This window comes from Actinomyces sp. HMSC065F12, from assembly GCF_001814535.1.
In the GTDB taxonomy this organism is placed as follows: Bacteria; Actinomycetota; Actinomycetes; order Actinomycetales; family Actinomycetaceae; genus Pauljensenia; species Pauljensenia radingae_A.
In genome coordinates, this window is the sequence record NZ_KV816954.1 from 1 (window position 1) to 86553 (window position 86553).

Below are 86553 nucleotides of genomic sequence, written 5' to 3' on the forward strand. Positions count from 1 at the left end.
AAACAAACACACTATCGAGTTCACAAACAACACCTACATACGGTCAAGAACTTTTAAGAAAGCCCTCTAGCGTAGTAAAACCACTAACACCAGAACCTCTCGGCTCCACCATCAGCGGCGAGAATTAAATATACTCACCTTGCCACTCGAGGTCAAACTTTGGCAGGGTGAGCATCGACACATTGAATCAAAAGCGCTTATTTCCAACGAAAACGACTCCTCCGGGTCGCGACCGTTCCACGGTCTCCACTCATAGTGAAGTGCGTGGAACATGCGGCGGCCGCCCTCGTCAATCCTGATGCACGATCAACGAAAGCGGCCACGCGCGCTTGCACTGTACTCAGCGAGTACCCAGGTGCTCCTGGTTCGGAATGTCCACGGTGGGAAGATCACGAACAGCCTGGCGAACCGCCTTGGACACGGCCACCGGCACGCGGTCATCAAAGACACCGGGAATGATGTAGCTGGGCGAAAGCTCGTCATCCGAAATGACGGATGCGATCGCCACGGCGGCAACCCTCAGGACTTCCGTCGTAATCTGGGAGACCTTCGCATCAAGCAACCCGCGGAACAGCCCTGGGAAAGCCAGCACGTTGTTGATCTGGTTAGCGTAATCGGAACGCCCCGTCGCAACGATGCGTGCGTATCGAGCGGCATCGAGCGGGTCAACCTCGGGTGTCGGGTTGGCAAGCGCGAAGACAATCGCGTCATCAGCCATCGTCGCCACATCTTCGCCGGTAATCAGGCCGCCGTGTGAGACACCGATAAACACATCAGCATCGCGCAGACCATCCTTAAGGTTGCCGGTTACCCGACGCGGGTTCGTATGCTCAGCAAGCCAGCGACGCGAAGCATGCATGCCTGCAACGTTATCCGCACACAGCGCTCCAGTGCGGCCATACCCCACGATATCCTTTGCTCCCTGAGCCATCAGGAGACGGATAATCGCTGACCCGGCGGCCCCCACACCCGACACAACGATGCGGACCTCGTCAATCTTCTTGTCCACCAGCTTGAGCGCATTGAGCAAAGCTGCCAGGACAACAATCGCGGTGCCGTGCTGATCGTCGTGGAAAACCGGAACATCAAGTTCCTCGCGCAGGCGTTCCTCAATCTCGAAGCAGCGAGGTGCTGAAATGTCCTCCAGGTTGATGCCCGCATAGGCCGGTGCGATCGCCTTGATAATCGAGATGATTTCCTCGGTGTCCTTTGTGTCGAGGACGACTGGCCACGCGTCCACACCACCGAACTGTTTGAACAGGACCGCCTTGCCCTCCATCACTGGAAGCGCAGCAGCAGGACCAATGTCTCCCAGCCCCAGCACAGCCGTCCCGTCTGAAACGACGGCCACCGTATTGGACTTCATGGTCAACAGGTGGGCTTTTTCCGGCATGTCGTGAATGGCAGTGCATACACGAGCCACACCCGGGGTATAGATGCGCGACAAGTCGTCGCGGTTACGCAGCGGGACGCGCGGAGCGATGGCGATTTTTCCGCCGATATGAGCGAGGAAGGTCTGGTCTGACACGGCTGCAGTATGAATGCCAGGCAGGGCGTCGAGGGTAGCTTCCACTTCGCGTCGATGGTTTGAATCACGCATATCGCAAGTCAGATCAATGGTCATATGGCCGCGATCTGAATCCGCGACATCGAATCCCTTCACCTGGGCACCTGTGGCGGTCACCGTATCGATGATGGTGGCGATGGACGCTTGTGATTCATCAAATTCAAGCCTGTAGGAGGCGGTATATGACGGAGAAGTACGCATACAAACAATCATTCCTCAAAAGCGTAATGTTCACGCGGTATGTCAGTTCGTTCGTTTTGTATCGTACAAGCCTTTCGGAACGACGGTGTTAACGATCGCACTATGTGGACATCTTCGCGCTCAACAGGCGAAGACTGATCGGCGCATCCACACACCCCAGCTCAGCGGCGCTGTCCGCAAACCCGATGAGTCAGCGCCTCACCTGCGCGGCAAACAGGCGGGACGACAATGACACGTCAAAACGTCTACGCGAGTACATGTCAAATGCCACCGCCATGAGCAGGACGAGGCCCTTAATCACCTGACTTCGGTCAGAAGGGACCCCCAATAGGAGAAGACCATTGTTGAGTACCGCCATCACCAGTCCTCCAAGTACAGCTCCCGTCACCGTTCCTACGCCCCCGGAAACTGCTGCGCCGCCAATAAAGACTGCAGCGATCGCATCGAGTTCCCACAGGGTGCCGTCCTGGGGACCGGCAGCTGTCGCTCGACCAGCAAACATCATTCCGGCCAACGCTGCAAGAACGCCCATGTTGACCATGACAGCGAATTGGACTGCGCGGGTATTAACGCCGGACAAGGCCGCGGCATGAGCATTTCCACCTACTGCATATACGTGCCGGCCGAACGCAGTGTGCTCAGTGAGCAGCACATATGCAAACACGAGGATGAGCAGGAGCAGCCCGGGAACGGGGAAAGCACTCGTCGAGGTGTCGCCTCCGAAAAGCCATGTCAGTGCTCCCACAGCGACCATGATGAGCGCACAGCGCACTGCAGGGATCCAGAGTTCAGCTTCAATGGCTCCGCGAACGACACGACGCCGATACCGACGAATCACATTGACGACCAAAACCGAGGCCGTTACCACACCGACCAGCAGCGTTGAATTATTCATCCCCGTCCATGACGGTCCCCATTGAGGCAGCGTTCCAGCGCCCAGAACCTGGAACTCACGAGGCAGCGGGAACGACAGTGAACGCGACTCCCACACAATCGCTCCCCGAAAGAGCATCATTCCTGCCAGTGTCACGATGAACCCCGGGATCCCTACACGCGAGATCCATATCCCGTTCCACACTCCGATCAGTCCACCTATCAGAAGTCCGCAGACAAGTCCGAGCCACCATGGCACGCCCATCCCTTCAAAAAGCAAGGCCACCGTCATCGAGACGAAGCCCGCAACAGATCCCACCGACAAGTCGATTTGGCCGATGACAATCACCATGAGCATCCCGATGGCAAGCACTAAAATATAGGCGTTACCGGCCAGTAGGTTGTATGCATTCTGCGCCGTCAGCATCCGTCCTGACGTAGCGATATTGAAGAACAACGTCAGAGCGATGAGCAAAGCGACCATGAGGTGTAGCTGCGTGTGCTCACCAAACAAGCGACGGTACAAGCTCATCGCGTCTCCTACCTGGGCGATACGCACCTTTGAGTTCTTCCGAAATGGATACTGCCATTTTCATCCTAAACGCTCGGCGCACTCTGTGACATGCGCGCCACGTTTCACAGCGATCCCGAGGTTTAGGCATCGTGGTTTGGTACCGTGATTACGTGAGTGTGACAAGTGGACCCGTGGGTTCCCAAGTATCCTTACGTGAAGCGAATTCAGCGCGCGTGATCGATACTGTGCAGCGCTATGGGCAGATCACACAAGTCGAACTTGCCAGCGCAACGGGACTGTCACCTGCAACGATTTCCAACATCGTCAAAGTACTTCAGTCGCAGGGAATAGTTGAAACACGCAACACCATCAGATCAGGTCGGCGTGCTCAGCTGGTGACGCTAGCCCGCGAAACCGGACTGGCAGCTGGCGTCTATATCGGCCGACGTGCGCTGCATATCACGATCTCGGATGCTACAGGACGTGCACGAACCGATCAGTCTCTACCTTTGCCAATAGATCATCGCGTTGACACGACCCTTGACCGGACCGCTTTGCTGATCCTGGAATTGACAGACAAAATTGGAGCCACTCTTGACGAACTGGTCGGCATCGGAGTTGCATTGCCGGCCCCTATTGACCCCTCGAACACCAAGATCACGATTCCCGGCATCATGCGCGATTGGGAAAACGTGGACGTGCGCGACGTGCTCTCGCGTCGCTTAGGAAGCGAAGTCGTTGTTGACAACGACGCGAATGTAGGTGCCCTCGCTGAAAGTCGCTACGGCGCACTCCGTGGGGCCGCCAACAGCATCTATGCACGGGTCTCTTACCAAACCGGCGCAGGCGTACTGATCAACCACCAGCTTTACCGCGGCGCCCACGGCACCGTCGGCGAAATAGGACATATTCAGGTCGCCCCTCATGGCCCCATTTGTCGCTGCGGCGCACGAGGGTGTCTGAACACAGTTGTCGGCGCCGACGCTTTGATCGATTCCCTTCGCTTCTCACGAGGCGACCTCACCTTGCGAGATGTCATTGCACTGGCCAACGACGGAGATGCCGGGTGCCGCCAGGCGATTTCAGATGCGGGAGCGACCCTCGGATCTGTATTGGCAGATCTGGCGACGTGGTCTGATCCGCAAGTAATCGCCATCGGAGGAGAACTGGCGCAAACTGGCGACATCCTCATCGACCCTATCCGCGATGCAGTCAACAACCGCCCCCTGCTTACTCAGGCAGGTATCCACGTCGTTCCCGCGCAGCTTGGACCGCGCTCAGAGGTGATCGGTGCTTTCGCCCTCGCCATGGACACGTTCGGCCATCGCTCCAGCCACGAGGAGATGTCATGAGAACATCCGCTCCGCTTCTGGAAATCAGCAACGTCAGCCGCTTCTTCGGCGGCGTCGAAGCGCTCGTCGACGTCTCCATGACAGTTCACCGACATGAGGTCGTGGCGCTCGTTGGCGATAATGCGGCAGGCAAATCAACGTTGGCACGGATGATTGCCGGAGTTTATCCTCCCTCACGTGGACGCATCGTGATCGACGGCGAACCTGTCACGATTTCGTCAACGTCGCATGCTCACCAGCTCGGCATCGCCACAGTGTTCCAGGAACTGGCACTGTGCGACAACCTCGATGTGACGGCCAATATTTTTCTCGGAAACGAAATGCGCACCTCGCACTTACTAGACGACGACGCGATGGACGCATTAGCCCGCGAGTATCTGGAATCGTTGAATTCGAGAATCCCCGATGTCCATACGCCGCTCTATCAATTGTCAGCAGGACAGCGTCAGTGTGTGGCGATCGCGCGCACACTGGTCGCACACCCGAAAATAGTCATCCTTGATGAGCCAACCGCTTCACTTTCTGTGACTCAAACGGCTGAGGTACTGACTTACATTGAGCATCTGAGGGATCTCGGGTTGGGCGTCATTTTCATTTCGCATAATCTCACGGACGTGCGTGCAACAGCTGATCGCGTCGAAGTCCTCCGTCACGGGCGCAACAACGGCTCGTTCAACGCCCGCTCCACCTCCTACGAAGACATCATTGCTGCCATGACCGGAGCAACACGTGTTCAGTCCCCCAGATAAGGGACGAGGGCGACCCACAGGCCGCCCTCGTCGATGACAGAACGTCTACTTGGCTGCGTTGACGAGCTCCATGCGGTGGGCGTCGTCCTTGTAGATCTCCTCCGCATTGTCCTGAGTAACAATCTGCGGAGTCAGCAGGAAGGACGTGACAGCATGACCTTCCATGGATTCATACTGTTCTTTGTCCACAGTCGCGCCGTCAACGGTTGGGTCAGCATTTCCCTGTGCTGCCTCCATAGCCAGCTGAATGGCGCCCTTGACCAGGAGACGAGTGTCCTTGAAGATCGTGGAATATTGCTTGCCCTGGACAACCCAGCCTACAGATTCGTCTTCAGAGTCCTGACCCGTCACTACTGGAACAGGTTTTCCAGCCTGCTCAACGGCGGTGATGATTGCGCGCGCCAGTGTGTCGTTGGGCGAGAGTACACCGTCGGGAACTTCATCCCCCTGATAGGTGGACGTCAGCAACGAAGACATGCGATCCTGCGCGTTATTGGGCTTCCACCCCTGAGTTGCGACCTTGGTGAAATCGTTTTGGCCAGATTTCACAACCAGGGTACCGTCATCGATCTTGGGCTGAAGCACTTCCATCGCACCGTTGAAGAATTTCAAGGAATTCGAATCGTCGGGCGAGCCGCCAAATAGTTCAATATCCCAGGGCGTGGGCGTACCCTTCGCCTCAAGTCCTTCCAGCAGTGCCTGGCCCTGCAGCTTACCAACACCGTAGTTGTCGTAGGCGATGTAGTAGTCCTCGTCCGTGGTATTCGTCAAGAGTCGGTCGTAGGCGATGACGGGGATGCCCGCCGACTTCGCCTGTTGAAGCTGTGTGCCCAGTTGGGACCCGTCGATAGCGCCAATCAACAGAACATCAACGCCGTTCTCAATCATTGCGGCAATCTGGTTCTGTTGTTCGGCGACACCGCCATTTGCGAATTGCAAGGTACACGTGATGCCTGCTTCGGCACAGTCATCTTTAAACATTTGCTCGGCTTCAACCCAGTTTTGGGACGTCTTTTGCGGCATAGCGATGCCCAACGAAATATCCCCACCGGCGCTTCCCGCCGATTCTCCTGACGCACCTGAGTCCGCAGCAACACCGGATTGATCCGAGGTGCCCCCGCCTCGTCCACCGCACGCACTCATAGCAAAGGCGAGGGTGGAAACTGCGCAGACCGTCGCAATTTTCTTGAGAGGTTTCATGTCTTCCTTCTTTCGATAAGTGAGTCTGTCAGTGAATGCTCGTCTGTGAGAATCCACGCGCGCTCGGAACGTTTGATCCACTCCAACCGCGTGAGTTTGCCGACAAGCATCTGTTTGGTTTCATGGATCAGGCAGGTGAACTGCCCGTAGGCGATTCTCCTTTCGTGACAGGATCGACCGATGTTTTTCCAGCGTCGTTACTGATTTGCATGAGGGCTGACTCGTCCGCTTCGTCAATGGTTGGCGAGCCGGCAGTTAATTTTGCCGGGCTGCTGCCAGGAGAATTCTCCGCCGATTCGATGGCTCGCCTGTTTCGTATCGCGTTTTGGAACGTACCGATCAGCGAGCGCTTGCCCTGACGCTTGGAGTAGACGTCAACTGCGACGGCCAGGAGCAGAACGAGTCCCTTAATGATCTGTGTCCAGTCAGAGCCCACGCCCAGCAGCTGAAGACCGTTGTTCAGAAATGCCATTACCAGAGCGCCTACCATCGTTCCACCGATAGTTCCAATTCCGCCCCACACGGATGCGCCGCCGATGAAGCAGGCTGCGATCGCATCGAGCTCCCACATATTTCCGTCCTGAGGCCCCGATGAGGTGGATCGGCCGATAAACACCATCGCTGCGATAGCGGCTAGAACGGAGGAGGTACACATGACAGCGAAATTCGTGCGTTTGACGCGGATGCCTGTCAAAGCTGCTGCAGCACGGTTGCCACCAATCGCATAGACGGACCGTCCGATGATTGTGCGTGTCGAAATAAAGTGGAAAATGATGACAAGGACAACCACGATGAGTCCTGGTATCGGGAACGACGTGCCTGGCCTGCCTGTAGCGAAGAGCCACATCACGCCCAGGATGGCACCGCCTACGACGACAAGACGCACAATCGGTACCCACAGTGGCGGCACATCTGACTGGGCCCGGAGGCTCTTGCGCCGACGGTTAAATTCGCCCCATGCCAGCGCGGCGACGATCAGAACAGCAAGGACCATCGTCGGCAAGTTAAAGGCTAAGACATCTGGAGCAATATCGGGCATATAGCCCGCGCCAAGGGTCTGGAAAAGCTCAGGGACAGGTACTGTCATGGATTTCCCAATGAACTGGTTGGCGCCTCTGAACAGCATCATGCCCGCCAGGGTTGTGATGAACGCCGGGATTCCCCATTGGGCTACCCAGAAACCCTGCCAGCATCCCACGAGGATGCCAACGCCCAGTCCTACCAGCAAGCCGACAACAGGCGGCAACCCGGATTCAGTCGTCAATTTGGCAACGATGATGCCAACGAAGGCTGCTACCGATCCCACCGACAAATCAATATGCCCGGCAATGATGACCAGTACCATCCCCATCGCCAGGATCAGCACGTATGCGTTGCCCATGATCAGGTTCATGAGGTTCTGTGATTGCAGGACTTTGCCGCCCGTAAAGACCTGGAAAAACACGACGATCACCAGTAGCGCTGCGATCATCGCAAATTGTCGAAAATCGCCCCCGAAAAGAGCGCGAAAATTCTTTTTCATAGTGTGTCCTTTTCTCCTGCTACGCGGACTGGGGTGTTGTTGATGAGGTCATGAGGTGCATGAGTGTTTCCTGGTCTGCCTGATCCGACGGCATCTCGCCGGTGATCTGACCTTCGAAAATCGTGTAGATTCGGTCGGTGATTCCCAAAAGTTCGGGCAATTCAGAAGAGATGACGATCACAGCTTTTCCTGCAGCGGCGAGTTGCTGAATGAAGGTGTAAATCTCATACTTGGCGCCCACATCAATCCCACGGGTTGGCTCGTCGAGGATCATGACGTCGGCGTCAGTGAACATCCACTTCGCTAAAACCACTTTTTGCTGGTTCCCGCCGGACAGCGTGCCGACCCCTGTCATGACAGATGGGGTCTTGATTTGCAATTCTTTACGATATTGCTCGGCTGCCATGACCCCTTCGTCAATATTCATGATCCCGTTATGGGTGATTTTTTCCGGGCGTGCCGAGATAACGGACTCGTATATAACGTCCAGCAGGTTCAATCCGAGGGTCTTGCGGTCTTCAGGCAAGTAAGCCAGTCCCGCTTCGATGGCGCGAGGTACGGTATCAGCCTTAACTGGCTGGTGGTCGATCTTCATACTGCCCGATTCCCACACTCCGTAAGATCGGCCGAAAATGGAGCGCGCCAGCTCAGTCCTCCCGGCACCCATCAGGCCCGCAAAGCCGACCACTTCCCCTGCCCTGACATAGAAACTCGATCCCTTGCATACCCATCGATCTGCGGCGACAGGGTGGCGAACCCACCAGTCATCCACTTCAAATCGAATGTCACCGGGGTGCGATTCACGTTCGGGGAAGCGGCGGTCAAGCGGACGCCCAACCATGAGACGAATGATGTGATCCTCGTCGATCGGTGAATTCTGTGCGTCAATGTATCCCACGGTTTTCCCATCACGAATGACCGTGACTGAATCAGCGATTTGGGCGATTTCGTCGAGCTTATGCGAGATCATGATCATGGTGATTCCACGACCGCGCTGCTTGCGCATGAGCTCCAGTAGATGTGCTGATTCTTCCTCATTCAGCGCAGAGGTCGGCTCATCCAGAATCAGCAGTCGGACGTCCTTGGCAAGAGCTTTCGCGATTTCAACGAGCTGCTGCTTGCCGACCCCGATGTTCGAAATCAGCTCATCCGGCGACTCGTCCAGTCCAACCTCCGCCAGGTATCGGGCTGCCCGCAGTCGTGTCTGGTGCCAGTCAATTCCGAAACTGCTGCGAACCTCATTTCCCAGGAACATGTTCTCCGCTATCGACAATGTCGGGATGAGAGCAAGTTCCTGGTGAATGATGACGATTCCGGTTCTTTCAGAGTCGCGAATTGTCGCGAACCTCATTTCCTCACCGTTGTATACAACCTGGCCGTCGTAGGTGCCGTGGGGATGCACACCGGACAGAACTTTCATCAATGTGGATTTACCTGCGCCGTTTTCCCCGCAAATTGCGTGAATCTCGCCGCGACGCACTCTTAGATTGACATCGTCGAGTGCGATGACTCCGGGGAACGCCTTGGTGATGTGCTTCATCTCCAGGAGCGTGTCTTGTGCTTCATCGATCATTCGTTCTCCAGTGAACTGATGGACTGTGATGCCGCGAGCTGCAATGCCCTCAGGCACCACCACAATACACGCCAGTTTCACTTCATGAAGTCAATTTACGCATTTGTGTTTAACTTTTAAATCCAAATATTGTCGCCGCGCACATATGGTGGAATGTCAGCAGAGACCACCGCGTCTCTTCCCTTCATTACAGTAGCCGCTAACGCAAGAAGGTGGCGGCAGAGCCTGCCAGCTCCGCCGCCACCTCACATTCCCACTCCAGGGGCTGAAATCGGTCGGGTTTTACTCCTCGACACCCACCATTTCCATGATGAGTTCACGCACGCGCGCAGCGTCGGCCTGGCCTCGAGTCGCCTTCATCACTGCTCCGACCAGGGCGCCAGCGGCCTTCACTTTGCCACCCTTGATCTTCTCAACGACGTCGGGATTGGCGTCAAGTGCTTCCTGAACGGCAGACGTCAGTGCGCCCTCGTCACTGACCACCTCAAGGCCACGCGCCTGCACGACCTGCTCGGGATCGCCCTCGCCGGCCAGGACACCTTCGAGGACCTGGCGGGCAAGCTTATCGGTCAGGCGTCCATCGTCAACGAGCTTCTGAAGCTGCGCAATCTGCTCGGGTGCGACCGTCAGATCCTCCAACGCAACCTCATTTTGCTTCGCCGTGCGTGCCAGCTCACCCATCCACCACTTGCGTGCAGCGGCAGGTGAGGCACCGGCCTCAACAGTGCTTTCGATCAGCTCAAGCGCTCCGGCATTGACGACGTCGCGCATTTCCTTATCCGAATAAGACCACTCGGTGCGCAGGCGCCGACGCTTCGCTACCGGCAATTCAGGCAGCTCGGCGCGCAACTGCTCGACCCATTCGCGCGACGGAGCAAGCGGAACCAGGTCTGGTTCAGGGAAGTAGCGGTAGTCTTCCGCATCAGACTTCTCGCGGCCTGACGAGGTCGACCCGTCCTCCTCGTGGAAGTGGCGCGTTTCCTGGATGACTGTGCCTCCCGCCGACAGGATCGCAGCGTGGCGCTGAATTTCGAATCGGACAGCGCGCTCGATACCGCGGAAAGAGTTCACGTTCTTCGTCTCTGAGCGCGTGCCAAGCGGCGCATCGGGGCTGGGACGCAGCGACACGTTAATGTCGGCGCGCACGTTTCCGCGTTCCATTCGAGCTTCCGAGACTTCCAGCGTGCGGAAAATGTCACGCAGTGAGCGCACGTATGCTGCGGCAACCTCCGGAGCGCGTTCGCCGGCGCCTTCGATTGGACGCGTGACGATCTCAACCAGGGGCACGCCGGCGCGGTTGTAGTCCACCAGCGAGTGGTCGGCACCGTGGATACGGCCGTCCGCGCCGCCGACGTGGGTGTTCTTGCCAGCGTCTTCTTCCATGTGAGCACGTTCGATGGTGACGCGGAACATTTCGCCGTCTTCGAGTTCGACGTCGACATAACCGTCGTGCGCGATCGGCTCATCGTACTGCGAAGTCTGGAATGCCTTCGTCAGATCCGGGTAGAAGTAGTTCTTTCGGGCAAAACGGCAGTACTCCGCGATTTCACAGTTCAGTGCCAGGCCAATCTTGATGGCGTATTCAACAGCCTTGTGGTTGACGACCGGCAAGGAACCTGGCAATCCGAGGGACACTGGCGTAACAAAGGTGTTCGGGTCGCCACCGAACGCGTTGGGCGCAGCGTCAAACATCTTGGTCTTCGTGCCCAGCTCGACGTGAACCTCGATACCGAGAACAGGGTCGAACTGTTTGACCGCGTCTTCATAATCCATGAGGTCTTCCATCATTCGCTCACCTTCCAGTCGGCAGCCGGGCATCTGCCCGCAACATCATCGCTGAGCAGTTCAACAAGCGCTGCCACCTCGTACATCTTCTGATCATGACGTGCCGGTGCAATCACCTGGAATCCGACGGGCAGATTCTGTTCGGTCACGGCATTCGGAATCGTCATTGCGGGGACGCCTGCAAGGTTGGCCGGAATGGTGGCAATGTCGTTGAGGTACATCGCCATCGGGTCGTTGATCTTTCCACCCATCTCGAAGGCGACGGTCGGCGCGGTCGGCGAGACGAGGACGTCGACCTGTTCGAAGACGCGCGCAAAATCGCGCTGCACGAGGGTGCGGACTTTCTGCGCGGATCCATAATACGCGTCGTAGTAACCGGCCGACAGGACGTGAGTGCCCAGAATGATGCGGCGTTTGACCTCATCACCGAAACCAGCCTCGCGGGTAGCAGCCATGACGCGTTCGGCTGTGACATTACCTTCGGCGGGTTCAACACGGATGCCGTAGCGCATGCCGTCAAAACGTGCCAGGTTCGAGGATGCCTCGGCCGGCATGATCAGGTAGTAGGCCGCGAGCGCGTATGCAAAGCTCGGGCAGGACACTTCGATGACTTCAGCGCCTGCGTTCTTGAGGGCCTCCACACTGGCGTTGAACGCGTCGAGCACCGCGGGTTCATACCCCTCGCCGGACAGTTCCGTCACGACGCCGATCTTCAGTCCGGCAATGCTGCCACGGTCTGCCACGGCGCGCACACTGTCAGCAAGGGGCGGCACCGGGTCAGTCAAGGATGTGGAATCGTGTGGGTCGTGACCACCGATGAGTTCCTGCAAGGCGGCAGCGTCCGCAACTGTGCGGGTGACAGGCCCGATCTGATCGAGCGACGAGGCCATCGCAACCAGACCGTAACGTGAAACCGCACCGTAGGTGGGCTTTGCCCCCACAGTTCCCGTCACTGCACCTGGCTGACGGATCGACCCGCCAGTATCGGAGCCGAGGGCGAGCGGCACCATGAACGCTGAGACAGCGGCAGCTGACCCGCCGCCGGATCCGCCGGGGATACGGCCAAGATCCCACGGGTTTCCTGTTGCGCCATATGCGGAGTGCTCAGTTGAGGATCCCATGGCAAATTCGTCCATGTTGGTCTTGCCGACGATCGGCAGGCCGGCCTCGTGAATCTTTTCGACGACAGTTGCGTCGTACGGTGGCAGCCATCCCTCGAGGATCCTGGAGGCACAGGTGGTGGGCATGCCACGTACGACCATGTTGTCTTTCACTGCGATGGGGACGCCTGCAAGGCGATGGAGCTTCTCCCCCGCTGCGCGGCGCTCGTCAACGCGACGAGCTGTTTCGAGGGCACCCTCGCGGTCAATATGCAGGAAGGCGTTGACGTGTTCATTCAGAGCGTCGATCCGGTCCAGGCATGCTGTCGTCAGTTCAACGGATGTGATCTGACCTGCCTCGAGCATGTCGGCGAGTTCGAGTGCGGATTTCTTGAGCAGGTCGTTCATCAGTCCTCCTCGAGAATCTGCGGGACGAGGAACATTCCGCGGTCCTGAGCCGGTGCCTGCGCCAGAACCTCATCACGGTCGAGGGTGGGGCCGACTTCGTCTTCGCGCCACACATTCGCCAACGGAATGGGGTGCGACGTTGCGGGAACGTCAGGGGTGGCAACTTCGGACACTTGTGCAACGGATGTAGCGATGACGTCAAGTTCACCGGCGAAGCGCTCGATTTCTTCTTGCGTCAGCGCAATCCTGGCCAGCCCGGCGACGCGGGCGACTTCTTCAGTACTGATGCGTGACATGGTGCCAATTCTATGTGGCACGAAGCAGATATTCGACCCAGCGGGCCCGAAGGCACGTGTCTGACATGTATAAGTTCTCAAATTGTCGGGAAGGAATTAGGCTAACGGCATGGCAGTTGCACGGAAGTGGCGTTTAAACCACCAGACGGGGTGGAAGATTCTCAAAGGTGTCGGTATCGGGCTGCTCGTTGCGCAAGCTGCTGCCGTCGTCACGGTTCATGCCGTTGACCGAGTCCGAATCGCACGTATTCCCGGTGGCCGTCACGGCTTCCCCACTTTGCCCCCCAGCGATGTCCAAATCGATTCGAACGTTGTGCGAACCTACACCGAGGGCGAGTCGCTTTATACCGACATGCTGGACGCGATCAACGAGGCTCGTGAGTCGATTTGCTTTGAGACCTACATCTGGGCGGCCGACGAGATTGGACGCGCCTTCAAGGATGCACTCTATGCCGCTGCTGATCGAGGCGTTCAGGTCTACATCGTTTACGACGGTTTCGGAGTGCTGAATCAGAATCCACTGTTCAAGATTTTCCCCAGGCACCCGAACCTGTTCCACCGGCGTATCCCTGAGATTCGTTCGGGCCTGTTCACGCTTAATTTGCGCAAGACAGGGCGTGATCACCGCAAGATTCTCGTCACCGACGGGAAGTACGGCTTCGTTGGTGGTTACAACATTGGTGAGCGTTTCGGCATCGAATGGCGAGATACTCACGTCCGTATCACCGGTCCGGCGGTGATGGAGTTGGCGGACGGGTTCGCTGAATTCTGGAATCATTTCAAGCGGCCGTGGCAGCCGGCTCTACCTGACGGCGGGGTTAAGGACTGGTTCCCACCCATCAGTGCCGAATTCAATCTGCCCTCACGATTACTGTTCCCCGTGCGGGGCCTGTACCTGGATGCCATTGACCGCGCGCGTGACCAGATCCTGATCACCACTGCTTACTTCATTCCCGATAAGGAAATTTTGCACAACCTGGTTGCGGCTGCGCAGCGAGGCGTGCGCGTGAAGGTGCTGATCCCTGAATATTCCAACCACATCATGGCGGACTGGGTTGCGCGCCCCTACTACGGAGAGCTGCTGCGCAACGGTATTGAAATCTGGCTGTATCAGCACGCCATGATCCACTCCAAGACCATGACGATTGATTCGCACTGGTCAACGATTGGTACTGCCAACATCGATCGCCTGTCGATGCAGGGCAATTTTGAAGTCAATCTGCAGTTCCGTTCCACCGCTTTGGCAGAGCGCATGGAAGAGATCTTCGCCAAAGACCTCACGACGTCCAGGCAGCTGACGCTAGAAGAGTGGGAGAGACGAGGCCTGCCCACCCGCATCATTGAGCGGCTCCTCCACCCCTTCGAGTGGGTCGTCTGAGTCGACTGAAGCAGCGTGTGCCTCGTCAGCCTGCGCGTCAGTTTCTTCGAGGACACTCATACCGCGTGCCAGCAGTTCGTCGAAGCGGGACTGGTCAAGAATCGGGACGCCGAGTTCTTCGGCTTTCGCCACTTTTGACCCGGCCCCAGGGCCTGCCACAACCAGTGACGTTTTCTTGCTGACCGAGCTGGTTGCCTGCCCGCCCCGATCCGTGATGGCTTCCTTCGCGCTGTCACGCGTGTACCCTTCCACCGATCCGGAGACGACGATCGTCAGTCCTTCCAGCGTGGCTGCGTGAGTGGATGCGGATCCACCCTCGTCACTGTCGTGCATGCGCACCCCTGAGGCTGCCCACCGGCGCACAATCTCCTGATTGTCAGGCTGTGCGAACCAGTCACCAATCGCGCGCGCAATGATCGGGCCTACCCCGTCGATTGCGCTGAGTTGTTCTTCACTGGCCGAGGAAATCGCCTCCATCGAGGGCATTGCCGCTGTCAGTTTCCTGGCGACCGTGGGGCCGACGTGGCGAATCGACAGTGCAACCAGCACGCGCCACAGTGGCTGAGTGCGTGCCTGCCTGTCCATGAGTTCGAGCATCTGCGTCAGCGTGTCACGAGGGCGAGACTCAGCCGGTTCGCGGAACTTGATCTTCACCTTGTTTTCTGACCGCGTCCTGGTGACCCACGGCTGTGTCCAGAAGAAGTGGACGTACGCCCAGTCCTCGCTGGAAGGTACCTGGCGCCAGATCATCACATCTTTCACATCATCGGCGGTGAGCGTAAAGATTTCGCTTTCAGAGGTGACAACCGGGTCCTGAGCGGATGGCAGCATCGCATTTGCCGCTTCCATCTGCTCACCGTGACTTAAGTGGTCAACGTCGGTGAGCACAATGTGCGTGCCGTCTTCGAGCACGACTCGATGCCCCGCAATCAGCGCCGCCGCGACCTCGTCACGATGGTTCTCAGGCTGCGTCAGCGCGAGGGCGGCCTCAGCCCCCAGATGCTCGATGTCCAATGCGGACCGTGACGCAATATGTTCAATGCGTTCAGTCAGCTGCGCCGGGCACAGCGCGCGATTCAGACAGCGCAGGTCCGCATCGCCTTCAGACTCGGCCCTGAGCGTACTGCCGCACGACGGGCACTCGGTCGGCATGACGAATTCCCGCTCAGTTCCATCCCGTTCGTCCACCACCGGTCCAACAATTTCAGGGATGACATCTCCCGCTTTGCGCACAATCACCAGGTCACCGATCAACACTCCCTTGCGCGCCACCTCGCCCGCGTTGTGCAGTGTCGCTCTCTGCACATGCGAGCCGGACACGAACACCTTATCCATCACCGCGTAGGGCGTGACGCGACCCGTGCGTCCAACCTGGACGTGGATGTCGAGCAGGCGCGTCGTGACTTCCTGAGGTGGGAACTTGTAGGCAATTGCCCATCGCGGCACGCGCGAGGTGGCCCCCATCTGACGCTGAAGCCCCTGATCGTCAACTTTGATCACGACGCCGTCGATCTCATGATCCAGTCCGGCACGCTGATCACCCAGCTCGTCAATGCGTTGAGCAATCTCGTCATAGGAATGCACCAGCCGCGTGTGAGGCGACACCGGGATTCCCCACTGTTGGAACAGCTCGTACCAGCCGAACAGGTGTGTAGGGGCGGTGAAAGACTCACCAGCCTCGATAGCGCCAATGCCGTGCGCCAACAGAGCGAGCGAGCGCTGCGCAGTGATCGCCGGATCTTTTTGCCGTAGTGATCCGGCTGCAGCGTTGCGTGGGTTGGCAAAAGGTGCCGGAGGCTTGTGGGGCTGACGACTCAGTTCTCCAGCACGATACTGCTCAAGTTTTTCCGCGTACTCGTTGTGCGCGCGAGCGCGCTGCTCGTTAATCTGCGCAAAGTCTTCCAACGGCATGTAGATCTCGCCGCGAATTTCCACCATTTCAGGGTGCGGACCGCCGGACAGGACATGCGGAATGGATGAAATAGTGCGCACATTCGCGGTCACATCTTCACCCACGCGCCCATCACCCCTGGTTGCCGCCTGGATGAGGAACCCGTTTCGATACAGCAGCGACACTGCCAGGCCGTCGATTTTAACTTCCGTCGTCATCGCGGTACTCGCAGAGCCAACCTCGTCAATCGTGCGCTGCCACCACGAGCGCAGTTCGTCCAGCGAGAAGACGTCCTCGAGCGACATCATGGGTTCTGCATGCTCGACCGGCGCGAATGCTTCGCTGCGTGTGCCACCGACCGTGGCCGTAGGCGAGTCAGGTCCTGATAGCTGCGGGTAGGTGCGCTCTATGTCCTCCAGCTGGCGGAAGAGGGTGTCGTAGTCCGCGTCGCTCAGTTGAGGCGCATCCTTGTCGTAGTAGTCGTGGCGTGCCTGCTCGATCCGTTCAACCAGGTCGACCCACTGCTCGCGTGCCGACGGTGGGACGCTCTGATCGGACTGGGAGCTCTGCGAGATGCTGGGCGGCTGAGCTGCGGGGGTGCCCGCGGTGGCGGCATGCTGATCTTCCATACGACTATTGTTCCACTGTTCGCGTTCCGGCTGGTCGACGAGGGCGACCTGTGGATGTCTGGGCGCGAATTGCGCGAATCGACGTAGGTGCTGTGGAGGGCGACTGTTATCCACAGGGCGTACGCGTGTTACTGCCTGTCCACAGTCCAGGTCATCTGAGTGGAGGCGCGGCGGTGAGGACATCACCATGTTGACATGACGACGTTGACACTTCCTATGCTTCGCGAACGAGAGGACGCACCCGCACGCGCGGCGAAATTCACCCGCGCTGAAATAGCGCCGGCCGGAGAGGACGACACTGCGGCTGCCGCTCACCCGTTAAAGACAGCTTTTCATCTGGCGTGCGTGAGTGGTCCGGATGTGGGACTGGTGGTGCCGATCGAAGCCTGTACGCTGATTGGCAGAGCAGATGGGCACGGTCTGACCTCGCAACATTTGTCCCGCACGCACGCTTTTCTTGAGGAACACGGTGCCGTGGCCCGCTCACTTACACGACGAGTGCGATCAGATCACGTACCCCGATGGCCCTGGCTGCGCCGCGAGCGCGCACAACTGTCCATCACCGATTGCGACTCCACCAACGGAACACGTGTGGCGCGGCGCCTCCCCCTCGTCGGCATGCTTCCGCGGCGCTTTTCTCGACAAGTCGGCACACGTGCGCTGCCCCTATCAGTGGGGCATCGTATTTTCGCTGGTGGAAACGAATTCGAGGTGCGTGCCAGGCCTCTCAACTCCTCCTGGCCACAGCCTGACCCCGTTCGCAATCGGTTCGTGCGATGGGGCATCATCCCCATGATGCTGTTCATCCCCATGATGGTGTGGCGCCTGTCCATGTGGGGAGGTGCTGCGCGTGGGTGGCTGGTCGGCGCATTGGGTGTGGCGGTGGCGCTGGTGGCAGGAATATTCGCGCTTCGCTTACTCAGGAGTCGGAGATTCTGGAGGCACTACGACGCAGCCTCCCTCGCCGTCGCGCTCAGCGCACTGCCTCGCGGCGATTCGCACTCATCTTCGGCGCCGTTGTCGTCTCCAGACAAACACAGCGGCAGCGGGGATCGTACGTTGCCAGATGCACTCCCTGTGTGGCCCGGCATGCCTGGAAAATCCCCTGCACTGGAGCTGAATCTGAGCGAGATATACGGCTCGTCACCTGCACCTGTCTTCCTCGTTTCAGGGCCCCGACGCGCGCCGATGCGTCGGGGCCATTCGCGCCGAACTGGAGAGCGAGCGCAGGTGCGTGTCGTCGGTTTCATTGGGGAGCACGCTGTGTCGGGTGCCTACTGGTGGGCAGCTCAAATCGCTGCCCGACTGGGCGGCGCCCGCATCATCAATCCAGATAGTCACGCGCGCCGCATCGGTTCGCCCGCAATCGACATTCACATTGTCCGCGGGTCCGCCTGCGTGGCATGTGCAGATAGAGGCGTATCCGAACTGAGACGTGCTGGAGATGGTCGGCGCGTGGTACATATTGGTGTTGGAGCAGGATATGCAGATTTACCCGAATGGTGTGACCACATCATTCGCCCGAACCACGTCCTCGTAACTGACCGATGGTGGGATACGTGCACCGAGTCCGCTGATGAAGGCACCCACAACAGTGTTCCGGACTCGGTAACATGGGAGGACCTTGCTCAGTGGGAGCCGGACGAATCGCACTCTCAGTGCCTGCGCGTACCCATCGGACACGACGGACACCGACTCGTCAGCATTGACCTTGTCTCAGACGGTCCTCACGCGTTGCTTGCCGGCACAACGGGATCTGGAAAATCGGAAGCGCTGACGACGTGGCTGGCGCAGATGTGTGAACGCTTCAGCCCGCGTCAGGTGCAACTCGTCCTCATTGACTACAAGGGAGGAGCCACATTCACGCCATTGACGCGATTGCCCCACACCCGCCAGGTCCTGACAGACCTAGAGCCTGATGCCACGAGTCGGGCGATTCGAGGACTGTCATCGCTCCTGCGAGAACGCGAACGCGACCTTGCGCGCCTCGGCTTTCCCGACATTCGCCGCTGGCATGAGGCTCATTGCCGAGGCGCGGCGCCCGAACCTCCCGCGCGCATCATTATCGCGATCGATGAGTTCCGGGTCCTCGCTGATTCGCATCCCGACACTTTGGATGCGCTGGTCAGGCTGGCTGCCCAGGGACGCTCCCTGGGATTGCATCTCATTGCTGCGACCCAGCGCCCGTCAGGGGCGATCACGCCGGCCATGCGCTCCAACATTGACATTCGCATCGCATTGCGCTGTGCCACCGAGGCAGATTCGCTCGATGCGATCGGCACCCCGGCAGCTGCTTCACTTCCTCGTCACTCTGGTCGTGCGCTTATCAATGGTGGGACGCACATACAGTTTGCGTACTGTGGTGACATAGAGCGGGTGGTTCGGCGCGTGCGCGACAGGTGGGGGCGTGAAAATGACTGCCCGCCTCTATGGGCGCCCGAGCTTCCCTCGCCCCTTTCATGGCACGAGGTTGACGCCACCTACCTTAGCCAGGTGGCAGTACGTGGATGCAGCGGGGAGGCTGATCGGCGCATTGCGATTGGGGTGGCTGATGGGATCGATATCGGACGCCATTACAACGTGCTCTTTGAGGATGGGCATATCCGCTTGGAAGGGCCTCACTATCGCAGCGCTGATCTGGCGCAGTGTGCACAGGCGCTGGGCGTGAGGATCGGGCAAGCTCGCGGGATACCAATCCACCTGTGTGACAGCACATCGCTGGCCGGCCACGCGATGAGCACGCAGCTGTTTGCTTCCCGTCTCTCACTCGATGATGCAGGCGCCGTTACGCACCTGCTCACCGGCATTGCGGCACACGGCCCATCCGTCCTGATCGTCACCGATGTTCCCGACATGATGCGATCGTTGGACCGCGTGCTGTCAGCGGGCACGGCACACACTGTGTGGAGTGAGTGCTTGTCGCAGGCTCGCGCCAGCGGTATCACCATCGTTGCCGCAACTCCGGGTGAGTTTGGCACCGGGGGAAGCTGCAGTTCAGCTTTTTCTACCCGTTTTGTCGCAGCCCATTCGTCAGATGAAGCGCTGCGCGCAGGACTTGGTGTGCGCACACCGCTCACTCGCCACGATGGCCATTTCATTCTTGCCTCTCTTCCGTCACGTATCCGCTCCTCATGCGACGGACGAATCGGTGAACCTGTTGACCTGACAGGGGTGTTATGTGCACTCCCCCACGCGATCCCCACCAATGCCGAGCGCGACACACATGCAGCCTCTGTCACTGAGAGTGCGGAGCCGTGGACGGTGCTGTCTTTGAATGCCCCTCTTTCAATGCTGCGGACTCGCCCTGACACAGCATTGTCGACAGAAGGGGCCGAGCTGACAGAAGGAGATAAGGCGGAGGGCAAGGCGCAGCGAGCAGATAGGACAGCTCCAGCAGGGAACGGGGAGCCCGCTGCGCCATGTCTGGGCTGGGTAGGAGCCTCACTTGAGTCACTCTCTTATCCGCACGGGTCGTGCGTGCTGATCGGTGATGATCTGGAGGATGCGCGCCGCATTCTCGAGACGCACTGGCATATGGTGTCAGGCCCACGCGATTGTCGGCCAGGCTTTGATCCAGCCCAGATCACGCTGCTTGGATCTCATCAGTGGACACAACTACGCTCACACGCGCATGACACAGTGATCGCGCTGGATCCGTCACCTGATTTGATTCGAGCATTGGCACAGGTCGCGCGCAGCGTTCCTGTCGCTGTTCGTGCGGAGCGGTGGGGAGCTCACAATGGGATCATTATGCATGCAGGACGAGTTGAGCGCTTCCGTCTCAACACAGCCCTTCTTCAGGAAAGATCCAGACCTTTCGATTCCTAAGGCACACCGGCTTCGGTCATCCGCAGGCGTTCGAGACACGCGCGTCACACTGGTCTTCTCCACATTTTCGTCCCCTCACACCGCCGCGCGTAAATCCTCGTGACTATTGACACATGCGTGAAACGGGAGTTGGGCCCTTTTTCCCCTTGCCCTTCGGTGATGATTCGTCGACAATTGATCAAGTTATCGACAAGTTATACGTTAAGCGTCGAGTTGTTTAACAAAACGTTAACGGAAATGGAGTTTGAGGGAAGATGGACTGGCGGAGTAAAGCAGCCTGCTTAAGTGTTGACCCGGAGCTGTTTTTCCCAATCGGCAATACTGGTCCAGCCCTGACACAAGCTGCGGAAGCCAAAGCTGTATGCCATAACTGCCCCGTTGAGACCGTGTGTCTGCAGTGGGCAATGGACAACAACCAGGATTCCGGAGTGTGGGGCGGTCTGAGCGAAGAAGAGCGCCGCTCAATGAAACGCCGCGCCGCACGTGCACGCCGCGCTTCCTGAAACTCCTCACTGACTTCAACGCGTAGCCGGGTTCACCACGAACTCGGCTACGCGTTTATTCAGTGCACGAACACTGCCCTCACAGCGCGCATTCCACCGAGCACACCTCTGTATCACTCCACGCGTAGACGCAGCGTGACAACTGTGCCCGATTCTTCTCCCGGTTCCCACTCGATCGTGCCTCCCAGTTCCCCTCGAACCATTTGCCGCACAATTTGCGTGCCCAAGCCGCTGAGTGGAGTACCTGGCTCAAATCCTACGCCGTTATCAATCACGCGAACCGTCATACGTTTGTCGTTGTCGTGGTCGCGCTGCGCATCGATGCGTATCACGCCGTCTCGCCCTGCCAGACCATGCTCGACAGAATTGGCAACAAGCTCGTTGAGCACTGTGGCCAGGGCTTGAGCCTGATCCGCGCTGATCACGCCAAATTTACCCGTCGTAATAACCTCAACAGAATGGTCCGTTGAGGCAACCGCGCCAGACAGGCGCAACACGGAGCGGGCGACCTCGTCAAAATCAACTTCCTCATCGACCGTGTGCGACAACGCCTGGTGAACTGTGGCGATGGACTGCACTCGGCGTTCGGCCTCTTTGAGGGCATCCTTGACTTCCTGCGAATCAGAGCGGCGGGCCTGCAGTCGCAGCAGGGCCGACACGGTTTGCAGATTGTTCTTGACGCGGTGGTGAATCTCCCGAATCGTGGCATCTTTCGTCATCAGCTCTTCTTCACGCCGACGCATCTCAGACACGTCGCGTGTCAAGATGACCGCCCCCAGACGATGACGCCCATTGGTCAGAGGCAATGCGCGCATATTGACTGTCGAGGCGTGCGCCGAGATCTCCACGCGCCACGCTGCCCGCCCCATCACAACGACAGCCAGTGTTTCCTCAACAAGCGCGTCATTGGATATAACGTCTGTGATGTCTTCGGCCAGCACGCGCCCAATGACCGAGTGTCGAATCCCCAGGCGCCTCAGGCATGAGCTCGCATTAGGAGTCAGCTCCTGAACCGTGCCGTCACCATCAATGAGAATCACGCCATCCATAACGCGTGGCACGCCGTGCGCAAGAACTGTTGGTGTAGACGTGTAGGGATACTCACCGCGCGCACACATCTCCAGCAGGATTCGCGAGGCATTCTGCGTCCAGGCACCCATCCCGACGGTCGGGCGCGGTGAGGCCAGGTTCGATTCGCACGTCACGACCGCAATGACTGAGCCTCCGTGACTGATCGGGACGCACACCTCCGTCATGGAGTAGGTGCCGGCCCAGCGCGTCCCTGACGGCTCCACAATCGAGTTGGTCTCCATTGCCTGGCGCAGGTTTGCTTCGCGCGCGGCCGGTAGATACAGGCCGATAATGTCATCGAGGTGCACCGTCGTAGCGGTCGATGGCCTGCAGTGCGCAACAGCAATGAAACGCCCGTCATCGGTGGGAAGCCACAAGACAAGGTCGGCAGCAGCCAAATCGGCCAGAACCTGCCAATCTGCAAGCAAGAGGTGGAGCCAGTCAAGATCCTGCTCCGCGAGGACACGCGAGGAAGCCTGTCCGGCGAGTTGCATCAGGGAACGCATGGCACCACTGTAGTGGTATGGAGGCCATTATGGGTGCCTCGAACACGCAAACCGGAGCGGAGAAACTATGCGAATTAACGAAACCTACGCCTACCCCCTGGGTTTTGACAAGGTCAACGCGATGTATGCAGATCCCGCGTTCACTTACGCGCGTCTGGATCAGCCCGGAGTGACTGACCCTCAGGCCAATGTGCATTCCACCGCCGATGGAGGCCTCCTTATTGAAGCCTCGTGCACACTTGACGTCAATCAGCTTCCCCCGGCGGCGCAGCGGTTCCTCAAGAAGTCACCCGCCATCACTATGAAGGAGCAGTGGGAGCCGATCAGCGGTCGCGAACGGGTGGGATCGACCATGCTGACCGTCGAAGGCGTGAACGCGAGCGGCCACTTCACCTCGAAACTTTCCGGCAATGACGCGCAAGCTGTGCGCCAGATGGACGGCGAATTTACCGTCAAGATTCCACTGGTGGGTAAGACGATCGAGAATATGGCAATGAAGCAGATCTCCCGGATCTTCGAGGCTGAGGTCGGCCTGGCTGAGAAATGGAACCAGGATCAGGCCCGTTAGGAATCGGCACGACCTCACCGATAAAGGGTGACGACGAGGCGCGCTTGCCTGACCCGGCAAGGCTCAGTCCGGCCAGGACCTAAGGGAAATCACCTCTGCATGTTCGCCCTTGGAAATGAACGAGGGCGAAAGAAGGTCCTCCTCGAACAAGAGTGAAACAATATAGCTATGGATACACATACGACGGCACCGGCTGCCGAGGGCGGCCCAACTGAGTCACTGTTCATTGAGCGCACTGGGAAAAGGCAATACGTTGCGCGCAACCATCGCGACGCGGCCGTGAATATCGGAGACGGACCGGGAGAGTTCACTCCTGGTGAGCTCTTGAAGATCGCCGTGGCAGCATGCAATGCGATGTCGTCCGATTCGCGTCTGAGCTCCGTGCTTGGTGACGACTTCCAGCAGTTCACCGGCGTTTCCGCGGTCTCCAACAAAGAGGAGAACCGCTACGAATCGTTCCAGGTTGAATTGGTGCAGGACCTGTCAGCCTTGAGCGATGAGGATCGCGCTGACCTGATCGAACGAGCCACGCGCGCTATTCACAAGAACTGTACGGTGGGCCATACGGTTGAACAGTCGGCCACCTATTCGGCAACTTTCACATCAGAGAAAATGTAACGATATGTCACCTCGTTTTTCAGATTCTGAGCGCTCACGCATGCCGCTGTCTCTGCCGGAAAGTGTGTGGCAGAAGGCGCTGAACGTTCCTCACGCAACCAGTTTAAAGGCGGCGCGCAAGCTGCGTGAACAGTTCCCTGACCTTGCTCCAGGCGAGCTGGTTCAGCTCGCCACCCGCTCGTACCTGCGGCGCATCGGGATGGAGTCAGGTGCTGTAGGTGCGGCGGCGGCCTACCCTGGTGCCGGCACCGCAGTTTCTGCAGCAGCATCGGGCGCTCAGCTTGCCGCCTTCGTGTCAGAGTCTGCTCACTACGCGATGACTGTGGCGCACCTGTATGGCATTGATCTGAGGGATCCCGCCAAGCGCACGGCACTGGTTCTGGCCGCCTTGACTGGGCGGGAAGGTGCGGAAATGATTACGGCGCAGGTCGGGATCCAGACTTTGGCCTGGTTCCGCAACTCGTTCCTGTCGATTCGCACGGGCACCGCCCAGCAGTTCAACCGTCTGTTGTCCAAGTGGCTGCGCAAGAAGGCAGTTTCGAAAGCTGCAACCACAACACTGGGACGCCTGCTGCCCTTCGGTGTGGGAGCTGTTGTGGGCTGGCAGTTGGGCCGCTCGATGGCCAAGTCTGTCGTTGAGGGCGTGCAGACAGCGCTGGGACCCGCACCTTCGGAAAACGTTGAAGACGTTGTGATCGATGTGCAGCCGGTTGAGGATCCTGCCGCAGATGATAAACTGTACGAGGCGATCGTCCTACCTGATGAGGAATAATACGATCAAGCCAAATGAAGAAGTGAGCGACGATTGATGACTCAGACATCTGAAGGGCGTGAGACACCTGTGGGCGCGGATCGCCAGTACGAGGATTTGCTGACGCGCGTCATGAACGAAGGCGTTTCCAAGGCTGACCGCACCGGCACAGGCACCCGCTCCGTTTTCGGCGCGCAGCTGCGCTATCCCCTGTCCCAGGGGTTCCCACTGATTACGACGAAACGCGTCCACATGAAGTCGGTTGTGGGTGAGCTCTTATGGTTCCTGCGAGGCGATTCGAATGTGAAGTGGCTGCAGGATCACGGTATCCGCATCTGGAACGAGTGGGCCGACGATCAGGGGGATTTGGGACCTGTTTACGGTGTCCAGTGGCGCTCGTGGCATGCGGAGGGGGGCCGAACCTTCGACCAGATTTCGCACGTCATGGACACCTTGCGCACAAATCCGGACTCACGACGCATGATCGTGTCCGCGTGGAACGTGGGCGACCTGGAGTATATGGCGTTGGAACCGTGCCACGCTCTTTTCCAGCTCTACGTGGCCGATGGGCGTCTCAGCCTGCAGCTGTATCAGCGCAGCGCGGATCTGTTCCTGGGCGTCCCCTTCAATATCGCCTCATATTCCCTGCTGACACATATGTTTGCCCAGCAGGCTGGGCTTGAAGTGGGCGACTTCATCTGGACGGGTGGAGATTGCCACATTTACAACAATCACGTCGACCAGGTCACCGAGCAGCTCTCACGGGATCCGTATCCGTTCCCGACGCTCACGTTGGATCAGGCACCCTCGTTGTTCGAGTATGACTTTGATGATGTGCACATCGACAATTATCAGCACCATCCGACGATCAAGGCATCAGTCGCCGTATGAGCACACTTGTGGCGCGCCCCAATTTCACGCTGGCGTCGATTTGGGCGCAGGATCGAAACGGCATTTTGGGAACTGGCACATCGATGCTGTGGCATGTTCCGGCTGATTTTGCGCATTTCAAACAGATGACGCTGGGCTACCCGATCATCATGGGGCGCTCTTCCTACGAGGCTCTGGGCGGTCAGCCATTGCCCGGACGCACCAACATCGTCATGACGCGCCAGCGCGACTACGAGACCCCCGGGGCACTGGTCGTTGCCAACCTGGATGAGGCGCTCGAGGTCGCAACCGCTCACCTGGCGGATCACCGTGACCAGCGAGCAGCCATCACCGCCAGCACTGCGACGACACCCGACATGGATAGGGACCCAGCTCCCGTGGTGTGGATTACCGGCGGAGCCCAGATCTACGAGCAGACGATGGATCGGGTGGATGAACTGGTCGTAACAGACCATGATCTGGATGTACGCCCGCTCAGCGGGCAGAACACGCCGCTGGTGTACGCGCCGCACGTCGATCCCGAGCATTGGCACGTGGATCCTGATCGGTCCGATTCGTCGTGGCGAGACGTGTCGGGTGACGCTCGGTGGAGAATCACGACATTTGTTCGCCCTTCTCACCGCTGAGCTGATCACTGATCCGCAAGCTGCGCGCTTTCTTCTCTACTGGTTCGATGTGCGCGATGACATGTGATTCATCCAATTGGGACATTTTGCGGGCACTGACCAGCACCCGCGTTTCCAACGAGCCGACGAATCTGTTCCACCGTTCAGTCAGATCATCAATCGTCTTTCGAACAAGCTCAGCATGGTCTGCGAGGGTGCACAAGCGCGAATACAGTTCGCTGGCCAGAGCGTAGAACTCACGAACCTGCGCAACGGCTGATTCTTCGCGCCACGTATATGCCACTGCTTTCAGGCACGCCCACAGCGCGCTGGGAGACGCCAAAGCCACACCTCGCGAAAAGGCGTATTCCAGCAGCTGCGGATCTTCGCGCAGCGCGGATGACAGCAGGGATTCGAGGGGAATGAAGGCAATGACCAGGTCAGGTGACTGCTCGTACCTCTTCCAATACTCTTTCTTCGACAGTGTGTCCACGTGGGACCGCACGGCTCGAACATGCTGGGCAAGCAGTTTCTTCTTCTGTTCTGCTTCTCTCTCCCCTGCCGAGTCGGGAATATCACATGCCTTCATGTACGCGTCGAAGGGCACTTTGGAGTCGATGACCAATGTGCGCCCTTGCGGCAAGTGCACCACCATGTCGGGCCGCTGACGCCCCGATTCCTCTCCGCTGTTTCGCTCACAACGCTGCGTGTCCTGTTCGTCGAAATCAACGTGTTCCATCAGGCCACACATGTCAACGAGGCGTCGCAACTGGATCTCGCCCCACTGGCCGCGCACAGACGTCGAACCCATGACGTCATGCAGCTGAGAGGTGGTCACCCGTAATTGCTCGCCGATCGTGGTCGATGCTTCAAGCTGCGCGCGGATAACCCCGTACTCCTCAGCTCTGAATCGTTCCATCGCCGACATCGAATGCGTCATTTTCGTCAACATGTCGCTGACAGGTGCCAGCGCCTCCATAATCCGTGCGCGTTCTTTTTGCTGCCCCAGGCTGCGTTGAGCCTGATCTGCCAGGCGGTCTTCATATTCCACGCGCATGCGTTCGGATCGTTCGCGCTCATCGGCGAGCTGTTCATGCGCCTCTTCCAGGCGCTGACGAAGCTGGTCATGAACGGCTCGTGTCTGCTCACCACGCATATCACGCTCATGTTCAGCCTGCGATACGCGCATACGCAGCGAATCGAGCGCACGCCCCGCCCCCAGGTTGACCCCGGCAAACCACCCTGAAACGATGCCCACCACCAGTGCGAGAAGGGGTACCACAACCATCCATATATTCATGGCTTCACTGTACGAACCACCGTGTGCATCTGGAGCCCATAGGTCTCTCACCAGCCACTCCGCACTCCGATGGGACCAAGGACCCAGCAGGCAACCCTCATAATGACCTGGCTCACATTCTTCCAATCATCGTGTGACATTGGCCGCATTGTTTGCGAACGGGGTGAGCAACAAATGTCTAGGGTGACAAGTACAGCAATGATGCTCTACCTGTAAATCGAGGACCGATGACACGCATCACTCATACCCCCATATGGCCTCCCCTCACTTCACTTCGCTCGCGTTACAGCGCCGTGCGCTCCACCTCGCCCACGCCGCCGCGCTCGCGCCGTACATTCCTGGGTGCGCTGGGCGCATTGCCGTTCGCACTGCTGCTGTGCGGATTCGCCAGACCCCTCCCCGCCGCCGAAGACCCGTCATCAAACGTGCACGGCGGTGAAGCAAACCTCGTGCTCCCTGACCTGTCACAAGTCACTGTCATCGGTGGATTTTCGGGACAGACTCTGCTGATTATCGGCCTGATCGTCTGCCTGCTTGGACTGGGATTCGGCCTCGCCACCTACATGCAGCTCAAGAAGATGCCGGTACACGGCTCCATGTTGGAGGTCGCGGAGCTGATCTACGCAACATGCCAGGCCTACCTGAAGAAACAGGGACGTTTCCTGCTGATTCTGTGGGTCTTCATCACCGCAGTTATCGTCATCTACTACAAGGTTCTGGTCGGCTTCCCGTGGGGGAAGATGCTCATTGTGGTCGCATTTTCGCTTCTGGGAATGGCTGGCTCCTACTCCGTGGCGTGGTTCGGTATCCGCGTCAACACGTTCGCCAACGCGCGCACCGCCTACGCCTCCTTGCGGGGCAAGCCGCTGCCGATCCATAGAATCCCCATGAAGTCCGGCATGTCGATTGGAATGGTCCTCATTTCCCTCGAATTGCTGATGATGCTGATCATCCTGTTGTTCCTGCCCAATGACGTTGCCGGTGCCTGTTTCATCGGCTTCGCCATCGGTGAGTCTCTGGGAGCCTCGGCCCTGCGTATAGCCGGCGGCATCTTCACAAAGATTGCCGACATCGGCGCGGATCTGATGAAGATCGTGTTCAAAATTGACGAGGACGACCCGCGCAACCCCGGTGTTATCGCTGACTGCACGGGCGATAATGCAGGCGACTCGGTGGGACCGTCCGCTGATGGTTTTGAAACCTACGGTGTGACAGGCGTGGCTCTGGTGACGTTCATTATCCTGGCCGTCAATGACCCCGTTCTTCAGGCAACGCTGCTGGTGTGGGTGTTCTCCGTGCGTGTCGCCATGATTCTGGCTTCGGCTCTGGCCTACGCGATTAACGCGCGCATCGTGGCGTCGCGATACAGCGATGCCACAACAATGAACTTTGAGGCCCCGTTGAGCTCGCTGGTGTGGTTCACCTCGATTATCTGCATCGCTGCAACGTACCTGATGTCGTGGCTGGTCCTCGCACCGCAAGGCGGCGCCCTGTGGGTCGAGCTGGCCACGATCGTCACGTGCGGCACGTTGGCTGGCGCACTTATCCCCGAGCTGGTGAAGGTCTTTACCTCCACGACGTCGCGCCACGTGCGTGAAACGGTGAAGAGTTCACGCCAGGGCGGAGCATCGCTGAACATTCTGTCAGGCGTGGTCGCCGGCAACTTCTCTGCCTACTGGCTGGGCATCACAATTGTTGGCCTGATGGGTGGCGCGTTCCTGATTTCCGAGGTCACACTGGGCGACTACATGCTGGCACCTGCTGTCTTCGCCTTTGGCCTGGTGGCGTTCGGTTTCCTGGGAATGGGGCCAGTGACGATCGCAGTCGACTCGTACGGCCCTGTGACCGACAACGCGCAATCCGTCTACGAGCTTTCCCGCATTGAAGCGATCGACGGAATTGACGAGGAAGTTCAGCGCTCCGACGGTTTCGCCCCGCAGTGGGATAACGCCAAACTCATGCTGGAAGAAAACGATGGTGCGGGTAACACCTTCAAAGCCACTGCGAAGCCGGTCCTCATCGGCACCGCTGTTGTAGGTGCGACGACGATGATTTTCTCGATCATCATCGGTTTGACGAATCGCCTCGAAGAAGGTCTGAACTATCTGTCGATCCTGCACGCTCCGTTCCTGCTGGGCCTGATTATGGGTGGGGCGGTGATCTTCTGGTTCTCCGGCGCATCGATTCAGGCAGTCACCACAGGCGCCTACCGTGCCGTCGAGTTCATTAAGACGTCCATCAAACTGGACGATGACACGGAACGAGCCTCCGAAAAGGATTCGACCCGCGTAGTGGAGATCTGCACACAGTACGCGCAACAAGGCATGTTGACGATTTTCCTGGCGGTTTTCTTCGCCACTCTGTCATTCGCATTCGTTGAGCCGTACTTCTTCATCGGCTACCTCATTTCGATCGCCATCTTCGGCCTGTACCAGGCTATTTACATGGCGAACGCGGGTGGTGCATGGGATAACGCGAAGAAGATTGTCGAGGTTGACCTGCACGCCAAGGGAACCGCTCTGCATGACGCGACGATCGTGGGTGACACGGTCGGCGATCCGTTCAAGGACACGTCCTCCGTTGCCCTGAATCCGATCATCAAGTTCACCACGCTGTTCGGTCTGCTGGCAGTGGAACTGGCAGTGTCACTGACTGGACAGGGATTGAGCGCCCTCGTCTACACGCTGGCCGTCATTTTCGCACTGGTGTCCGCGTTCTTCGTCTACCGTTCCTTCTACCACATGCGTATACAGGCGCCGATGGAGGATCCGGCCGACGGCGAGGACTCCCCCGCTGATTCCCCTGCATCTCAGATTGGAGCACAGCAATGAGAATTGCCATCAAACGCGATGCGACCCTCATTGACGAGGGCGGCCGAGTCACCGGTCATGACGCCGGTGCCACTTTGGTGAGGCGAATCCTGCGCATCTTCCCCGATTCCAGCATCATCGGCCCTGTGGCACGGCGCTGCAAGGGTTTCACCGTGATGCCGCTCGAATCAATCAATCCCGATGACACGGTCATCATCAATATGGATGTGGTGGACTCACTGGGCACATGGAACACCGTCTACCATGCCTCGGGCGGCAATATTCCGAAGATCATGAACTTCGTGTGGTTCCCGGTTAACACGCTTGAGCAGCACGTCCAGGTGTGTGCCCTCGCGTTGTCGTGCGCTCTGTTCCCCACGTTCGCAAACTCGGAACGCACAGCGGCTGAAGTGCGTGAAGTCGTGGAGCGGTGGACCGTTCAACCGTTAGCTCAGAAGGCTGAGTTGTCGTGGGTGAACCTGGGATTCCGCCTGGAGCATGTGCAGCCGCGTCATGAACCTGACACGCCCGTGGTGTTGTATCCGGCAATCTACCTTGCCAACCGCAAGCGCCCTGACATGTTCATGGATATTGTGTCCGCCGTGCAGGAAGACACGGATCTGCGTGTGGAGGTGCGACTGCACGAGTCGCACCTGGTTTCTGAGAAGGCGATGGAGTATTCACAGCTGCCGTGGATCTGGGTGGGGTCGCTGACCGCCTCGCGCGCGTCATACTGGCAGGCGCTGTCGCACACGACGGCGTTTGTGGCGACCGCCAGCGAGGAATCCTACGGCCTGTCCTATGTGGAGGCGATGGGTGCCGGAGCGATCGGAATTTTCCCGGATCTTCCGTGGGCCAGGGCTTTGCTGCCGGACGGGTATCCCTTCATGTATCCCGATGGCGACGAGGATGCGGCTGCTGACTTGCTGCGCTGGGCATTGACGGAAACTGATCGGTGTCGTGCGCAGCTCGATGAGCTTGTGTCGGGCAGCTTCGTGTCGTGGATCCACGACCGTCACAGTGATGACGCGTTCGACCGTGAGATACTCGCCGCGGTCAAGGAGTGGTTCAGCTGATCACAGGCTAGTGCAGGAAGTTGAGGAAATTCGTCCACAGATCATCCCACGAGTAGAAGAAAACCTCGGAGTTATTGACCAAGAGGAGCGCTACAAGCGCCCCGAGTATGCAGGTGAGTGCCGCGAGGAAAAAGTCCGTCACAGCGCGCCGCACCCGTCCGGTACGCATCCTCATCCGCACACGCATCAGGGATGTCGCCATGGCAATCCCCCACGCGCTAAAGCTCCCGATCAGCGGCACAGTTTGGGTGATCTGCCACCATGGCGGGGCTGTCGGAGCGTCCGACTGCACTTCCCTACCGCTCCACCATTTCAACGCTGAGGGCAGATCCTCGCGCCATGTTGTCCAGCCGTGGGCTCCCTCGGACTTCATGACCGATACGAAGGTATCGTTAGGTTGTGTGCGCGCCAGTTTCTGCAAGGCAGTGCCAAAAGTCATGGCATCCCTGTCCGCATATACGCCCATCGCGAGGACTCTGAGGGGCACATCATGCGGCTGAGCGAGCAAGTGTGAAATGGTGAATGCGTCCCTTGTCGCCTGATCGGCATTTTTCAGAGCGCCTAATTCTGGAGTATCGTACCCGCCCATCGCCACAGCTGTCCCAAAGACGTCACGGTGGCGCACATGTATAACAGGCGCACAGTATGCGCCTGATGAAAATCCGCCTACGGCCCAATGGTCGGGATCATACGGAATACTTGGGAATGCTGCGCGGATCGCTGGGACTAGATCAGTGACAACGAAGGTTTCAGTTTTGGGGTGCCCGTCAACGTCAACGCAGTCCGGCTCTGCCCCGCCCATTGACAGGTCAGGGAAGATCAGCAGCGTTGGAGGAATCTCGCCTCGTTCGACCAGTGGTGCTATGCGTTCGGTGAGTTCGAGTGACTGAACTGTGCCAATCGCTGTTCCCACGTACCCGTGATAAAGCACGATGGCCCGCGAAAGCGGGATAGGCGTGTCGGCGCTGTCACTCTGGGAGGCAGTAGGTATCGCTCCGACCGGAGCGTAGCCGGGTGGCGCCCAGACGGCAACTTCGCGCGTCAAGCCGGACTGCGCGCCGCTCAGCGTTCCTCGCCATACGTGCAGCTGCGCGTCGTAGGCGAGTTCCGGTGGATCGACGTGTTGGTCCTGTTCACCTTGTCTGGGTGGCGCAAACGCTGATACGCGAGTGTCGCCTGCACCGAGCGCATTCTTGACCAATTCCACAACCTCAGAAGGAGTACGAAGGAATGACATGGTGCGGTTGGCCAGCAAAGCGAATGTGGTGCACATGAGACTCGTCGTAATGCACAGGGCGATAAAAGCTGTCACCTGGCGTCTGAGGATACGTATGAACGACGTGCGCGCTCCCTCGCGATTGGGCGAAAGATGTCCGGCAGGGCGCAAAAGCGTGGACGTGCCAATAAGTGCGCACAGCGCCAGTACTCCGGCAAATAGGACGACCCAACCACTCATGAGATTCACAGGCTCAGTGTGCACTACTTACCTGTGAGAATGCCGTAAAGCACGACTCGCCTCGCGAAATCAGCGCGAAGAGCGGGCCTTCCTTCAAGAATGCAATGCGCGATCGTGGTTTATACGCCACGATAGACATATGAGTACTCACGTAGATTTTTGGTTCGATACAACATGCCCGTGGACGTGGATCACGTCTCGCTGGGTCGAAGAAGTGGCTCGCGCACGCGATTTTGAAGTGACATGGCACCCGTTCTCTCTGGCGATTCTGAATGAAGGCAAGGACATTGATGCGGAGTATCGTGCACATGTCGAGCAGGGGCGCGGCCTGTCGTTATTGTTTCAGAAGGTTGCGGACACTCACGGCAGTGAGGCTGTAGCCTCCCTCTACACCGAGGTAGGTACGCGCCTGCATAATCAGTCAAAAGAGTTGGGAAGTGATGTCATCGCCGACGCGGTGAAGGCAGCCGGATTTCCCGAGGCTATCACCAACGGTGTGGAGTCATCGGACGAGGCACTGCGTTCCTCTGTAGCGCATGCGTTGGAGTTGGTCGGTGACGAGGTTGGCGTTCCCATCATCGCGTTTGACGGTGTCGCGTTCTTTGGGCCGGTGATCTCTCCTGCTCCGCATGGTCAGGCGGCACTGGATCTTTGGGACGGCTGCGTTGCTCTGGCACGTACGCCCGGATTCTTCGAGTTGAAGCGCACGCGCACAACCGGCCCGCAGTTCGACTGATCTGATTCTCACCTGGCGCAGTGCGCTAACAGCCGCCCTGCCAGATGAGGTAGCCGTCAGGAGAAGTGGCCGCGGAATCCCCCCTGAGGTAAACCGTTATCGCCCGGAGTGTTTTACTGTATTTCATATGATTGTTGTAACAACAAATGACATTCCCGGGTACCGAATCGATGCGGTTCTGGGAGAAGTGATGGGCCTGACGGTTCGCTCCGCGAGTATAGGCCAGACCTTTACTGCTTCGTTCCGCACCATCGGCGGAGGCGAAATCCCGGAGTACACCCGCATCATGATCGACTCGCGCGAACAGGTGATGTCACGCATGGTGGATCAGGCTGCCCGCAGAGGAGCCAACGCGGTCATCGCGATGCCCTTCGACACCGGCGAGCTTGCCGAGCAAATGACGGAGGTTTGCGTGCATGGAACGGCAGTTGTTGTCTCACCGATTCCTCAGGGCCAAGCCGGTGCCACACTGCAGTCCATGGATCAGACCCGAGGTGCCCGCCGGTAAGTCGCCTACCGCTGGATCGGAATCGACTACTGCCCACGCAAACACCAACGCGGCCTTTCAAGGTGCGTCTAGGGTAGGCAAACGCCTTGGATTTTGCCAGATCGTCAACGGGTCAAGGTCATTGACCCCTCCGATCGTCAACCGGTCAAGGTAGAAGCGCCATCGACGCACTACTGCGGCGGAACTGACATCGACTTTTCCGCGCTATCATGCGATTCTCGAATGGTGAGACAGCCCGCAACGGCTCTCTTACCTTGACTGGTTGACGCTCTCGTTCGAGGTTGACGCTTTCGCTCATCGGCGGCGGGTAAGGAAACGGCGATGGTTGGAAAGAAAAACGGGAAAGAAAACGGGAAAGAAAAACTCTTGATCAGCGCTCGTGCTGATCAAGAGTCTCGATTGGTAGCGGGGGAAGGATTTGAACCTCCGACCTCCGGGTTATGAGCCCGGCGAGCTACCGAACTGCTCCACCCCGCGTCTGTATTTCCTTGTGTCTTCTACTGTAATAGGGCGCTTCCAGCCCGGCAAGAGCTGCAGCGGTGAGATGCATCATGACAGGACTGCGCATCTGTCAACTGCCTCACCTTCCAGGAAGTCTTGTGGCAGCGCACAAGATGTCGAGCAAGAAGAAGACATGGCGTCAGATATGCCAGTGGCGGCTCGCTTCAGGTCTGACAACCTTCCTGCAAGCCGCCACTGGTGCGTGCCTTCCGCTACGGGTTCGACTGTCCGGCCTACCGGTCAGGCAGGTCAGCCCGCGCGATTACCTCCCTAGCCGTTTCCACCCCCGTCATCGCTTTGCGAGTCTCCGGTCAGACTGTTCGTCGCGCCCGACTGAGCGCCATCGGCTCCTCCCAGTCCCGGCACCGCAGCACCGCTGACGTCCTCACCCATCTCAGCTTGAGCGTTCAACGCGTTCGTCAGCGCAGTGTCCAGCTTCTTCTGAGCCGTACCGTAGGCAGCCCAATCACCGGCCTTCATCGCCGCATCGGCTTCTTGCATGGCTTGGGATGCCTGAACAAGCGCAGCATTGAGTTTCTCCTGCGCACTTTGAACAGCGGGAGAAGTGGAGTCTCCCTCGTCGCCCGAACTTCCAACCTCGTCAGCAACTGTCGCCGCTGAATCACCACCAAAGGTCTGATCGAGCGATTCCTGCAGCGTGGGCGCAAACCCGACCTGGTTACCGAACGCTGTCAGCACCATGCGCAGCACCGGATACGAGGCCGTGCCCTTACCTTGAACGTAGACAGGCTGGACGTACAGCAAACCGCCGCCAACAGGCAGTGTCAGCAGGTTGCCGCGGATAACCGTCGAATCCGACTGGTTCAGCAGGTTCAACTGCGAACCGATCTGCTGGTTCGAGTCATAGGCGTTCTGAACCTGACCGGGGCCAGGCACCGTCAGGTCAGACGGCAACGCGATCAGTCGAAGCTTGCCGTACCCCTCACGCACCTTGCCCGGCTCGTTGCCCGTCTCCGAATCAACCGCAAGGAAGCCTGCCATAGCTTCACGCTTGGACGCACCGCCCGGCACGAATACCGATGTCAGCGAGAACTCTGCGCTTTCCTGCCCAGGCATCTGCATGGTCAGGTAGTACGGCGGTTGCGGGATCTGAGGAGTGGACTGTCCGGGCTGCTGGATACCCTCCACACCCTGCTGCTGAGCGCTCGCCAGCGCGGCCGTTGACGTTTCCTGCGCCAGCCTCCATAGGTCACCACCGGTGTAGTACTGGGCAGCCTCGGTCACGTGGTACGAGGTCAACAGGTCGCGCTGCACCTTGAACAGATCCTCCGGGTAGCGCAGGTGCGCCATCAGATCACCGGAAATCTCAGACAACGGCTCCACTGTGTTCGGGTAGACACCCATCCAGGTCTTCAAAACCGGATCCTCGTTGTCCCACTGGAACAGGCGCACATGCCCGTCATATGCGTCGACAACAGCCTTGACGGAGTTACGCATGTAGTTGACCGTGTTACCGGCGCTGACGAACTGGCTGGCGTCGGAGGACAGCGAATCCACTGTCGACTGATCCAGCTGCTGGTGCGCCGAATACGGGTAGGCGTTTGACGTTGTGTACGCGTCAACGACCCACACCAGACGCTTCGGCGTAGACGGATCATCGTCCATGTCGACAACTGCCGGATAAGGCTTTTGCTCCAGCGTCAGGTACGGCGCAACCTTGGCCACACGAGTCAGCGGATCACGATCGTACAGAATCTGTGACTGCGAGTTGGTTTGCGAGGAGAAGAAAATGTCGTAGGACCCGAACTTGATCGAGTACAGCAGCTTGTTCCACAGGTTACCGACCGAGGGGCCGCCATCGCCCTGGAAGGTGTAGCGCACCTGGCCGGACGCCGCCGTGTCATCGGGGTAGTCCAGTTCCTGCGGCTCAGCGCCTTCAGGTGCGCCCACAATCGAATAGTTCGGAGACGAGGGCGAGAAGTAGATGCGCGGTTCGTAGTCTCCCATTTCACCTTCAGATGGAATGGACTTTTCCCAGTAGGCGGGCAGGCCATCCGTGGTGACCTGGTTACCGTATGCGGCCACAACACCGAACCCGTGCGTGTAGACCGTATGGCGGTTCACCCATGTTTGCTGCTCAGATGACAGGCCCTCAAGATTGAGCTCACGCATGGCGATTACCGTGTCGCGGCGCTCGCCGTCAACCACGTAACGGTCCACGGCCATGCCCGATCCGAAGTCGTAGTACGGGCGCGACTGCTGCAGCTGGGTGACGGTGGGGGTGATGACCTGCGGGTCCAGGAGTCGGATCTGCGAGGTTGATTCCGTGTCCTCGCGCAACTGCCCGGGCGCAGCGGTGGTGCGCGCCTCGTAGCTTTGGAACTCGAGGTCGTTCAACCCGTAGGCTTCCAGCGTCGCATCGATGTTGTGCTGAATGTAGGGAGCCTCTGCGTTTCGGGCGTTCGGCGTGACGTAGAGGCGCTGAATCAGAGCCGGGTACGCCATCCCGATGACGAGGGCGGACACCACTGTGACCACCACCCCCGTCAGGGGCAGACGCCACGTTCCCTTGAATGCGGCGACCAGGAAGAGGACTGCCACCAGCACGGAAATAACGGCGAGGATGGACTGGGCGGGCAACTGAGCGTTGATGTCGGTGTAGAGCGCGCCGTCGGTTGGCTCACCAATCTTGGTCAGCAGACCGTAGCGACCCAGCCAGTAGTTCAGGCCGAAAAGCAAGGAGATGATTGCTGCCATGACACCGAGGTGGATGCGTGCGGATTTTGTGGCATGCGGGCGCGGGCTCAGGGCTAACGAGCCGTACAGGTAGTGCACGATCACCGCGGCGATCAGCGACCAGATTGTCACTGACATGAAGAATGAGACGATTGCCTGGAAGAAAGGCAGCGTGAAAACGAAGAACGAGTTGTCGATTCCGAAGATCGGCTCAGACTTGCCGAAGGGCTGACGTTTGAAGAACATCAGGAACGTGTCCCACTGCGAGGACAGGCGTCCGGCGTTGATGAGCGCGATGAGCGCCGGGACTCCCCAGAAAACGAGTTTGCGCATCGGTTCGATGGTGTCGCGATAGTGCCGCAGGTTGGCTCCCTCGTCACCTCGACTGGAATCGCTGCGGTGACGGTACGCAATCTGAACCGCCGCCGAGATCGCAGCGAAGATGATGGCGAAACCGAGGACGAACAGGCCCGCCATCGTTCCCCACCGGGTCCACAGGATGCGCGTAGACTTCATCTGGCTGAACCAGAGGATCTCCGTCCAAAATGATGACGCAGCGTAGACGATCACAAAAATGGCAGCCAGGATCGCGAGAGTCGTCGCCAGCGGACCGAAGCGCCTCTTACCGGATGATGAGCTGTGGGAGCCGCCACCTGAGCCGCGTCCACCGCCTGAACCGCGACCGCCGCCGTCTCCTGATCCGGAGTCGCCTGAACCGTCATCACCGTCTTCGGCACGCTGACGGAAGGGGCCTGTCCCCTTGAATCGTCCGGCTGCTGAGCCGGCTTGCTGGCCGAACAGCGCAGACAGGATCTCGCTGGTATCAAATGGCCCGTTTCCGTCCGAAGGCTTCGAATCACCGGAGCTGGACCTGCTAGTCGGGAAGGCGCTCACCGCGTCATCCTCTCTTACTCGATTTCCGCATGTGCTGTCCATTCTACCGTTATTAGGCGCCTCAAGCTTGGTCGTTCCTCGCATCCGGGCCGCCCTCGTGCCACGATAAGACCATGACTGAAGCTGAACGTGACCGTGACCTGTCTCCTGCTCAACGCGCCCTCGCGGCGTGTGTGCGTGAAATTGAGCGGGCTGCTGCGCGCCTGGGGTGGGACCGCCCGCCGATGCTGTACGCCCTGGTCCCCACGCGTCAGCTTATAGATGAACCCGCCATGCCAGCTGACGTGGTCGAGCAGCTCAAGAGTGGGTGGGATGGTTCCTCTGAACACCTGTCTGCCATCGCTCAGGAGCCGCTCGACTCTGACGATCTGGAATCGGTGCTGGCACAGTTGGCATGGCCGCGCTCCGTTGCGGGCGCAGCTCTGAGCGTTGAACGCATCGTGGTGCCCCCTGAGGTGGAGGCTGCGGCGCCTGATGATCCCGATGAGGCGTTGGCGTTCATCGCGGAGCACCCGTCTCGCACGGAGGTGCGCCTGGTCGTCGGTGCGATGCGAACGGGGCTGACGTGGTCTGCGGTGCGCACGCGTACCTTCGACACGGATGAAGCGGTTGCGGTGGGTGAGGATCTGGTTCCGGGCCTGTCGCAGGCACTGCTCGCGTCCCTGAGTGACGACGGTCAGGATTGACGAGGGGACCTGCGCAGCTCGTCATGTTGTGGCGTGTCACGGCGCCTACAGCGAAGTGACGAGGGAACCTGTGCGCTGTTACCTGGCTTCGCAGGTGGGCAACGAATCCGTTGTTCCAGCCGCAATTGCTGTGACGGCGGTGAGCGCATCGTCGAACGTATCCACGCGCGTCACGTTCAGTCCGTCGGGAATATGCCCCACTACCTCGTCACAGTTGGTGCCGGGGGCCAGGAACCACTGAGCACCGTCGTTGTTCGCGCCCACCATTTTCTGCTGGATGCCGCCGATCGGCTCCACCTGGCCGTCAAATGACAAGGCTCCGGTGCCGGCGATTGTCACTCCCCCGGTCAGGTCTCCCGGGGTCAGCCGGTCATAGATTCCCAGTGCAAACATCATTCCTGCCGAAGGACCGCCCACATCCTGAAGCGTGATGTCGATATCGAGTGGGAGCTGCGGATGAACAGACAGGTACACACCCAGCAGCGATGACGAGGTGGCTTCTTCAGAGTCAGGATCCGGCAGCGCTTTCTTGCTGGATACGATCGGGATATCGATCGTTTTCCCGTTACGCACAACCGTGAGCGTCATCTGCGAGTCGGGCGGAACAGTCCGCATCAGCGCAAACGGGACAGCTCCCGAATCAACTGGATGCACTGTGCCATCTGGCGTGGTGATGGATTCGATCTGGTCACCTTGCTCCACCTTGCCTACAGCGTCTGATCCGGGAACGGCGCCCTCAACTTGCACGTCAGCGGGCACGTCCCATCCCAGATGCTCGAGGGCAACCACGGACGCTGCTGATTCCGATGATTTCATCTGCATTTGAGCGGCTTCCTTGGCCTCTTCGCTGGTCACGTCCGGAGGGAAAATCTCCCGGTACGGAATGATTTCGTCGTGACCGGAGAACCATGCCCGAATCAGATCGAGCGTTGCCAGACTGTTGCCTGGTCCGCCGCGTTGAAGGACCGTGACCATACGTAACTGCCCGGTCCGGTCACCGTCGTCTTGTTCAGTTTCGTGCACGGGATCCAGTTCGACAGGTTTGCCCGTTTTCGGATCATTCCCACTGATTTGAATGGTAGGGGCGCCCTCGTGAGTTCCGAGAATGTTGACTGTGGGACCAGGGGCATTGACCACATAGGGCACCGGGATCAGGGTGATGAGGGCGCACACGATCGGAAAGACGATGCCCGGCACTATCCACCACAGGTTTCGCAGCAGACCGTGGCGTTTCTTGCCGGTTGCAGCCGGCTGCCGGTTCTCGTCGTTTTCAGCATCTGCAGCTGTCACTTCACGCGCAGTGTTCGCCGCCTCGGCGCTGTCTTTCAGTGTTTCTTCGGGCTGGTTTCCTGTACCGCCCGGTGTCGTCTCAAAGTCGGCAGATGAGTGATCGCGATGAATGTGCACGATCCAATCGTGACATATTGTCAGGCGCCCGGCATCAGTCGATACGTCGCTCCTGTGCTTTTCCGCTGACAGCGCACGCATCGCACCCGTGTTCCGCTGGGGCATCTGAACGAGTAGGCTCAGGGCATGAGCGATGAAACTGACCGCCCGGATGACTCTGCCCCCGACCCGTTGGAAGAAATTCTGCGCCGCCTGCTTGGTGAAGATGCCGGCGAGGAGGCCGCACGTGCTATGCGTGAGCAGGGGTTTGACTCATCGAAGATGCCGTCTTTCATGAGTAACCCTGGCCAGCTGCAGGCGATGATGAGTCAGTTCAACGCGCTGATGAACACGACGTCAGGCCCAGTCAATTGGTCAGTTGCCTCCGATCTGGCACGTCAGAGCACTTTTGGCCAGTCCCCCAACGTGACGGCAGCTGAAGCTGCGCAGGCACGTGAAGCGATGACGGTTGCCGACTTGTGGCTTGACCCGGTGACGTCTTTTACGCACCGCGGTGGCGACAGGCAGGCATGGACACGCGTCGACTGGATTGATCACACGCTCGACATGTGGAAACGCATGTGCGAACCGGTCGCGTCGAATGTATCTCGCGCACTGGTCGAAGCCATGCAGGAACAGTTCGGTGATTCGCAGATGATGGCACAGCTCCACATGCCCGGAATGCCCGAAGGAATTGGAGAGCTGGCCGGGCGTACCAGTGAGATGATGCCGAAACTGGCGGCGATGGTCTTCGCCATGCAGATCGGTCAGGCACTGGGAGGCTTGGCCGGCGAAGCACTGAGTTCAACCGATGTGGGTATTCCACTGGCGGGCCTGGATCAGACCGCACTCGTCGTTGGCAATATTCACGAATTCACCAAGGATCTGGAAATGCCGCGTGAGGAAGTCCAGCAGTTCCTCGCCGTGCGCGAATGCGCTCACCAGCGTCTTTTCGCATCCGTTCCGTGGCTTGGTTCTGATCTTGTGCGCGCGGTGGAAAAGTACTCTGCTGAGATTGCGATCGACACGGACGCGATCGCTGACGCGGCTCGCAACATCGATCCGGCGGACCCGTCATCCTTTAGCACGTCGATGACTGATCAGATTTTTGCCACAGAGCCAACTGAGCGTCAGACCGAAGCACTCGAACGCCTGGAAACGCTGCTGGCTTTGGTCGAAGGCTGGGTGGAGGTGACCACTGCCCGCGCCGTCGCTCCGTATCTGCCTCATGCGGATCGCCTGCGTGAATTGATGCGTCGCCGGCGCGCAACGGGTGGTCCCGCCGAGCAGATGTTGGGGTCGCTGATCGGCCTGACCATGCGTCCGCGTCGCGCGCGCGGTGCAGCGAAGCTGTTCACTATCGTTGAGCAGGCTCAGGGCACCGAGGCGCGCGAAGCACTGTGGCACCACCCTGACATGATTCCGACCGCTCAGGATCTTGACGAGCCGACCGAGTTCCTGGATCGGCGTGCCCGCGAGCGCGAGGAATCGGCTGACATTGATGAAGCGTTGAGCGCCATGTTGGATGGCACGCTCGGTTGGGCGGAGGGCCTGAGCCCGAGTGACGATCCGGAGATGGATTCGTTGCGCGAAGCCGGTGTGATCCCCGACGATCAGCCTGATTCAGACGGCCAGGCTGATACCGGCGCGTCCGACGAGGCCGACCGCCCCGACGCTGCCCCGTCAGACACTGACACTTCTGATCCGACGGATCCTGACGGCTCCGACTCACGCGACTAGCCGCCGCCCCGCGGTTATCCACAGATCTCGCACTGCTGCTGACTTCAGGCATGCATGGGCGTCACAATCTGGACTGGCACTACCGGTGACCGTCCCGACCATGAGGACACCATGACATGCGAGGAGACAGTATGCGCATCATCCCAGGAACAGCGGTCCTTTGGCGCGACCCGACGACCGTTCAGATTGGTTCAGATCCATCCAAGTGTGTCGTGTTCACCCAGGTCACATCCGCGCAACGCGAGTGGCTCGTGCAGGCTGCATCATGTTCACCTGAGGCCCCTCCTGTCCGCATGCTGCCGCACGTGCTTCCTCTTGTCTCCCGTTTGCGCGCGGCTCACCTCATTGACGAGGGTGAGGCACCCGCCATGCGAGAGGGGATCTGCATTGACGGGCTTGACGCCCTGAGCGTGCGCCTCGTTGAACTGCTGATACGCAGCGGTTTTTCACGTTTTGAGTTTCGTGATCCGCGACCATCGATCGGGAGGTTCGCTGATCTGATGCCCGCCGATACGTTCGCAACGTGCCGCGCGTACGCTGCAGGCGAGATGATCCGAGCGCGTTTTCCACACGTGTTTGTCGGTTCCCTGTCGCGCAGTGATCTGACGGTGGTGTCTCGGCCCAGAAGTTTTGACCTGGCTGCGTGCGGGTTCTTACTGGCTGATGACCAGCGGCACCTGGTGATGACGCGCCATGAACGCTCCGTAGTCATCGGACCGTTGGTGATACCTGGGCATACTCCGTGCGCGCAGTGTGCGGCACTGGCGTTGGTTGATGCTGATGCGTCGTGGCCGCTGCTGGCCACGCAGATGGAACAGTGGCCGGTTGCCCCCTTGCCACCGGCATGTGAGTGTCAGGCAGCGTTGTGTGCGGCCACGGCCGTCGCCCGAACGTTGGGGTACTCGGTACTTGGTGAGTCCGAAATGTGCGGGCCAGATGCCTTAACCGCGCATGTTGATTCCGACGGGCAGGTGAGGCTCAGTGCGATCGCACCACATGAGCGCTGCGGGTGCGGAGCTTACGGCACACCCTTTGAAGACGCCGTTCCTTCTCACGAGCCGGTCGCTATCCGCGCGTATTCGTGAATCTGCTCTGGAGCCGCGCCCGGCAAGATGCGTGGTGAAGTGCCAGATCGTGTGGTCGACCAGGATCCGCGCCCACTGTCGGTTTCTTGCTTATTTCGAGGCCCCGTCAGACTCCGCGTCGTCCAGACCGCGCAGAATAGCCAGAACCTGAGGACCATAGGCATCAAGTTTGACAGGACCCACGCCTCGGATAACTCCAAGCTGACGCAGCGTCTTGGGACGAGCCGACGCAATGTCGCGCAGCGTGGAATCGACAAAGACGGTAAATGCTGGTTTCGACTGGGCATGAGCCTGTTCAAGACGCCACTGTTTAAGCGCTTCAAATGCTGCCACTGCCTGCGGCCCGAACTCGTGTTCAAAGGCTTCCATATCGTCAGCCTTGCGGCGTGGCTGAGATGATCGCGCACGTGAACGGGCGACGCTGCGCGCAGATTCATCTTCCCTGGGCCAGATACCATCGAGCAACGATGTGCGTGACCTGTTCTTATGGCTGCGGCCAGTGCCACGGGAACGCGACCACGACACTTCGAGGCGATCACGCGCACGCGTCAAGCCGACATAGAGCAGGCGTCGTTCTTCTTCCCGTGCCTGCGCAGTAGTGGCCAGTGAGATCGGCAGCAACCCTTCGCTGGCACCGACCAGGAACACGTTGTCCCACTCCAGTCCTTTCGCTGCATGCAGCGTGGACAGCGTGACGCCATCGACTGTGGGGGCAGCTTGAGCGACAGAGCGTTCCCCCAGCTCATCGACGAACTTCGGCAGCGTCAGGTGGGCGCGTTCTTCAGCAAGGCTGACCAGCGCATTGAGGTTGTCCCATCGTTCACGTTCAGCACCGGCATTTTGTGGAGCGTCCGGGCTCCACCCCACCAGGGCGAGCTGCTCTTTAACCGTGGCAACCAGTTCGGTGTCGCCGCTCACGTCCACAGAATCAGGGGCGTGCGCCCCGTCTGCGCCGTCATCTGCTCCGTCGGTAAAGTCTTCACCGTCGTGACGGCGCTGCGCGGTTGCCTCGCGCCGCAGAACCAGCATGGCGCGTTTGACTTCTTCACGTTCAAAGAAACGTTTGCCGCCCTGAACAACACATGACAGCCCGGCCTGCGACAAGGCCGTTTCAAAAACTTCTGACTGCGAGTTCGTGCGGTACAGGATCGCGCATGAATGCAAGGAGGTATCACCGGACTTGACCAGTGCTGCGATGCGCTGCGCGACACCAGCAGCTTCCTCCATGTCATCGCCATAGGTCCGAAACGCCACTGCCGCACCGGATGGTCGCTGCGACACCAGGCGGACGGCGCCGGCCATCGCACCTGTCGAGGGACGGGCCCCTGAGCCGTCACCCGAAGCACCACTTGCTGCGGTGCCTGCACTGAGTCGCGACCTGCCAGTCCGTTCCATCACTCGGTTCGCTATCGACACAATCTGAGGGGTTGAGCGGTAATCACGGGTCAGTTCCACTACGCGCGTCCCTGGATGACGCTGCGCAAACCTGGCCAAATAGGATGCGTCTGCCCCGGCAAAGGAATAGATCGTCTGAGCGACATCACCGACCACGCACACGTCATGGCGCTCCCCCAGCCACAGGTCCAGGAGGCGCTGCTGCAGCGCGGACACGTCCTGGTACTCATCGACCACAAAATTGCGGTATTGAGAGCGGATATGCCGGGCAATATCCTCACGTGTTTCCATCAGGCCGCACATCAAAATCAGCACGTCCTCAAAGTCGATGACGGCGCGATCCATTTTCGCTTCCTCGTAAGCGTCAAACAGGCGAGCGAACTCTGAGTGCTCCAGGCCTGCCGGGGGGATACGTCCCTGTCTGCGCGCCACTGGCGCATAGCGTTCGGCATCTACGATGGAGACTTTTGACCATTCAATTTCTGCCGCCAGGTCACGAACCGTGGTCTTGTCCGCCCTGATCCCACAGCGCGCGGCAGCTGACGCAACCAGTGATGCCTTGTGTTCGATCAAGTCCGGGCGCCTACCGCCAAACCCTGTTTCCCAAAAATACGTCAGTTGGCGCAGCGCAGCGGAATGGAAAGTGCGCGCCTGAGCCGCAGCCACGCCCAGATCCCGCAGTCGCTGACGCATCTCGGCTGCAGCGCGCTGTGTGAAGGTTACGGCCAGGACGCTCACCGGATCGTACGCGCCGGTGGCCGCACCGTATGCGATGCGGTACGTGATTGCGCGAGTTTTCCCTGTTCCTGCCCCCGCGAGGACAGCCATCGGGCCGCGTACCTGTTGGGCAACGCGCCGCTGATCCTCATCGAGGGCGTCCAGAAGCTGCTCCGCTTCCATCATGCTGTCTGTCATAGAGGCATTGTCTCAGTGGGCACGTGCATCTGCGGACCGTGTGCCCTGCTGCAGATGCAGGTACGGGCCACCAAACCACTGTTCGATCAGCCCGTGTGCAATTGCCGTCGGCCCTGATGCGATGATCCGACCATCGCGCAGACACTGAGCGAACTCGTCGCGCGAATAGAACGCGGCATCCGATATTTCGGAACCATCGGGACGCACGTCCGGCTCACTGTCGTGCCCGCCCGTGACATGAGCGGTGAATCCCAGCATCAGCGAGCGAGGAAATGGCCACGGCTGCGCGCCCTGATATCGAACCTGCCTCACATCCAGTCCGACTTCTTCACGCACTTCACGCGCCACTGCACGTTCGGGTGCCTCACCCGCTTCCATGAAGCCGGCGATCAACGAGTAGTACCCCGTCTTCCATCCTGAATTGTGTGCCAGGAGCAATCGCTCATCGTCATCAACGATGGCGACGATCACTGCCGGATCCTGACGCGGGTATTCGATGTGATCGCACTGACTGCATGTGACGGTCCAGCCGCAGCCTGTGGGCCGCACCGCTGCGCCGCATCGGGCACAAAAGCTGGTGGCGGCGCGCCAGAACAGCAGGGCGCTTGCGGCGGTTGTCATGGCACTGTCATCGTCACTCAGCAGGTGCCCGACGCGGCGCACGCTGTGCCAACTCAGATCGCAAATGCCCTCTGATTGCCCACTCTCGCCGAGCGTTTCTTCAAGAGCATCTTCCTGTCCTGTGGGCAGTGCAATGGCGATGTAGGCAACCCCGTTGCCAGTGCGTCCGATCAGGGCAGCGTCGCCCTCGTCAATGGGGAAAGAGAAGAGGGACGCGCACGAGGCAGGCACGCTGAAGACGTGAAGTCCGTCACCTGATGGGATGAGTCCGACAGATCCTGTCGAATCGAGGAAGAAGAGACGAATATTGCTGACTTCCCCGTCGACAAGGCCGTGAAATGCGGCAGGACCGTCGTTCAGAATCTGCGAGATGGTGGATTTTTCGCGCATCGTCGTCATCGCGTCGAGTGCGCCGCGCGCCAGTGGAAGATCGAGTTCCATAATGACCACAGTAACGGTTCGCACTACCGTGGTCACTATGACACTTGAAAATAATGAAGAAACTCGCGCCGACGGGCGCGCACTCGACCAGCTTCGTTCCGTTCGCATGACCCGCGGATGGTCCGGGACCGGTGAAGGCTCCGTACTGATCGAATCAGGCAACACCCGCGTCCTGTGCGTGGCATCCCTGACTGCCGGCGTCCCGCGCTGGCGGAAGGACTCCGGCCTGGGCTGGGTGACCGGCGAATACGCGATGCTGCCGCGCGCAACGTCGGACCGCAGTCAGCGTGAATCTGTCAAAGGCAAGATTTCGGGGCGCACTCAGGAGATTTCCCGGCTCATCGGTCGCTCACTGCGCGCAGTGGTGGATATGGCAGCCCTCGGTGAGAACACGATCGTGCTGGATTGCGACGTGCTGCGCGCCGACGGTGGCACCCGCACCGCATCTGTGACCGGCGCATGGGTTGCGCTGGCCGATGCTGTCAGGTGGGGAACTGAAAACGGCCTCATTCATCCACAGGCGTCCGCTCCCGTGCTGTCCGACTCAGTCAGCGCCATTTCAGTGGGAATCATCGACGGCGTTCCCATGCTGGACCTGCCGTACGAGGAAGACGTGCGCGCCCAGACTGACATGAACGTCGTGCAAACCGGTTCCGGTAAATTCGTCGAAGTTCAGGGCACCGCAGAGCACGCCCTCTTTGACCGGGAGGAGCTCGGGCAGCTGCTCGACCTGGCCACCGCCGGCAATGCGACGCTGCATAACCTGCAGCAGCGCGCACTGGAAGCCGAGGTCGGCACAACCGTCTCGTTGGAGGATTGAGATGAACGAGGGCGACGCGCTGGCCACACCAGTCCTGGCATTTGCCACGTCGAACGCGCATAAGGTCTCAGAGCTGCGCGCAATCCTGGATCCGTTCGTGCCGGGAGTTCACGACGGATACATCGTGACGCTGGCGCAGGCCGGCGCAGATGAACCTGTCGAAGACGGCATCACCTTTGAGGACAATGCGCTGATCAAGGCGCGTCACCTGTGTGAACTGACCGGCCTGCCCACTATCGCTGACGATTCAGGAATCACGGTGGACGTGCTGGGCGGGGCGCCCGGGATTTTCTCAGCGCGCTGGAGTGGACATCACGGTGATGACGCGGCGAATCTGGACTTGCTGCTCGCTCAGATTGCGGATGTGCCCGATCGGCATCGCGGTGCCGCATTCGTGTCAGCGGCAGTGCTCGTCACACCTGATGGGCAGACTTTTGTGGAACGCGGCGAGGTGCACGGCCACCTGCTGCGCGAACGCCACGGCAGCGGCGGATTCGGCTACGACCCGATTTTTGTTCCCGACGGCTTCGACTGCACAACCGCCCAGATGAGCCCCGAGGACAAGAATGCGATCAGTCACCGCGGCATTGCGTTTCGTGCGCTCGCCCCGCACGTGGCACGCGTACTGGCGTCCTAGATTCTGAAGAGACTGGCCTCAGCCGCAGGCTCACTGCCCACAGCCGCAGGCTGGTCGCCTCAGATTTCGAACACGTCACCAGCGCGGGCGATCTGCGCCTCCCCCTGCCAGGTCTGGCGCAGTTCACTCATCACCGTGTCGACCGGGGTCCACGGCTGAATGTGAGTGAGCACCACTCGCCTGACACCGGCCTGCGTGGCGACCTCGCCCGCACGTACACCCGACATGTGGATGCCGCGCGTCGTGTCAGCCTCGGTGAATCCGGCTTCGCTGAGCAGCAGGTCGACACCGCGCGCACCCTCAATAATCGTGTCGCACTGGTCGGTGTCGCCGGTAAAGAACATGGTGGCGCCACCCTCGTCCTCAATGCGCACGCCGAAGGCTTCGACGGTATGTTGAGCAGTGCTGGGCGTGATGGTCAGGGGACCCACGTTGAAGGGAACGCCCGGGCGCATCCGGTAGAACTCGAATTCATCGGTGTATGTCTCCGCCGGGTCACACCCGTCAATCTGGCGCACCCGTTCAGGCAGTTGTTCTGAACCTGCCAGCAGGAGTGTGCCGCAGCCTCGTCCCGGCCCCCACCTGCGGTGCACGTGCAGGGAAATCACGTCGCCCATGTGGTCGGCGTGGCAGTGCGAAAAGATCACTGCGTCCAGGTCTGCCGGGTCAATGACGCGCCAGAGCTGCCCGAAGGCACCCGGCCCCATCTCCAATGCAATATTCCACGTTCGCGTCGTGCCGTCCTCACGTGTTTCCTGCGTCTGCAGCAGGTAGCAGGACGCAGGTGAGTGCGGGCCGGACATTGAACCGGTGCATCCGATGATGGTCAGCGTCATTGACATGTCATCACTCTTTCCGTGGTGTGTCGGGTGCGGCATCCGGAGGCGTTCCGTCTCGCGCAAGCCGTGCATCGGCGGTAGATGCAGGACCGTGAATGTTATGAGCCGAGCGCACTTCCGGTCCCAGGAATCGGCGCGCGAGGTGTTCGAACGTCTCAGGAGCTCCCGTTGTCAGGAATTCGTGGGCAGGCTCGGTGAGCACCGACTGCTCTGTGCTGGCCTGTTCGGGGATGGGAGCGGTCATGTCGCGCTCCACCAGCAGTTTGTACGTGTCGTTGGCCGTTGCTTCCGACGAAGTGACGAGGGTGACGTCCTCACCCATCGTCTGGCTGATGATGCCAGTCAACAGCGGGTAGTGCGTACACCCCAGGATGACGGTGTCGACGTCGGCGTCGATCAGTGGTGCCAGGTAGTCGCGTGCGACGGCCTCGAGCTCCGGCCCGGTGGTGATGCCTGCTTCGACGAATTCCACGAAGCGGGGGCATGCGGCTGAAAAGACGGATACGTCCGGAACTGCTGCGAGCGCCTGGTTGTAAGCCTGGGATTGGATGGTTGCGGAGGTGCCGATGATGCCGATTCGGCGGTTGTGGGTGGCACGGATCGCTGAGCGCGCGGCCGGTGTGATCACTTCGATGACCGGGATTCCCTGCTGCGCCGTGTAGCGTTCACGGGCATCTGACAGCGCTGCTGCGGTCGCCGTATTGCAGGCGATGACCAGTGCTTTCACGCCGCGTTCGACCAGTTCATCCAGGCAGGTCAACGCGAGCTGGCGGACCTGTGCGATTGGGCGCGGACCGTACGGCGTGTGGGCTGTGTCCCCCAGATAGACGATGCGTTCGTGAGGGAGCTTGTCCATGACGGCGCGGGCGACCGTCAAGCCGCCCAAACCTGAGTCAAAGATCCCTATCGGAGCACTGTCCATGTTTGGAGACTAATGCGACCAGGCCTCCTCGCGCACCGCTGTCAGTAGTGAATCCTGCCACCACGTGACCATCATGTACATTCCGGCACTCATCGTTGCCTCGCTGAGCGGCTGCTCCAGGTCACATGCGTGCGCAAGCTCAGCGACTTTATTCTCCGCTTCACGTGAGTCAATACCCAGTTCACCCGCCAGAGCCAGTCGCACGTCATTGAGGGCAGCGAGCCAGTCCCACACTTCCTGGTGGGTGACCATTATCACCACCGTGTCTGTGCCGATTGCAGACGAGAGTTCGGTGTGGATCCGCCGCAGTCGCGCCGCTTTTTCCGCACGCAGGAAGTCTTCGGTCAGGGCTCGCAGATTCGCCGCCTCCGGTGGGTCGTCGCTCATGGGCGGGAGCAGGCTCCCCAGTGCCGGGTCGTGTGGCTCATCGCGCGTGGTTTCCACTTCGGTGGCGGCGAGCACGAAGGTGGACAGTTCGCCCGGCTCGTCGAGGACGACCAGTATTTCTTCAATGAGCTGGCGCAACAGGTGCAGGAACTGCGTCGACACGTTGCAGACGTATCCGGCTTCCTGCAGTGCGAACGCAGTGATCATGTGAGTTGCTCCAGCGTGGCGTGCAGGCCGTATCCGTGCATGGCCAGCACATCAGCTTCCATGCGTTCTCTGATTCCGGTTGACACGACGGCCCGGCCGAATGTGTGGATCTGCGCAGTCAGTTCGTCGGCAGCGTGACGCGAGTATCCGAAGTGTCGAATCAGCACTTCTACCACGTAGTCGTTCAGGTTCACCACGTCATCCCACACCACGGTTTGCCACTGTGCCAATGGGCATGACGAGGCATCCTCGCGCGGCTGATCAGGAACCGCACGGTCGTGAAACGACGTTGTCATAGACCTCCCGCTCATGCTCCTAAGCGTATGGCCCCGCAGGTTTAGCCGTGCCGTTTTGACGCAGTGCATTTTCGCGCGCGCCGCTTCTGGCCATTCACACTCATTTCATGGCGCTCCCACTGGCCTTTTGAGTGGCAAGCAGATTGCCGGCGAGTCGGTCTTTCCGGTGAGAAGAGAGTAGATTGAGGGTATGCCTGCTTCACCTTCAACTGCTCTGTTAACAGACATGTATGAGCTGACCATGCTGGACGCTGCGATGAAGCGCGGAACCGCGTCCCGCAAAGTGGTCTTCGAACTGTTCGGTCGTCGCCTGCCAGCAACCCGCCGTTTCGGTGTCGTTGCGGGCACCGGCCGCATCCTCGAGGCGCTGGAGCGTTTCGAATTCACCGACCAGCAAATCGACTGGCTCCACGATCAGAAAATCGTGTCCGACGACGCGCTGGATTATCTCAGAGACTTCCGTTTCGGCGGCACGATCGACGGCTACCAGGAAGGCGAATGCTATTTCGCCGGATCGCCACTGCTGACCGTGGAGGGCTCCTTCGCAGAATGTGTGCTGCTGGAAACGCTGCTGTTGTCGGTCCTCAACCATGACTGTGCGATCGCATCTGCGGCATCCCGCATGACGATCGCAGCTCACGGCCGTCCCTGCCTGGATATGGGTGCGCGCCGCACCCATGAACGCGCCGCCGTTTCAGCTGCCCGCTCCGCAGTGATCGGCGGATTTGCCGGCACCTCGGATCTGGAAGCAGGTATCCGCTACGGCATTCCGACTATCGGCACGTCCGCTCACGCGTTCACGCTGCTCCATGACAGCGAGCGCGAAGCTTTCGACGCGCAGATCGATCTGCTTGGCGCCTCGACCACGCTGCTGGTTGACACCTATGACATTCCGCAAGGGGTCGTCAACGCTGTTGAGGCTGCCCGCGCAGTGGGTCAGGAGCTCGGGTGCGTGCGCATCGATTCCGGTGACCTGGTGGCGCAGGCGTTCACGGTGCGCGGCCAGCTTGATTCACTGGGCGCCACATCCACGAAGATCACCGTCACGTCCGACCTCGACGAGTATGCGATAGCCGCCCTGGGCGCGGCACCCGTGGACTCCTACGGCGTGGGCACTCGCCTGGTGACCGGGTCCAAGGTTCCGACCGCGGCGCTGGTGTACAAGATGGTGGCTCGTGAAGATTCAGACGGCGTCATGCAGCCCGTTGCCAAGAAATCGCAGTCCAAGAGCACGGTCGGTGGCCGCAAGTACGCCGGCCGCCTCTACGACGAGGAAGGCTACGCCTACGAGGAACTCCTGGTCACGGCTTCGACACGGAAGGCTGCCGAAGAAGAGCTGACGAAGCAGAAGGCGCGCCCTCTGCAGATCCCGCTGGTTGTCGACGGTGAGATTCGCAGTGAACTGTGGAGCATCGATGCGCTCAAGCAGGCACGCGACCATCACTTGAAATCACGCAACGAGCTGCCTTACCAGGCGTGGCGACTGTCTGAAGGTGAAGCTGCAGTCTCCACGCGCTACGTGGAGCTGGACTGATCTCAGTTGTCGCCGGCGGTGGTGGACGTCACCCCTGCGCCCTCTGATGGCGTAGCAGCAGCGACACCGTCGTCACCGGACACGAGCTTGAGGCCGATGACGCACGCGATGATTCCGCACAGTAACAGGATGCGGACCACGCGCACGGGTTCTGCACCGCTGAGCATTGCCCACAGCGCAGTCGTGCCTGCACCAATCCCGACCCACACCGCGTAGCCGGTGCCCACGGGGATTTCTTTCAGCGCCCACCCCAGGCCGCCCATCGAGATCGCTGCTCCGAGGATAAACACGATGATGGGCACCACCTTGGTGAACCCTTCAGACTTGGACAGCGCGGTCGCCCACACTGCCTCAAAAACGCCGGAGAGAACAAGAACGAGCCAATGCATGATGCAGCCCCTTTCAATTGGGGCCGTCCCCACGTGATCACCGCATCCGGGTCGTCCCAAAGCGCTGGGCACCTTTATGCGCGCCCTACGAACCAGCCTCTCAAAAGAGCGATACGTGCGTCAATCTGCGCGGTGGTTGCCCGCGCGACCTCCGGTCCGCCGCAACGCTGACGCAGTTGCGAATGAATCAGTGCATGTGAATCGCCTGAGCGCCGCGACCACTGGCCGACCAGACGCGACAGCTCCTTGCGTTTCGCGGCGCGTGCCCGGTGATCCGAGATCCCTGCATTTGCGTCGCGCAGGTTCTTCGCATCGCTCTGACGGCGCTGGGTCTTGATCTGCTCCGCCTGCCTGGCTTTGAGCAGCGTCGTCACCTGGTCGGCATCGAGCAGACCGGGAATCCCCAGGTATTCCTGCTCCTCGATCGATCCGACCTCAGCGCCTGATCCCCACGACGATCCTTCGAACAAGACTGCGTCGAACTCGGCATCCCCGCCGAGTGCTTCGAACGTTCCGGTCAGTTCCGAACTCGCATTTTCCACCTTGTTGGCCTGTGCCATCAGCAGGTCTTCCGCACTGGTGTCCATCACGGTTGGGTCATCAGGGCCGTGATGCGGTTTGTCGAGGGCGTGGTCGCGTTCCACTTCCATCTGCCCTGCCAGATCCAGCAGCGGCACTACGGAAGGGATAAAGACGGTGGATGTTTCGCCTCGTCGTCTGGCTCGAACAAAACGGCCGACAGCCTGCGCGAAGAACAGCGAGGTCGAGGTGTTTGTGGCGTACACGCCGACTGACAGTCGCGGCACGTCTACCCCTTCAGACACCATGCGCACAGCAACCATCCATCGGTCAGTGGATTCGCGGAAGTGATCGATACGATCGGAGGCATCCGCATCATCGGAGAGCACGACAGTGGCCGGCTTTCCTGTGATGGCGCGCAGGCGCTGCGCGTAGGCGCGTGCCGCCGACTGGTCGGAGGCGATCACCAGTCCGCCAGCGTCGGGAATTGCGCGCCGCACCTGTGACAGGCGCTGATCGGCTGCCTGCAGGACAGCGGAGATCCACTCCCCTTTCGGATCCAAGGCGGTGCGCCATGCCTGCTTCATGATGTCCTTGGTGGAATGCTCCCCCAGTCGGGCGTGGTACTCATCGCCGGCGCTGGTGCGCCATGCCATGTCACCGGAATAGGACATGAACAGGACCGGTCGCACGACACCGTCATGCAGCGCATCTCCGTACCCGTAGGTGAAGTCGGCCTGTGAGCGGCGGATACCGTCACTCCCCTCGACGTATCGCACAAACGGGATGGGAGAGGAGTCCGAGCGGAAGGGGGTGCCGGTCAGGGACAGGCGCCTGGTTGCTTCCCCGAATGCGACCCCGATGCCGTCACCCCATGACAGCGCGTCGCCGGCGTGGTGGATTTCATCCAAGATCACCAGCGTGCGAAATGCACGGGTACGTGAGGAGTGGACGTGCGGGTTTGCAGCGACCTGAGCGTAGGTCACCGCCACGCCGTCGAAGTGCGAGCCTGCACGTCCCTGGGAGTTTGAGAAAGCAGGATCAATGTGGATACCGACGCGCGCCGCCGCGTCGGCCCACTGGGCTTTCAGGTGTTCGGTCGGGCAGACCACGGTGATTTTCGAGACGACACCTGCGCCCATCAGTTCGACCGCTACGCGCAGCGCGAATGTCGTTTTTCCGGCTCCGGGTGTGGCGACAGCAAGGAAGTCCCGAGGTTGGGCGTTCAGGTACTGCTCGAGTGCGGCTGCCTGCCAGGCACGCAGACTTCCAGCGGTGCCCCACGCGGCGCGAGCCGGGAAAGCAGGTGGAAGTTGGGCCGCCGCGGAAACCGATGGTGAAGCGGAGGAATGTCCCTGGTCTTTCACTTGCCGGAACCGCCCCGCCCTCCGTTTGAAAATGGCCAGTTTCCGCCGTTCTTGCCCATTTGATCGCGCAGCTTCCTGCAGGTCGGGCACACCGGGTACTGTGAGGCCTCACGCGAGGGGATCCACACTTTCCCGCACAGTGCCACCACCGGCTGTCCGGTAATCAGCGAGGAGGATACGCGGTCCTTTCGCACAAAGTGTGCGAACCGATCGCCATCACCGGGGTCTTTTTCCTTCTCTTTGACCTCGGTGCGTTCCAACAGGCCGGTGCTGGTCGACGGACCTGCACCACCGCCGGCAGGACTGCCAGGATCTGCCGGGCTTACGGGTTCGCCTGGGTCTGTCACTGTTTCGGCCACTGCTTCGACGTCACACATACCTTCATTGTAAGTGGGACGGCTCAGGCCCTCGACCTGATTCGGGCCGAGAGCCTGAGTGTGAAAAGTCTCGCCGCCGCGATCATGGTACGGCAGCTGTGAAGCAGGTCAGTGGCGCGATGCCCACTCCGCTTCGTACAGTTCCACCATCTCCAACTGAGAGGCTGCCGCTTCGTCCAGCAGCACAGTCACTGCGGGGTGGAACTGGATAATGGTGGCAGGCCAGCGCGCTGACACGCCGCCTTCGATCAGTTCCTTCACAGCCTCGGCCTTGTTTTCACCTGTGGCGATCATAAGCAGCTGACGGGCCTCCATAATCGTTCCCAGTCCCTGCGTGATGCAGTGGGTGGGCACCTGCTCCAGGTCGCCGTCGAAGAAACGTGCGTTGTCCTGACGGGTCTGGCGTGACAGTGCGCCCGAGTGAGTGCGTGATGAGAGGGATCCGCCGGGTTCGTTGAATCCGATGTGTCCGTCTGATCCGATTCCCAGGATCTGCAGGTCAACGCCTCCTGCTTCGCGGATCCGCGCATCGTATGCTGCAGCGGCTTCATCCAGGGTGTTGCCGTCGCGTTCGTCAGGTACATTGAGGCCGCCTTTGGGCAGGTCGATGTGGTCGACGATGTTCTCGCACAGGAAACGCCAGTAGGACTGCGGGTGTTCGCGCGGAACTCCGACGTACTCATCAAGCTGGAAGAACTGTCCCTTGGCGAATGAGAGTGTGCCCGTCTGGTGACGCGCGACGAGTTCGCGGTACAGCGGCACGGGTGATGATCCTGTCGCAGTGCCCAGCACTGCGGTGGGCTTGTCTGCGTACAGTTTTTCGATCAGGTCTGCACCCAGGGATCCGATTTCTTCCTCGCTCGAGGCGACGTGGATCAGCATTCCAACTCCTTCGTAGTTGTGTGTCATTGACGAGGGCGACGCAACGCCCTGACGAATGGGTCACCCCTCATTGTAGAAGTTCGCCCACGTCCCGGCCTGTGCCAATGGGCCCGGGGCCGTGACGTGGTTCGAATGTCACAGGTGGAGGAATTCACGCAGCTGCTCGCACGTGGCTTCGGCTTCTTCCCTGGTCGGCATCTCGCAGAAGATACGCAGCAGCGGCTCGGTGCCGGAGAAGCGAGCGATGATCCACCCCTGGTCGAAGTAGACCTTGCAGCCGTCCTTGTAGGACACTGACTCAACTGGCCTGGTGAATTCAGGCAGTTTCTTGTCTTCCATCAGTGTCTTGAGGATTTCGAGCTTGCGTTCGGGTGCGAATGCAAAGTCGGTTTCCGCCATGTAGTGCGGCGGGAACTGTCCGGTGATTTCGTGGTAGATCTGGCTCATGGGCTTGCCGATCACGGCGATCATCTCGACCAGCAGTGCGGCCGCATAGATGCCGTCCTTGCCGTGGATGTGTCCACGCACGGTGATGCCGCCGGAGGATTCACCACCCAGGATCGCATCTGTTTCCAGCATCTTCGAGGACACCCATTTGAATCCGACGGGCACCTCGTAGCAGGTCTCACCGAATTTTTCGGCCACTTCGTCCAGCAGTGAGGTTGTGGCGACGTTACGCACCACCGGGCCTTTCCACCCCTTGTATTTGAGCAGGTAGTAGTACAGCAGGACGAGCAGCTGGTTCGGGTGCAGGAATTCACCCTGGTCATCGATTACGCCGATACGGTCGGCGTCGCCGTCGGTAGCCAGTCCCAGCGCACAGTTGTTGTCCAGCACGTACTGTGTCAGAGCGTCCAGCGTGGCTTTCGTCGGCGCCGGCATGCGTCCGCCGAACAGTGTGTCGTGGCGGTCATGGATCGTGTCCACTTCGCAGCGCGCGGTCATCAGAATCGTCTGCAGCGAGGTGCGCGAGACGCCATACATAGGGTCGAGGGCGATATGCAGGTTCGCTTCACGGATCGCCTGCATATCGATCTGTTCGCAAATCGAGTCGATATATCCGTTGAAGGGGTTGATTTCAGTGATGGCGCCACTGTCCAGCCCAGCCTGGTAGGTGACCGAGGGGATCTGTTCTTCCCCTGCGCCTTCAATGGCTTCCATGCGGCGTTCGATGTCAGCGGTGACATCTTCGTTAGCATCCTTGCCACCCTCGGTAAAGACCTTGATGCCGTTGTAGATGGCGGGGTTGTGGGAGGCGGTGATCGCCATGCCGTAGGGCAGTCCCTGATTCTTGACCGTCCACATGATCATGGGTGTGGGGGCCTGCGTGATGCGGATGACCTGGCAGGTGATTCCTTCACCGGCAAATACTTCTGCTGCCCACGTGGCGGCCAGATCCGACAGGAATCGCCTGTCGTAGCCGATGACCAGGCCTTTTTCTGCGTTGTTTTCGTCTTTAATGCGGCTTGCCAGCGCTGCACACAGGAGGCGAACGTTGTGGCGTGTGAATTCGTCGCCGATAATCGCGCGCCAGCCACCTGTACCGAAATGAATTCGTGACATCATGTCCTCTTGAATTGAACGGACAGACGCTGCAGGGACACCCTCGTCAATTCGATGGCCGCCCTGCGGTCGTTCCATCATTGTCAGTGAGTGACACAGTCTACCCTCCTCGTCTTGACACTTCAATGAATCTTGCCCACCTTCGTTTTTCCACGCATCATTGCCGAGGCAGTCCTGCGCTACCTTCTGCGATCCCACTACACTGGAACCGGCACTTTGCTGGAAGGTTTGATCACGCCTCAACGTCCACAGGAGGATGACATGGCACAGGCACATCACAAAGCGGTTATTTTGGCGCGCGGCCTCGGTTCGCGCATGCGCAAGGATTCTGGGGACACGCAGCTGTCTGCTGAGCAAAAGCGCGCAGCTGATTCCGGTGTCAAAGCCATGATTTCGGTGGGGCGTCCTTTCCTCGACCACGTCATGAGCGCCCTGGCCGACGCCGGTTTCACTGATATTTGCCTGGTGATCGGCCCTGAGCACGACATGATTCGCGACTACTACGATTCGGTGGACAAGCAGCGCATCACCGTCAGCTACGCGATCCAGGACAAACCGCTCGGCACGGCGAACGCGGTGCTTTCTGCTGAGGATTTCGCGGCCGGTGAGCCGATCCTGGTGCTCAACTCGGATAACTTCTATCCCGTTGATGCTCTGCTCCAGCTCGCACAGGTCGACGGGTCGGGTCTTGCCGGTTTCACGCGCGAGGCGATGGTGGAGCGTTCGAACATTGCGGCTGACCGTATTGCGGCTTTCGCGCTGGCCACGGCCGATGCGGACGGCAACCTCGATGAGCTGGTGGAAAAGCCCGATGCCGCCACGATTGAGCGCCTGGGTGAGGGTGCGTTGATTTCGATGAACTGCTGGAAGTGTTCGCCGGCCATCTTCGAGGCAGCCCGCACGATCAAGCCGTCTGCTCGCGGTGAGTATGAGATCACCGATGCTGTACGTCAAGCCATTGCCGATGGTGATTCTTACGCGGTGATCCGCTGTGATGAGGGCGTACTGGATATGTCGAATCGCGGCGATATCGCTTCGGTGGCGGCAGCGCTGGAGAATCACGAGGTCCGCCTGTGACTTCCTGGTTTGTTCCCGGCCGACTGGAAGTGTTCGGCAAGCACACGGATTACGCCGGTGGCCATTCCATCGTCGCGGCAGTCGATCGCGGCATTCGCGTCACGTTGGACGAGGGGGACTTGCCGGACGGTGGCATTTCAGCTCAGACGACCGCACTGCCGGATCGCGTTGAGGTTGGTGCAGGTGCGGCGAGCACTCTTCCTGCCGGCCACTGGGGTCACTACGTTCAGGCGGTGGTGGATCGCCTGACACTCAATTTCGGCCAGCTCAAACCTGCGCACCTGAGCTTTGATTCCGATTTGCCGTTGGCCTCCGGAATGAGTTCGTCGTCTGCGCTGGTCGTGGCGTCGGCGCTGGCTTTGATTGATCACAACGATCTGCGTGAGCGTGAGGAGTGGAAGGCGAACATTCACTCGCGCGCCGATGAGGCCGGATACTACTCGTGCTGCGAGAACGGTTTATCGTTCGGGTCGTTGGAGGGTGTGCGTGGCGTGGGCACTTTCGGTGGCTCGCAGGATCACACCGCCATGATGTGTTGCCACGACGGTCGGCTCACTGAGTTTTCGTTTTGCCCGATCCAGGAGCACCGCTCGGTGGCACTCGACGACACGTGGACGTTCGTCGTGGCGGTCAGCGGTGTCCTGGCGGAAAAGACGGGCAGTGCGCGCGATTCGTACAACGCGCTGTCGGCTCGGATTGCGGCAATTGTGACGCAGTGGAACAAGGCGACCGGGCGCGCAGATGCCAGCCTGGCTGATGCGTTGGCGTCCTCCGGAGATGCGGTGGAGCAGATGCGCCGCATGCTTGCTGACGAGCCGGACCTGCTCACGCGACTGGATGCGTTCATCCGTGAATCGACCGTTCTGGTGCCGCAGGCACTCGATGCGCTGGATGCCGGCGATATCGATGCGTTTGGCGCTGCCGCTGATGAGTCGCATCGCAATGCGGATGAGAATCTGGGCAATCAGGTTCCTCAGACGAATGATCTGCAGCGCCGTGCCCGCGAACTGGGTGCGCCGGCGGCGTCGGCATTCGGTGCCGGCTTTGGCGGGTCAGTGTGGGCGCTCGTGGAGCGCAGCGGTGTTGACGATTTCGCGAACGCCTGGCTGGAGGATTACAGGCGCGCATATCCTGATGCCGGGGGCCGCGCGTCGGCTCTGCCGGTTCGGCCCGGAGTGCCTGCCCGCCGGGTGGATGGCCTCAACGACGCTTCTTTCTGACGACCGGCAGACGAGTGTGGGGCAGGTATCGCGCGCGATACCTGCCCCACATCGTATGAAGTGGCAACAGTGTTGCCGATCATGCCACCGTCAACGTGGCATCATCTTCACTTGTTCGAAACAGCCTTCTTCAGGGTCGAACCGGCCGAGATCTTCACGCCGTAGCCAGCGGGGATCTGGATTTCTTCACCCGTGCGGGGGTTGCGGCCGGTGCGGGCAGCGCGCTCAACGCGCTCCACTGACATGAGGCCGGTGACCTTGACCGGCTCACCCTTGGACAGTGAGTCGATCAGAACGTCCTGGAATGCTGACAGTGCGGCATCGGCTTGGACCTTGGTGAGGTTGGCGCGCTCAGCAATGGCGGCAACCAGTTCGGTACGGTTGACAGACATGTATATATCTCCTCTTGCAGTTCATTGGGGGTCACTGGACATGACCACTGAGAAAACCCTAAACAGTCCAACGGCCTTTTGTCAGGTTCAACACCACTTTTTGGCGATTTTCGTGGCGAATCTCAGTTTTTTGCGCCGCTTTTGGCTTTTAAACGGCGCAGCGGAGGCGTTTTGGCACCCTCAAGCACTCGTCCGGGCACCCTCGTCACTCGGCGTAAACCTGCAGAGGGTGCCCCTGCAGCGCGCTTTAGATGCCTTCCGCCAGTCGGTAATAGACCTGATTCCAGCGCACGTGATCAGCGAAGGAACGTACCGTCGTGTCCTCGTCGATGACAAGCAACTCCATCTGAGCCATAACAGCGAACATCTGCCACGTCTCGACGTCAATCTGCGTGGACATCGCCGTGTGGTGCGCTCCGCCGGCAGTGAGCCATGCTTCAACCGAAGTGTACAGGTCAGGCTTCGGCTTCCACATTGCCCGGGCAACCGGCAACTTCGGCATGTCATGCGGCGGCTCGATGACGTCAACAGCATTGGCAGTGAGGCGGAAGCGGTCACGCATATCGGCCAGTGACACCACGACTCCTGGCCGCGCATCAGCATTGAACACGAGGCGCACAGGGTCTTCACGATCCCCGATGCTGAGTGGGTGTATTTCGAGGCGCGGGCGCGACTGAGTCAACGACGGGCACACTTCCAGCATGTGCGCACCCAGGATCATTTCTTCGCCTTCGACAAGGTTATAGGTGTAGTCCTCCATCAAGGAGGCACCGCCCGGCAGACCTTCACCCATCACTTTGGCGATGCGCACAAGAACAGCTGTTTTCCAGTCGCCCTCGGCACCGAACCCATAGCCGTCTGTTGTCAGGCGTTGCACGGCCAGGCCGGGCAGCTGCCGAAGGGCTCCAAGGTCTTCGAAGTTCGTGGTAAATGCGCTGGCTCCGCGCGCTTCAAGGAATGAGCGCATCGCAATTTCCTGACGGGCGGCATACCGCAATGAGTCGTGGCGTTCACCGTCTTTCTTCAGTTCAGGTGCGATGTCATACAGTTCGTCGTACTCGTCAAGGAGGGTGTCGATGTCAGCGTCACTGACCGCTTCCACTGCTTCGACAAGATCGTTGACTCCCCACGTGTTCACGGATACTCCCAGTCGGCGCTCAGCCTCGGTCTTATCCCCTTCGGTCACCGCGACGTTGCGCATGTTGTCACCGAAGCGCACGACGCGCAGCTCGTGAGCGGCAGCCCACCCTGCTGCGGCACGGATCCAGCGCGAGACTTTTCGAGCGACGTTCGGGTTGGATGCGTGGCCTACGACGGTGGTGCGTGCGACGCCCAGGCGCGCCAGGATGTAGCCGTATTCACGGTCTCCGTGAGCTGCCTGGTTGAGGTTCATGAAGTCCATGTCGATGCTGTCCCAGGGGATCTCCACGTCGGCCTGGGTGGCCAGATGCAGCATTGGCTTCGTGAGGACTTCGAGGCCGCGAATCCACATTTTTGCCGGTGAGAACGTGTGCATCCACGTGATGACACCGAGCACTGAGTCATCACCGGAGGCGTCCAGCATGGCGCGACGAATCGAGTCGGAATCCTTGAGCACCGGCTTCCACACAATTGGTGCAGGCATCAGCCCGGATTCGTTCAGCAGCGTCACGACCTGTTGCGACTGGTCGGCTACCTGCTTGAGGGTGTCTTCTCCGTAAAGGTCCTGGCTTCCGGTGAAGAACCAGACTTCGCGTGAGTCATAGAAACTCGTCATGAGTATTGTTCCTTAGTTTCATGATGTTGTGGTCAGTGCCTGCGCGTGCGGCTGGCCGACCTTGCTACTTGCTGTGTTGCCCATACACGTTTTGATAGCGCGCGTAGAGACTGTCGATTTTGTCCTGAGGGATTGCGATCGGCTCGCCCAGCTGTCTGGCAATGTGGACGGTTCGCGCCACTTCTTCAACCATCGCTGCGGCTTTGACTGCGGCCCGCCCATCTTTGCCGATCGTGAAGGGCCCGTGGTTCTGCATCAGCACTGCCGGGCTGCGAGAATCCTTCAAGGTATCCACAATTCCGCGCCCGATGGAGTCATCTCCGATCAATGCGAACGGGCCAACAGGAACGGGGCCGCCGAATTCGTCGCCCATCATGGTCAGCACGCACGGTATTTCTTCGCCGCGCGCTGCCCACGCGGTCGCGTAGGTGGAATGGGTATGCACGACGCCGCCCACTTCAGGCATGTGCCGGTAGACATAGGCGTGCGCCGCCGTGTCTGAGGAGGGTGAGCCCTCCCCCAGAATCAGGTTTCCTTCCAGGTCACACACCACCATCGCGTCAGCGTCCAGCTCGTCATAGGACACTCCCGATGGCTTGATGACGAGCAGGTCCTGGGAGCCATCTTCGGCTTCTCCTCTGATTCGCTGCGACACGTTCCCTGCCGTCCATACGATCAGCCCCCATTTGGGCAGTTCCGCATGAAGTTCAGCGACGAGGGCACGCGTCCTGGCTACACGGCTGGTCAGTTCAGCGCTCCACGTGTCCGGGTTTCGCACGTCCATTGAGTCCTCCACATCGGCATTCGTCTCGGTCGTAGTGTGAGCGCCGAGGGCGACTCGCCCACCTGATCATGCGTTGATCAGACATCGGCTTCGATGTCCTCCCCAGCACGCCACCACAACGTTTCTGCTTTGTTTGATCCAGTGAGGTTAACGTTAACACACTGTGTCCAGGGATGGAACCTTTTTCACGCAATCAATTTTCCAGATGCCACGCGACGAAGTGCGCCTCGTTCCCCTCGTCAATGCGCAGAAAGAGGCGGGGCGGCGGTGGAGGCGCGCACGACCAACTCAGGAGTGAGCAGCGTGGGCGCATCTGGGGCCCGGCCTTCCAACGCGTGCATCATGACGGTGACGACCGCCTCTCCCAGCCCGCGAAAATCCTGACGCACCGTGGTCAGCGGTGGCATGAAGTAGCGTGCGCCCGGCTCATCATCGAACCCGACCACCGACACGTCACCCGGCACCGTTATGCCCGCACTGGTGAACGCGTTGATCAGGCCCAGCGCAAGCGGGTCATTTGCCGCAAAAACAGCGGTGGGTAAGGTGCCGTTCGCGATCGCTGTGCCAACCTCGAATCCGACAGAGGCTTCCCACCCTCGCGTGGAATAGACACAGGGCGTTAGCCCGTGGCGAGCCATCACGTCACGATAAGCCTTTTCGCGCCCCTGAGCTTCGAACCAGTCGGACGGGCCTGCCAGGTGGGTGATCGCCGTGTGCCCGTGGCTGACCAGATGCTCAACCGCCAGGCGTGCCCCCTCATACTGGTCAACCGCGACCGGTACGACGCCCAGGGATTCTGCTGTGCTAGCCGACGTCACTGCCACCACGGGAACAGACACGCGGATCGTTCCCAGATCCTCCGCAATGTCTTCGATGGGAGCCAAAATAACGATGCCTTCAACTGCCAGGCCGAGCATGTGGTCGATCGCGTCGCCCAGCGTGTCAGGTGTACACGAATCAATCGGCGCCACGGCGAGGAAATAGCCGGCCCGGCTGGCGGCGAGCTCAATGGACACCAGCATGGACGTCGGGCCGTAGTGCGTTGATGTGGTGGTGATCAGGCCGAGGGTTCCGGAGCGGCGTGTCACGAGTGCGCGAGCCACAGAATTGCGGCGGTATCCCAACTGCTCAATGGCATCGAGAACCCGCTGACGTGTATCTGGTGCGACTTTTCCACTGGCATTGAGGACTCGGGAGACGGTCTGATGCGACACCCCTGCCGCTGCCGCCACATCCATCATCGAGGGAGGTCGAGCAGAGTGATGCGCTATCACAACCACAGTCCTTTCTGTGAACAGATGACGCGACGCAATGTGCATGAAATCAGGAACGCGCGAGGCACAATACCGGATGGTGCACGGTGCAGGTCGAGCGTTCCCGTATCAGTAGTGTCTCACGAAATGGCGCAGATGTGAGCGTTCATATCGCTATTTGACTTCGAAATTACGCGCATGGGAGAATCTGCCTCTTTTCTCTTGCGCACGAGGCCTGGTAATGAGAAAGTAAACGTGTACCAATTCACATAACAAAGGAGGTTCGCTATGTCAGATCTGGAGAACACTTTCGACAAGGCTGCCGGTAAGGTCAAGGAAACTGCTGGAGATGTCAGCGGCGACAAGGATCTCGAGGCTGAAGGCAAGGTTCAGAACGCCGAAGGCAAGGCCAAGGACGTTCTGGAAAACGCCTCCGAAAAGATCAAGGGAGCTGCCGAGGATGCCGCTGCTGGCGCTCGCGCTCTGGCCGATCGCGCAAAGGACGCACTTAGCGGCGACAAGGGCGAGTGAGTTCACTTCTCACTTTCCCAATAAGGTCGCGCCGGGTGGCCCATTGAGGTTCGACCGGGCGTGTGCCTGCTGAAAGTGTCGTGGGGCCTGCAGTCAGTAGACTGCGGGCCCCACGTTTATCAGGTCACGTGCCTGTCCGGAAGCACTGCCGCTGCCGGCGCAAGCCGCGCGAGCATCACCTCGCCCCTCGCGAGCGTTATTTTGCGGCAACAGTCTCCAGTTCAGGATCCGGCTGGTGCGTGATGCGGTTACGCAGATCGCGGCGCACGATTTCAATGGACCACATCCACACGATGTGCCCGAAGAACTCTGAGAAGTGCTCAGCGAAGGGCTGCTCCCACGGGGCGGGCACAATGCCGATGGCGGGCATCAAAATGACATGGAAAACGACGTACACGACGATGCCGAATGCTGCGCCCTGCCACAGAGTGACCTGCTTGCAGACCTCAGCGAGCAGGCAGTACAGCAGTGCGAAGAAGATCGCGAACGAGAAGTGAATGATGAAGGAGTAGATCGGAAGCTCGTTGCCGTTATAGATCACCGACGTGTGGGACATGTCGGGTGACATTCCGAGCATTTCGAGTGTGGATTGCGGAGGATTGGTTGCATTGCGTTCAGGTGTGCGCGGTGGGAACGGAACTTCCCAGCCGAATTTCACGATGGCGGAAAAGAGGCCGGCAATCAGTCCGACGAGCGCCGCAACCTTGTAGTTACGCTGCTCTGGTTTTGTGGTCAACATGTACCCTCACATTTAGGCTGTTTCCAGGCGCGAAGGTTCACTGCGATCCGGTGACCACTATGCAGCGAATGCTCAGTCGCCTCCAGCCTCGCTGCGAATCTTGCGGGGCACGTGATGTCACGTGCTCAGCGATTATTATTCACCCTCACCAGCCACAATGACAAAATCTGCCCGCGCTCGGTTCAGCTTGTGCCGTGTGCTGTGGCCCGCTCACCCTCGTTCCTCATCGACGAGGGCGGCGCCACCACTCACGAGGCACCAATGATTACTGCAGTGCGGCGTTGATCTGTGCGCGCAGCTTTTCTTTAAGACTGGGCGCAGCCCACGAAATGTCTACTGCGTTGAGGCTGAGCTGGGCGAGGAACGCGTGGTCGACCTCGGACTCGTTAGCCAGAAGCTGGAAGTTTTCCGCAATGTAGCCGCCGAAGTAGGCGGGATCATCTGAGTTGACAGTGACCTTGACGCCCCTGTCGGCCAGTTCCTTGATCAGCGGGACTTTGGAGCCGTCGGATACCCACGTATTCGACACAGGGCAGCATGTCAGGCCGATGTTGCTGTCCACCAGATACTGCACGAGTTCCGGGTCTTCGATAACGTTCGTTCCGTGATCGATGCGGTCAACCTTGATGGTGTCGATAAGCTGGCGGATGTGGTCAATGGAGTGGGCGATATCCACGTCGGCGTGCATGGTGAGCAGGAAGCCTTCGCGACGCGCGCGGGCGAACACCTCGGTGAACTTGTCTGGCGCATTTCCCGTTTCATCTGAGTCCAGCCCCACGCCGATGATCCAGTCCTTGTATGGCAGGGCTTCGAGCAGTGTTGCCATCGCGTATTCGGCCTGGAAGTCGCGCAGGAAGCACATGATGAGCGCGGATTGGATGCCCAGGGTGGACTCAGCTTCGAGCTGGGCGCGGTGCAGCCCGCTGATGACGGTGTGGAAGTCAATGCCGCGGCAGGTATGCGCCTGCGGGTCGAAGAACATTTCCACGTAACGCACGTTCTGTTCGGCGGCTCTTGTCAGGTATGCCAGGGCGAGGTCGTAGAAGTCTTCACTGGTGCGCAGCACGTTCATGCCGTCGTAGTAGGAGGCGAGGAATGAGGCCAGGTCGGTAAAGGCGTAGGACTGCCTCACTTCGTCCGGCGTGGATTCTTTCAGGGTGATTCCGTTGCGCTCGGCCAGTGCGAACTTGAGTTCGGGTTCGAGCGTGCCCTCGATATGCAGGTGCAGCTCAACTTTTGGCAGGTTCTGAATGAACGGTGAGATTTCCATGGCAGCTATCCTTCGTTGAACGTGGATGTTACCTGCAGAATATAGGCGTCCCGCGAGGCCACGCAAAAGCTATGAGTCAATATTCTGCTCGGCTTTCGCCTGTCATTACCTGCCATTGCAGCACTAGGTGCAGGCACAATTATCACAATCATCTGCGCAGTCACGGCGACGATGACGGCGGGTTATCTGCTGACCCGCTTCATGGGCGTCAGTCATGCGACCGGAATTCTGAAAACGTCGCGAACCGCTATCTGCGGCGCTTCTGCGGTTGCAGGCATCTCCCCTGTCGTTTCTGCGCGCAGTCAGGAGGACGCGGACAATGCAGCGGCAACCGCGATCGCTTGCGTGACCCTGTTTGGAACAGTCACCCTCGTTGTTTTGCCGGCTGCTGCGCACACGTTCGACCTGTCGCCCACGCAAGCTGCCGTGTGGCTGGGCGCGTCCATTCACGAGGTTGGCCAAGTTGTCGCGGCCGCGAATATCTACGACCCCGCCGTGTCTGACCTGGCGACGGCCGTGAAACTTGGCCGCGTAGTGTGTCTGGCGATCGTCGTTGCCATTGTCGGTATCATTGAGCGCCGCGTTGTGGAGGTACGTCATGAGCGTGCCCACGTGACCGGCTCCGGCAAGCGTCCACCTCTGATTCCCGCTTTTGTGGCTGGCTTCCTCGCTGCTGTAGCTGTTGCATCACTTTTTTCGGGTGTCCCGGCAGTCAGCAACGTGCTGAATACCCTGGAAAGCACAGTTGCGACACTTCTGGTAGCCTGAGTCGCTTTTGCTGCCGCGTCTTTTCTGGGCACTGGCGCCATGTCCATTCCCGCCGCGACTCCCGACGAGGTGCAACTGTTTCGCAGGTCCACAAAGAGAGGTTTCCACACGATCGCTCACCACGAAGTGGCAGATTGGCTATAATATACGGTGTAATTTCATTCGCATGTTGCAAGACATTACCCATAAGTTCTCCTATGGAGAACTCTGACATTTGTTCACACGAGTTTTCAGTGAGGTTACAGTGGCCAGAGCAATACGACATTGCTTAACCCTGGTTTTAGCATTGATGCTAATGCTGGGATTCGGAGTAGCGCAAACCACTTCGGCAGCTCAAGCTGCCCCGGCTGACGGTACAGCCGACGGGGTACGAATTGAGATTCTGCCGGAGATTTTCGTCAATGAGGCAGGCACGGTTTTTGCCGATCCAACCGATACTATCGGAGTTCGTCGCTCTCAGACTGTGTACGGCAGCTTTCAGGGTGATGCGGTGAAGAAGATCTGGCAGGATGTTGCTTTCAAAGTGTATGACGAAAGCGGCAACCTTGTCGACACCACGAAAGGTGTGGTTGGGGATCGCGCCCGGTGGGGTGGAGCCAAATACCTTGGCCCGTACCCGCAGGGAAAGAGTTACACCATCAAGGTCGATACTTCCACGCTTCCAGCTGGATACCACTCATGGTTCACTCGAAAAGAATCCGGGTATCCTGAAAATCTCGGTGGCAAGGCCGACCTCATGACAGTCAGCAAAGACGCACTTTCTGCCACCAAGTCACAACAGGACTCCAATCCGATTGCGGAAACTCGCTTCCACATGGACATCGTGACCATGGCGTATGCCAAGAACGCCGAGGTGGCCAAGGATCTGTTCACGATGAATGGCGACACGGTCACTGGACTTAACCCGAAGTACAAGGAAGGCACAGACTATATCCTGAAAACGGTCAGTCAGGACAGTCAGGTAGTTGCCCCATCTTCTGCGGAAACAGAAAAGCTGTCTGCTGAAGGCTACCGCCCTGGTAGCTTCTACTTCATGTACGAGGACAAGAGGTTCTCAACAAAGTCGATCAAAGCCATTGGAGGCAATTTTGGATATCTTCGCTACTGGGCGGGCGCCGACCATGTGAACACCACCGATAAGTTCAGGACCTCCAGTGTCTTCACACTCACGCTCAACCAAACTCTGCCCGTTGTGAACTTCTACACCGAAGCTCCGCAAGAGGGAGAAACCGCAGAACCGCTGGCTTCCAGGAACGTGTATTTCCAGCATTCACTGGCTCAGAACTGCCTCAGTGACGGCACAACATGCTTGCCGAAGGAACTCCCCGCTGCGCCAGCCAGGGAAGGAATGATCTTTAAGGAGTGGAACACAGCAGCCGACGGTTCAGGAACGACCTTCAACGATTCAACAGTGGTGACCGAAGACCTGAGCGTGTACCCGGTTTACGTGGCTAATGCCGCTCCAGTTCTGGAAGTGAAGGATGCGACGATTAGCGCTGGCGACCAGCTGGATTTGCGTTCCTTGATCACGAAGGCCGCCGATGAACAGGACGGGCCTGATCTGACCGCTCAAGTAACCATTGAGCCTGGTGCGTTCGATTCCGATCAAGCCGGAACATATCAGATTACGTACACGCTTACCGACGCGAATGGAGCCACCGTCACCAAGATCGCAACTGTGACAGTGAATGAGAAGGCTAAGCCTGTGCCACCTGCTGAGGAGCCGACGAAGCCTGAAAAGCAGCAACCGAAGCCGAAGCAGAATGTTGTTGTCAAGACGACCGCAACGAATCGTCTAGCCGCTACAGGATTTTCGGGCGGTGCGCTGTTGGGCTCAGCATTCCTGATCAGCGCAGCGGGTGCGTGCCTGGTGCGCCGAGTAAAGGTCAACAGCTAACAGCCGGCGGAGCTTTCCACCTGCGTTTTCAAGGTGGGCTCCTTCTGAGAGTTTCAGAAGGAGCCCACCTTGGCTCTTTGCTGACACCACATTCCTGACAACACGGTTTTCACTGTTGAGCAGCCCCCGACGCGGCTACGAGGCTCCATAGATGCGTGAAGGTTCCGTTCTCGACAAGGATATAGAGGCCAAGCCCGATGAACACGATCGGCACAATGACTCTTTCATACTTTTCAACCGTCTCACCAATTGCCGGCACAGAAGCCAGGCGCTGCGACAGCACGCATAGCCCCTGAATCCCCAGAGCGAAGACTGCAACGATAATCAGAATCTGGATGACGGTTTTTCCCGTGAAATAGGGGACGTAGATTCCGACGTTGTCTCCGCCCATTGCGAGTGTGAGACCGGCGAAAGCGAGGATTGTCGAGCCTTTCTTGCTCAGTTGTTCTTCTATCTCATCCTCGTCAACGTCCTCATCGACCAGAACCGCTCGTATGCCAAGTGCGATCGGAATGAGGCCCAGCAGACCAATCACCCACTCCTGCGGGATCAAGTTCAAAAAGAATGCCGCAATAAGGCTGACTGCCACGAGGATTCCGGTGCCTAGGTACTGCCCGAAATAAACTGATTTGCGGTGCTGTTTTCCCTGGGTGGCGAACAGGATAGTCAAAATGAACAGGTAGTCGATTGATGTCGACACGAATACCAGTGCGGCTGAAAGGATAATGTCCACAGCTTGCTCCTTCCATCTCGGGTCTGCTTGCAGCTGATGATGTGTTCGGATGGCTTACGGATAACGGAGCGAGCGCTGGGCCAGAGCGTGGGCCCGCGATCACCTACGCAGTCGCCTGTGCGTACAGGTCGAACAAGTGCGCGGCGATTTTTTGCTCGTCACCGTCAAAGTCGACACTATACGCAGCTTCAACCGCTGCATCAAGTTCGCGGTGGGCGCGTGTCAGCGCCGGGTACAGCCACGCATTGTCTGGATCGTACAGGTCAGCCAATGTTGCGCCCTCGTATTGATCCCGCGCATCAAGAACTGCCTGCGCTTTTTGTTGAACGAGTGCGCGTTGAGCATCATTAGCCTTCGGCCACACAAAATTGTTATACACGATGGTATTCGAGTAGTTATAGTCGCTCTTTAGCCTGCCCGTCACTACCCGAGTCCATGCATTATGGAATTGAGAAGTAAAAATCCCAAACTCATAAAGTCCCGCATCGGCTATGAAATAGAGCTTATTCCCTGGAATCATTCCATTATCGACAAAATCGACTGGGATATATTTGCGACGCTCCGACGAAACTGGAGGAACACCAATGAATCGATCCCCCTTCGGCGCTCTCACTTCATCAAAAAGCCACGGAGTTTCTGCTTTCTTCCGGGTAGCGGCCTCCACCGAGTTCTCTCTGAATTCTCTTACCCTGCGTACTCGTTCGAGAACATGCGGCATCACGCGCAATTCCTGTGGCGTGCAGTCAACAAGCCACAAACAATATCGTTTCCTGCCTTTGATGAACTCTTCACCCATCGAGAAGCGGCGTATCCATTTCTCCGCTCTTGACTCGACTGCGAGCAGAGCCTCCTTTTCCGCTTCCATCATCAACAAATTCCCGTCGTCCGTCGGCTGGGAACCTCTCACCATAGGGGGCACATCGCACAGCGGTTTGCTGCGACGTTCGATAAAGACATTCGCAGCGTCAACAAGATAGCCATTGATATTGCCCACCGATTGCGAGACGCCCTCGTCAATTTCTTGAACGTCAAAAAGCACCTTCTTTTTCCGCGCAACATAGCTGAAGCCGACGATGACGACGTGGACATGTGCCTGATCACTCGCCTCGTTGCCCCACACAAATGATCGATGCGCAAAGTTGATGGTGATTCCGCGTTCGAAGAGCGGTCGCCACAATGGCGCCACCTGCTGACCCTGGCAGATCGAATTCGTGGAAACAAAGGCAGCCTCGATCGAGGTCCCCTCCATGTAATCCGCCGCTTTGCGGTACCAACCAGCGACATAATCCAGCAAACCGTGCTGCTTCATGCCGTCAAAGACCAGCTCCATATCTGCTCGCTGCTGAGCAGACTTGTTCGAGTAGCCGATGAAAGGCGGATTCCCCATCACAAAGCTGCATCGCTGAGCAGGCAGAACGCTCTGCCAGTCCATAGTCAGCGCATTGCCTTCGTGAATGGAAGCCGAATCTCGCAACGGGAGGTCGTCGATCTCACGCAAAATGATCGTCTCGGATTCAATGTTTGCCTGCAGCTCCGCAATCCACAGGGCCGTGCGCGCAACAGACACCGCGAAGTCGTTGATCTCAATCCCGTAAAACTGGTGCAGCGACACTTTGACCGGACTGTCTCCAACCTCCTCGAAGTCGAGCATCGTCTGGTTACGAAGCAGCTCGCCTATAACGACGTTCTCCAAGCGCCGCAGCTCAATGTAGGTTTCCGTCAGAAAGTTGCCGCTGCCGCACGCTGGATCATACACGCCGTTCACCTTGGTTTTACCCACCAAAGTTAGGCGCGCAAGCAGTTCAGAAACGTCCTGCGGGGTGAAGAACTCGCCACCCGACTTGCCTGCTGAAGATGCGTACATTGTCATCAAGAACTCGTAAGCATCCCCAAACATGTCAATCGAGTGAGAGCTGAAATCACCAAGTGGTAGATTCCCAATCTCATTCAAAATCCGCACCAGCTTCGCATTACGAGCCGCCACGGTATTACCAAGCTTCGCGCTGTTCACATCCAAGTCATCGAACAAGCCTTTAATGTCGCCCTCTGACTGGGAGCCAACAGCTGAACCCTCAATATTGCGAAAAACCTGCTCAAGCCGCTCATTCAAATCCGGGTCAGAAGCCGCGTTCTTGCGCACGTTCTCAAAAAGTTCGGAAGGGCGAATAAAAAAGCCTAGTTCTGCAACCGAACTATCGCGACCATACTCGGCTAGATCATCGGGAAGTTGAACGTAGTCAAAATCGGGATCCGTCTCGCGCTCCAGCCGGTTCACGTGTTGAACAAAACGTTCGGAAATGAAGCGGTAAAACAGCATGCCGAGCACGTACTGTTTGAAATCCCAGCCATCTACCGACCCGCGTAGATCATTAGCAATACGCCAGGTAGTCCGATGTAGCTCTTGTCTTTGAGCCTCACTACCCACAATAAACTCCCGATACCACTAACCAGTTTAAACGCCGCAACGGGCCACTTTCATAAGGATATCGAGAGAGTAGGACAAAGATTGCGCGCAACATGCACTAAAGCAGTTTGGCCGGCCACACCCCCTTGAATACTCCTTAAAGTCAACGCGCAGAAGCGGGCGGTCGGGCACGCGGCCTCATCCAGTTCTACGGCGCGGGGCACGCCGGTAGGTTCGCCGGACGCCTCGTCCAGGTGCAGAACCTACCGCGTAACTATCTGCCTGACCTCGACGCGCTCGAACTGCTCTACGACTCCGTGCCAGACACCCTGAGCCAGTTGATCCGTGCCACGTTCATCCCCAACGCCGGATGCCGGTTCATCGTCGCTGACTACTTCGCGATTGAAGCCCGTGTCATCGCCTGGCTCGCCGGAGAAGCATGAACCCTGGCAGCGTTTGAACAAGGCAAGGATCTGTACTGCGAGACCGCGTCGCGCATGTTCGGCGTCCCCGTCGAAAAACATGGCATCAACGCTGAGCTGCGCCAGGTGCTCGATATCGGCGTACGAGCCTTGAGTTCCGGCGTCAACGATCCGACTACGGTCTTCCGCACCACCGGGCAGTGCTAAACCAGCCTTCGAGACCTGGTTGAGAACCCGATCTACCCGCAGGTTAAGCGCGACGAGAACGGCAGGCTACTGGTCTGGGCGGTCGCGAGGGAACTCGAGGAGATAATTGACGACTTCTGCGGCGAGATACGTCGCAATGGTTCCGACGAACCCCTAGTAGTGATCTCGCTGCTGCAGGTTCTCGAATCGGTTTATAGCGTCGCCGACCAAAAACATCAAGCGCTTCGTTGTCAAGCAGCAGAAGCGAATCATTGCGGCTGCTGAGAAACATATCGAGGACCCGGTCGACCTAGAAAGTGTGAAGAAGGCAGCCTGGGAGAAGGATCTGCTGAAGGATCCCTCGCCAGAAAGCGGCGTCTAAAGATAAAAGCTGCCCCTCCGAGTCGAAGTGCGGAGGAGCAGCTTCATGGAGCCAAGGCTCCAATTATGTTGCTGGAAAGGTTTAGCAGGCGGCAATCTCTTCCCGCAGCTGATGCTTGAGCGTCGGGGTGGCCCACGAAATATCCACCGCATTCAGGCAGAGTTGCTTGAGGAAGTCCTCGTCTGCGTCCAACTCATCGGCAACTAGCTGCAGATTCTCGCCGATGTAGCCGCCGAAATATGCAGGGTCGTCGGAATTGATGCAGATCTTAATTCCCTTGTCAGATAACTGCTTGATCAGCTGAGTCTTGGAGCCGTCCGAAACCCAGGTGTTGGAAATCGGGCAGCTGGTCAGGCCGATCTTGTTGTCCACCAGATACTGCACATAGTCGGGGTTCTCGCTGACGTTAGTGCCGTGGTCGATGCGGTCAACCTTGATCTCCTCGATCAGCTGGCGGATGTGCTCGATCGAGTTCTTAATGTCGACGTCGGCGTGCATAGTCAGCAGGAAGCCCTCCTCACGAGCGCGAGCGAAGACCTCGGCGAACTTCTCAGGCGCGTTGCCAGTCTCGTCGGAGTCCAGCCCGACGCCGATGATCCAGTGCTTGTAATCCAGGGCCTGGGTCAGCGTGGCCATCGCGTACTCGGCCTGGAAGTCGCGCAGGAAGCACATGATCAGAGCCGACTTGATGCCCAACTTCTTCTCGGCCTCGACCTGAGCGCGGTGCAGGCCATGGATGACGGTGTGGAACGAGACGCCACGGCAGGTGTGCGCCTGGGGGTCGAAGAACATTTCCACGTAGCGCACGTTCTGCTCGGCTGCCTTGCTCAGGTATGCCATGGCTAGGTCGTAAAAATCCTCGGCGGTCAGCAGCACGTTCATGCCGTCGTAGTACGCAGCCAGGAAGGACGCCAGATCGTCGAAATCGTATGATTCGCGAACCTGCTCGGGGGTTTCCTCGGCGAGCTTGATGCCATTGCGCTCGGCGAGCTTGAACTTCAGCTCCGGCTCGAGCGTGCCCTCGATGTGTAGGTGCAGCTCTACCTTGGGCAGTTTCTGAACGAAGGGTGAAATCTTCACTTTGACTCCTAGTTGCTGGAAATTACGGGATCGGTGACGACGAACTTGACGCAGTCGATCAGGCCCAGATCGGTGATCGCCCACTCCGGGATTGCGGTGATCGACAGGAACAACAGCTGGCCGAATGGCGACGGCAGGTCGCTGCCCAACTCATCGCGGGCGATGCGATCCATCTCCTGTTCGGCAGCGGCCATCTCCTCAGCTGGAATGTCAGCTACGATGCCGGCTACCGGCAGTGGCAGCCTGCCGATGACGTCGCCATCGGCAACAGCCACCTGGCCACCTCCAAGCCTAGTCACCTCGTTGATGGCGAGGGCCATGTCTGCCGCATTGGTTCCGGCCACCACGACGTTGTTGTCATCTGGCGAGTTGGAGGTCGCGATCGCACCCTTCTTGATACCGAAACCGTTGATGAAGGCAACCGGCAGGTTGTCGGTCTTGCCGTAGCGCTCGGCGACGGCAACCATGATTGCGTCCTTTTCGATGCAGGGCTGAACCACGCCGTCGACGATGTCCAGCTCGATCTCCGCGCCGGGACGGCGGAAGGCCACGTCCTTGCTGAGCACTATCGCCTGAACGACTGCCTTGGAGCCCTCGGCCTCGACCTTGATGCGGCTTGCGTCCACTTCCTTCAGCTTGAAGGTGTCGGCGACAACCGAGGTGCGCTCGGGCGCCACCGGAGCTACGACCGACTTGCCGTTCTCGGCGACGATGCGGCCAGCGGTCATCACGCGTGCGGGTCGGAAGTCATTCAGGTCGTCCACGAACAGGATGTCGGCGAAGCGGCCGGGTGCGATCGAGCCGATCTTGTGATCGAGCTTGTACATGCGGGCGGTGTTGATCGAGCCCATCTGAATTGCCTGCATCGGGGTCACGCCGCACTCGATGGCCAGGCGAACCACGTAGTCGAGATGGCCACGGCCAAGCACATCGCTCGAGGTTATGTCGTCGGTGCAGAAACCGACACGGTCGCTCGGGGCGCCCATCTCGGTGACCAGCTTGATGTTCTCGCGCAGCATCGGGGCCGCGGTAGACTCCCTGATGATGATGTCGATGCCGTTGCGCATCTTCTCCAGCTCTTCCTCAGGCGAGTATGACTCGTGACATAGGACAACCCCGGAAGAGGCGTATCCAGCCACCCTGCGGGCGTCCACCAGAGGCGCGCAGCCGAAGGCGTGCAGTCGGTTCTTCTCCGCAATGTCCATCGCGGCCAGAACGTCCTCGTCACCGTCCTCAACCATCTCCTGAACCGTCTCCCACAGGCCGACGCACTCGGGCATCTCCTGGGCTATCTTGTGGTCCTCGGCCTTGAACGCATAACCGACGTTGGACTCGGGGATGGTGTAGGGCGCCTTAGCCGGTGCTCCCCACCAGACGTGTACCGACGAGTCGGCGGCCTCCGCCAGGAACTCCTTCACGCCGTCAATGCCTGCGGCGACCAACACCTGATCGAGTCCGGAGATGACCGAGGTGGTGCCATAACGTGCGACCATGTCGGCGAGCATCGTCACAGAGAGCTTCGAGCACTCGATGTGCATGTGGCCGTCGATCAGACCCGGGGTCAGGTAGCGGCCCTCGGCGTCGATGATCTCGGTATCGGGGCCCTTCTGCGCAGACACGTCGCCGACGGCAGCCACACGGCCGTCCGCGATGGCCACGTCTGCTGGATAGATTTCGCCAGTTAGGACATTAACCAGCTTGCCGTTTTCGATGATTTTGTCAGCATGTGCCCTGCCGTAGGCCACATCCATTACGTGCCGGTTAGGCATTTCTACTCCTTAGCTTTGCGGGCGCGCGGTCACGCGATCCCTAAATTCTTCTTCTTATTGGTGATTGTGAGTGCTATGAACAGGAGGCCGCTGACCACTATCCCGGCGGGAATCGCCAAGTCAGGGGCATATTCCGGGTGTTGCGGCGAGATCGCAGCTGCAATCGGGCCGATGAAATATCCGGTGTTGGCAAATAGCGCGGAACCGATCATTCCGGCAATCAGCGAGACGAATCCGGGCAGCTTCACGCCCCCGACACCCCAGTAGACCCCGCCCTTGTCGTTCATCAAGCCAGCCAGATCGTAATTGCCGCGTCTCATAACCCAATCGACGAGATAGATCGTGATCCAAGGTGCTAGCCAGACGCTCAGCGAACCGACGAAGGCGCTCAGCAGCGCGTAGAACGACGACTGGGCGACCGCGAAGATAGTGATCAAGATGCAAATTATCGAGTCAGTGACGACAACCATCGGGCGCTTTGCCGGGATGCCGGCGGTCTGCAGGTTAAGTGACGACGAATAAAGGTTGGTGCCGTTTTGTACCATCAGGCCGAAGCCCACTAGAAGCAGAAACGGCACAGAGAACCCCGCAGGCAAGATCGCGGGAACGGCTAGCGGGTCGGAGAGGTCAACGTCGGGGCCGACTGCGACCGTAGCCATGGCGGCGCCTAGGCTCTGCAGCAAGAGGTACGGCACGAAACCGCCCAGCGCGGCCCAGGTGCTAACCGATAACGGGCTGGTTTCTTCGGGCAAATATCGTGAGAAGTTCGAGCCGGAGCATGCCCAACTCAGGCCGCCGGAGACCACTACTAGACTGATCGCGCTGCTCATCGCGTTGATGTCGGCGCCTACCTCGCCCGTCGCGATGTTTACCTTGGGCAGGATCAGCACTGCCAGGATTACGAACGCGCAGGCGAAAATGATTGTGGCGAATTTCTGCGCTGCCATCAGGAAGTTGTAGCCGATCAGCGGCAGCAGCATTTGGATAAGGCCGAGCACCACGATGAGCACGACCTGCGTAACGCCCGAGATATCGACGCCGAAAATGCCTAGTAGCGCGGCAATCGCGTAATAAACGAGCACCAGACCGGCAGCTTCGAAGCCGAGCAGCATCAGCCACGAGAACAGGCCATTTGCTCGTCCGCCTCGAGGACCCAGGCTAGAGCGGCTGATCGTCATGTTGGTCGTGCCGGTCTTGGGGCCCTGCAACGAGGCCAGCGCCAGCAACGGGTAGGCGATTAGGTTGCCGATGACGATCGCCGCGATAGCCTGCCAGAAACTGAGGCCGAAAAGAATCACCAGCAGCGCGCCGTAAGAGACGGTGAAGATGTTCGTGGTTGTACCGGCCCAGAGGAAGAATAAGTCGATGGCTTTTCCGTGCCGACGATTTGGTGGGACGAGATCAATGCCCTGTTGATCGATACCTGAAGAGGTTTCAAGAGCCGCTGGATCTGACAAATCGTCTCCTTAGTTTTCAAGGTGCCCAGCCGAACTGGGTTAGGATCCGATCCAGAGTTTATAGAACTGACTAGGCCGATTCAACTTGCTGTTAAGCGATTTCTGGTTTAACGCCGTCCCTAAAGAAATAGAGCTGTCACACGTTCCCGCCGGCGAACTTAACCTCTACCTCGTAGTCGGCCTTGTCCGTGCCCACGAGCACCGCCTTAACGTGGGACTTCAGCAGCCTCGCGGTGTGCTCCTCTGATTTCTGCAGCGGACCTCCCTTGATCGCTTCGTCCCTGTTCTTATCAGTCTCGGCGCTGAGAAAATCTGTCACGTCGTCCACCGAGACCTGGTTTAGCGGGTTGAACGACTGGTCATAAATCTCGACACTGGCCGGGTCTATCGACTCGCCCAGAACGTCGGCCGCGTGCGCGTCGTAAACGCTCCTGGTTGGCCGCACCCTTCCACACAGCAAATCTTCAACCTAATACTTCATTCTCTCGGAACTGAACCAACGACCTCCCATTTGAACCACTCACGCCCCCAGCGCGACTGTGCTGCGATTTTGTATCCAAGTCGGGTTGAAACCTTCAAAGAAAGTTAACGAACCCAGTTTCTCGTGGAACATGCGCAGCCGGTTGTCTTGTTGACGCTCAGTAAGCCCATCTGCAGTCAGAAACGTGTCGAGCTCGCTGCGAAGATCGTCAAGGAACAGAGGATCAATGACCTCGTGGATGTTTTCCGGACTGGTATAGTGCATACTGCCGAAACGACGAGTTTCAGGGTTCAAGGTCGATTCAAAAACCCCACCGAAAATGGTCGGTGAAATCTGCGACCAATCTGTATCCTGCGCCACCTCGTTCAGCAGAAGGGAGCGGATCGATTCAGTGAAATTCGGTATTTCCACGTTCCCCTTGAACAGACCACCGTTGACATAGGGGAAAGCCCGCAGACGATCCGACAGGTACGGATCGCGGTCAGGAACCGGCGTATCGAGCACCTTAAACAACTCGAGGAGAGCCGAACGCAGCTGCTGTGCATCGAAAGAGGACAGATACCGGTAGAACGCGTCCTTCTCGAACAGTCCCGCATCCTCAGCGAACAGGCAGAACACGATTCGAACACACAGCACGTTGAGCGCGTGTTAAGCCTGCGTGGTTTTCGGATCGATATATTGCTCCAGCAACGCAGCACGGAGCTTTCCAACCAACGCCCCCGCATCAATCGAGGCAGCTTTCTCGCGGCTGGAGCGAAGCGAATCCGGGTCAGTAAGGCCAAAGACTTCTTGACGAACACTTCGATGCAGGGGCTGGATCACCTGCGCAGATTATTCTTCCCAGGAAAACATCGACGATGCCATGGCCGTCCTCGACGGCCGCGTCTACATCCACGCCACCCTCAGCGACGCTTCAGATTCGAGGGAAGCCGAGTCGACTGTTGCAAAGATTCGTGACGAACTGCATGCGCTCTTAGACTCCGTGCTCGTCGGCGGCATTACCGCCACGGACATCGACACCAACCTGACTGGCGAACGTGACCTGCGCGTCATCATCCCCCTCGCGCTCGTCGTTGTGTGGGTGATTCTGGCCATCCTGCTGCGCGCATTGTTGCTCCCCACCATCCTCATCGCCGCAACAGTGATCTCCTTCGGCACTGCCCTGGGTACAGCCTCGCTTGCGTGCAACCACGTGCTGAAGTTCCCCGGCGCCGACCCATCCGTAGCACTGTGTGGCTTCTTATTCCTGGTTGCGCTTGGCATCGACTACACAATCTTCCTCATGACGCGTGCCCGCGAGGAGGCCCATCACATCGGAACACGCCCAGGAATCCTCAAGGCGCTGACGGTGACAGGCGGCGCCATTACGTCGGCAGGCACCGTGCTCGCCGCGACGTTCTCCGCGCTCGTCGTCATCCCGTTGATGTTCATGATCCAGCTGGCGTTCATCGTCGCGTACGGCGTGCTCAAAGACACGCTCATCGTCCGAACGCTGCTGATCCCAGGCTTGGTGCTCAACATCGGCCCTCAGATCTGGTGGCCATGGCAGAAGCTGGCCGAGGCTGGTCCGGAACGAGCAAGCTGGATCCCACGCTCAATCTCAATAATGAGGACAAGACATTCACCAGACAAAACCCTTATCAGTTCGACGAAGTCGATACTTTAACCACTGACACCAAAAACCTCCACATCACAGGTGGAATCGTCAGGCTAAGGGCGCAGTGGGCCATCGCTCCGAAGGTCGTAGCGAAAGACCTGGCGATTACCGTCGGTGACACGCTCGATCCCCAGTCGTTGCTCGTGTCTGCCACCGACTACAAGGGCCGCGACCTGAAAGATGACGTCAAGATTGAGGGCGCCCCGGCTAACTCCAGCAAGGCTGGTACTTTCCCGCTGACCTTCACGGTCACCGATGAATTTGGTGTGAAGAGCAATACTGCTACGGCAAACCTGGTCATTAACCCGACTCTTGAGGTTGCTGATAAGACCATTGAGTTCGGTGGGGACTTCGACACCCTCGTCACGAACTCCGCTGGCGGGAACGTTACGCTCGACCCGAATTCGAAGTACGACGTGAACAAGCCTGGAACCTACGACCTGACCTACACGGTCACCAGCGAGGATGGGACTACCAGCGTCACGAAGACTGCTCGCCTGACAGTGAAGAATCCCCCGGCGAAGCTTGCCGTTAAGGACGTTACGATTTGGGAGGGTGAGCCCTTCAAACTTGCGGACATGATCACCAAAGAGGGGACCGACAGTACCCCGGTTCCTGATTTGAACGCCGAGTTCAATTCAGCTGTCGCTGGCACATATCCGGTTGAAGTCACCGTTACCAATGCCGACGGCGTTGAGACCAAAGAGACCGCGAACTTGATCGTCAAGAAGCGCATCGCGGAAGTGAAGCCCGCGCCGACACTGGAGCTGAAGGATCTGGAGATCTGGGAAGGCGACCAGATCGACCTGTCCTCCATGGTTTCCAAGGCAACCGGAGGTAAGACACTGGCCAATCCAGACTCGAAGTTTGACGCCAACAAGGCTGGCGAGTATCAGATTGAGTTCACGGCTACCGACCAAAATGGTGCCACGGTCACCAAGACTGCGAAACTCATGGTGAAGCCACGACCGGAAGAGCCGAAGGTCGAATGCGCCATCCCCGACGCTGAGGGTGCTAACGGTAAGTACTCGATCAGCTCGACTGGCAAGCCCGGACTGGCAGCCACTGGTTCGAACGCAACAGGAGCCGGAATTGCGGCACTGTTCGCACTGGCTGGTGGTGCGGCGCTCGTACGCCGCAGGAAGCACTAACCGGAGGTAACACGAAAGTGGGGTCCGATTCGTCGGGCTCCACTTTCGTTACGCCTGAAAATATCATACCGAGTTGTGCCAGTGAGAAGCCACGCGCAATGGCTCTACACGCCGAGGACGACGTTCGTCCACAGCGTCAACAGCCTGTCGTTATCAACAGCGGTCACCATGTTTACCTGTCTTGGCTTGGCAAGGAATTCCTCGTCGCCGCAGGTGCCCTCGCCCGATCCCCCATCGCAGGCCTCCAGCAGTTTGCCCCTGGGGTCGCGTGCCAGCATAAAGCGGCCTGCCTCCTCCTCGACAACCTCCGGGCACAGCATCTGGGCGATGACCACCATGTCGTGTACCCACATGCCGTCCACCGGCCGCGTGCGCGTGCTGTATTCGATCCACGGACTCAGCCATGCATCTATGGCTTCGGCCCGCTCACGCTGCTCGGGCAGGTCGCCGGCACGTTGCCTGACCTGTTCCCACCGCTCGCGCGAAAGCTGCGTCGTGCGCGTGACATCGAGTGGCACAACTGTCAGGTCGATTCCAGAGGCGAACACGATGGAGGCCGCCAGCGGGTCGATCGCAAAGTTCGTGTCGACAAGGTCGTCGTACCCCTGGCATCCGCCCATCATGCGGATCTCTGCCACATGGCGGGCAGCTTCCGGCTCGAACCGGATCAGTGCTCCAATGTCGGTCAGCGGCCCGAGGGCAGCGATTGTGACCGGGCCGCCGTGTACGTGCGACATGACATCGTGAGCCAGCCGTGCCGCCACTTCCTGCACGGACTCGCACGGATCAGACGCATCCTGCTGTGCCGACTCCCCTTGCGCGGGGTATTCCTCCCCTTGCCACAGGCGTGCAACGTCAGGCGCGCGACGGGGCGTTTCCATCTTGTCCCGCCAGGCTCCGCGTGACACATATGTGTCGAGGGGAACGTCGCATCCTGTGAGGATCGGGGTGCTCACACCGAATGCCTGCGCCAACCGATGCGCCGCCTGCGCGCCTTCCGCGGCGCTGACGTTTCCAAAGACCGTCCACACCGACGCCAGATCCAGCTGGGGGCTGGACCACGCTAAGCACAGTGCCAGCGCGTCGTCGACGTTCGCACCTGGAATGCCGTTGCCGGGGTCGCAGTCAATGATGAGTGGCATCAATAAAACCTGAAACTTTCGTGAAGTGAGAGTGAGGAGCGGGCTAACAGCTGGCCCGCTCTACGAAGTATGTTGTCGGAACGATGGTGGCGGCCGCGCCTGACCCCAGCAGCGAGGTGGCGATCTGAGCTGACAGATCAGCCATATCCACGTGGATTCCCGACAGTGCCGGCACACAGTATTCGGCATGCGCAGTGATGTGCATGGCCACCACACTGATGTCGTCGGGGATACGCACGCCCAGTGATGCCAGGCGCGCCATGAGCCCTACTGCCTGCATCTCATTGGACACGACCACCCCGTCACAGCCCAGGTTCACAAAGTGTTCGGCCATCTGCCACCCACCCTCGTACGTGTAGGGGGCACTCAGGTGGTGGGGGTGATCTTCGGGATTGCCGTCTGAACCGTCGTCGAGGGCGTCGAACCAGCCTCGGCTGCGTTCGGCGGAGTTGATGCGTCCGCGCGGCCCGCCCAGGTGCCCGATGGTCCTGCAGCCGCGTTTCTTGAGTTCGCGCGTCAGATCTGCGGCGCTTCCTCGTTCGTCTTCCAGGACGCTGATACGCTGCCCTGCAACTTCGCCAGTGTCTGTCGGAGTGCACGCATTGGCGAATACCACCGGCCGCGCGAAGTCTTTCAGCAGGTGAGCAGGCGGCGGCTGATCAACCGAGTACCACACCAGGCCAGCGACCTGCTGGCTCATCATAGTCTCGATGATGTCTTCTTCTCGCTTGAGGCAGTCGTGTGAATCAGCGACCAGCAGCGAATACCCATGATCGTAGAACTCGTCTTCGATGCTTTGGAGCATGTGTGCCAGGAACGGGTTCGCCAGGTCAGGGACAACCACTCCGAAAGTGGTGCCTTTGCCTGTCAGCAGTGCCCTGGCCGCGTTGTTCGGACGGTAGCCGGTCTGCTTAATCGCTTCCAGCACACGTTTGCGGGTTTCGGGAGCAACGGGGCGCGAACCGTTGTTGATCACGTAGCTCACGACTGCTGTTGACGTGCCCGCCAGCTTGGCAACGTCGTTCTGAGTAGCTCTTTTCGCCATATCGATGTCTGCTTGGGGTCAGGGCGTCCTCGTCGCGCTAAAACAAAGACAGAAAACCGGCATCGTGCATGAAGGCGATTTTCTATCCTTCACTTTAGCATCGTGGCCTAGATGGCATCTTCGATCAGTGTGAGGTCGCGGCCTCGAGTCTCCGGTGCGAAGAACGTGGTGATGAAGCCGATTCCAGCGGTGACCATGAAGTAGATGGCCAGCGGGATCCACGAGCCGGTCGCAGCCAGCAGTGCTGACGCGACCATCGGAGCGGTTCCGCCTGACAGGATGGATCCCAGTTCCTTGGCAATCGCCATTGTTGAGTAGCGGTGGCCGACGCCGAACAGTTCGACGCCGTAGGCAGCCTGCACGCCGAAGATTCCGAGGGAACCCAGACACATGCCGACCACGATGACTGCTCCGACAACGAGGGCGTCGCGCGATTCCATGAGGAAGAATGCGGGCACGCCGTAGATGACGAGCAGGGCGCAGAAGACGCGATAGGTGATGCGTCGTCCGAACCTGTCGGACAACCAGCCAGACAGTGGGATGACAGCAAAACCGAGGATCGACGCAATCAGCACTGCGGTCGTGGGGACGGACTTGTTCATGCCCAGCGCGTTGACGGTGTAGCCGACCAGGAATCCCTGAGCCATGTAAGACGGGCCGTTTTCACCGATGCGCAGACCCAGCATGACCAGGAAGGCTTTCCACCCGAATGTCGACTTAGCGGGCTCGTTTTCCGCCTTGTCGAGGTCGGCCAGTTCGCGTGCTTTCTTCTCCTGATAGGTCTTGAAGACGGGGCTTTCATCCATCGAGCGGCGAAGGAACAGTGCGAATGCTGCGACCAGCACAGAGCACAGGAACGGGATTCGCCATCCCCAGGAAATGACCTGTTCGTGCGGCAGCAGCAGGACCAGCAGCCACACGATCGAGGCGAGCAGCGTGCCGCTGTTGGAGCCGACACCGATCAGCGAGGCGACCAGGCCGCGGTGGCGGGTGGGTGCATATTCGGCCAGCATGACTGCGCCGCCGGAAAGTTCGGCACCTGCACCGAATCCCTGGCAGATGCGCAGCAGGGCGAGCAGGATCGGCGCCCAGATTCCGATGGAGGCGTATGTGGGCAGAAGGCCGATTCCCGAGGTTGCGATACCCATGAGGGCGACGGTGAAGACAAGGATTTTCTTCCTGCCGACGCGATCACCGAGCCGTCCCAGCACGAATGCGCCCACGGGGCGGGCCAGGAAGCCGACCGCGTAGGTGATGAACGCGGAGAGCAATGCGATGATCTTGGTTTGTTCAGGGAAGAAGACATCGCTGAAGACCAGGCCTGCTGCCATTCCATACAGTGCGAAGTCGACGTATTCCATCGTCGTGCCCAGCCAGATTGACACGATTGCGGACCAGAAAGATTTGCGTCCGTGGGTACTTTCGAAGTGTTGATCGGCTATTTGATTGCGATGCTTGATGTGCGGCATCTGCCCTCCCCTGTTTCACAGGTTCACCATTGATTTCTGCGAGACGCATTCTATACGTATAGATACGAGGGTGCAAAACACTCTGGTCACTCGAAACGCCTCACTAAACGGAGGGAATCCAGGCGCATACTGAATTGGCCTGAGTTTTGAGAGCGGCGTGTTAGGCAGCCTTGAAGGCTGCGTGTTGAAAATGGTTGGTGTATCTCTCACCGGGTGGGATGTCCCCAATCGATGAATACAACCTGTCGGTATTGCACCAGTGGACCCAGCCGATAATCGCGGTCTCCCTTCTTGCCTGTTGGCCCAGGCAGCAACTTCAACGTGAATCAACTCGGACTTGTACCGCCCAATGACTGACTCCATCAGCCCATCGTCGTAGGCATCCCCAATGGCACCGATTGAGCCATCCATCCCGTGGCGTTGCAGCAGGTCGCGCAGATCAGTCAAGGTGTACTGACTACCCGCATCGGAGTGATGTATGACCCCAGCAGACTTAAAGAACGAGTCCTGACACTTCCGTGTGGCCAACGCCTGCCTCAAGGCACATGCGACCAGACTGTTATCCGTCTGGATGTCGACGACTGCAAGGATTTCTCTGGTGCACACGTCCTCAACAGAACTGACGCACACCCAACCCTGCAAGGTAGAAACGTAGGTGAAATCCGCCGCCCGCCACTGATCGGAGTGCGTTGCGACTTCTTCCGGCGCACGCTTGATTCCCAGGATGTTCATCAGTCGTTGTACCTGGTCACGGCCAATCCACCATCCAGCGCGCAGGAATACTTTCCAGAGTTTGCGCCTGCCACATAAACGCGCCTCGCCTTCACCCACAGCGTGTACAGCTTGTGGGCAGCATACGCTTCCTCGAGTTCGGCCTGTGTGGGGGGCAACCCGGCTGATGTAACGGTAGTAGGTTGCTGGCGAAATGTCGTATTCGTGCTCGTTGAACACGTGGCACATCCGCTCGATGGAATACAAGTGCCGGTGAATATGCAGAAAATTCACAATCACTTGAGCGCGGTAACGCTCCGCCTAGGCAAAAAAGCTGACGTCAGCTTCAAGATCTCGTCGGCTTCCTCAAGCCGGGCATTTTCCTCGCGTAGCTTGTTAAGTTCGGCATCTTTATCCGCCTCACTGGCTGCTACTTCCAGCGCCTCGGCCTGTTCAGCCTTTCTCATCCAGTTGCGCAACGTGGATGCTTCGATTCCCATCTTTGCTTCCACAACACGAATAGCTGCCGGCTTCGACGAGGCACCGCCAGCAAGGATATCAAAGCATATCTTCACCGACCGCTCCCTGGTCTCCTGGTCATAAGCACTGATAGCTATAGAAAAACCTTGCTAGGTATAGCATGCCCTCTCACAAACCCAGTCTGATTTACACCAGTTATAGGGAATGCAGATCCCATCGATAAGGATCTGGCCCATATATCTCGCCTGCAACTTGCGCTTTAGGTACTCGAACTTCCCAGCATCAGGCCGTTTTAGTGACAAGAGAGGTTTTAATTATCACGAGTTCCGTAATAAAATATCCTTCTAGCAGCAGTTTTATAAACAAGTCAGCTTGCGTTTTAGAGGTAATGTCAGTACGTGATTTAACTGCCAGGCACCCCAAACCGGTCGATCACAAGTGCTCGTCGAACAATAATTCAAAGCTTCATACCCCTCATCAAACCCCAATAACAACGCATTAATACTCATAATTCGGGTATGATCCCCAAACCACGAGTGACGGTGGTTAATTAAGCTCACGAAGCAATCTCTTACTACAAGAACCTTGGGAAATTTTGCTTTGCAGAGAGCAGAAGCAGTTCCTTACTTCGATATTTACAAGTTCCTTGAAAATAGCGAAGCCGCCCATATTCACTGCTCATATGGGCGGCTTACGCTACTTTAACTTCTCAGTTTTAGTCCTTTCTGACTTTCTTCCTACCAGCAGCAATCAGTAATCCGCCGGCTGCAAGAATCATCGCTGCGACTTGATACGGCATCCCAGCATATCCAGTTTTCGAGAGCTTTCCAGACTTGCGAGATTCAGACGCTTTAACGGCGTCATCGCCGTTCTTGTTGCTCCCACCATTCGGGTTATCAACCTGGACCTTCTTCCACACAGCCTTCACGACC

General features: G+C 59.0%; 71 protein-coding genes, 1 tRNA gene and 3 pseudogenes. 29 read left to right on the top strand and 46 right to left on the bottom strand.

Going from position 1 to position 86553, the window contains the following annotated elements:
• Positions 1 to 340: 340 nt before the first annotated feature.
• Positions 341 to 1768: an NAD(P)-dependent malic enzyme gene (locus tag HMPREF2975_RS02760; RefSeq protein WP_058236034.1), complete on the bottom strand. Its 1428-nt coding sequence runs from the start codon at positions 1766 to 1768 to the stop codon at positions 341 to 343.
• A 190-nt stretch (positions 1769 to 1958) separates the two neighbouring features.
• The gene (locus HMPREF2975_RS02765; protein ID WP_058236035.1) at positions 1959 to 3173 is read right to left on the bottom strand and encodes an ABC transporter permease subunit; all 1215 of its coding nucleotides are present in this window, start codon (positions 3171 to 3173) and stop codon (positions 1959 to 1961) included.
• Between the two features lie 173 nt (positions 3174 to 3346).
• Between HMPREF2975_RS02765 and HMPREF2975_RS02770 the strand changes: the two genes are divergently transcribed.
• Together HMPREF2975_RS02770 and HMPREF2975_RS02775 are read left to right on the top strand one after the other, a co-directional pair.
• Positions 3347 to 4507, top strand: a complete 1161-nt coding sequence (locus HMPREF2975_RS02770; RefSeq protein WP_227469152.1) for an ROK family transcriptional regulator — start codon at positions 3347 to 3349, stop codon at positions 4505 to 4507.
• Positions 4504 to 5256, top strand: a complete 753-nt coding sequence (locus HMPREF2975_RS02775) for an ATP-binding cassette domain-containing protein (protein WP_058236036.1) — start codon at positions 4504 to 4506, stop codon at positions 5254 to 5256. Before HMPREF2975_RS02770 ends, HMPREF2975_RS02775 begins: the two co-directional genes overlap by 4 nt.
• Positions 5257 to 5301: 45 nt before the next feature.
• Here the strand turns inward: HMPREF2975_RS02775 and HMPREF2975_RS02780 are convergent, their stop codons facing one another.
• The 6 genes from HMPREF2975_RS02780 to gatC all read right to left on the bottom strand — a co-directional run bounded on the left by HMPREF2975_RS02780 (position 5302) and on the right by gatC (position 13140).
• Positions 5302 to 6456, bottom strand: a complete 1155-nt coding sequence (locus tag HMPREF2975_RS02780) for a substrate-binding domain-containing protein (protein ID WP_058236037.1) — start codon at positions 6454 to 6456, stop codon at positions 5302 to 5304.
• A gap of 127 nt (positions 6457 to 6583) precedes the next feature.
• Entirely contained in the window at positions 6584 to 7978 is a 1395-nt protein-coding gene (locus tag HMPREF2975_RS02785) for an ABC transporter permease subunit (RefSeq protein WP_082628447.1), read from the bottom strand.
• A gap of 19 nt (positions 7979 to 7997) precedes the next feature.
• A complete protein-coding gene (locus HMPREF2975_RS02790) occupies positions 7998 to 9551 on the bottom strand; it encodes a sugar ABC transporter ATP-binding protein (protein WP_058236222.1) in 1554 nt (517 codons plus the stop codon).
• Between the two features lie 282 nt (positions 9552 to 9833).
• The gene (gatB, locus tag HMPREF2975_RS02795; RefSeq protein WP_058236223.1) at positions 9834 to 11336 is read right to left on the bottom strand and encodes an Asp-tRNA(Asn)/Glu-tRNA(Gln) amidotransferase subunit GatB; all 1503 of its coding nucleotides are present in this window, start codon (positions 11334 to 11336) and stop codon (positions 9834 to 9836) included.
• A complete protein-coding gene (gatA, locus tag HMPREF2975_RS02800; RefSeq protein ID WP_058236038.1) occupies positions 11336 to 12844 on the bottom strand; it encodes an Asp-tRNA(Asn)/Glu-tRNA(Gln) amidotransferase subunit GatA in 1509 nt (502 codons plus the stop codon). Before gatA ends, gatB begins: the two co-directional genes overlap by 1 nt.
• On the bottom strand, positions 12844 to 13140 hold the full coding sequence (gene gatC, locus HMPREF2975_RS02805; RefSeq protein WP_058236039.1) for an Asp-tRNA(Asn)/Glu-tRNA(Gln) amidotransferase subunit GatC: 297 nt from the start codon (positions 13138 to 13140) through the stop codon (positions 12844 to 12846). Before gatC ends, gatA begins: the two co-directional genes overlap by 1 nt.
• 109 nt (positions 13141 to 13249) lie before the next feature.
• On the opposite strand from gatC, the gene HMPREF2975_RS02810 reads away from it, so the two are divergent.
• Complete coding sequence (locus HMPREF2975_RS02810; RefSeq protein ID WP_058236040.1) at positions 13250 to 14518, top strand: phospholipase D-like domain-containing protein; 1269 nt, start codon at positions 13250 to 13252, stop codon at positions 14516 to 14518.
• On the opposite strand, the gene ligA is transcribed toward HMPREF2975_RS02810, so the two are convergent.
• The gene (ligA, locus tag HMPREF2975_RS02815) at positions 14441 to 17038 is read right to left on the bottom strand and encodes an NAD-dependent DNA ligase LigA (RefSeq protein ID WP_070725625.1); all 2598 of its coding nucleotides are present in this window, start codon (positions 17036 to 17038) and stop codon (positions 14441 to 14443) included. The genes HMPREF2975_RS02810 and ligA overlap by 78 nt on opposite strands.
• A 195-nt stretch (positions 17039 to 17233) precedes the next feature.
• Here ligA and HMPREF2975_RS02820 point away from each other — a divergent pair, with 195 nt between their 5' ends.
• Together HMPREF2975_RS02820 and HMPREF2975_RS02825 are read left to right on the top strand one after the other, a co-directional pair.
• Positions 17234 to 20866, top strand: a complete 3633-nt coding sequence (locus tag HMPREF2975_RS02820; protein WP_058236041.1) for an FtsK/SpoIIIE domain-containing protein — start codon at positions 17234 to 17236, stop codon at positions 20864 to 20866.
• A gap of 254 nt (positions 20867 to 21120) precedes the next feature.
• A complete protein-coding gene (locus HMPREF2975_RS02825; RefSeq protein WP_058236042.1) occupies positions 21121 to 21369 on the top strand; it encodes a WhiB family transcriptional regulator in 249 nt (82 codons plus the stop codon).
• Between the two features lie 113 nt (positions 21370 to 21482).
• Here HMPREF2975_RS02825 and HMPREF2975_RS02830 read toward each other — a convergent pair whose 3' ends face one another.
• A complete protein-coding gene (locus tag HMPREF2975_RS02830) occupies positions 21483 to 22946 on the bottom strand; it encodes a sensor histidine kinase (RefSeq protein ID WP_058236043.1) in 1464 nt (487 codons plus the stop codon).
• Between the two features lie 67 nt (positions 22947 to 23013).
• Here HMPREF2975_RS02830 and HMPREF2975_RS02835 point away from each other — a divergent pair, with 67 nt between their 5' ends.
• The 5 genes from HMPREF2975_RS02835 to HMPREF2975_RS02855 all read left to right on the top strand — a co-directional run bounded on the left by HMPREF2975_RS02835 (position 23014) and on the right by HMPREF2975_RS02855 (position 26400).
• Positions 23014 to 23514 (top strand): DUF2505 domain-containing protein, encoded by a 501-nt coding sequence (locus tag HMPREF2975_RS02835; protein ID WP_070725627.1) that lies wholly within the window; start codon positions 23014 to 23016, stop codon positions 23512 to 23514.
• Positions 23515 to 23682: 168 nt separating this feature from the next.
• Entirely contained in the window at positions 23683 to 24132 is a 450-nt protein-coding gene (locus tag HMPREF2975_RS02840; RefSeq protein WP_070725630.1) for an OsmC family protein, read from the top strand.
• Positions 24133 to 24136: 4 nt separating this feature from the next.
• Complete coding sequence (locus HMPREF2975_RS02845) at positions 24137 to 24904, top strand: VPDSG-CTERM exosortase interaction domain protein (protein WP_070725631.1); 768 nt, start codon at positions 24137 to 24139, stop codon at positions 24902 to 24904.
• A 36-nt stretch (positions 24905 to 24940) separates the two neighbouring features.
• Positions 24941 to 25774 carry a thymidylate synthase gene (locus tag HMPREF2975_RS02850; RefSeq protein ID WP_070725633.1) on the top strand — a complete coding sequence of 278 codons (834 nt, stop codon included), beginning with the start codon at positions 24941 to 24943 and terminating at the stop codon, positions 25772 to 25774.
• Positions 25771 to 26400 (top strand): dihydrofolate reductase, encoded by a 630-nt coding sequence (locus HMPREF2975_RS02855; RefSeq protein WP_070725636.1) that lies wholly within the window; start codon positions 25771 to 25773, stop codon positions 26398 to 26400. The genes HMPREF2975_RS02850 and HMPREF2975_RS02855 overlap by 4 nt, the downstream gene beginning before the upstream one ends.
• Here HMPREF2975_RS02855 and HMPREF2975_RS02860 read toward each other — a convergent pair.
• The gene (locus HMPREF2975_RS02860) at positions 26369 to 27667 is read right to left on the bottom strand and encodes a DNA recombination protein RmuC (protein WP_070725637.1); all 1299 of its coding nucleotides are present in this window, start codon (positions 27665 to 27667) and stop codon (positions 26369 to 26371) included. The two genes, HMPREF2975_RS02855 and HMPREF2975_RS02860, sit on opposite strands and share 32 nt — an antisense overlap.
• 383 nt (positions 27668 to 28050) lie before the next feature.
• Here HMPREF2975_RS02860 and HMPREF2975_RS02865 point away from each other — a divergent pair, with 383 nt between their 5' ends.
• Complete coding sequence (locus HMPREF2975_RS02865; protein ID WP_371935760.1) at positions 28051 to 30510, top strand: sodium-translocating pyrophosphatase; 2460 nt, start codon at positions 28051 to 28053, stop codon at positions 30508 to 30510.
• On the top strand, positions 30507 to 31565 hold the full coding sequence (locus HMPREF2975_RS02870; RefSeq protein ID WP_070725639.1) for a glycosyltransferase family protein: 1059 nt from the start codon (positions 30507 to 30509) through the stop codon (positions 31563 to 31565). Before HMPREF2975_RS02865 ends, HMPREF2975_RS02870 begins: the two co-directional genes overlap by 4 nt.
• Positions 31566 to 31863: 298 nt before the next feature.
• Here HMPREF2975_RS02870 and HMPREF2975_RS02875 read toward each other — a convergent pair.
• Positions 31864 to 33021: pseudogene (locus tag HMPREF2975_RS02875) on the bottom strand (alpha/beta hydrolase); the annotation flags it as partial.
• Between the two features lie 139 nt (positions 33022 to 33160).
• Between HMPREF2975_RS02875 and HMPREF2975_RS02880 the strand changes: the two are divergent.
• Both HMPREF2975_RS02880 and HMPREF2975_RS02885 read left to right on the top strand, forming a co-directional pair.
• Entirely contained in the window at positions 33161 to 33757 is a 597-nt protein-coding gene (locus HMPREF2975_RS02880; RefSeq protein WP_070725643.1) for a mycothiol-dependent nitroreductase Rv2466c family protein, read from the top strand.
• A 127-nt stretch (positions 33758 to 33884) separates the two neighbouring features.
• Positions 33885 to 34265, top strand: a complete 381-nt coding sequence (locus HMPREF2975_RS02885) for a YbjQ family protein (protein ID WP_070725646.1) — start codon at positions 33885 to 33887, stop codon at positions 34263 to 34265.
• A gap of 400 nt (positions 34266 to 34665) precedes the next feature.
• On the opposite strand, the gene HMPREF2975_RS02890 is transcribed toward HMPREF2975_RS02885, so the two are convergent.
• Positions 34666 to 34742, bottom strand: a tRNA-Met gene (locus HMPREF2975_RS02890).
• A gap of 294 nt (positions 34743 to 35036) precedes the next feature.
• Positions 35037 to 38069 (bottom strand): UPF0182 family membrane protein, encoded by a 3033-nt coding sequence (locus HMPREF2975_RS02895; protein ID WP_070725696.1) that lies wholly within the window; start codon positions 38067 to 38069, stop codon positions 35037 to 35039.
• Positions 38070 to 38470: 401 nt separating this feature from the next.
• Between HMPREF2975_RS02895 and HMPREF2975_RS02900 the strand changes: the two genes are divergently transcribed.
• Positions 38471 to 39043, top strand: coding sequence for a PPA1309 family protein (locus HMPREF2975_RS02900; RefSeq protein WP_058236053.1), 573 nt, complete (start codon positions 38471 to 38473; stop codon positions 39041 to 39043).
• A gap of 78 nt (positions 39044 to 39121) precedes the next feature.
• Here HMPREF2975_RS02900 and HMPREF2975_RS02905 read toward each other — a convergent pair whose 3' ends face one another.
• A complete protein-coding gene (locus HMPREF2975_RS02905) occupies positions 39122 to 40450 on the bottom strand; it encodes a YlbL family protein (protein ID WP_227469154.1) in 1329 nt (442 codons plus the stop codon).
• Positions 40451 to 40576: 126 nt separating this feature from the next.
• Here HMPREF2975_RS02905 and HMPREF2975_RS02910 point away from each other — a divergent pair, with 126 nt between their 5' ends.
• Together HMPREF2975_RS02910 and HMPREF2975_RS02915 are read left to right on the top strand one after the other, a co-directional pair.
• Positions 40577 to 42169 carry a zinc-dependent metalloprotease gene (locus HMPREF2975_RS02910; RefSeq protein ID WP_070725648.1) on the top strand — a complete coding sequence of 531 codons (1593 nt, stop codon included), beginning with the start codon at positions 40577 to 40579 and terminating at the stop codon, positions 42167 to 42169.
• A gap of 131 nt (positions 42170 to 42300) precedes the next feature.
• On the top strand, positions 42301 to 43254 hold the full coding sequence (locus HMPREF2975_RS02915; protein ID WP_070725654.1) for a hypothetical protein: 954 nt from the start codon (positions 42301 to 42303) through the stop codon (positions 43252 to 43254).
• 90 nt (positions 43255 to 43344) lie between these two features.
• Here the strand turns inward: HMPREF2975_RS02915 and HMPREF2975_RS02920 are convergent, their stop codons facing one another.
• Both HMPREF2975_RS02920 and nudC read right to left on the bottom strand, forming a co-directional pair.
• The gene (locus tag HMPREF2975_RS02920; RefSeq protein ID WP_227469156.1) at positions 43345 to 45564 is read right to left on the bottom strand and encodes an ATP-dependent helicase; all 2220 of its coding nucleotides are present in this window, start codon (positions 45562 to 45564) and stop codon (positions 43345 to 43347) included.
• Positions 45565 to 45576: 12 nt separating this feature from the next.
• Positions 45577 to 46662, bottom strand: a complete 1086-nt coding sequence (gene nudC / locus HMPREF2975_RS02925; RefSeq protein WP_227469158.1) for an NAD(+) diphosphatase — start codon at positions 46660 to 46662, stop codon at positions 45577 to 45579.
• Between the two features lies 1 nt (position 46663).
• Between nudC and rph the strand changes: the two genes are divergently transcribed.
• Together rph and rdgB are read left to right on the top strand one after the other, a co-directional pair.
• Positions 46664 to 47446, top strand: a complete 783-nt coding sequence (gene rph, locus HMPREF2975_RS02930) for a ribonuclease PH (protein ID WP_058236229.1) — start codon at positions 46664 to 46666, stop codon at positions 47444 to 47446.
• 1 nt (position 47447) lies between these two features.
• Positions 47448 to 48083: an RdgB/HAM1 family non-canonical purine NTP pyrophosphatase gene (gene rdgB, locus HMPREF2975_RS02935; RefSeq protein ID WP_070725657.1), complete on the top strand. Its 636-nt coding sequence runs from the start codon at positions 47448 to 47450 to the stop codon at positions 48081 to 48083.
• A 59-nt stretch (positions 48084 to 48142) separates the two neighbouring features.
• Here the strand turns inward: rdgB and HMPREF2975_RS02940 are convergent, their stop codons facing one another.
• From HMPREF2975_RS02940 to clpS, 4 genes are read right to left on the bottom strand one after another with little or no spacing between them, the layout of a single operon-like run.
• On the bottom strand, positions 48143 to 48919 hold the full coding sequence (locus HMPREF2975_RS02940) for an MBL fold metallo-hydrolase (RefSeq protein WP_058236230.1): 777 nt from the start codon (positions 48917 to 48919) through the stop codon (positions 48143 to 48145).
• A 10-nt stretch (positions 48920 to 48929) separates the two neighbouring features.
• Complete coding sequence (murI, locus tag HMPREF2975_RS02945; RefSeq protein ID WP_070725660.1) at positions 48930 to 49844, bottom strand: glutamate racemase; 915 nt, start codon at positions 49842 to 49844, stop codon at positions 48930 to 48932.
• Between the two features lie 9 nt (positions 49845 to 49853).
• On the bottom strand, positions 49854 to 50438 hold the full coding sequence (locus tag HMPREF2975_RS02950) for a DUF2017 family protein (protein ID WP_058236059.1): 585 nt from the start codon (positions 50436 to 50438) through the stop codon (positions 49854 to 49856).
• A complete protein-coding gene (clpS, locus tag HMPREF2975_RS02955; RefSeq protein ID WP_227469160.1) occupies positions 50435 to 50749 on the bottom strand; it encodes an ATP-dependent Clp protease adapter ClpS in 315 nt (104 codons plus the stop codon). Before clpS ends, HMPREF2975_RS02950 begins: the two co-directional genes overlap by 4 nt.
• 175 nt (positions 50750 to 50924) lie before the next feature.
• Between clpS and HMPREF2975_RS02960 the strand changes: the two genes are divergently transcribed.
• Positions 50925 to 52268: a nicotinate phosphoribosyltransferase gene (locus HMPREF2975_RS02960; RefSeq protein WP_070725661.1), complete on the top strand. Its 1344-nt coding sequence runs from the start codon at positions 50925 to 50927 to the stop codon at positions 52266 to 52268.
• Positions 52269 to 52270: 2 nt separating this feature from the next.
• On the opposite strand, the gene HMPREF2975_RS02965 is transcribed toward HMPREF2975_RS02960, so the two are convergent.
• The 5 genes from HMPREF2975_RS02965 to HMPREF2975_RS02985 all read right to left on the bottom strand — a co-directional run bounded on the left by HMPREF2975_RS02965 (position 52271) and on the right by HMPREF2975_RS02985 (position 57365).
• Positions 52271 to 52657 (bottom strand): DMT family transporter, encoded by a 387-nt coding sequence (locus HMPREF2975_RS02965; protein WP_083314366.1) that lies wholly within the window; start codon positions 52655 to 52657, stop codon positions 52271 to 52273.
• A gap of 74 nt (positions 52658 to 52731) precedes the next feature.
• Positions 52732 to 54543: a DEAD/DEAH box helicase gene (locus tag HMPREF2975_RS02970; RefSeq protein WP_083314367.1), complete on the bottom strand. Its 1812-nt coding sequence runs from the start codon at positions 54541 to 54543 to the stop codon at positions 52732 to 52734.
• Positions 54540 to 54920: a DUF3039 domain-containing protein gene (locus tag HMPREF2975_RS02975; protein ID WP_082628455.1), complete on the bottom strand. Its 381-nt coding sequence runs from the start codon at positions 54918 to 54920 to the stop codon at positions 54540 to 54542. The genes HMPREF2975_RS02970 and HMPREF2975_RS02975 overlap by 4 nt, the downstream gene beginning before the upstream one ends.
• 108 nt (positions 54921 to 55028) lie before the next feature.
• Positions 55029 to 55802, bottom strand: a complete 774-nt coding sequence (gene nagB, locus HMPREF2975_RS02980) for a glucosamine-6-phosphate deaminase (RefSeq protein ID WP_058236061.1) — start codon at positions 55800 to 55802, stop codon at positions 55029 to 55031.
• A 135-nt stretch (positions 55803 to 55937) separates the two neighbouring features.
• A complete protein-coding gene (locus HMPREF2975_RS02985; protein ID WP_070725702.1) occupies positions 55938 to 57365 on the bottom strand; it encodes a phosphoglucomutase/phosphomannomutase family protein in 1428 nt (475 codons plus the stop codon).
• 261 nt (positions 57366 to 57626) lie between these two features.
• Between HMPREF2975_RS02985 and HMPREF2975_RS02990 the strand changes: the two genes are divergently transcribed.
• Entirely contained in the window at positions 57627 to 58442 is an 816-nt protein-coding gene (locus HMPREF2975_RS02990; protein ID WP_058236062.1) for a nucleotidyltransferase family protein, read from the top strand.
• Entirely contained in the window at positions 58439 to 59662 is a 1224-nt protein-coding gene (locus tag HMPREF2975_RS02995) for a GHMP family kinase ATP-binding protein (RefSeq protein WP_070725663.1), read from the top strand. Before HMPREF2975_RS02990 ends, HMPREF2975_RS02995 begins: the two co-directional genes overlap by 4 nt.
• 107 nt (positions 59663 to 59769) lie before the next feature.
• Here the strand turns inward: HMPREF2975_RS02995 and HMPREF2975_RS03000 are convergent, their stop codons facing one another.
• From HMPREF2975_RS03000 to HMPREF2975_RS03015, 4 genes are all read right to left on the bottom strand, one after another.
• Positions 59770 to 60054 (bottom strand): HU family DNA-binding protein, encoded by a 285-nt coding sequence (locus HMPREF2975_RS03000; protein WP_070725665.1) that lies wholly within the window; start codon positions 60052 to 60054, stop codon positions 59770 to 59772.
• A 247-nt stretch (positions 60055 to 60301) separates the two neighbouring features.
• Positions 60302 to 61810, bottom strand: a complete 1509-nt coding sequence (gene araA, locus HMPREF2975_RS03005) for an L-arabinose isomerase (RefSeq protein WP_070725668.1) — start codon at positions 61808 to 61810, stop codon at positions 60302 to 60304.
• Positions 61811 to 61874: 64 nt separating this feature from the next.
• Positions 61875 to 62594, bottom strand: coding sequence for an L-ribulose-5-phosphate 4-epimerase (locus HMPREF2975_RS03010; RefSeq protein ID WP_070725670.1), 720 nt, complete (start codon positions 62592 to 62594; stop codon positions 61875 to 61877).
• Between the two features lie 239 nt (positions 62595 to 62833).
• Positions 62834 to 63868 carry a LacI family DNA-binding transcriptional regulator gene (locus HMPREF2975_RS03015; RefSeq protein WP_227469163.1) on the bottom strand — a complete coding sequence of 345 codons (1035 nt, stop codon included), beginning with the start codon at positions 63866 to 63868 and terminating at the stop codon, positions 62834 to 62836.
• A 267-nt stretch (positions 63869 to 64135) separates the two neighbouring features.
• Here HMPREF2975_RS03015 and HMPREF2975_RS03020 point away from each other — a divergent pair, with 267 nt between their 5' ends.
• A complete protein-coding gene (locus tag HMPREF2975_RS03020; RefSeq protein WP_058236068.1) occupies positions 64136 to 64378 on the top strand; it encodes a CsbD family protein in 243 nt (80 codons plus the stop codon).
• 196 nt (positions 64379 to 64574) lie between these two features.
• Here the strand turns inward: HMPREF2975_RS03020 and HMPREF2975_RS03025 are convergent, their stop codons facing one another.
• Positions 64575 to 65117, bottom strand: a complete 543-nt coding sequence (locus HMPREF2975_RS03025; RefSeq protein ID WP_070725672.1) for a YagU family protein — start codon at positions 65115 to 65117, stop codon at positions 64575 to 64577.
• A 265-nt stretch (positions 65118 to 65382) separates the two neighbouring features.
• Positions 65383 to 66387 carry an adenosine deaminase gene (gene add / locus HMPREF2975_RS03030; protein ID WP_070725674.1) on the bottom strand — a complete coding sequence of 335 codons (1005 nt, stop codon included), beginning with the start codon at positions 66385 to 66387 and terminating at the stop codon, positions 65383 to 65385.
• 84 nt (positions 66388 to 66471) lie between these two features.
• On the opposite strand from add (HMPREF2975_RS03030), the gene HMPREF2975_RS03035 reads away from it, so the two are divergent.
• Both HMPREF2975_RS03035 and HMPREF2975_RS03040 read left to right on the top strand, forming a co-directional pair.
• Positions 66472 to 67155, top strand: coding sequence for a YeiH family protein (locus tag HMPREF2975_RS03035; protein WP_227469165.1), 684 nt, complete (start codon positions 66472 to 66474; stop codon positions 67153 to 67155).
• A 289-nt stretch (positions 67156 to 67444) separates the two neighbouring features.
• On the top strand, positions 67445 to 69052 hold the full coding sequence (locus HMPREF2975_RS03040) for an immunoglobulin-like domain-containing protein (RefSeq protein ID WP_083314368.1): 1608 nt from the start codon (positions 67445 to 67447) through the stop codon (positions 69050 to 69052).
• Between the two features lie 109 nt (positions 69053 to 69161).
• Here HMPREF2975_RS03040 and HMPREF2975_RS03045 read toward each other — a convergent pair whose 3' ends face one another.
• Together HMPREF2975_RS03045 and HMPREF2975_RS13045 are read right to left on the bottom strand one after the other, a co-directional pair.
• Positions 69162 to 69785: a CadD family cadmium resistance transporter gene (locus HMPREF2975_RS03045; RefSeq protein ID WP_070725679.1), complete on the bottom strand. Its 624-nt coding sequence runs from the start codon at positions 69783 to 69785 to the stop codon at positions 69162 to 69164.
• 103 nt (positions 69786 to 69888) lie between these two features.
• A complete protein-coding gene (locus HMPREF2975_RS13045; RefSeq protein WP_193599964.1) occupies positions 69889 to 72210 on the bottom strand; it encodes a type I restriction-modification system subunit M in 2322 nt (773 codons plus the stop codon).
• A gap of 149 nt (positions 72211 to 72359) precedes the next feature.
• Between HMPREF2975_RS13045 and HMPREF2975_RS12910 the strand changes: the two are divergent.
• Positions 72360 to 72737 (top strand): annotated as a pseudogene (locus tag HMPREF2975_RS12910) (DNA polymerase); the annotation flags it as partial.
• Positions 72738 to 73082: pseudogene (locus HMPREF2975_RS12735) on the top strand (DUF2254 family protein).
• Positions 73083 to 73260: 178 nt separating this feature from the next.
• Here the strand turns inward: HMPREF2975_RS12735 and add (HMPREF2975_RS03060) are convergent.
• From add (HMPREF2975_RS03060) to HMPREF2975_RS12450, 6 genes are all read right to left on the bottom strand, one after another.
• Positions 73261 to 74259, bottom strand: a complete 999-nt coding sequence (add, locus tag HMPREF2975_RS03060) for an adenosine deaminase (protein ID WP_058236076.1) — start codon at positions 74257 to 74259, stop codon at positions 73261 to 73263.
• An 8-nt stretch (positions 74260 to 74267) separates the two neighbouring features.
• Positions 74268 to 76028: an adenine deaminase C-terminal domain-containing protein gene (locus HMPREF2975_RS03065; RefSeq protein WP_058236077.1), complete on the bottom strand. Its 1761-nt coding sequence runs from the start codon at positions 76026 to 76028 to the stop codon at positions 74268 to 74270.
• A 29-nt stretch (positions 76029 to 76057) separates the two neighbouring features.
• The gene (locus HMPREF2975_RS03070) at positions 76058 to 77485 is read right to left on the bottom strand and encodes a purine-cytosine permease family protein (RefSeq protein ID WP_070725683.1); all 1428 of its coding nucleotides are present in this window, start codon (positions 77483 to 77485) and stop codon (positions 76058 to 76060) included.
• Between the two features lie 136 nt (positions 77486 to 77621).
• Positions 77622 to 77930, bottom strand: coding sequence for a DUF4230 domain-containing protein (locus tag HMPREF2975_RS03075; RefSeq protein ID WP_058236079.1), 309 nt, complete (start codon positions 77928 to 77930; stop codon positions 77622 to 77624).
• A gap of 75 nt (positions 77931 to 78005) precedes the next feature.
• On the bottom strand, positions 78006 to 78602 hold the full coding sequence (locus HMPREF2975_RS03080; protein WP_058236080.1) for a type IIL restriction-modification enzyme MmeI: 597 nt from the start codon (positions 78600 to 78602) through the stop codon (positions 78006 to 78008).
• Between the two features lie 12 nt (positions 78603 to 78614).
• Positions 78615 to 78788, bottom strand: coding sequence for a hypothetical protein (locus HMPREF2975_RS12450; RefSeq protein WP_157843490.1), 174 nt, complete (start codon positions 78786 to 78788; stop codon positions 78615 to 78617).
• A gap of 40 nt (positions 78789 to 78828) precedes the next feature.
• Between HMPREF2975_RS12450 and HMPREF2975_RS03085 the strand changes: the two genes are divergently transcribed.
• Both HMPREF2975_RS03085 and HMPREF2975_RS12740 read left to right on the top strand, forming a co-directional pair.
• Positions 78829 to 79632 (top strand): MMPL family transporter, encoded by an 804-nt coding sequence (locus tag HMPREF2975_RS03085; RefSeq protein WP_058236081.1) that lies wholly within the window; start codon positions 78829 to 78831, stop codon positions 79630 to 79632.
• Between the two features lie 89 nt (positions 79633 to 79721).
• Positions 79722 to 80774: a bacterial Ig-like domain-containing protein gene (locus HMPREF2975_RS12740; RefSeq protein ID WP_257525375.1), complete on the top strand. Its 1053-nt coding sequence runs from the start codon at positions 79722 to 79724 to the stop codon at positions 80772 to 80774.
• A 104-nt stretch (positions 80775 to 80878) separates the two neighbouring features.
• Here the strand turns inward: HMPREF2975_RS12740 and HMPREF2975_RS03095 are convergent, their stop codons facing one another.
• From HMPREF2975_RS03095 to HMPREF2975_RS03120, 6 genes are all read right to left on the bottom strand, one after another.
• Positions 80879 to 81916 carry a nucleoside hydrolase gene (locus HMPREF2975_RS03095; protein WP_058236083.1) on the bottom strand — a complete coding sequence of 346 codons (1038 nt, stop codon included), beginning with the start codon at positions 81914 to 81916 and terminating at the stop codon, positions 80879 to 80881.
• 43 nt (positions 81917 to 81959) lie between these two features.
• A complete protein-coding gene (locus tag HMPREF2975_RS03100; protein ID WP_070725687.1) occupies positions 81960 to 82961 on the bottom strand; it encodes a LacI family DNA-binding transcriptional regulator in 1002 nt (333 codons plus the stop codon).
• A 107-nt stretch (positions 82962 to 83068) separates the two neighbouring features.
• Positions 83069 to 84430 (bottom strand): MFS transporter, encoded by a 1362-nt coding sequence (locus HMPREF2975_RS03105; RefSeq protein ID WP_070725688.1) that lies wholly within the window; start codon positions 84428 to 84430, stop codon positions 83069 to 83071.
• A 15-nt stretch (positions 84431 to 84445) separates the two neighbouring features.
• Positions 84446 to 85390, bottom strand: coding sequence for a DDE-type integrase/transposase/recombinase (locus HMPREF2975_RS13050; protein WP_413772593.1), 945 nt, complete (start codon positions 85388 to 85390; stop codon positions 84446 to 84448).
• Positions 85391 to 85437: 47 nt separating this feature from the next.
• The gene (locus HMPREF2975_RS03115; protein ID WP_157886315.1) at positions 85438 to 85641 is read right to left on the bottom strand and encodes a hypothetical protein; all 204 of its coding nucleotides are present in this window, start codon (positions 85639 to 85641) and stop codon (positions 85438 to 85440) included.
• A gap of 695 nt (positions 85642 to 86336) precedes the next feature.
• Positions 86337 to 86553: hypothetical protein (locus tag HMPREF2975_RS03120; RefSeq protein ID WP_141757265.1), on the bottom strand; the 217-nt coding region annotated here is incomplete at its 5' end.

What these genes read in the sequence shown, in the direction of transcription:
- HMPREF2975_RS02900 (WP_058236053.1), top strand. Translation starts at nt 38,471, where the DNA reads ATGACTGAAGCTGAACGTGACCGTGACCTGTCTCCTGCTCAACGCGCC.
- HMPREF2975_RS02810 (WP_058236040.1), top strand. Translation starts at nt 13,250, where the DNA reads ATGGCAGTTGCACGGAAGTGGCGTTTAAACCACCAGACGGGGTGGAAG.
- HMPREF2975_RS02910 (WP_070725648.1), top strand. Translation starts at nt 40,577, where the DNA reads ATGAGCGATGAAACTGACCGCCCGGATGACTCTGCCCCCGACCCGTTG.
- HMPREF2975_RS02940 (WP_058236230.1), bottom strand. Translation starts at nt 48,919, where the DNA reads ATGACGCTGACCATCATCGGATGCACCGGTTCAATGTCCGGCCCGCAC.
- gatA (WP_058236038.1), bottom strand. Translation starts at nt 12,844, where the DNA reads ATGAACGACCTGCTCAAGAAATCCGCACTCGAACTCGCCGACATGCTC.
- HMPREF2975_RS13050 (WP_413772593.1), bottom strand. Translation starts at nt 85,390, where the DNA reads ATGTGCCACGTGTTCAACGAGCACGAATACGACATTTCGCCAGCAACC.
- HMPREF2975_RS03025 (WP_070725672.1), bottom strand. Translation starts at nt 65,117, where the DNA reads ATGTTGACCACAAAACCAGAGCAGCGTAACTACAAGGTTGCGGCGCTC.
- HMPREF2975_RS02915 (WP_070725654.1), top strand. Translation starts at nt 42,301, where the DNA reads ATGCGCATCATCCCAGGAACAGCGGTCCTTTGGCGCGACCCGACGACC.
- HMPREF2975_RS02835 (WP_070725627.1), top strand. Translation starts at nt 23,014, where the DNA reads ATGCGAATTAACGAAACCTACGCCTACCCCCTGGGTTTTGACAAGGTC.
- ligA (WP_070725625.1), bottom strand. Translation starts at nt 17,038, where the DNA reads ATGGAAGATCAGCATGCCGCCACCGCGGGCACCCCCGCAGCTCAGCCG.
- HMPREF2975_RS03095 (WP_058236083.1), bottom strand. Translation starts at nt 81,916, where the DNA reads ATGCCACTCATCATTGACTGCGACCCCGGCAACGGCATTCCAGGTGCG.
- rph (WP_058236229.1), top strand. Translation starts at nt 46,664, where the DNA reads ATGACACTTGAAAATAATGAAGAAACTCGCGCCGACGGGCGCGCACTC.
- HMPREF2975_RS02870 (WP_070725639.1), top strand. Translation starts at nt 30,507, where the DNA reads ATGAGAATTGCCATCAAACGCGATGCGACCCTCATTGACGAGGGCGGC.
- HMPREF2975_RS03010 (WP_070725670.1), bottom strand. Translation starts at nt 62,594, where the DNA reads ATGGACGTGCGAAACCCGGACACGTGGAGCGCTGAACTGACCAGCCGT.
- nagB (WP_058236061.1), bottom strand. Translation starts at nt 55,802, where the DNA reads ATGCTGATCCACGTCGCCTCGAGCGAGGAAGAAATCGGATCCCTGGGT.
- gatB (WP_058236223.1), bottom strand. Translation starts at nt 11,336, where the DNA reads ATGGAAGACCTCATGGATTATGAAGACGCGGTCAAACAGTTCGACCCT.
- HMPREF2975_RS03040 (WP_083314368.1), top strand. Translation starts at nt 67,445, where the DNA reads ATGCTAATGCTGGGATTCGGAGTAGCGCAAACCACTTCGGCAGCTCAA.
- HMPREF2975_RS03115 (WP_157886315.1), bottom strand. Translation starts at nt 85,641, where the DNA reads ATGGGAATCGAAGCATCCACGTTGCGCAACTGGATGAGAAAGGCTGAA.
- murI (WP_070725660.1), bottom strand. Translation starts at nt 49,844, where the DNA reads ATGGACAGTGCTCCGATAGGGATCTTTGACTCAGGTTTGGGCGGCTTG.
- rdgB (WP_070725657.1), top strand. Translation starts at nt 47,448, where the DNA reads ATGAACGAGGGCGACGCGCTGGCCACACCAGTCCTGGCATTTGCCACG.
- HMPREF2975_RS02920 (WP_227469156.1), bottom strand. Translation starts at nt 45,564, where the DNA reads ATGACAGACAGCATGATGGAAGCGGAGCAGCTTCTGGACGCCCTCGAT.
- HMPREF2975_RS02855 (WP_070725636.1), top strand. Translation starts at nt 25,771, where the DNA reads ATGAGCACACTTGTGGCGCGCCCCAATTTCACGCTGGCGTCGATTTGG.
- HMPREF2975_RS03085 (WP_058236081.1), top strand. Translation starts at nt 78,829, where the DNA reads ATGGCCGTCCTCGACGGCCGCGTCTACATCCACGCCACCCTCAGCGAC.
- HMPREF2975_RS02965 (WP_083314366.1), bottom strand. Translation starts at nt 52,657, where the DNA reads ATGCATTGGCTCGTTCTTGTTCTCTCCGGCGTTTTTGAGGCAGTGTGG.
- HMPREF2975_RS02830 (WP_058236043.1), bottom strand. Translation starts at nt 22,946, where the DNA reads ATGCGTTCCCTGATGCAACTCGCCGGACAGGCTTCCTCGCGTGTCCTC.
- HMPREF2975_RS03000 (WP_070725665.1), bottom strand. Translation starts at nt 60,054, where the DNA reads ATGTCTGTCAACCGTACCGAACTGGTTGCCGCCATTGCTGAGCGCGCC.
- HMPREF2975_RS03100 (WP_070725687.1), bottom strand. Translation starts at nt 82,961, where the DNA reads ATGGCGAAAAGAGCTACTCAGAACGACGTTGCCAAGCTGGCGGGCACG.
- HMPREF2975_RS02765 (WP_058236035.1), bottom strand. Translation starts at nt 3,173, where the DNA reads ATGAGCTTGTACCGTCGCTTGTTTGGTGAGCACACGCAGCTACACCTC.
- HMPREF2975_RS03105 (WP_070725688.1), bottom strand. Translation starts at nt 84,430, where the DNA reads ATGCCGCACATCAAGCATCGCAATCAAATAGCCGATCAACACTTCGAA.
- clpS (WP_227469160.1), bottom strand. Translation starts at nt 50,749, where the DNA reads ATGAGCGGGAGGTCTATGACAACGTCGTTTCACGACCGTGCGGTTCCT.
- HMPREF2975_RS03065 (WP_058236077.1), bottom strand. Translation starts at nt 76,028, where the DNA reads ATGCCTAACCGGCACGTAATGGATGTGGCCTACGGCAGGGCACATGCT.
- HMPREF2975_RS02785 (WP_082628447.1), bottom strand. Translation starts at nt 7,978, where the DNA reads ATGAAAAAGAATTTTCGCGCTCTTTTCGGGGGCGATTTTCGACAATTT.
- HMPREF2975_RS02990 (WP_058236062.1), top strand. Translation starts at nt 57,627, where the DNA reads ATGGCACAGGCACATCACAAAGCGGTTATTTTGGCGCGCGGCCTCGGT.
- HMPREF2975_RS02960 (WP_070725661.1), top strand. Translation starts at nt 50,925, where the DNA reads ATGCCTGCTTCACCTTCAACTGCTCTGTTAACAGACATGTATGAGCTG.
- HMPREF2975_RS02825 (WP_058236042.1), top strand. Translation starts at nt 21,121, where the DNA reads ATGGACTGGCGGAGTAAAGCAGCCTGCTTAAGTGTTGACCCGGAGCTG.
- HMPREF2975_RS02775 (WP_058236036.1), top strand. Translation starts at nt 4,504, where the DNA reads ATGAGAACATCCGCTCCGCTTCTGGAAATCAGCAACGTCAGCCGCTTC.
- HMPREF2975_RS02790 (WP_058236222.1), bottom strand. Translation starts at nt 9,551, where the DNA reads ATGATCGATGAAGCACAAGACACGCTCCTGGAGATGAAGCACATCACC.
- HMPREF2975_RS02780 (WP_058236037.1), bottom strand. Translation starts at nt 6,456, where the DNA reads ATGAAACCTCTCAAGAAAATTGCGACGGTCTGCGCAGTTTCCACCCTC.
- HMPREF2975_RS02850 (WP_070725633.1), top strand. Translation starts at nt 24,941, where the DNA reads ATGACTCAGACATCTGAAGGGCGTGAGACACCTGTGGGCGCGGATCGC.
- gatC (WP_058236039.1), bottom strand. Translation starts at nt 13,140, where the DNA reads ATGTCACGCATCAGTACTGAAGAAGTCGCCCGCGTCGCCGGGCTGGCC.
- HMPREF2975_RS03020 (WP_058236068.1), top strand. Translation starts at nt 64,136, where the DNA reads ATGTCAGATCTGGAGAACACTTTCGACAAGGCTGCCGGTAAGGTCAAG.
- HMPREF2975_RS02760 (WP_058236034.1), bottom strand. Translation starts at nt 1,768, where the DNA reads ATGCGTACTTCTCCGTCATATACCGCCTCCTACAGGCTTGAATTTGAT.
- HMPREF2975_RS02975 (WP_082628455.1), bottom strand. Translation starts at nt 54,920, where the DNA reads ATGTGTGACGTCGAAGCAGTGGCCGAAACAGTGACAGACCCAGGCGAA.
- HMPREF2975_RS02880 (WP_070725643.1), top strand. Translation starts at nt 33,161, where the DNA reads ATGAGTACTCACGTAGATTTTTGGTTCGATACAACATGCCCGTGGACG.
- HMPREF2975_RS02950 (WP_058236059.1), bottom strand. Translation starts at nt 50,438, where the DNA reads ATGATCACTGCGTTCGCACTGCAGGAAGCCGGATACGTCTGCAACGTG.
- HMPREF2975_RS02820 (WP_058236041.1), top strand. Translation starts at nt 17,234, where the DNA reads ATGACGACGTTGACACTTCCTATGCTTCGCGAACGAGAGGACGCACCC.
- add (WP_070725674.1), bottom strand. Translation starts at nt 66,387, where the DNA reads ATGGAAATCTCACCGTTCATTCAGAACCTGCCAAAAGTTGAGCTGCAC.
- HMPREF2975_RS02840 (WP_070725630.1), top strand. Translation starts at nt 23,683, where the DNA reads ATGGATACACATACGACGGCACCGGCTGCCGAGGGCGGCCCAACTGAG.
- HMPREF2975_RS02860 (WP_070725637.1), bottom strand. Translation starts at nt 27,667, where the DNA reads ATGGTTGTGGTACCCCTTCTCGCACTGGTGGTGGGCATCGTTTCAGGG.
- araA (WP_070725668.1), bottom strand. Translation starts at nt 61,810, where the DNA reads ATGACGAGTTTCTATGACTCACGCGAAGTCTGGTTCTTCACCGGAAGC.
- HMPREF2975_RS02885 (WP_070725646.1), top strand. Translation starts at nt 33,885, where the DNA reads ATGATTGTTGTAACAACAAATGACATTCCCGGGTACCGAATCGATGCG.
- HMPREF2975_RS02985 (WP_070725702.1), bottom strand. Translation starts at nt 57,365, where the DNA reads ATGTCACGAATTCATTTCGGTACAGGTGGCTGGCGCGCGATTATCGGC.
- HMPREF2975_RS02845 (WP_070725631.1), top strand. Translation starts at nt 24,137, where the DNA reads ATGTCACCTCGTTTTTCAGATTCTGAGCGCTCACGCATGCCGCTGTCT.